At 56.1% G+C, this 114,920-nt stretch carries 110 protein-coding genes and 2 tRNA genes (2 of these 112 running past the window's edge); 52 read left to right on the plus strand and 60 right to left on the minus strand.

Features of this window, described 5'->3' with window-relative positions:
* The 4 genes from leuC to BFV97_RS00550 all read left to right on the plus strand — a co-directional run.
* On the plus strand, positions 1-682 hold the final stretch of the coding sequence (gene leuC / locus BFV97_RS00535; protein ID WP_069298371.1) for a 3-isopropylmalate dehydratase large subunit. 728 nt of this gene lie to the left of the window's left edge; only the last 682 of its 1,410 coding nucleotides appear in the window; its start codon lies off the left edge, out of view; it ends in the stop codon at positions 680-682.
* Between the two features lie 12 nt (positions 683-694).
* A complete protein-coding gene (gene leuD / locus BFV97_RS00540; protein WP_069298372.1) occupies positions 695-1,300 on the plus strand; it encodes a 3-isopropylmalate dehydratase small subunit in 606 nt (201 codons plus the stop codon).
* Between the two features lie 266 nt (positions 1,301-1,566).
* Positions 1,567-2,334, plus strand: coding sequence for a hypothetical protein (locus tag BFV97_RS00545; RefSeq protein ID WP_069298373.1), 768 nt, complete (start codon positions 1,567-1,569; stop codon positions 2,332-2,334).
* The gene (locus BFV97_RS00550; RefSeq protein WP_216635935.1) at positions 2,334-3,395 is read left to right on the plus strand and encodes an endonuclease/exonuclease/phosphatase family protein; all 1,062 of its coding nucleotides are present in this window, start codon (positions 2,334-2,336) and stop codon (positions 3,393-3,395) included. The genes BFV97_RS00545 and BFV97_RS00550 overlap by 1 nt, the downstream gene beginning before the upstream one ends.
* A gap of 10 nt (positions 3,396-3,405) precedes the next feature.
* On the opposite strand, the gene BFV97_RS00555 is transcribed toward BFV97_RS00550, so the two are convergent.
* A complete protein-coding gene (locus BFV97_RS00555) occupies positions 3,406-4,290 on the minus strand; it encodes an NAD-dependent epimerase/dehydratase family protein (protein WP_069298374.1) in 885 nt (294 codons plus the stop codon).
* A gap of 108 nt (positions 4,291-4,398) precedes the next feature.
* On the opposite strand from BFV97_RS00555, the gene BFV97_RS00560 reads away from it, so the two are divergent.
* The 3 genes from BFV97_RS00560 to BFV97_RS00570 all read left to right on the plus strand — a co-directional run bounded on the left by BFV97_RS00560 (position 4,399) and on the right by BFV97_RS00570 (position 7,576).
* The gene (locus tag BFV97_RS00560) at positions 4,399-5,277 is read left to right on the plus strand and encodes a LysR family transcriptional regulator (RefSeq protein ID WP_069298375.1); all 879 of its coding nucleotides are present in this window, start codon (positions 4,399-4,401) and stop codon (positions 5,275-5,277) included.
* A 114-nt stretch (positions 5,278-5,391) separates the two neighbouring features.
* A complete protein-coding gene (gene leuB, locus BFV97_RS00565) occupies positions 5,392-6,498 on the plus strand; it encodes a 3-isopropylmalate dehydrogenase (RefSeq protein WP_069298376.1) in 1,107 nt (368 codons plus the stop codon).
* A 142-nt stretch (positions 6,499-6,640) separates the two neighbouring features.
* Complete coding sequence (locus BFV97_RS00570) at positions 6,641-7,576, plus strand: DMT family transporter (RefSeq protein ID WP_069298377.1); 936 nt, start codon at positions 6,641-6,643, stop codon at positions 7,574-7,576.
* Between the two features lie 4 nt (positions 7,577-7,580).
* Here BFV97_RS00570 and BFV97_RS00575 read toward each other — a convergent pair whose 3' ends face one another.
* The 6 genes from BFV97_RS00575 to BFV97_RS18860 are packed head-to-tail and all read right to left on the minus strand — an operon-like array spanning position 7,581 to position 11,810.
* On the minus strand, positions 7,581-8,036 hold the full coding sequence (locus tag BFV97_RS00575) for an arsenate-mycothiol transferase ArsC (RefSeq protein WP_069298378.1): 456 nt from the start codon (positions 8,034-8,036) through the stop codon (positions 7,581-7,583).
* 6 nt (positions 8,037-8,042) lie between these two features.
* Complete coding sequence (locus tag BFV97_RS00580) at positions 8,043-8,531, minus strand: UPF0262 family protein (protein WP_069298379.1); 489 nt, start codon at positions 8,529-8,531, stop codon at positions 8,043-8,045.
* Positions 8,524-9,837, minus strand: a complete 1,314-nt coding sequence (gene hisD, locus BFV97_RS00585; RefSeq protein ID WP_069298380.1) for a histidinol dehydrogenase — start codon at positions 9,835-9,837, stop codon at positions 8,524-8,526. The genes BFV97_RS00580 and hisD overlap by 8 nt, the downstream gene beginning before the upstream one ends.
* A gap of 45 nt (positions 9,838-9,882) precedes the next feature.
* A complete protein-coding gene (locus BFV97_RS00590) occupies positions 9,883-10,362 on the minus strand; it encodes a DUF2948 family protein (RefSeq protein WP_069298381.1) in 480 nt (159 codons plus the stop codon).
* Positions 10,362-11,627, minus strand: coding sequence for a UDP-N-acetylglucosamine 1-carboxyvinyltransferase (murA, locus tag BFV97_RS00595; protein ID WP_069298382.1), 1,266 nt, complete (start codon positions 11,625-11,627; stop codon positions 10,362-10,364). Before murA ends, BFV97_RS00590 begins: the two co-directional genes overlap by 1 nt.
* Positions 11,628-11,645: 18 nt before the next feature.
* Complete coding sequence (locus BFV97_RS18860; RefSeq protein WP_172827890.1) at positions 11,646-11,810, minus strand: hypothetical protein; 165 nt, start codon at positions 11,808-11,810, stop codon at positions 11,646-11,648.
* An 88-nt stretch (positions 11,811-11,898) separates the two neighbouring features.
* Between BFV97_RS18860 and BFV97_RS00600 the strand changes: the two genes are divergently transcribed.
* The 3 genes from BFV97_RS00600 (at position 11,899) to BFV97_RS00610 (ending at position 13,703) form a co-directional block, all read left to right on the plus strand.
* Positions 11,899-11,973: transfer RNA gene (locus BFV97_RS00600), tRNA-Thr, on the plus strand.
* Positions 11,974-12,436: 463 nt separating this feature from the next.
* A complete protein-coding gene (locus BFV97_RS00605; RefSeq protein WP_069298383.1) occupies positions 12,437-12,946 on the plus strand; it encodes a hypothetical protein in 510 nt (169 codons plus the stop codon).
* Positions 12,947-12,956: 10 nt separating this feature from the next.
* On the plus strand, positions 12,957-13,703 hold the full coding sequence (locus BFV97_RS00610) for a hypothetical protein (RefSeq protein ID WP_069298384.1): 747 nt from the start codon (positions 12,957-12,959) through the stop codon (positions 13,701-13,703).
* Positions 13,704-13,986: 283 nt separating this feature from the next.
* Here the strand turns inward: BFV97_RS00610 and BFV97_RS00615 are convergent, their stop codons facing one another.
* The 8 genes from BFV97_RS00615 to BFV97_RS19125 form a co-directional block, all read right to left on the minus strand.
* A complete protein-coding gene (locus BFV97_RS00615) occupies positions 13,987-14,478 on the minus strand; it encodes a hypothetical protein (protein ID WP_069298385.1) in 492 nt (163 codons plus the stop codon).
* Between the two features lie 260 nt (positions 14,479-14,738).
* Positions 14,739-15,023, minus strand: coding sequence for a hypothetical protein (locus BFV97_RS00620; RefSeq protein WP_069298386.1), 285 nt, complete (start codon positions 15,021-15,023; stop codon positions 14,739-14,741).
* A gap of 111 nt (positions 15,024-15,134) precedes the next feature.
* Positions 15,135-15,305: a helix-turn-helix transcriptional regulator gene (locus tag BFV97_RS00625; RefSeq protein WP_069298387.1), complete on the minus strand. Its 171-nt coding sequence runs from the start codon at positions 15,303-15,305 to the stop codon at positions 15,135-15,137.
* Between the two features lie 57 nt (positions 15,306-15,362).
* Entirely contained in the window at positions 15,363-16,265 is a 903-nt protein-coding gene (locus BFV97_RS00630; RefSeq protein ID WP_157888245.1) for a hypothetical protein, read from the minus strand.
* 1 nt (position 16,266) lies between these two features.
* Positions 16,267-17,457, minus strand: a complete 1,191-nt coding sequence (locus tag BFV97_RS00635; RefSeq protein WP_083225435.1) for a tyrosine-type recombinase/integrase — start codon at positions 17,455-17,457, stop codon at positions 16,267-16,269.
* Positions 17,458-17,662: 205 nt separating this feature from the next.
* On the minus strand, positions 17,663-19,390 hold the full coding sequence (locus BFV97_RS00640) for a sensor histidine kinase (RefSeq protein WP_157888246.1): 1,728 nt from the start codon (positions 19,388-19,390) through the stop codon (positions 17,663-17,665).
* Entirely contained in the window at positions 19,387-19,941 is a 555-nt protein-coding gene (locus tag BFV97_RS00645; protein WP_425412249.1) for an RNA polymerase sigma factor, read from the minus strand. The genes BFV97_RS00640 and BFV97_RS00645 overlap by 4 nt, the downstream gene beginning before the upstream one ends.
* Positions 19,941-20,114 (minus strand): NepR family anti-sigma factor, encoded by a 174-nt coding sequence (locus BFV97_RS19125; protein WP_157888247.1) that lies wholly within the window; start codon positions 20,112-20,114, stop codon positions 19,941-19,943. Before BFV97_RS19125 ends, BFV97_RS00645 begins: the two co-directional genes overlap by 1 nt.
* 93 nt (positions 20,115-20,207) lie before the next feature.
* Here BFV97_RS19125 and BFV97_RS00650 point away from each other — a divergent pair, with 93 nt between their 5' ends.
* On the plus strand, positions 20,208-21,020 hold the full coding sequence (locus BFV97_RS00650; RefSeq protein ID WP_069298392.1) for a response regulator: 813 nt from the start codon (positions 20,208-20,210) through the stop codon (positions 21,018-21,020).
* 74 nt (positions 21,021-21,094) lie between these two features.
* Here the strand turns inward: BFV97_RS00650 and BFV97_RS00655 are convergent, their stop codons facing one another.
* Together BFV97_RS00655 and BFV97_RS18355 are read right to left on the minus strand one after the other, a co-directional pair.
* Complete coding sequence (locus BFV97_RS00655) at positions 21,095-21,592, minus strand: Dps family protein (RefSeq protein ID WP_069298393.1); 498 nt, start codon at positions 21,590-21,592, stop codon at positions 21,095-21,097.
* A gap of 77 nt (positions 21,593-21,669) precedes the next feature.
* Positions 21,670-21,840: a DUF1328 domain-containing protein gene (locus BFV97_RS18355; protein ID WP_083225436.1), complete on the minus strand. Its 171-nt coding sequence runs from the start codon at positions 21,838-21,840 to the stop codon at positions 21,670-21,672.
* A gap of 168 nt (positions 21,841-22,008) precedes the next feature.
* Between BFV97_RS18355 and BFV97_RS00660 the strand changes: the two genes are divergently transcribed.
* Together BFV97_RS00660 and BFV97_RS00665 are read left to right on the plus strand one after the other, a co-directional pair.
* Positions 22,009-22,341, plus strand: a complete 333-nt coding sequence (locus BFV97_RS00660; RefSeq protein WP_069298394.1) for an ElaB/YgaM/YqjD family protein — start codon at positions 22,009-22,011, stop codon at positions 22,339-22,341.
* Position 22,342: 1 nt separating this feature from the next.
* Complete coding sequence (locus tag BFV97_RS00665) at positions 22,343-22,690, plus strand: phage holin family protein (protein ID WP_069298395.1); 348 nt, start codon at positions 22,343-22,345, stop codon at positions 22,688-22,690.
* A 14-nt stretch (positions 22,691-22,704) separates the two neighbouring features.
* On the opposite strand, the gene BFV97_RS00670 is transcribed toward BFV97_RS00665, so the two are convergent.
* The 3 genes from BFV97_RS00670 to BFV97_RS00680 are packed head-to-tail and all read right to left on the minus strand — an operon-like array spanning position 22,705 to position 26,005.
* Complete coding sequence (locus BFV97_RS00670) at positions 22,705-23,310, minus strand: hypothetical protein (protein WP_069298396.1); 606 nt, start codon at positions 23,308-23,310, stop codon at positions 22,705-22,707.
* Positions 23,307-25,544: a xanthine dehydrogenase family protein molybdopterin-binding subunit gene (locus BFV97_RS00675; protein WP_069298397.1), complete on the minus strand. Its 2,238-nt coding sequence runs from the start codon at positions 25,542-25,544 to the stop codon at positions 23,307-23,309. Before BFV97_RS00675 ends, BFV97_RS00670 begins: the two co-directional genes overlap by 4 nt.
* A gap of 2 nt (positions 25,545-25,546) precedes the next feature.
* The gene (locus tag BFV97_RS00680) at positions 25,547-26,005 is read right to left on the minus strand and encodes a (2Fe-2S)-binding protein (RefSeq protein ID WP_069298398.1); all 459 of its coding nucleotides are present in this window, start codon (positions 26,003-26,005) and stop codon (positions 25,547-25,549) included.
* A 138-nt stretch (positions 26,006-26,143) separates the two neighbouring features.
* Here BFV97_RS00680 and BFV97_RS00685 point away from each other — a divergent pair, with 138 nt between their 5' ends.
* The gene (locus BFV97_RS00685) at positions 26,144-27,145 is read left to right on the plus strand and encodes an AraC family transcriptional regulator (RefSeq protein ID WP_069298399.1); all 1,002 of its coding nucleotides are present in this window, start codon (positions 26,144-26,146) and stop codon (positions 27,143-27,145) included.
* 6 nt (positions 27,146-27,151) lie between these two features.
* Here the strand turns inward: BFV97_RS00685 and BFV97_RS00690 are convergent, their stop codons facing one another.
* A complete protein-coding gene (locus BFV97_RS00690; protein ID WP_069298400.1) occupies positions 27,152-27,388 on the minus strand; it encodes an Lrp/AsnC ligand binding domain-containing protein in 237 nt (78 codons plus the stop codon).
* A 121-nt stretch (positions 27,389-27,509) separates the two neighbouring features.
* Between BFV97_RS00690 and BFV97_RS00695 the strand changes: the two genes are divergently transcribed.
* On the plus strand, positions 27,510-28,313 hold the full coding sequence (locus BFV97_RS00695) for an alpha/beta hydrolase (RefSeq protein ID WP_069298401.1): 804 nt from the start codon (positions 27,510-27,512) through the stop codon (positions 28,311-28,313).
* 198 nt (positions 28,314-28,511) lie between these two features.
* Complete coding sequence (locus BFV97_RS00700) at positions 28,512-28,913, plus strand: DUF2147 domain-containing protein (protein WP_245667510.1); 402 nt, start codon at positions 28,512-28,514, stop codon at positions 28,911-28,913.
* A gap of 149 nt (positions 28,914-29,062) precedes the next feature.
* Here the strand turns inward: BFV97_RS00700 and BFV97_RS00705 are convergent, their stop codons facing one another.
* On the minus strand, positions 29,063-30,088 hold the full coding sequence (locus BFV97_RS00705) for an alcohol dehydrogenase catalytic domain-containing protein (protein WP_069298402.1): 1,026 nt from the start codon (positions 30,086-30,088) through the stop codon (positions 29,063-29,065).
* A gap of 111 nt (positions 30,089-30,199) precedes the next feature.
* Here BFV97_RS00705 and BFV97_RS00710 point away from each other — a divergent pair, with 111 nt between their 5' ends.
* On the plus strand, positions 30,200-31,018 hold the full coding sequence (locus tag BFV97_RS00710; protein ID WP_069298403.1) for an SDR family NAD(P)-dependent oxidoreductase: 819 nt from the start codon (positions 30,200-30,202) through the stop codon (positions 31,016-31,018).
* A 491-nt stretch (positions 31,019-31,509) separates the two neighbouring features.
* Here the strand turns inward: BFV97_RS00710 and BFV97_RS00715 are convergent, their stop codons facing one another.
* Positions 31,510-33,804 carry a calcium-binding protein gene (locus BFV97_RS00715; RefSeq protein ID WP_172827892.1) on the minus strand — a complete coding sequence of 765 codons (2,295 nt, stop codon included), beginning with the start codon at positions 33,802-33,804 and terminating at the stop codon, positions 31,510-31,512.
* 434 nt (positions 33,805-34,238) lie between these two features.
* On the opposite strand from BFV97_RS00715, the gene BFV97_RS00720 reads away from it, so the two are divergent.
* From BFV97_RS00720 to BFV97_RS00730, 3 genes are all read left to right on the plus strand, one after another.
* Positions 34,239-35,261, plus strand: a complete 1,023-nt coding sequence (locus tag BFV97_RS00720; RefSeq protein ID WP_069298405.1) for an aspartate-semialdehyde dehydrogenase — start codon at positions 34,239-34,241, stop codon at positions 35,259-35,261.
* Between the two features lie 314 nt (positions 35,262-35,575).
* The gene (locus tag BFV97_RS00725) at positions 35,576-35,938 is read left to right on the plus strand and encodes a hypothetical protein (RefSeq protein ID WP_069298406.1); all 363 of its coding nucleotides are present in this window, start codon (positions 35,576-35,578) and stop codon (positions 35,936-35,938) included.
* A 158-nt stretch (positions 35,939-36,096) separates the two neighbouring features.
* Positions 36,097-37,779 carry a DUF4139 domain-containing protein gene (locus BFV97_RS00730; RefSeq protein WP_069298407.1) on the plus strand — a complete coding sequence of 561 codons (1,683 nt, stop codon included), beginning with the start codon at positions 36,097-36,099 and terminating at the stop codon, positions 37,777-37,779.
* Positions 37,780-37,877: 98 nt separating this feature from the next.
* Here the strand turns inward: BFV97_RS00730 and BFV97_RS00735 are convergent, their stop codons facing one another.
* Positions 37,878-38,531 carry a carbonic anhydrase gene (locus BFV97_RS00735; protein ID WP_069298408.1) on the minus strand — a complete coding sequence of 218 codons (654 nt, stop codon included), beginning with the start codon at positions 38,529-38,531 and terminating at the stop codon, positions 37,878-37,880.
* Positions 38,532-38,687: 156 nt separating this feature from the next.
* Here BFV97_RS00735 and BFV97_RS00740 point away from each other — a divergent pair, with 156 nt between their 5' ends.
* Complete coding sequence (locus BFV97_RS00740) at positions 38,688-39,083, plus strand: hypothetical protein (protein ID WP_083225437.1); 396 nt, start codon at positions 38,688-38,690, stop codon at positions 39,081-39,083.
* 219 nt (positions 39,084-39,302) lie between these two features.
* Here the strand turns inward: BFV97_RS00740 and BFV97_RS00745 are convergent, their stop codons facing one another.
* Positions 39,303-40,316 carry an asparaginase gene (locus tag BFV97_RS00745; protein ID WP_069298409.1) on the minus strand — a complete coding sequence of 338 codons (1,014 nt, stop codon included), beginning with the start codon at positions 40,314-40,316 and terminating at the stop codon, positions 39,303-39,305.
* 201 nt (positions 40,317-40,517) lie between these two features.
* Here BFV97_RS00745 and BFV97_RS00750 point away from each other — a divergent pair, with 201 nt between their 5' ends.
* From BFV97_RS00750 to BFV97_RS00760, 3 genes are all read left to right on the plus strand, one after another.
* On the plus strand, positions 40,518-41,036 hold the full coding sequence (locus BFV97_RS00750) for an invasion associated locus B family protein (RefSeq protein ID WP_069298410.1): 519 nt from the start codon (positions 40,518-40,520) through the stop codon (positions 41,034-41,036).
* Between the two features lie 124 nt (positions 41,037-41,160).
* Positions 41,161-42,357, plus strand: coding sequence for a dual-specificity RNA methyltransferase RlmN (gene rlmN / locus BFV97_RS00755; RefSeq protein WP_425412250.1), 1,197 nt, complete (start codon positions 41,161-41,163; stop codon positions 42,355-42,357).
* Between the two features lie 2 nt (positions 42,358-42,359).
* Entirely contained in the window at positions 42,360-42,854 is a 495-nt protein-coding gene (locus BFV97_RS00760; RefSeq protein ID WP_108721606.1) for a L,D-transpeptidase family protein, read from the plus strand.
* A gap of 75 nt (positions 42,855-42,929) precedes the next feature.
* Here BFV97_RS00760 and dalA read toward each other — a convergent pair whose 3' ends face one another.
* Positions 42,930-43,418, minus strand: coding sequence for a divisome-associated lipoprotein DalA (gene dalA / locus BFV97_RS00765; RefSeq protein WP_069298413.1), 489 nt, complete (start codon positions 43,416-43,418; stop codon positions 42,930-42,932).
* 177 nt (positions 43,419-43,595) lie between these two features.
* On the opposite strand from dalA, the gene BFV97_RS00770 reads away from it, so the two are divergent.
* Together BFV97_RS00770 and BFV97_RS00775 are read left to right on the plus strand one after the other, a co-directional pair.
* Positions 43,596-44,216, plus strand: a complete 621-nt coding sequence (locus tag BFV97_RS00770; protein ID WP_069298414.1) for a L,D-transpeptidase — start codon at positions 43,596-43,598, stop codon at positions 44,214-44,216.
* Between the two features lie 160 nt (positions 44,217-44,376).
* Positions 44,377-44,565, plus strand: coding sequence for a hypothetical protein (locus BFV97_RS00775; RefSeq protein ID WP_069298415.1), 189 nt, complete (start codon positions 44,377-44,379; stop codon positions 44,563-44,565).
* A 161-nt stretch (positions 44,566-44,726) separates the two neighbouring features.
* Here the strand turns inward: BFV97_RS00775 and BFV97_RS00780 are convergent, their stop codons facing one another.
* The 6 genes from BFV97_RS00780 to BFV97_RS00805 form a co-directional block, all read right to left on the minus strand.
* Positions 44,727-45,563 carry an SDR family oxidoreductase gene (locus BFV97_RS00780; protein ID WP_069298416.1) on the minus strand — a complete coding sequence of 279 codons (837 nt, stop codon included), beginning with the start codon at positions 45,561-45,563 and terminating at the stop codon, positions 44,727-44,729.
* A gap of 18 nt (positions 45,564-45,581) precedes the next feature.
* The gene (gene queG, locus BFV97_RS00785; protein WP_069298417.1) at positions 45,582-46,616 is read right to left on the minus strand and encodes a tRNA epoxyqueuosine(34) reductase QueG; all 1,035 of its coding nucleotides are present in this window, start codon (positions 46,614-46,616) and stop codon (positions 45,582-45,584) included.
* On the minus strand, positions 46,616-47,281 hold the full coding sequence (gene fzlA / locus BFV97_RS00790) for an FtsZ-binding protein FzlA (protein WP_069298418.1): 666 nt from the start codon (positions 47,279-47,281) through the stop codon (positions 46,616-46,618). The genes queG and fzlA overlap by 1 nt, the downstream gene beginning before the upstream one ends.
* Before the next feature lie 54 nt (positions 47,282-47,335).
* The gene (mtgA, locus tag BFV97_RS00795; protein ID WP_083225438.1) at positions 47,336-48,115 is read right to left on the minus strand and encodes a monofunctional biosynthetic peptidoglycan transglycosylase; all 780 of its coding nucleotides are present in this window, start codon (positions 48,113-48,115) and stop codon (positions 47,336-47,338) included.
* A 120-nt stretch (positions 48,116-48,235) separates the two neighbouring features.
* Positions 48,236-52,768: a glutamate synthase large subunit gene (gene gltB, locus BFV97_RS00800; protein ID WP_069299012.1), complete on the minus strand. Its 4,533-nt coding sequence runs from the start codon at positions 52,766-52,768 to the stop codon at positions 48,236-48,238.
* Positions 52,769-52,862: 94 nt separating this feature from the next.
* On the minus strand, positions 52,863-54,299 hold the full coding sequence (locus tag BFV97_RS00805) for an NAD(P)-dependent oxidoreductase (protein ID WP_069298419.1): 1,437 nt from the start codon (positions 54,297-54,299) through the stop codon (positions 52,863-52,865).
* Positions 54,300-54,542: 243 nt separating this feature from the next.
* On the opposite strand from BFV97_RS00805, the gene BFV97_RS00810 reads away from it, so the two are divergent.
* Complete coding sequence (locus BFV97_RS00810; protein WP_069298420.1) at positions 54,543-55,346, plus strand: undecaprenyl-diphosphate phosphatase; 804 nt, start codon at positions 54,543-54,545, stop codon at positions 55,344-55,346.
* A gap of 67 nt (positions 55,347-55,413) precedes the next feature.
* On the opposite strand, the gene BFV97_RS00815 is transcribed toward BFV97_RS00810, so the two are convergent.
* Entirely contained in the window at positions 55,414-56,427 is a 1,014-nt protein-coding gene (locus BFV97_RS00815) for a complex I NDUFA9 subunit family protein (RefSeq protein ID WP_069298421.1), read from the minus strand.
* Between the two features lie 140 nt (positions 56,428-56,567).
* On the opposite strand from BFV97_RS00815, the gene BFV97_RS00820 reads away from it, so the two are divergent.
* Positions 56,568-56,654 (plus strand) — tRNA-Leu (locus tag BFV97_RS00820).
* Between the two features lie 180 nt (positions 56,655-56,834).
* On the opposite strand, the gene BFV97_RS00825 is transcribed toward BFV97_RS00820, so the two are convergent.
* Complete coding sequence (locus tag BFV97_RS00825) at positions 56,835-58,676, minus strand: hybrid sensor histidine kinase/response regulator (protein WP_069298422.1); 1,842 nt, start codon at positions 58,674-58,676, stop codon at positions 56,835-56,837.
* Between the two features lie 463 nt (positions 58,677-59,139).
* Between BFV97_RS00825 and BFV97_RS00830 the strand changes: the two genes are divergently transcribed.
* From BFV97_RS00830 to BFV97_RS00840, 3 genes are all read left to right on the plus strand, one after another.
* The gene (locus BFV97_RS00830; RefSeq protein ID WP_069298423.1) at positions 59,140-59,652 is read left to right on the plus strand and encodes a DUF11 domain-containing protein; all 513 of its coding nucleotides are present in this window, start codon (positions 59,140-59,142) and stop codon (positions 59,650-59,652) included.
* 144 nt (positions 59,653-59,796) lie between these two features.
* Entirely contained in the window at positions 59,797-62,370 is a 2,574-nt protein-coding gene (locus BFV97_RS00835) for a hypothetical protein (RefSeq protein ID WP_245667511.1), read from the plus strand.
* 92 nt (positions 62,371-62,462) lie between these two features.
* Positions 62,463-68,204, plus strand: coding sequence for a DUF11 domain-containing protein (locus tag BFV97_RS00840; RefSeq protein WP_069298425.1), 5,742 nt, complete (start codon positions 62,463-62,465; stop codon positions 68,202-68,204).
* Positions 68,205-68,314: 110 nt separating this feature from the next.
* On the opposite strand, the gene BFV97_RS00845 is transcribed toward BFV97_RS00840, so the two are convergent.
* On the minus strand, positions 68,315-68,926 hold the full coding sequence (locus tag BFV97_RS00845) for a response regulator (protein ID WP_069299013.1): 612 nt from the start codon (positions 68,924-68,926) through the stop codon (positions 68,315-68,317).
* 415 nt (positions 68,927-69,341) lie between these two features.
* Between BFV97_RS00845 and BFV97_RS00850 the strand changes: the two genes are divergently transcribed.
* Complete coding sequence (locus BFV97_RS00850; RefSeq protein WP_083225440.1) at positions 69,342-69,959, plus strand: Hpt domain-containing protein; 618 nt, start codon at positions 69,342-69,344, stop codon at positions 69,957-69,959.
* 27 nt (positions 69,960-69,986) lie between these two features.
* Here the strand turns inward: BFV97_RS00850 and BFV97_RS00855 are convergent, their stop codons facing one another.
* From BFV97_RS00855 to BFV97_RS00865, 3 genes are all read right to left on the minus strand, one after another.
* Positions 69,987-70,571, minus strand: coding sequence for a lytic transglycosylase domain-containing protein (locus tag BFV97_RS00855; protein WP_245667513.1), 585 nt, complete (start codon positions 70,569-70,571; stop codon positions 69,987-69,989).
* A 196-nt stretch (positions 70,572-70,767) separates the two neighbouring features.
* On the minus strand, positions 70,768-73,284 hold the full coding sequence (locus BFV97_RS00860; protein ID WP_069298428.1) for an ABC transporter permease: 2,517 nt from the start codon (positions 73,282-73,284) through the stop codon (positions 70,768-70,770).
* Complete coding sequence (locus BFV97_RS00865; protein WP_069298429.1) at positions 73,281-73,979, minus strand: ABC transporter ATP-binding protein; 699 nt, start codon at positions 73,977-73,979, stop codon at positions 73,281-73,283. The genes BFV97_RS00860 and BFV97_RS00865 overlap by 4 nt, the downstream gene beginning before the upstream one ends.
* Between BFV97_RS00865 and BFV97_RS00870 the strand changes: the two genes are divergently transcribed.
* Together BFV97_RS00870 and BFV97_RS00875 are read left to right on the plus strand one after the other, a co-directional pair.
* The gene (locus tag BFV97_RS00870) at positions 73,978-74,661 is read left to right on the plus strand and encodes an arylesterase (protein ID WP_172827893.1); all 684 of its coding nucleotides are present in this window, start codon (positions 73,978-73,980) and stop codon (positions 74,659-74,661) included. The two genes, BFV97_RS00865 and BFV97_RS00870, sit on opposite strands and share 2 nt — an antisense overlap.
* Positions 74,662-74,766: 105 nt before the next feature.
* A complete protein-coding gene (locus BFV97_RS00875) occupies positions 74,767-75,201 on the plus strand; it encodes a phasin family protein (protein ID WP_069298430.1) in 435 nt (144 codons plus the stop codon).
* 22 nt (positions 75,202-75,223) lie between these two features.
* Here the strand turns inward: BFV97_RS00875 and BFV97_RS00880 are convergent, their stop codons facing one another.
* Complete coding sequence (locus BFV97_RS00880; RefSeq protein WP_069298431.1) at positions 75,224-75,724, minus strand: MarR family winged helix-turn-helix transcriptional regulator; 501 nt, start codon at positions 75,722-75,724, stop codon at positions 75,224-75,226.
* Between the two features lie 263 nt (positions 75,725-75,987).
* On the opposite strand from BFV97_RS00880, the gene ectA reads away from it, so the two are divergent.
* The 4 genes from ectA to BFV97_RS00900 all read left to right on the plus strand — a co-directional run bounded on the left by ectA (position 75,988) and on the right by BFV97_RS00900 (position 79,837).
* The gene (ectA, locus tag BFV97_RS00885) at positions 75,988-76,518 is read left to right on the plus strand and encodes a diaminobutyrate acetyltransferase (RefSeq protein ID WP_069299015.1); all 531 of its coding nucleotides are present in this window, start codon (positions 75,988-75,990) and stop codon (positions 76,516-76,518) included.
* Between the two features lie 47 nt (positions 76,519-76,565).
* Positions 76,566-77,864: a diaminobutyrate--2-oxoglutarate transaminase gene (gene ectB, locus BFV97_RS00890; RefSeq protein WP_069298432.1), complete on the plus strand. Its 1,299-nt coding sequence runs from the start codon at positions 76,566-76,568 to the stop codon at positions 77,862-77,864.
* Between the two features lie 5 nt (positions 77,865-77,869).
* Positions 77,870-78,253 carry an ectoine synthase gene (locus tag BFV97_RS00895; RefSeq protein WP_069298433.1) on the plus strand — a complete coding sequence of 128 codons (384 nt, stop codon included), beginning with the start codon at positions 77,870-77,872 and terminating at the stop codon, positions 78,251-78,253.
* 126 nt (positions 78,254-78,379) lie between these two features.
* Positions 78,380-79,837, plus strand: a complete 1,458-nt coding sequence (locus BFV97_RS00900) for an aspartate kinase (RefSeq protein ID WP_069298434.1) — start codon at positions 78,380-78,382, stop codon at positions 79,835-79,837.
* 62 nt (positions 79,838-79,899) lie between these two features.
* Here BFV97_RS00900 and modC read toward each other — a convergent pair whose 3' ends face one another.
* From modC to BFV97_RS00920, 4 genes are all read right to left on the minus strand, one after another.
* Positions 79,900-80,994: a molybdenum ABC transporter ATP-binding protein gene (gene modC, locus BFV97_RS00905; protein ID WP_069298435.1), complete on the minus strand. Its 1,095-nt coding sequence runs from the start codon at positions 80,992-80,994 to the stop codon at positions 79,900-79,902.
* The gene (gene modB, locus BFV97_RS00910; RefSeq protein ID WP_069298436.1) at positions 80,991-81,683 is read right to left on the minus strand and encodes a molybdate ABC transporter permease subunit; all 693 of its coding nucleotides are present in this window, start codon (positions 81,681-81,683) and stop codon (positions 80,991-80,993) included. Before modB ends, modC begins: the two co-directional genes overlap by 4 nt.
* A gap of 9 nt (positions 81,684-81,692) precedes the next feature.
* Positions 81,693-82,478, minus strand: a complete 786-nt coding sequence (gene modA / locus BFV97_RS00915; protein WP_069298437.1) for a molybdate ABC transporter substrate-binding protein — start codon at positions 82,476-82,478, stop codon at positions 81,693-81,695.
* 68 nt (positions 82,479-82,546) lie between these two features.
* Positions 82,547-83,017 carry a winged helix-turn-helix domain-containing protein gene (locus BFV97_RS00920; protein WP_342672131.1) on the minus strand — a complete coding sequence of 157 codons (471 nt, stop codon included), beginning with the start codon at positions 83,015-83,017 and terminating at the stop codon, positions 82,547-82,549.
* An 87-nt stretch (positions 83,018-83,104) separates the two neighbouring features.
* Between BFV97_RS00920 and BFV97_RS00925 the strand changes: the two genes are divergently transcribed.
* From BFV97_RS00925 to BFV97_RS00950, 6 genes are all read left to right on the plus strand, one after another.
* On the plus strand, positions 83,105-83,716 hold the full coding sequence (locus BFV97_RS00925; protein ID WP_069298438.1) for a ribonuclease D: 612 nt from the start codon (positions 83,105-83,107) through the stop codon (positions 83,714-83,716).
* Positions 83,717-83,718: 2 nt separating this feature from the next.
* Complete coding sequence (gene lptC, locus BFV97_RS00930) at positions 83,719-84,360, plus strand: LPS export ABC transporter periplasmic protein LptC (RefSeq protein WP_157888248.1); 642 nt, start codon at positions 83,719-83,721, stop codon at positions 84,358-84,360.
* 14 nt (positions 84,361-84,374) lie between these two features.
* The gene (locus BFV97_RS00935; protein WP_069298440.1) at positions 84,375-84,869 is read left to right on the plus strand and encodes an LptA/OstA family protein; all 495 of its coding nucleotides are present in this window, start codon (positions 84,375-84,377) and stop codon (positions 84,867-84,869) included.
* Positions 84,866-85,618, plus strand: coding sequence for an LPS export ABC transporter ATP-binding protein (gene lptB / locus BFV97_RS00940; protein WP_069298441.1), 753 nt, complete (start codon positions 84,866-84,868; stop codon positions 85,616-85,618). The genes BFV97_RS00935 and lptB overlap by 4 nt, the downstream gene beginning before the upstream one ends.
* Before the next feature lie 243 nt (positions 85,619-85,861).
* A complete protein-coding gene (gene hpf, locus BFV97_RS00945) occupies positions 85,862-86,431 on the plus strand; it encodes a ribosome hibernation-promoting factor, HPF/YfiA family (protein WP_069298442.1) in 570 nt (189 codons plus the stop codon).
* A gap of 27 nt (positions 86,432-86,458) precedes the next feature.
* Entirely contained in the window at positions 86,459-86,923 is a 465-nt protein-coding gene (locus BFV97_RS00950) for a PTS sugar transporter subunit IIA (RefSeq protein ID WP_069298443.1), read from the plus strand.
* A gap of 16 nt (positions 86,924-86,939) precedes the next feature.
* Here BFV97_RS00950 and BFV97_RS00955 read toward each other — a convergent pair whose 3' ends face one another.
* From BFV97_RS00955 to cysQ, 8 genes are all read right to left on the minus strand, one after another.
* On the minus strand, positions 86,940-88,394 hold the full coding sequence (locus BFV97_RS00955; protein ID WP_069298444.1) for a sulfotransferase family 2 domain-containing protein: 1,455 nt from the start codon (positions 88,392-88,394) through the stop codon (positions 86,940-86,942).
* Positions 88,395-90,089 (minus strand): DUF5927 domain-containing protein, encoded by a 1,695-nt coding sequence (locus tag BFV97_RS00960; RefSeq protein WP_069298445.1) that lies wholly within the window; start codon positions 90,087-90,089, stop codon positions 88,395-88,397.
* Positions 90,090-90,091: 2 nt separating this feature from the next.
* On the minus strand, positions 90,092-91,102 hold the full coding sequence (locus BFV97_RS00965) for a glycosyltransferase family 2 protein (RefSeq protein ID WP_069298446.1): 1,011 nt from the start codon (positions 91,100-91,102) through the stop codon (positions 90,092-90,094).
* Positions 91,103-91,124: 22 nt separating this feature from the next.
* The gene (locus BFV97_RS00970; protein WP_069298447.1) at positions 91,125-92,345 is read right to left on the minus strand and encodes a glycosyltransferase family 4 protein; all 1,221 of its coding nucleotides are present in this window, start codon (positions 92,343-92,345) and stop codon (positions 91,125-91,127) included.
* Between the two features lie 70 nt (positions 92,346-92,415).
* A complete protein-coding gene (gene galU / locus BFV97_RS00975) occupies positions 92,416-93,309 on the minus strand; it encodes a UTP--glucose-1-phosphate uridylyltransferase GalU (protein ID WP_069298448.1) in 894 nt (297 codons plus the stop codon).
* 116 nt (positions 93,310-93,425) lie between these two features.
* Positions 93,426-94,673 carry a glycosyltransferase family 2 protein gene (locus BFV97_RS00980; RefSeq protein ID WP_069298449.1) on the minus strand — a complete coding sequence of 416 codons (1,248 nt, stop codon included), beginning with the start codon at positions 94,671-94,673 and terminating at the stop codon, positions 93,426-93,428.
* Entirely contained in the window at positions 94,670-95,455 is a 786-nt protein-coding gene (gene kdsB / locus BFV97_RS00985; protein WP_069298450.1) for a 3-deoxy-manno-octulosonate cytidylyltransferase, read from the minus strand. Before kdsB ends, BFV97_RS00980 begins: the two co-directional genes overlap by 4 nt.
* A 3-nt stretch (positions 95,456-95,458) precedes the next feature.
* Positions 95,459-96,256 carry a 3'(2'),5'-bisphosphate nucleotidase CysQ gene (gene cysQ, locus BFV97_RS00990; protein WP_069298451.1) on the minus strand — a complete coding sequence of 266 codons (798 nt, stop codon included), beginning with the start codon at positions 96,254-96,256 and terminating at the stop codon, positions 95,459-95,461.
* Between the two features lie 124 nt (positions 96,257-96,380).
* Between cysQ and BFV97_RS00995 the strand changes: the two genes are divergently transcribed.
* On the plus strand, positions 96,381-97,205 hold the full coding sequence (locus BFV97_RS00995) for an ABC transporter permease (RefSeq protein ID WP_245667516.1): 825 nt from the start codon (positions 96,381-96,383) through the stop codon (positions 97,203-97,205).
* A gap of 1 nt (position 97,206) precedes the next feature.
* On the opposite strand, the gene BFV97_RS01000 is transcribed toward BFV97_RS00995, so the two are convergent.
* Positions 97,207-97,818: an alpha-ketoglutarate-dependent dioxygenase AlkB family protein gene (locus BFV97_RS01000; protein WP_069298453.1), complete on the minus strand. Its 612-nt coding sequence runs from the start codon at positions 97,816-97,818 to the stop codon at positions 97,207-97,209.
* Between the two features lie 210 nt (positions 97,819-98,028).
* Here BFV97_RS01000 and dnaK point away from each other — a divergent pair, with 210 nt between their 5' ends.
* A complete protein-coding gene (gene dnaK / locus BFV97_RS01005) occupies positions 98,029-99,960 on the plus strand; it encodes a molecular chaperone DnaK (protein WP_069298454.1) in 1,932 nt (643 codons plus the stop codon).
* Positions 99,961-100,028: 68 nt separating this feature from the next.
* Complete coding sequence (dnaJ, locus tag BFV97_RS01010) at positions 100,029-101,186, plus strand: molecular chaperone DnaJ (protein WP_069298455.1); 1,158 nt, start codon at positions 100,029-100,031, stop codon at positions 101,184-101,186.
* A gap of 109 nt (positions 101,187-101,295) precedes the next feature.
* Here dnaJ and BFV97_RS01015 read toward each other — a convergent pair whose 3' ends face one another.
* Positions 101,296-103,557 (minus strand): NADP-dependent malic enzyme, encoded by a 2,262-nt coding sequence (locus BFV97_RS01015; RefSeq protein WP_069298456.1) that lies wholly within the window; start codon positions 103,555-103,557, stop codon positions 101,296-101,298.
* A gap of 171 nt (positions 103,558-103,728) precedes the next feature.
* Here BFV97_RS01015 and mutS point away from each other — a divergent pair, with 171 nt between their 5' ends.
* The gene (mutS, locus tag BFV97_RS01020) at positions 103,729-106,350 is read left to right on the plus strand and encodes a DNA mismatch repair protein MutS (RefSeq protein ID WP_069298457.1); all 2,622 of its coding nucleotides are present in this window, start codon (positions 103,729-103,731) and stop codon (positions 106,348-106,350) included.
* Between the two features lie 7 nt (positions 106,351-106,357).
* Here mutS and BFV97_RS01025 read toward each other — a convergent pair whose 3' ends face one another.
* Genes BFV97_RS01025 through hrcA form a run of 3 tightly spaced genes read right to left on the minus strand, consistent with a single transcriptional unit; the run spans position 106,358 to position 108,463 of the window.
* Positions 106,358-106,750 carry a glyoxalase superfamily protein gene (locus tag BFV97_RS01025; RefSeq protein WP_069298458.1) on the minus strand — a complete coding sequence of 131 codons (393 nt, stop codon included), beginning with the start codon at positions 106,748-106,750 and terminating at the stop codon, positions 106,358-106,360.
* Positions 106,751-106,753: 3 nt separating this feature from the next.
* Positions 106,754-107,362 carry a nucleotide exchange factor GrpE gene (gene grpE, locus BFV97_RS01030; RefSeq protein WP_069299017.1) on the minus strand — a complete coding sequence of 203 codons (609 nt, stop codon included), beginning with the start codon at positions 107,360-107,362 and terminating at the stop codon, positions 106,754-106,756.
* Positions 107,363-107,374: 12 nt separating this feature from the next.
* Complete coding sequence (gene hrcA, locus BFV97_RS01035; RefSeq protein WP_069298459.1) at positions 107,375-108,463, minus strand: heat-inducible transcriptional repressor HrcA; 1,089 nt, start codon at positions 108,461-108,463, stop codon at positions 107,375-107,377.
* A 104-nt stretch (positions 108,464-108,567) separates the two neighbouring features.
* On the opposite strand from hrcA, the gene rph reads away from it, so the two are divergent.
* From rph to BFV97_RS01055, 4 genes are read left to right on the plus strand one after another with little or no spacing between them, the layout of a single operon-like run.
* Positions 108,568-109,281, plus strand: coding sequence for a ribonuclease PH (gene rph / locus BFV97_RS01040; RefSeq protein WP_069298460.1), 714 nt, complete (start codon positions 108,568-108,570; stop codon positions 109,279-109,281).
* 3 nt (positions 109,282-109,284) lie between these two features.
* Complete coding sequence (rdgB, locus tag BFV97_RS01045) at positions 109,285-109,896, plus strand: RdgB/HAM1 family non-canonical purine NTP pyrophosphatase (RefSeq protein WP_069298461.1); 612 nt, start codon at positions 109,285-109,287, stop codon at positions 109,894-109,896.
* The gene (hemW, locus tag BFV97_RS01050; RefSeq protein ID WP_069298462.1) at positions 109,886-111,058 is read left to right on the plus strand and encodes a radical SAM family heme chaperone HemW; all 1,173 of its coding nucleotides are present in this window, start codon (positions 109,886-109,888) and stop codon (positions 111,056-111,058) included. Before rdgB ends, hemW begins: the two co-directional genes overlap by 11 nt.
* Positions 111,058-111,411: a YbaN family protein gene (locus tag BFV97_RS01055; RefSeq protein ID WP_069298463.1), complete on the plus strand. Its 354-nt coding sequence runs from the start codon at positions 111,058-111,060 to the stop codon at positions 111,409-111,411. The genes hemW and BFV97_RS01055 overlap by 1 nt, the downstream gene beginning before the upstream one ends.
* Here the strand turns inward: BFV97_RS01055 and BFV97_RS01060 are convergent.
* The 4 genes in view from BFV97_RS01060 to mnmG are tightly spaced (at most 21 nt apart) and all read right to left on the minus strand, a layout consistent with a single transcriptional unit that may run on beyond the window.
* On the minus strand, positions 111,386-112,294 hold the full coding sequence (locus tag BFV97_RS01060; RefSeq protein WP_069298464.1) for a ParB/RepB/Spo0J family partition protein: 909 nt from the start codon (positions 112,292-112,294) through the stop codon (positions 111,386-111,388). The two genes, BFV97_RS01055 and BFV97_RS01060, sit on opposite strands and share 26 nt — an antisense overlap.
* 21 nt (positions 112,295-112,315) lie before the next feature.
* A complete protein-coding gene (locus BFV97_RS01065; RefSeq protein WP_069298465.1) occupies positions 112,316-113,134 on the minus strand; it encodes a ParA family protein in 819 nt (272 codons plus the stop codon).
* On the minus strand, positions 113,121-113,759 hold the full coding sequence (rsmG, locus tag BFV97_RS01070) for a 16S rRNA (guanine(527)-N(7))-methyltransferase RsmG (protein ID WP_069298466.1): 639 nt from the start codon (positions 113,757-113,759) through the stop codon (positions 113,121-113,123). Before rsmG ends, BFV97_RS01065 begins: the two co-directional genes overlap by 14 nt.
* A protein-coding gene (gene mnmG, locus BFV97_RS01075) for a tRNA uridine-5-carboxymethylaminomethyl(34) synthesis enzyme MnmG (RefSeq protein ID WP_069298467.1) crosses the window boundary here: on the minus strand, positions 113,756-114,920 show its 3' portion. Its footprint extends 713 nt past the window's final position; the window shows 1,165 of its 1,878 coding nt (coding positions 714-1,878); its start codon lies off the right edge, out of view; its stop codon occupies positions 113,756-113,758. Before mnmG ends, rsmG begins: the two co-directional genes overlap by 4 nt.

Here is a 114,920-nt window from a genome sequence, read left to right on the forward strand (position 1 = left end):
ATTCGAATACTGCAAAGGTCGCCCCCACGCCCCGAAAGGTGCCCAATGGGAAATGGCTGTAGAGGCTTGGAAAGAGCTTTACACCGACGAAGGCGCCCATTTTGACAAGATCATCACCATCAAAGGTGAAGACATCGCGCCTTCCGTCACTTGGGGCACCTCCCCCGAGGATGTGCTGCCGATCACAGCGACCGTCCCAAGCCCCGAAGACTTTCAGGGCGGCAAGGTAGACGCAGTGCGCCGCGCACTGGACTACATGGGGCTGGAACCCGGCATGAAACTGTCGGATGTCGAAATCGACACCGTATTTATCGGGTCTTGCACCAACGGGCGGATCGAAGACCTGCGCGCTGCAGCAGAGGTGCTGAAAGGCAAGAAGGTCAAGGACGGGATGCGGGCGATGGTTGTGCCGGGCTCCGGTCTGGTGCGCGCGCAAGCCGAAGAAGAAGGTCTGGCACAGATCTTCATCGACGCGGGCTTTGAATGGCGTATGGCCGGTTGTTCCATGTGTCTTGCGATGAACCCGGATCAACTGTCCGAAGGCGAACGCTGCGCGTCCACCTCCAACCGCAACTTTGAAGGCCGTCAGGGTTACAAAGGCCGCACCCACCTTCTGTCCCCTGCTATGGCTGCTGCGGCTGCTGTGACAGGCAAACTGACAGACATCCGCGATCTGGTGTAAGGAGAGACCATCATGGAAAAGTTCAAGACAGTATCGGGCGTCGCTGCCCCTATGCCACTGGTCAACATCGACACCGATATGATCATTCCGAAGCAGTTTCTCAAAACCATCAAGCGTACCGGCCTTGGCGCCAACCTGTTTGACGAGATGCGTTTTAACCGCGACGGCACCGAAGTAGAGGATTTTGTACTGAACAAACCCGCCTACCGCGACGCAGAGATTCTCGTGGCCGGAGACAACTTCGGCTGCGGATCTTCCCGTGAACACGCCCCTTGGGCGCTCGGGGATTTCGGAATCAAAGTGGTGATCTCCACCTCTTTTGCAGACATTTTTTATAATAACTGCTTCAAAAATGGCATCCTTCCTGTGGTTCTTCCCAAGGAAGCTGTGGATGTTTTGATGGAAGATGCGGAACGCGGCTCCAATGCACGGATCACGGTTGATCTGGAAAACCAGACGGTCTCTGCCACCGATGGAACAGAGTTCAAATTCGAAGTGGACGAGTTCAAAAAACACTGTCTTCTGAATGGTTTGGACGACATCGGCCTGACGCTGCAAAAAGCCGCTTCGATCGACAGTTTCGAAGCTGGTTATTCAGCACAGGCCCCTTGGGTCTAATCGGTCTTCCTACCAGATATTGATATGGCCACAGTAAAATGTGGCCATATTGTGGTGGTGCAATTCTACTACAGGTTCGCCCCAAAACCCACTGTTTCTCAACAATTTTATGCTCTGGCGCTTGATCACCTTTTTGATTTGGGCTTCATTAAGGCATAAATAAGGCTTCGGCCTATACAAAAGTCCGGCACGAACTGGACGAGAGGATGAGAGCAGTGTTGACGAGGCTTGCAGGCGCATCTGTGAGGGCCGCATTGGTTGCCGCAATGATTGTATTGCCGGTAATTGTGCTACCCGAACTGTCACCGAACTCCGCGGATCTGGCGATTCTGGCGGCGGCAATCGCCGCAGCTTTCGTGATCTTCGAGTACGGGTTCACCACCCCGAGTTTAATCGAATTCCGCTTCGCGGCACCTTATAACAGGTTCCGCTTTGCGATACTGGCGTTGCTGCTGACGGGCATCGCCTTTTCCTTCAGCGAGCCGGTCAGCTCTACCGGCACATCGCTGGCGGTTTCCGGATTTGCCACGAAAAGCGCGCAGCTCTGGAACTTTGCCGGCAGCCCGCTGACCTTTTTCGAAGCGCTGACAGCAAACATGGGCGCGACAAGCCAGCGGCTTGTGACCAATGCCGCCGCACTCGCGCTCAGCCTGACGGCGATTACGCTGCTGGTCTCCAGCGTTGTCATCTGGAACTTCTCATGGCCGCTTCACGCCGAGAATTTCAATCTTTGGATCAACATGCCGAATTTCGACGTGGCAATGGACGGCGAAACCCAAGGCACCCTGCGCCAGTCCGGTCTGGTTAGCCTGATTTTCGGTCTGACCCTGCCCTATCTGATCCCGCAGGCCGCCTTCGCCTTTGTCGGACCGCTGCAACCGATCAACAGCGGCAACAGCCTGCTGCTGCTCTGGATGATCGTGATCTGGTGCTTTGTGCCGGCTGTCTCTATCCTGCGGGCTGTGGCGCTTTATAAAGTTGCCAACCTGCTGGCCGCACAAAGTATCGACCTGTCCGAACCCGAAGACTCCTGATGCGGATGCTGCTGGTCGTCGCGCTCTGCCTGAGCGGACTTGCTGCCGCCGCCGACACGATCCGCATCGCAAGCTTCAACGCTGCCCTTAGCCGTAAGGGGCCGGGCTTGCTGCTGCGGGATATTGAACAGGGTAAGGATGCGCAGATTAATGCGGTGGTGGCCATACTGCAGACCGTGCGCCCTGACATCCTGCTGATAAACGAGCTGGATCACGACTATGAGAACCTCGCGCTAACGGCCTTTCTGCGCAGGCTGAACCAAGACACCGAAGGCCGAAGCGCGCTCGACTATCCCTATTTCTACGCCCCGCCGCAGAATACCGGCGTGCCAAGCGGTCGGAATCTGGATGGCGACGGGCGATTGGGCGGGCCGGCAGACAATTACGGCTTCGGCTATTTTCGTGGCCAATATGCAATGGCGCTGGTCTCCCGCTTTCCACTGGACACGGATGCAGCCCGCGATTTTTCCGACGTGCTGTGGAAACAGGTTCCGGATGCAAAAATGCCCAAGGCCGCAGATGGCACTACTTTCCCAAGCTATGAAGCGCTGCACGCGATGCGCCTGTCGTCCAAGTCCCATTGGGACGTTCCCGTGATGCTGCCCGATGGCCGGCGGTTACATCTTCTGGCGTCCCATCCGACACCCCCGGTTTTCGACGGGCCGGAAGACATGAACGGCAAACGCAACCGCGCTGAAATCTTGTTTTGGGACAGTTACATCCGCGAAGCCCTGCTGCCAGCCAATGCGGATTTCATCCTGCTGGGCGATCTTAACGCGGACCCTGCGGATGGGGAAGGCAGCCACGATGCGATCAACACGCTGCTGACTGCAAACTATCTCCAAGACCCTGAACCCCGATCAAACGGCGGTGCGCTGGCGGCGCGAACACAGGGGGGGGGCCAACGAGCGTCACCTGACAGACCCTGCCACAGACACCGCAGACTGGCGCGATGCACCGGGGCCGGGCAACCTGCGGGTGGATTACGTGCTACCCTCTGCCTCGCTAAAGGTTTTGGGCGCTGGCGTGTTCTGGCCAACGCCCAAGGAGGCCGGGTTTGAGTGGATCGGTTCAGACGGTCGCGTCAGCTCTGACCACCGGCTTGTCTGGGTCGATATTGACTGACGCTGCACGGTGCAGCGCCTCACCTGCGGGGGTCGACACGAAATCCGGCATTATCTTTTGGAAAGCCCCGCCATCGATTCTGTGCGGTTTATTCCAGATATAACGCATCTCCAGAATACGACGGGCAAGCGGCCAGAACGGTGCAAGCGCATAGATTTGCAGCCAGTTAAACCGGCCCGTCTTAACCCCGAGTATCTGTGCAATCTCCTGCCCGCTCAGCGTATAGCCTTCAAAATTGAGCGAGGTAAACTCCGGCAGCTCCTCACGTTTTTCGGCCAGATCTACAAACGCACGACAAAAGTCGGGCAGATAGGCCCAAGCGCGGGGAATCTCCAACGGCCCCGGATACGCAATGCGCCCTTTGGCAACGGGTTTGCTGATGATCATGTCGAACCAGTTGCCACTGGCCCGCGTGTCCAGAAAATCACCTGCCCGCAGGATAATCGTCGGAGCGCCACTTTCTTCAAACGCTTGCTCCATTTCGATCCGCAAGCGCCCCATTGGGTTCTTAGCCTGATGAGGGGTATCGCTGCTAAACACCTCCGGCGCATCCACACCGTAGACGTACACATTGCCAGCCAGAAGCACCGTCGCGCCGGAATTACGGGCAGCCGCGATCACCTTACGGGTTTGTTTCGGCATATCTTTTGCCCAACGGTGATAGGGCGGATTCCAGCCGTGAACGATGATATCAACGCCACTGGCGGCCTCTGCCAGATTGTCCCGTTTGCGATCAAAGCGGCGTATCCGCCAGCCTTTACGCTCAAATGCGACGGCCATGCCGCGACCAAACCGGCCCGAAGCGCCGAGGATTAATACAGTTTTAGACATTCCCAGTCCTCTCAAAATGATTGCCACTACCGGAAAGCTATCTATGATACTGGTGAATGATAATTCCCTGAAATAGCATAATGACTATTCAATAATGAATGGGAGAACATGCAGAGTTTTGACTGGACCTTGATTCAAAGTTTCCTCGCCGTGGCAGAACACGGCTCTTACTCTGCCGCGGCCAGAGAGAGCGGGCGCAGTCAGCCGACCATTGGCCGCCATATTGACCAGTTGCAGACCCAGTTGGGGGCGACCCTGTTCCAGCGGGCGGCGAAAGGCTTTGATCTGACCCCCACGGGCAGCGCGCTGCTGGACCACGCGCGAACCATGCAACAGGCGGCGGCGGAAATGTCGCTGATCACCGAAGGGCGCACGGCCGAGGTGCGGGGCACGGTGCGGATCACCGCCTCGGAGATTGTCGCCACCTATATCCTGCCGGAAATCCTTGCGGAACTTCTTGCGCAGGAACCGGAACTGCAAGTCGAACTGGTGGCCACCAACAGCACCGAAAACCTGCTGCTGCGCGAGGCCGACATCGCGCTGCGGATGGTGCAACCGGCGCAGCAGGATCTGATCGCGCGCAAGATCGGGGACATCCCCATCGGCCTTTACGCTGCCCCGTCCTATCTGGCCCGCAAAGGCACGCCGCAGCGGTTTGATGACATCGCGGGGCATATCCTGCTGGGCTATGACCGGTCCGACTTAATGATCCGCGGCATGGCTGCCCTTGGCATCCCGATGCAGCGCGAGGATTTTGCCTTTCGGGTGGATGATCAGGTCACATATATGGAGGCGCTGCGGGCTGGTGTCGGGCTGGGCGCCTGCCAGAAACGACAGGCGGCGCGGTATGGCCTTGTCCCGTTGCTGCCCAAACTGCACATTCCGCCGCTTCCTGTCTGGCTGACCGCCCATGCCGCCCTGCGCACATCCGCAAAGGTGCGGCGGGTGTTCGATTTTCTGGCAGCGCAGTTGCCCGACCGCCTCTGAGCGCTGCGGCACGGCTTATACACGCCCCGATCCGGCTTTCCCGAGCCGTCCGGCTTGACCCTACGCCCCCTGCGCCCTAGGAAAATGCAAGATTTACAAAAAGGACATGGGACCATGAACACTCCATCACTGTTGATCCTGCCGGGCGACGGCATCGGGCAGGAAGTTATGACCGAAGTACAGCGCATTATCGCGTGGTTCGGTGACAAGCGCGATGTGAAATTCGACGTGAGCGAGGATCTCGTGGGCGGGGCGGCCTATGATGCGCATGGCACCCCGCTGACCGATGCGACAATGGCCAAAGCACAGGAAGTGGACGCGGTTCTGCTGGGCGCTGTCGGTGGTCCGAAATATGACGATCTTGATTTCTCCGTCAAACCTGAGCGCGGCCTGCTGCGTCTGCGCAAGGAAATGGACCTGTTTGCCAACCTGCGTCCGGCACAGTGTTTTGACGCGCTGGCCGATTTTTCCTCACTCAAGCGGGACATCGTTTCCGGCCTCGACATTATGATCGTGCGCGAGCTGACCTCCGGTTCCTATTTTGGAGAGCCCCGTGGCATTTTTGAAGAAAACGGCCAGCGCGTCGGGATCAATACCCAGCGCTACACCGAGGCGGAAATTGACCGTGTGGCCCGCAGCGCATTTGAGCTGGCCCGCAAGCGGAACAACAAAGTCTGTTCCATGGAAAAAGCCAACGTTATGGAAAGCGGCATTCTGTGGCGCGAAGTCGTGACCGCCGTCCATCAAGCCGATTATGCCGATGTGGAACTGACCCATATGTACGCGGACAACGGCGCGATGCAACTGGTCCGCGCACCTAAGCAGTTCGATGTAATCGTCACCGACAACCTGTTCGGGGACATCCTGTCGGATTGTGCTGCGATGCTGACAGGCTCCCTTGGGATGCTGCCTTCTGCATCCCTTGGTGCACCAATGGAAAACGGTCGTCCCAAAGCCATGTACGAACCGGTCCACGGTTCCGCCCCTGACATCATGGGCCAGAGCAAGGCAAACCCTTGCGCCTGTATCCTGTCGCTGGCTATGGCGCTGCGCTATTCCTTTGATCTGGGCGAAGAAGCGACCCGTCTGGAAAAAGCCGTTGAAACCGTGCTCGCCAAAGGCATCCGCACCGGCGATCTGATGCAGGCAGACGGCGGCACGCCGGTTAGCACCTCGGAAATGACAGACGCCATCATCGCTGAGCTGCAAGCCAGCATCTGAGCGGCGCAAACCCAATAAATCCCGCAAGGCGGCGGTCATCTGCCGCCTTGTGCAAACTGCCGGCCCTGTTTCGATTTGCTAAAGCGGCGGGAATGGTCAAAGATGCCCGCAACATCAAGACCCTGACCAAAGCAGTCTATCAATGGCCCTGCGCAGTATCCTCTTTGCCCTTCTGGCATTTGCATTTTTTGCCACCCACGACCTGATCGTAAAGTTCCTTGGCGGCAGTTATTCCCCTGTGCAGCTGATCTTCTTCTCTTCGCTGATGTCCTTTCCGCTGGCCACGGCTATGCTGATGCGCGACCCGACCGAGGGCAACCTGCGTCCGGTTAATCCGTGGTGGGTGGCGGCGCGCACGCTGGCCTCTGTTTTTGCCGCGCTGTGCGTGTTCTACGCCTTTTCCAACCTCCCCCTGTCACAAGTCTATGCGCTGCTGTTCTCCATGCCTCTGCTGATCACGGTGTTGTCCGTACCGATCCTTGGCGAGAAGGTGGGTCTGCATCGCTGGGGCGCGGTCGTTTTCGGGCTTGCCGGGGTTCTGATCGTGCTGCGACCGGGGAGTGCGGAACTGGAACTCGGGCATCTGGCGGGTATTCTGGCTGCGGTGTTCTCGTCCTTTGCCTCGGTGGTTGTGCGCCGGATCGGGCGACAGGAACGCACCGTTGTTTTGATGCTCTATCCGCTGGCTACCAATTTTCTGGTGATGGGCGCGGCGCTCGGCTTTGTGTATAAACCGATGCCGATCCTTGATCTGGGACTGGTCGGGCTGATCGCGATCTGTGCGTTTGTGGCGGGGCTGTTCCTGATTGCCGCCTACCGCGCAGGAGAGGCCGCAGTGGTCGCGCCGATGCAATATTCCCAGATCATCTGGGCCACAATCTTCGGCTATACGCTGTTTAACGAAACGCTCGACACGCCGACCCTGATCGGCACCGCCCTGATTATCCTGAGCGGGATTTACATCGTCTGGCGGGAAAGCCGCGGGCGGTCCACCAACACTCCGGTACTGCGCACACGCCAGCGCAACCAGAGTCCGGGCGCCATGAATATCTCGCCGTTTTTGCGCAACAAACGCTAATTGCTTACGCGGTGTCTGTCGGGAATCTTTTGCGGATACGCTCCGCGAGCTGGTCCCGCACTGCGCGGTAGCGGTCCAGCTTTGCCTCGCGGCTGTCGCCAAAACCGCTCGGGTCCATTGTCTGCCAGTATTCTACCTCAAGCGCGTAATACCGCGTATATTCAAGCGCACGCCGCTGCGCCGCGGGGGAGAGCGCCACGATCAGATCATAACTGTCCAGATCGTCCCCCCATTCCATCAGATCATCAAAGGATCGGGTCCGGTGGCGGGACAGCTCTACCCCCAACTCGCGGCAAACCGTGATTGCAAACCCGTCGATTTCCATATCGCCCTTCACGCCTGCGGATTGTACAAAAATGGATGTCCCGACCGCCTGTTTCAGCAACCCTTCGGCCATCGGGGACCGGATAGAGTTGTGGTCACAGCAAAACAGCACAGAAGAGGGACGGGTCAGTTCCATTTCCGATTAGCCGCGCATATGCAGGACGCAGATCAGGGTAAACAACCGCCGTGCTGTTGGCATATCGGTGCGGATTTTACCCTCCAGCCGTTCCAGCAACTGGCGCGACCCTTCATCGTGAATACCCCGCCGCCCCATGTCGATGGCCTCTATCTGGGCAGGGGGCAGTTTCTTCACCGCATCAAAATAGCTCTCGCAAATCTGGAAGTAGTCCTTGATCACCTGCTTCAAGGGTGAAACCGACAGATGAAATTCCGAGGCAGGAGACCCGTCTTCGGTCCGCACATCGCACACAACGCGGCGGTCCTTGATCGACAGGAACAATTGGTACGGTCCCGCAGGAACCTCTTTGCCGTTGCGCGATACCAGACCAAAGACATTTTCTTCCATCAGATCGAACAGCGCGACCTTTCGTTCCCGTTCCACCTCGGGGGTGGGGGCTGGTAGGCCGCTGTCATCCAGTTCTATATGGATCAGCTTTGAGAGATCATCCATTGTCGTCCTCGTTCAATTGATCCAGCCGCGCCCGAACGGACAGACCGTGGGCTTGCAGGCTTTCCGATGTGGCCAGTGTCTCGGCCGCTGGTCCAATGGCCCGCAAAGCTGCCGGAGTCATCTGCGCCAATGTGGTCCGCTTCATGAAATCCAGAACGGACAACCCGCTGGAAAACCGTGCAGAGCGGGAAGTTGGCAACACATGGTTCGGCCCGCCCACGTAATCACCGATTGCTTCGGGCGTCCATGCCCCGATGAAAATCGCCCCTGCGTGGCGGATTTTGCGGCTGTAATTGGCGGCATCCACAACACAAAGTTCCAGATGCTCCGGTGCGATCCGGTCTGACAGTTTAGCCGCCTGATCCAGATCAGAAGTCACGATAACCGCGCCGTAGTCAGCCCAGCTCTTCGCGGCGATCTCGCGGCGTTCCAGCGTTTTGAGCGCCTTCTCCACCGAAGCTGTAACAGCCCGCGCGAAATCCGCATCGTCGGTGATCAGGATCGACTGGGCGCTTTCATCGTGTTCCGCCTGTGACAGCAGGTCCATCGCGATCCAGTCGGGGTTGTTGTCCTTATCGGCAATCACCAGAATCTCGGATGGGCCAGCGATCATGTCGATGCCCACCGCCCCGAACACCCGTCGCTTGGCCGCCGCGACAAAGGCATTTCCCGGTCCGGTGATCTTGTCCACCTTAGCAATCGTCTGCGTACCATAAGCCATCGCGCCAACGGCCTGTGCCCCGCCGATCCGGTAGACCGTTTCCACGCCAGCCAAACGCGCCGCCAGCAGCACCAGCGGATTGACCGCGCCTTTGGGGGTTGGCGCACAAATCACCAGATTTTCCACACCGGCCACAGAAGCCGGTATCGCATTCATCAGCACGCTGGACGGATAGGACGCCAGACCACCCGGCACATAAAGTCCCGCTGCCTCTACCGCGCTCCAGCGCCAGCCGAGCTGTGCACCGCTATCGTCCTGCCACCACGCGTCCTCGGGCAGTTGCTTTTCGTGATAGGCCCGTATCCGTTCTGCGGCCAGTTCCAGCGCCACGCGTTCTGCCGCGGGCACGGTTTCAATCGCCGCATCAATTTCCGCCTTGGAAAACGCCAGAGTTTCCGGCGTCAAATCCATCCCGTCGAATTTCGCCGTCAGTTCGATCACGGCCTCATCACCGCGGGCCTGAACATCTGCCAGAATATCGGCAACAACCGCATCCACCTGCACATCCGTGTCACGTTTCAGATGCAGCAGATTGTCAAAATCAGCGTCAAAATTCGGGGAGGTCGTGTCTAGAAACAAGGGCATTGGCAAATTCTCCTGCCGCGCTCTTACCCTTACGGGCGGTCAGGCTCAAGAAGGATGGGTCGGGGTTTTGCCAGAGGGCGCCACATAGGGACGCGTCACGTCCTTGAGGGTTACGTCGACGCATTCCACATCCAGCGCAATCGCACCGTCCCCCGCCAAGGTCAGCAGGATAGTGCCCGCGCCGTCATCGGCAGGTTCAAAGGTCACGGACAACAGGGAAATCACCTGATCCTTATCGGATATATCCAGTCCCGAACTGCGCACCTTTAGCACACTATCCACCACCAGAACCGCCTGCACCCGCTCTACGCTGCGGCGTGCAACCTGCGCGGCCTCGGCGTCTTCCCAGCGGAACCGGTTCGCCAAAAGCCCGAACCGCCGCTGGCCAGCCTGCCAGTCCATTTCGGATACCGGCAGCACGGCGTCCTGCAACATGGCCGACAGCGCCACCAGATCGTCAGCGTCTTCGGCCCGCAGGCGCAGCGGTTGCTCTGCACCGTCCTCAAATTTCGCATCCTGAACCATCAGGCTTTCACCCTTTCGATCTTGGCACCCACGGCGCTGAACTTGCGCACCACTTTTTCATATCCGCGATCCAGATGGTAGACCCGGCTGACAATGGTCTCCCCCTCCGCTGCCAGACCCGCAAGGATCATCGAAACAGACGCCCGCAAATCCGTGGCCATAACCGGCGCACCTTTCAGGCGGTCAACGCCTTTTACAGTTGCGATCCCGCCATGAACGTCAATATTCGCGCCCATCCGGACCAGTTCGGGGGCATGCATGAAGCGGTTTTCAAAAATGGTTTCTTCCAGAACCGAAGTGCCCTCTGCCGTGCACAGCAAGGCCATCATCTGCGCCTGCAAGTCAGTGGGGAAACCGGGGAAAATCTCGGTCTTTACATCGACCGACTTCACCCGCGCCCCTTTGTTCCTGACCTTCAGACCCTTTTCCGTTTCCTCGATCGAAATATCCGCTTCTTCCAGCTTGTCGCAGAAAGCGCCCAGCAGATCACGCCGCCCGCCCAGCAATTCCACCTCACCGCCGGCAATTGCAGGGGCAAGCATATAGGTCCCCAGTTCGATCCGGTCGGTCACAACCGGATGGGTGGCGCCGTGCAGACGGTCCACGCCCTGAATCTCGATCCGGCTGGTGCCTTCGCCTTCAATCTGTGCCCCCATCTTGCGCAGGCACTGGGCCAGATCCACGATCTCGGGCTCTTTCGCCGCGTTCTCGATCACAGTGGTGCCTTTGGCCAGTGTCGCCGCCATCAGGATATTTTCCGTCGCCCCGACCGAGGCAAAGCGCAAGGGAATCACCGCCCCTTTCAACCCGCCATTGGTCTTGGCGTGGAGATAGCCATCTTTCAGTTCGATCTGCGCGCCCATTTTCTCTAGCGCTTCGGTGTGAATATCCATTGGACGCGCGCCAATGGCACAGCCCCCCGGCAGGGACACCACCGCATGGCCCAGACGCGCCAGCATCGGGCCGAGCACCAGATTGGAGGCCCGCATCTTGCGCACAATATCGTAGTGGGCAACGTGGTTGCTGATTTCCTTGGTGCCAAGCGCCTGAACCGTCCCGTCCTGCAATCCGGCTACTTCGGTCCCCAAAGAGGCCAGAAGCTCCGCCATCGTCTTGATGTCCGACAGACGCGGCGCATTGGTCAGCGTCAGCGGCTCCTCGCTCAGCAAGGTCGCCGGCATCAGCGTCAGACAGGCATTTTTCGCGCCTGCAATGGGAATTTCTCCGTTCACAGGCCCGTTGCCCGTTACGATAATACTGTCCATGATACGCTGCCCTCTGCGCTATTCGTTGTTATCTGGTGCCGCGTCGGCCTTGCGCGCCCGGCTCTGCTGCTTACGCCTTTGCAGGTTGTCACGCAATTGCTTGCGCAACCGCTCTGCCCGCTCTGCGGCGGCGCGTTCCTTGGGGGAAAGCTGTTCCCGGTTCTCTGCATCTGTCTTGCCCATAGCCACTCTGTACATCAGACTGACAAACCCGTCCAGTTTGGCCTTGCGTTCCCGAAAATTTCGGCTAAAACCCCGCAAATCACAGCATGCTGCTGTAGCTCAGAGGTAGAGCACTCCCTTGGTAAGGGAGAGGTCGAGAGTTCAATTCTCTCCAGCAGCACCACTAAATCAACCTAAATTGTTGTTTTTGAATGGATTTCAGAGCTGTCTGGTTTCCGCATCCACCCTTTTATCCACCCTAAGCCTTTTGTATCTCGCCCAAAAAAACACTTTTGTGCGCAGTTGTAAAATTGCCGCGAACGGCCTGCCTTCAGCAACCGAGCTGGCTGTCAGACGTCACCACAATTGCTTAGAGGCCTGTTGACGAATGTTGAATTCGCACCGCTTAAATCGGCGCTCGAAATGTCAGGTTTTATAAGGTTTTTAAAGGTTGAATGTTTTTCAAGCCCGTTGAGCTATTGAGGGGAAGGAGAGGAATTCAAATGCTCAAACTAAACCCACGCCCGTCAGCGTCTGTTCTTAAATTTATTGATGTCAGAATTGAGAGGAAAACCAGTTCTTCTCTAATTATCATATCCGCTTATTAAATTGACTCTCGATATATTTGGGGGCTGTATGGGCTCATTATGGCGAACCCGACAATTGCAGACATCGAAAATTTTTTTAGTAGCGACAAGTTTCTAGATGGGCTTCATCCAGACTGGGGAGAGGGCTATCTTGGAACACAGCAGTTCAGATGGAATATAGTTGATACACTCGGTGTAAGCCTACAGTCCCACCTAGTCGTGAGCCTAAAACCCTCTTTGGATAGGCCGACGGTTGCCCTCATCGTCCGAGGCCATCCAGTCTATCGTTTCGATGTAGTTCCTGCTACCGAGGAAAAACTTAATCCGCCGTGGGCCGCCGCATTGAATTTACCAAACTACGTTAGAGGCACTCATTCCCACCCATGGTATGCCAACAAAGACCACATCGCACAAAAATGGGACAAGACCTTGCCATGTCGAGAACCCGTTGAACAAAAACTCACAGAATTAGAACATGTAATCGCGTATGTCGCACACGAGTTGAATATAACAATGAACAGCGAGCAAAGGGTTGTCTATCTACCCGAGCAGGGTAGGTTCTTCAACTAAGGAGGCGCAAATGGATTGCTTAATATTACGAAAATTGACCAGTCGTCTTGATAGCTGCACTGAAGGTCCGGAAGGAAATGTATTCAAAACACACTGTTTATACCCCTCATTTGCCCCTGTATTCGTGACTATCTCGGCTTGGGGGGACGGCTTTCGTGTTTCAGATAGCGGTGGCGCAACTGAAAGTGTTATTCGTCAAGGTCTTAGCCCCCAATCCCTGACCAGCGCCCTGAACACAGCCAAGAAAAAATATCATCTAACCGAAAAGAATGGCGTGCTATCACTAAAGGTAGATAGTGGGGACTGGTTAGAGAATGCTATTCTTGCTGTTTCTAATGCCTCCGCTATGGCAGCAAACTTAGCTTACGCTCATGCGGAGCAGAAAAATGCTAACGATTTAGTGCCGGAAATTGTCTTAGCATTATCTAAATTTGTAAAACCCAATAAGATCGCCACGGATTTTCTTGTGCGTGGTCATAGCGGAAAAAATCGAAAGTTTGACGTTGCAGTTATTGGGCCTCAAAACTTGTTATTCAAACCAATAAGCCCATATGCAGGCTCAGTAAATTCTGCTTATGTCGCATTTTCGGATGCTCTCCGTGAAGGAAGTCCAAACTTTTTCAACAGCACAGGCTACGGAGTTGTTCGCGAAAAGCTAAGCAGCGAGGATGCAACGCTCTTCAACGAAGTGGCAATTCTCACTCCGATTTCTGCTGTTGGCGATGTCGCGAAGCGAGAAATAAATCGCGGCGCGTGAACTTCTGGCAGGAAAGCCGTGGACCGCAATTGCTTAGAACCTTGTTAAGGTTTGTTAAGGTTTCAGAACACCCAAGAACCAAGGCGAACCTGATGGTATGTTTGCCGCAAATTCCCTGATTTGTGGGTGGGCGCATTTCGGTCTGAATGTCGGTCCCCAATCGAACCGCGCCAAGACTTTCTAAGCCCCCCACACGCGTGTATTGGTCTCGTTAACAATCCATTGCCTATGGCTAGATGTATATATGTCCTGTTTTTTGTGGCGCTTCACTCGGAAAAACCGTTCAAAGCGTCACAGATTTTGTGCCAGTACCCCGACTACTAGTTTCATCTAGCCCGCAACTGTCCTGTTTTTTGTGACACCTGTGCTGGCTTTTTGTGCGGGGCTTTTCCTTTGGCCTCCACCCCATGAACGCCTTAGGCGCTGGACGCCCGTTCGCGCTGGGCAATTCCTGCAATGACCACACCGCCGCCTTGCCATAGCCGGACGGTCCAAGGTGGGGCGCTTGTACCATTTCGATAAAGCCCCGTTCCTGCAATTCCTGAAACCACGGCCCGACAGTGTTGCGGTGGACGTTCAGCGCTAACGCCGCATCGCGGTGACTTAGGATTATCTGTCCGTTGTTCACCCCGTTAAATCGCCGTTTTAATTCGGTGTAGAGCGCCCTTGGCCCCGGCTTCAGCGTTGCCCATGCAGGGGAGGCTTGCAGCCACTCAGGAAGCTGGACGTGACGCCCAGCCCCCCTTTTGCCGCGATTGAATTGCTTGCGGCTCATCGGCGGTCCTTTCTTCTTTTCAACGCCAGATAGACGCGGGTTGCGGTGACGGGATCGGCACAGCCCCCCAGAGACAGCCAGCCCGTTTCTGGGGCGTCTGTAGCGGGTTTCATGGCCATGACATGCCAACGGCCCGCCATGCACTTCAGTCGGTATGTCCGGGGCATCCTAAACGCCTCCATAGGCCAAGCGGTCTATCAGACGGGCTTGTGTCGGGGTCAGACCATAACGGCGGCGTAGGCGGGCGATGCGATGGGCTTTCATTGCTGCACCTCCGATGCTGCCAGCGCCTTTGCAGACGGTGGCAAGCGCAGCTTGGATTTGTCTGTGTCCGCCGCCAGCGAGTAATAGGCAACACGCCCAGCGCCGCGCTCCATTTCGATAGGCCATCCGAACTCGGTTCGCAGCCGATGGACAATAGCGCCCAAGCGCCAGCCTTGGCTTTCCCGAATTTCAATTCCGGTTGAGATTTTCCGGCCTGCCAGCAGTGATTTGCAAGCCCAGAAAATTTTGGTGTGTTGAGAGTAAAAAGAAGGTTGAGCCATTATAGGCCTCCTTGTCTAAGGGGGCGCTGGGCGTGTAAGGTCATTGTATTCCGTCCTACAGGAATGGCCCCACTTGCCAGCGCGGTTATCCGCGTGAAGCGGTGGGGTTTTTTATTGGTTCTGGGATTCAATCGCCGTGTCGATGTCGGCTTCGTTCCAATACAGGCGTGAACCTATCTTGAACGGCTTGGGCAAACGGCCCGTTTCAACATCGCGGTAAATTGTGGTGCGACCACGGCCACCGAGTTTAGCTTGTAAGTCGCGGAAGGAAAGATAGCGCATTGGTGTTCCTTTGATTGCTGCTAAGCTCCAAAGTAACCAATCGTATCGTCACGCCAATTACATAATAACCGTCTTTTTTCTGCCATTCAGTGAACTGCTTGTGCATTCGCTACACTGCGTTACAGGCTTTTCCAATACGTACTTCTCGATTAGTCCGCCGCACTTTTCACAAGGTATAACTTCACAATCGCGCTTTGATGCCAGTAGGCCATCACGAAATTCAATCAATTCTTGCCCCGACATATAAGCGGACATTTCAAGCTCATCCAACTCGATCTGCAGTCCAAACGCCTCTAGTGTTTCTGGGTCAATCTCTGAAAATACATCAGCGGCCCAATGGATATTAGATTCCGGGGTCCGGAATTTTTTAATGAATGCCTTGTGAGAACTTCGAATGGTTCGCGCCTCCGCTTGGGCGAAAGTGCCTCTCAGCACTAGTGATGCAATTTCATACGCTGCGGATTTGGTAGGCTCGAGCCTCTTTAAGGGCGTACCGTCTCCCATCGAAACTAATTTCTCCCGAATACCCGATGGCAGCGATCCCATGTCACTTTGTACCTCTCTACCTACCAATTCGGAAATTTCCCGCGCCCAAGCAATTCCCTCCGCGACCTCCAAGACACGTTCCACCAATCTGAAGTGCAGTTCCTGCTTGAATGCTTTAGCGGAAAGCCCCAAGGGCGATTTGCTACGTCCCCTAGACCCTTTAAGTCCGCCAGTGAGGCCATCCACTATAAAATCTTTCAATGCAGTAGATAACCATAATGGTAGGGGTAAAGCCCCCCTTTCGCAATGCAATATCGCTTCGTGTAGGGCAAACATATCGCCATTCTGGAAACGAACTTCGCACCTTCCCAATAGCGATTTTTCATCTCTATAATTGGCTTGCCTCAGCACTTCGACGCGCTCCAATATTTGGGACAGGTTCTCTCTGTGGGTTGGTGTAAGTTTCTTTTTCAATTCACACGCTCAATTTGATAATTTGACAGTTTTTATTTGAAATTAGTGTTCCCCACCGCTCCATAAGCGCCCTCCTCTGCTCCAAAAAATCCGTCCGCTTATACGCCCTTTCCACAACGCCGCCCGACACATGCCCCAGACAGGTTTCTGCCACGTCACGGGGCGTATTTGTCGCTTCTGCGGTCCAATCCCTGAAACTGGACCGGAACCCGTGGGGGCGCTCCACCATGCCGCGCCGTTCCATGAAGCGGCTCATGGTTGCATCTGAAATGACGCCTTTGCGGATACTTGGGAAAAGGTAGCCGTCCCGCGCGAATGGTTTGGCTTGCTCGATCACGGCCAGCGCCTCTTGGGATAGCGGAACCCTGAACGCGCTTGTTGCGTCCTTGCGGCCCTTCACGGCTTCACTGGGGATAGTCCAAATATCGCCCTCAATTTCGTCCAAGCGGATAAAGCGCAATGGCTTGGACCGGACAGCCGTTAAAATCAAAAGGCGCATCGCCAGTTCCGTTATGCTGCCCCCGTTCAGGCTTTGATAGAAGTCAGGCATTTGCTGCCACGGGATTGCGGGAATGTGCTGCGTCTTGTGCCGTTGCTTGCCCAGCAGCGCCTTAGCCTTTTCAGTCGCTTGCAAATCAACTTCCAAGCCCAGCGCCGCCGCATGGCGCAGACAGATGTTCAGACGGTTAAGCGCCTTCTTTGCAGTATGTGCCTTGTCATGCCAGATCGGGGCCAGCGTGTCGCGAATATCCTTCTGGTCAATATCCGAGACCGGAACCGCGCCCAGCTTGGGCAGGACGTGAATTTCAAGAGGGGAGAACCAGCGCCCGTTCACGCCATCGCCCTTCAATTCGGCTTTGCGGCTTTCAAAGGCATCCAAGGCAATATCGCGCAGCAGATGAATGTTCCGCGCCGCATCCCGTTTCTGCTTTTCCCGTTCCTTGATCGGGTCCAAGCCCAGCGCTACCAATGCGCGTTTATCCCGCGCCATTTGCCGCGCATCCCTTAGGGTAATATTGGGGTAGCCACCAAGCCCCATTTCACGCCGCCGCCCGTGGACGTTTATGCGCAAGACCCACTGTGCCCCGCCATTGGGCCGCTTGTGAAACCAAAGCCCGTTCCCGTCCGCGTACTTCCCCGCAGAAATGGATTTCAAACTCTGTGCTGAAAGTCGGTCAATCTGACGTGCCAAAACGTATCCACCTTTTTATCCACCCTCAACATATAGTATGCCATGGGTTGCCATGGAATAGGGTGGAATGGTTTTAGCGTGTAAAATAGGGGTATTTAGACTTTTGGACTATACCACGGAACACCAAGATATAGTAATTCCTTTCTCTCCAGCAGCACCATCACCCCCCATCGCAATTCTCAACTGCGCAAGCAGTCAGCTATGTCTAGAAATCTGCGGATTCGGGTTCGAACATGGCGATGTCGAAGTTTACCAGCATGGCGTAGGTGTTTTCTTCTTCGGTAATGTCAATTTCCGCATCGAGCTGGATCGCGAAGGCGGAGATGAGTTTGGCTCCGAGTCCGGTGCTCTCCACATCTCTCTTCTCGCCGGTTGAGTTTTTCAACTCTAGGCAGCATCTTTTGCCGCCATCCAGCTTTTTGAACTCCACAGAGATCCAAGGCTTTTGGCCTTCGGGAGCGCCGACGTATTTCAGGGCGTTCGTTGCGGCTTCGGCCACCAGAAGGGACATTGGAACGGCTTGATCCGGAAACAGCATGACGTCTTCGACATCGAGCCTTACGTCAATATCTATGCTCTGTTCCGAGCCGATCTGGACGGTTTTCTCGATCACTTCGCGGACCAGCTCACCCACATTGACCTGCCCCCTCGTACCGCTTTGATACAGGTCGCGGTGGATGGTGGCGAGGCTGAGCACGCGGTCCTGAATGCGGCGTAGCATGAATTTTGTTTCGTCATGTCGTGCGGCGCGGATCTGCATGTTCAGGATTGAAGAGATCAATTGCAGGTTGTTTTTGACGCGGTGGTGCACCTCTTTGGTCAGCACCGACTGATGCCGCATCGCGTCTTCCATCTTGGCTTCTTCCCGCAGGATCGAATCGGCCATCGACAGGTAGGAATCCTGAATGGTTTGCAGCTCGTTCGGCATATCGGGCATGATGGTATCCGTCACCGATGTCCGGTCGCGTGCGAATTCCAGCATCTGCTGGCCGATAGAATTGATCTGACGCGTCAGCAGACGATGGATGGTCAGCAGTGCAACGGTCAGCGAAAAAATCCACATGAGGATCGGAAAGACAGAGGTGGACAGAATGCGCAGCAACCGTTCTGCATTTTCCCCTTCGGCGGACCAGATACCGACGACAAAAATCTGACCGTTCTCAACGGGTACCGAAGTATAGGTCCGCGGGACGCCGTCACTGCTGCGGGCCAGAAAAACCCGCGACCCGAAAGAGGACAGCCAATCCATGTTAAACCCTGTGGGCAGAGCCTTTTTCGCCACCTGCCAGTCATTCTGGGAAGACAGCAGCTCTCCCCTGTTATTAAGTGTGACAATATCGAAAAACTGGCCGCTGGCGATGGTTTCGGTTTCAATTTTCAGGGCTTTGTGGGGCACCGTGATGGAGATGAAACCCGAAAGCGTGTCGCGGCTGTAAAAGGGCTGCATGACAAAAACCGCAGAGGTGCCATCAGATTGCAGGCTGCGTTTTGTGACAACAGCCGGCTTGCCGGCCTCAGCGACTTTGGTAATATCGGGGAAGGGAAACTTGCGTTGGGCAGGATCGCCAGAGGCACAGACACTGTTGCCCGACAGGTCCACCACCTCGGCAAAGCTATAGCCTTTCACGCTGGCAACCAGTTTGGACAGGGCACGATTGCAGGCTTCGGTATTGTTAAAACTGTCCGATAACAACGCCCCCATACCTCGCGCAGCGCCAAACGCGCTCTGGATAACCAGACGCTCCTGCAATGCGGCTTGCTCTGTTAACGCCAAAAGCGCCAGTTCTTCATTCTGGCGCGCCTTGGTGGAAACGGAGTTTGTCTGGATCAGCGCAATCAACCCGATGGGCAAAAGAGCCAGCGACATCATCAGCACAAGGCGGATTCGCAGACTCTTATACCATTTAGGGTTTGATTCTATTGTCTCGCTCAACGCTTGACCGGCGCAGAACTGGTGATTACCGCCATTGTGGCAGAATCGGTGAGTTCCATTGGATCGCCCTCCGAAAGATTCAACAATTCGGTCAATTTCTCCCGACCCCGATTAACACGGCTTTTTACGGTTCCAACGGCCACACTCGTCATAGAGGCGGCTTCTTCATAGGTGAAACCGGAGGCCCCTACCAGAATCAGTGCCTCGCGTTGTTCGTCGGGAAGGGTTTCAAAGGCGGCCTTGAAATCGCTCATCTGCATCCGGCCGTCATGATCCGGCTTGACCGACAACCCTTCGGTGAATGCACCATCCACATCCGCCACTTCGCGGTTGGATTTACGCAGGCTGGAATAATACGTGTTGCGCAGGATCGTGAACAGCCAAGCCCGCATTTTTGAACCCGGTTCAAATTTATCTATATTTGTCCACGCCTTAACAACAGCGTCCTGAACCATATCGTCCGCAGTTGCCGAATTTCTGGTCAGACTCAGGGCGAACGCCCTTAGGGCCGGCAGATGCTCTACCAGCTCATTCCGCGGATCTGTGGACATCATTGGCTGTCCTTTTTTCCGGCGTCCTGTGCTTTTAACACCGCCAGAAGATCCTTAAATCTGTCGGGGAGTTCCTCTTGTACCAGATCAGAGTATATCGTTTTCAGATTCTGGTCTATCAAGGTTGCTACCCGTTCTTTTTCTTTGTCGTCGTTTCTACTCATCAGGCCCATAGCTTCATCTGCACAAAAATATTATCACACTAGGGAACCAAACGCGCAAGTGTGCGTTTGGTTCCAAGGAATACGAAAAAAAGGCTAAAAAAAATGTCGCAAACGCACTCCAATGAAGATTTCTCCGATCAGGTCGCCCGCGAGCTTCCGTTTTTGCGCCGCTATGCCCGTGCATTGACGGGTACGCAAAGCAGTGGCGACCAATATGCAGTTGCCACTCTGGAAGCGATTTTGCAGGATCGGTCGATCTTCGACAACAACCTGTCCGTCAAAGGGGGACTGTTTAAATGCTTTCACGCGATTTGGGCCAGCACCGGTGCGCCCGTCACGCGGGACGAAGCGGGCGAGCTTGGCGCAGCGTTCAAACATCTGGCCGCGCTCGGGGCGAATACCCGCGAAGCCCTGCTGCTGTCCACGGTTGAAGAATTCTCCATCCAGGAAATTGCCCTGATCATGGATACTTCCCGCGATGACGTGCGTCATCTGATCAACACGGCCCGCAAGGACATGGAGGACAGTATCTCCGGCAACATCATGATCATCGAAGACGAACCGATCATTGCCGCAGACATTAGCGCAATTGTCACTGATCTTGGCCATAAAGTTACCGGCATCGCCCGCACCCGCAGCGCGGCAGTGGAGCTTGGCAACAAGAAGAAACCCGACCTGATCCTTGCCGACATCCAGCTTGCGGATAATTCTTCCGGCATTGATGCAGTGAACGATCTGATGAAGGATCTTGGCGACACGCCGGTTATCTTCATCACAGCCTTCCCCGAGCGTCTGTTGACAGGCGACCGGCCGGAACCTGCCTTTTTGATCGCCAAGCCTTACAAGGAAGAACAGGTTCAATCCGCTGTAAGTCAGGCCATGTTCTTTGCCTCAACCGAGACTCTGAAAGTCTGAACACCCCCGATTTTTTTTGCAATTTGAACCGCCCGCTGTATGTCCAGCGGGCGGTTTTGCTTAACTGCCCTGAATTATTTGGACGTGACCGCCTTTAGCATCCAGACAGCCTGTTCGTGGAACGCAGCACGGGCTGTGGCGAGGTCTTCTGTTACCGGATCGTCATGTTCGCCCGCCAGTTTTGTCAGAGCGTGCAGCCGGTGTGCGACCGTTTCGTGGTCTTTCGCCAGATCCGCGATCATCTCGCCAGCAGAGGGCTGGCCTTCCAGATCTTTGATGCGGGAATGCTCCATCAGCGTAGACAGGTGCGACGGGGCAAGCTGGCCCAATGCGCGGATTCGCTCGGCTAGAACGTCGGCGGCTTCAAACAGATTCTGGTATTGCTCTTCGGTCAGCTTGTGCAAAGAGAAGAACAGCGGCCCTTCCACGTTCCAGTGGTAGGCGTGTGTCTTGAACATCAACCGATAAGTATCTGCCAGCACGTCACGCAATCCTTGCGCAATCGCATCCGCATTGCGCACACCGGATTTCACGTCATGTTCGGAGGGAACAACATTAAGAGGGGAAGTCATGATTTTGATCCTTTCGTCAGTAGAAACGGCCTCTGCCAATACAGAGGCCGCAGTTCAATTCGGGGCGGATCGCCGCGTTACTGTGATGCGCCGCGCATGAAGCGTATAACCAGCATCAGAACAAACAGCGCTACGAACACAAAGAACAGCAACTGCGCGATACCGGCCGATGCCGAAGCGATCCCGCCAAAGCCAAACAGCGCCGCAACGATCGCGACAACGAAGAAGATTACAGCCCAATACAACATAACTTAGTCCTTCCAGTTTTAATCACTGCGCCGTGGTTGGCGCTTCCATGCTGAGTCAACACGTCGCAGTCTGAGAAGTTCCCGAAAATTTATTTCCGGAACCGTGGAACCAAAACGGGGTGTTGCGCGTTAGGTGCGGAATGATGTTTAGATTGAAGGAGTTCAGACATGGCACGCACATCTGCAAACGGTTCAGGCAAAGACGCAACGGTTGCCGATCTGAGCGCCCAAATCGAAACGCTCCGCAAAGACCTGAGCGCCCTGACAGGCACAATAAACGATCTGGGCAAAGCTAAAAGCGCCGAGCTGACGGAGGCCGCCACAGACCGCGTTGAAGCCGCCGCCCGCGAGAAAGGGGCGCAAACCGCCCAAGCTGTCACCGACCGCGCGAAAGAAGTGCATGAGCAGGCCAATGATTTCGTGAAATCCCAGCCAGCCACCGCCCTTGGCATTGCCGCTGGCCTTGGTTTTCTGGTGGGTATGCTGAACGCACGCCGCTAATATGCTGACCCAATTCAAACACGCCGCCGCACGCGCCGCCCGACGGGCGGGATTGCTGTGCGGCGGTGCCGTTTTAATGATTGTCGGCCTGGCCTTCCTGACCTTCAGTTTATGGCTGCATCTATCGCTGGTTTACGGCGCAGTGTTTGCCGCCACCGTCCTTGGCTTCGCTTATTTCGGTATTGGACTCCTGATCGTTGGCATCGCCGCGGCGGGGGAACGGCGGATGCCGCCGGAAGACCATCCACCGGTTCCCGTAAGTAAGCGTCCGCCACCTGCGGATGGTCCGGCAATTGTCGAGGCATTCCTCTACGGGATGCAAGCCGGCACCAACGCCAAAAAGAGCTAGGAACTGTGCCTGCCCTATTGCGGGCACGGCATCCCGGCGGCCCCCCAGACAAGAATATCCTCCATATGGGAGTGCAGCGTGCCGGGTGCCGGTTCACGGGTGCCGCCCGGTTCCCACGCCCAGTGCAGGATCACATCATGGCCCAAATGCTCTGCAAGTTCGGCATAAGTGCGATCGCCATTAAGCGCAGGATCGCGCAATTGGTTGCAGATTGTCGGCGCAGATTGACCGAACCAATGGGCCTCCACCGGTGCGAGCCGCCAGTCGTCCGGCACCGCAGGCGGGCTGTGGGCCACGTCGGAATTTTTCCCCAGATGACACGTTGCACAGGGCAGGGTTTCCGCCCCGATCCGGCTTTCTCCGGCGCGGATGTTCATGCCATGGGGCCGTGTACGCCCGTAACTGTCACCTGACCACATAGGCCGATCGCTTGGCCCGACGTGACAATTGGCGCAGCGGGGATGGGAAACCACGGCGAAAATCCGGTCCCATGCCTCCAGCCCCTCCTGTTGCGAAACTATGCCGACCGCTGGTCCTGTCGGAACCTGAACTTCTGCACGGGCAGGCAGTGGTGAAATTAGGGCTGCTGCCAACAGCCCACGGGTCAGAGCCGCTCTCATACGAAATCCACGAACTTGTTGAAGGGCATTTCACGCAACCGCACCCCTGTCGCATCAAAGATCGCCGAGGCCAAAGCCGGCGCCGCCGGGGGCACCGGAGGCTCTCCAATACCGCGAATATGGCTGTTTTGCTCCAGCGCCTTAACGGTGATGCGCGGACACTGATACATACGCATCCCTTCGTATTCATGAAAGTTCGTCTGCTCGATCCCACCATCCGCAATGGTAATCTCGCAGTTCATCGCATGTCCCAACCCAAAGACAACGCCGCCCTGCACCAGATTTTCAAAGTTCACCGGATCAATCACACGCCCCACATCCGTGGCGACAAAAACATTGTCGATCCGGATGCCCTCCGGCGTGCTTGTGACCTCAACCACCTCGGCAACGGGCGTGCCAAAGGACATACAGAATGCCACACCGCGCCCGCGATTTGGCCCAAGATCACGTCCCCAATTCGACATATCACCCACTGTTTGCAGAACCCTGCGCGACACATCATCGGTGCACAGCGCAATTCGCTGGTCTAACTGGTCGCCGCCTGCTGCCGTGATCAACTCGCTCAGGAAACCCTCATGGAAGAAGGCATTTTGCGAAGCCCCGACAGAACGCCATGAGCTTACCGGCGCCATGTTTCGTGCGCGATGCGCCGTGACGCGGTAGTTCTCAATTCCGTAAGGCTGGTCCCACAACGCCTGAGAGATCGAACTGTCCGGACCGGGCATCGCCATCCCCTGACGCTCGCCCATTTGTGAAGCGAGTACGGAAGGAGCGCTCACCGCCAGATCGAGCGTCTTTACCGTTCCCTCCGCCACAGCGCCGCGCATCCGCGCAATGGCGGCGGGACGCAGGTAGTCATGGCCGAAATCCTGCTCGCGAGAGAACGTCAGCTTTACCGGAACGCCCTGCATCTCCATCGCCAGTTCGGTGCAACGCCGCGCCACTTCGTCTTCCAGACGGTGGCCGAAACTACCGCCCATCATCTGTGCATGAATATGCACCTGTTCCGGCTCTACCCCTGCGATGGCGGCGACGTTGTTCTGGGTGAAACGGGGGACCTGCGTGCCGGTCCAGACGTCAACCCGTCCGTCTTTAATCAAAACTACCGCGTTGATCGGTTCCAGCGGCGCATGGGCCAGATAGGGCGCTCGGTACTCTGCCGTCAGCGGCGTTTCGCCCAGCGCATTCTCCACATCCCCGTCATCGCGACCCTGACTGTCCGGATCGGTGTCAAAAGCCTGCTCCAGCTCTGCCCAATGATCCGCCATCTCGGGCGCAAAAACCGCCGGCCCCCAATCGCATTCCACCGCAGCGGCAGCCTGAAATGCACGCCATGTGTTGTCGGCAATCACGCCAACTCCACCCGTTACCGGCACGATCTTTTTCACACCGCGCATACCCTTGGCAGCACTGGCGTCAAAGCTGTTCAGCGCCCCACCCTGACGGGGGTTGAGAACCACAGCCGCATGAACCATGCCGTCCAGTCGCGCATCAATGCCATAGTCGAGCGTGCCGGTAGATTTCGCCACCATATCCACCCGCAACATCGGCTTTCCGATCAGCCGCCACTGCGCCGGCTGGCGCAGGGCAACCTCTGTCACAGGCGCGATCTGCGATGCTTCGCTTGCCAGTTCCTGATAGGGAATTTCTCTACCATCAGGCAGGATCACGGCCCCGCCCTGCGTGCGCAACCGCGCCACCGCAACGCCCGTTTTCTGCGCTGCCGCTGCCTTTAGCGTTTCCCGCGCCACCGCACCCGCGATCCGCAGTTTTTCAAACCCGTCAGCCACTGTGCTTGACCCGCCGGTGATCTGCATCCCCATGATCTTCATCACAGCACCGACAGTCCCGCGCGCCGCCGTGGCCATAGCGCCCTGATCGGTCGCCGCAAAAGGCACTGCCTCAGCTGCAAGGGCGGTGTTCCAATAGGCCGGACTCGGCACGCCCGGATCGACCCTGATCTGGTCAAGTTCAACATCCAGCTCTTCGGCAATCATCGCCGCCTGAACCGAATAGGCCCCCTGCCCTTTGTCCGCCCGCGGCGTGATCAGCGTCACACCGTCAGCGTCAACCCTGACATATGGGGTCAGCGCCGCCGCGCCTTCGGCCAGATCCTCCAGCAGCGGATTTTCAACCGGCTTTTTATAAAGGTAGAACCCGAACGCAACGCCCCCGACGACCGCGGCAGAGCCGACGAGAAACGCCCGCCGCCCGATGGTTTTCAATCGTCCCATGTTTAAGCTCCGTTCATTCTGGAAGCAGCGGTTTTCACCGCCGCACGGATGCGCGGATAGGTCCCGCAGCGGCACAGATTGGCGGACATGGCCGCGTCAATATCTTCGTCCGTAGGATCACTGTTCATCTCAAGTAAAGACGCCGCCGCCATGATTTGCCCTGATTGGCAATAGCCGCATTGGGCCACCTGATGTTCGACCCACGCCGCCTGCACCGCGTGCAGGCTATCGGGTGTGCCAAGCCCTTCGATAGTAGTCACCTCACCCTCAACCGCGCCCACTTCGACAGAACAGGAACGCACCGCCATCCCGTCGATGTGCACGGTACAGGCGCCGCACTGGGCGATTCCGCAACCGTATTTCGGGCCGGTAATGCCCAATTCGTCCCGCAAGACCCACAACAGTGGCATCTCCGGCTCCACATCGATAAAATGCTCGGCCCCGTTTACAGTTAACTTCACTGTGTATCCTTCCAGTCTGCGTTCCCAGAGATATAACGCCTGCGCGGGAAAAGTTACTTGCATATTGCGCCAGTTTACTAGCAAAGAGTGCCAAATTGTCGCGAAACCGTTTCACACCACGCCGGACGCTATACACTCATGTCTATGAACAAACGCACCCGATATCATGTTGCACAGGATATGCAGACCATGTGCGCCCTGCTCAAGATCGACCCCAAGTCGGTTTTGCGCCGCGCCGGACTGCCGCCGGATTATTTTGACCATGACGATCGCGGCTTGCTGCCCCACCAGATTTTCGCCCTCTGGGACGCCGCCGCAGAAGAATACCGCAAGCCCGATCTGTCGGTTTTCCTCGGCAAATCGCTGGCGCACGGAATTTTTGGATCCGTGGTGCTGGCCTTTACCTGCTCTCATACCGTACAGGCCGGATTGAACCGGATCGCGATTTTCAAACCGCTGATTGGGCCGATCCGTCTGGATATTCACACCGACGAAACCCGTCTGACACTGACCATCACTTCTACCGAACCGGAACTCGACCTGCCAGCAGTGCTTGGCGCGATGGATCTGGTGTTTTTCGTCGAACTGATCCGCACGACCACAGCGGAACATGTTGTGCCCCTAGCGGCGAGCCTGCCGGAACTGCCCGCCGAAACGAAAGACATTGAAAATCATCTTGGAATCCGGATCACGCGCGGGGAAAATGTTACGCTAACCATCGCAAGGGATGATGCGGAACGGCGGCTGGTGACGGAAAATCCGAACCTCTGGGCGGTATTTGAAACGGATCTGAAACGCAAACTTGAAGCACAGACCGGCAACACCCCCACGGCGGACCGGCTGCGTGATGCTCTCTATGAAATGCTGCCAAGCGGACAGTCTTCGGTCGAGGCCGCCTGTCAGAAACTCCATCTGTCCAAACGATCGCTTCAACGGCATCTGCAACGGGAGGGCAGCAGCTTTCAAAAGGTGCTGGACGCAACCCGCTCAGAGCTTTCGCTGCACTATCTGCGGATGGACAATATCAGTATCGAGGAAATTTCCTACCTGCTGGCCTTTCGCGATCCCAACAGCTTTTACCGCGCGTTTCACAACTGGACCGGAATGACTCCGGCACAGGCCCGCAACTTTGCAGAATAAAACGCCCTAAAACGCCTTGAAGGTCAGAATCGTATGGGTGCGCTCGATCCCTTCAATGTCCAGAATATAGTCATTGATAAAACGACCCGTATCTTCACCCTCGGGAATATAAAGTTTTAACAACAAATCCCAGTCGCCGCTGGTGGAATGCAGCTCTGCATAATTTTCCCGCAAGGCGATTTCATCTGCAACCTGATAGGTAGAGCCGGGTTTGCAACGGATCTGGATAAAAACAGTGTTCACGGCATAGCCCTTTTGCTGACTCGAACTTCACGGGAACCTCACCCGAAACGGGCGCGGCGTCAATGATACGGTTTCCATTTCGCGCAAACCATGCTCAAACTTGCCCAAGGGGAGACGACTGATGATTGACTGGAACGATGCCTTCGCCAATGGCGCCTATATCGATGATGCCGCACGCTATCTGGAGCAATGGCCCAAAAGCGCCGCTGCCTTTCGCGCGACCCGAAACGGGGCAACGCTGGATCGCGCCTACGGGCCGGAACCGCGCAACCTGTTCGATCTGTTTCACCCGGACGGCCCCTCCAAGGGCACGGTGATTTTCGTTCACGGCGGCTACTGGCACCAGCTTGACAAAAATTATTGGTCCCATCTGGCCGCCGGACCGCTGGCACAGGGCTGGTCCGTTGCCTTTCCGGGCTACACGCTGGCACCGCAGGCCCGCATCAGCAAGATCACACAGGAAATCGCCGCCGCCGTCACCGCCATCGCCGCTATCACCACCGGCCCGCTGCGCCTGACAGGACATTCCGCCGGAGGACATCTGGTATCCCGAATGAACTGCACCAACAGCGGCTTATCCCCTGCGGTACAAAGCCGAATCGCCCATACAATTTCGATTTCCGGCCTGCATGATTTACGGCCTCTGGTTGAAACAGATATGAACGACACACTTAAACTGGACAAATCAGAGGCCGAAAGCGAGAGCCCCGCCCTGCTCGACGCGCGGTCCGATTGCTCGATCACGTTCTGGGTCGGTGCAGCCGAACGACCGGAATTTCTGCGCCAGAACCGCCTGATTGCCGAGAAATGGTCCCGCGCCGGAATCAAGGCCACAGATGTTTACGCTCCGGACCAACACCACTTCTCCGTCATCGCTCCGCTATCGGAGCCGGACTCCCCCCTGACACGCGCACTGCTTGGGTAGTCCCATCCATTTTCATTAAATATCCGCGGGGGTACGGGGGCAGCAAGCCCCTGTTTCAAAACAGTAAATATTAACCTTTGTCAGAATTATGTAATATTTAGTGATTTGTATTGGGGTCGGGAATCGCATAAATATCTCTTTGCCCGCAGGTCAAACTCCTGACTATGCGCAAGCGATCTTTCTGCCTGAGAGTTTGCCATGAACCCACCCGTTCATACCCTGTTTGCGATCCTTTTTACTGTTCTGGTCACAACATCCCCTGCCGCGGCCAATGATCCGGCGCTGGGTCTGTGGCGCACGGAACCGGACCGCAAAAAACTGATTTCCCATATTAACATCCGCGAATGTGGCGATAAACTTTGCGGAAAAGTGATCCGGGCGTTTGATTCGAACGGAAAAGAAGTTAAGACGAAGCACGTAGGGAAAGAACTTTTCTGGGGAATAGAGCCTGTGGGCAATGGCGAATACAAGAACGGGACTGTTTATGTGCCGTTGCTGAACGTCAAAGCCAAGGCCTCCATGCAACTCAGAGGCAGCACACTTCACGTTACAGGCTGCAAAGGCGGCATCTGTGACGGACAGGTCTGGAGCCGGTTATAAAATTCAGTTTCGCCGCAGCGTTCCACCAACCGTTCTGGGAGGAAATGGTTTCGGGACGAGAACCTCGGCGGAAGGCCTGCAAGGCCACCCCTTTTGGGGTTTGGCGGGGCGATCCTGACATCGCCCCGCCAAAAATTTGCCCGACAGGATCAGGGCGTAATCATGATCTTACCGTCCTTGATCTGTGTCGCAGCCGCCAGTCCGGACACCACGTCGCGCAGCGGCAGATAGGTCGCCACATCGGTAGACCAGCGCCCGTCGGCAAAACGGGTCTGCACCTCTTTCGCCAGATCCGCCATCAGCGCGCCATTGTCTTGCATCCAGCGGGTCAGCCAGAAGCCTTCAATCACTTTGGACTGAAAGATCAACTGCCCCATCTGGGTCATCGGGAATAATTCGGGGTTCAACTTGCCATACGTCACCCAACGCGCGTTGTTCGGCATGGCGACAAAGACTTTTTCAGAAATTGCATCCGTCACCGCATCCAGAAAAACTCTCGGTTTTAACGCGCGGCTGGCGGCGGCGAATTTCGCCTCGAAATCATCGGCGGTAACATCCAGAACCTCGCTCGCCCCCAAATCCCGCAGGGCATCGGCGCTGTCCATACGGCGCACCAGACAGATCGTTTTCAACCCCTTGTCCCGTGCCAGTCCGATCATCAGCTTCCCAAGCTGGCTTGCCGCTGCCGAGATAACGAAACAGTCGCCGTGCTTTTCTGCAATATCAACCATCGCAATTGCAGTCAGCGGATTCACGATCTGCGCCGCGCCGTCTTCATCCTTTACCGCCGGATGCAGCGGGATGCACATGGCCGCCTGTGTCACGCAATATTCGGACCAAGCGCCGGAACCGGCAGCAACGAAAGCAACCCGCTTCCCCATCAGACCTTCGGCACCCGCGCCGGCCGCCACGACATCGCCACACCCTTCAAAGCCGGCGGGGGCGCCCTTCACACAGGGCTGGCCATATTCGCCTTTGATAAAATGCAAATCGGACGGATTGACCGAAGCCATCCGCAGTTTGATCAAAACCTGCCCCGCCGCCGGTTCGGGCATCGGCAGGGTTGCCTCCTCCAGATACACAGAGGCATCGGAAATAGCCGGGCCTTCGGACCTGCCGGAATAGCCGTCGAGTTTCTGAATGATCGCAAAAGTCTGTTCTGGCAAATCGCCCATGGCGTGCTCCTGAGTTTGACGCCGCGTCGAAGCGGCAATTAGCTTGGCATCACAATAGGCCAGGGCATAAGCTGTCAACATACACGCTACGGCAATCAGGGAAGAGACAATATGCTTAACGAACTTTTCGGCCTCTCGGGGAAAACCGCACTGATCACGGGGGGCGGCTCTGGCATCGGCGCAATGATGGCCGCGGGATTTGCGCAGGCCGGCGCAAGGGTGATCATCTGCTCGCGCAAATTGCACCAAGTGGAAGAAACCGCAGCCGCCATCAACGAAACAAACCCCGCGGGCAGCGTGGAGGCGTTTTCCGGTGATGTATCCAGCGAGGAAGGCATCGACGCTATCGTGGCCGAGGTCACATCCCGCACAGACACGCTGAACATTCTTGTCAATAACGCCGGTATCAGCTGGGGCGCACCTTTGGGGCAGTTCCCCCATTCCGCGTGGGAAAAGGTGATGAATGTGAATGTGGCCGGTCTGTTCCATCTGACACAGCAATTGCTGCCGCTTCTGATCAAGACTGCCAGCGATGAAGATCCGGCGCGGGTTTTGAACCTCGGGTCGGTTATGGGGAAACATCCGCTGGGCGATGGCGCCTACAGCTATTCCGCGTCGAAATCGGCCGTGCACCACATGACGGCAATTCTGGGCAAGGAACTGGCAGGGCAGCGGGTCACTGTGAATGCGCTGGCCCCCGGACCTTTCCAGTCTAAGATGACCGCCTTTGCCACCGCAAAGGAAGAGCAAGCCAAGGCCGTTGGCGGCGACGTTCCTCTTGGGCGGATCGGTGCCTCAACCGACGTGCAGGGCGCGTCTTTGTTCCTGTGCTCCAAGGCGGGTGCCTATGTGACAGGGGCGATCCTGCCGCTGGATGGCGGCATCCATCTGATTACCGGTCCGAACTTGTTCGGGTCTGCGATGAGCTGATAAAGATCAGGCCGTTGTGGAACCTCCTCAGCGGCCTGTGTATCCCGAAAATCTTAATAATTCTTTGAAGTTATCGTTTCACATGAAACAGAAACATTGCGCGGACTACGGTGAATTTAACCGTAAAACGCAAGCATCAAAGCCAGCAGCACGAAACCGGCGACCAGCCCTGTGACAAACGCCGCAGCGAATAGAAGTGTCATTCAATACCCCACCAAAAGATTGCAATCCCGCCGCCGGTTGTTCCAACTCTGTCTCGCGGTGATGCCCATTCTCTCCAGTATTTTGTGGAGTCGCTTGTCGGACTGCAAGATTTAATCCGCCGGTTCTGCCTTCAATCGCGCTTGCTGACACGCAAAGGCGCAGGCTCCACACCGAAGGGGTGTGCGCTGCTGAAACCTACTCCACCACGGATTGGGCGGGTGCTCTGAAACACCTGAACGATCATGCGAATCGCTGCGGTTAATGCAGGTCCATGCGCCCGATTTCCTCTACAGTATGAAGTTGTCTTTCCCCAGATCGGCCAGATCCACGTCCGGTAGAATGATCCTGTCGCCACTGCTGCCTCCGGGAAAAGCGTAAAGTTCAATCACGATTGCCCAGCTTTGGTCGAGCAGGTGTTCCCGCAGTTCGGACCAATCGATCCAGAAGGCCGAAAGGTCGATCCGGTCGCGCGCGACATCAAAATCGTGAATGTAATCCCGACCGGAGGCTGCAGGGAAAACGAACACATCCCTGTCGCTGTCGCCGGTATAGCCCCCGCCCCAGAGGTTGTCAGACCCTTGGCCGCCCTCAATCCGGTCAGCCCCCGCGCCGCCGAAAAGTTTATCCGCGCCAGCGCCGCCCTGTAATTCATCGTCGCCATCATCGCCGGTCAATTTATCTTTGCCAGCGCCGCCGAACAGGTGATCTTTGCCCGAGCCCCCCCTGATTTTATCTTCTCCGCCTTCCCCTGTGATCCGGTCGCGACCCGCACCGCCAAACAAACGGTCGGCGCCCTCTCCGCCGGACAGAGCGTCTTTACCGGTACCGCCCATAATCCTGTCGTCGCCAGGTCCACCGTAGAGTTCATCATCTCCGGCACCGCCCCGCAGAATGTCATCGCCGCCCCCTTGCATCTGTACCAACACGTTTTGCACGTAAACCGGCGCATACGCATCCCGCAGCGCGAACAAATCCGCAGACTGCGGGTCCGTTGCGCCATCGTCGTAATCGGCGGCATCGGTCGGGGCGTGACTGCGGATGAAGGCTGCTCCACCGTTCCAATCAGCGTGAACCTGATAGATCATCCCCTGATCCGGTGTCGTGCCGGCATGATCCGCGGGCCCCGTGCTGAAGTAAAGAGAGCCATCCCTGTCGAGAAACACCGCAGAGACAGCCCCGCGCGGCATTCCGTCTGCAAAACCTTTGGATGTCATGGTTCGATTGATCTCAAGGGACGTAATTTCCGGATACCCGCCTATTTCCAGATTTTTCAGATCGAGGCGGAGCAAAAGGCCGTTGGCTCCGGCTTCTGAAGGGGCGATGACACTATACCACAGGTCTTCAGCGGCATTGTAAGCCACATCCCCCAGTATCTTTGGAAACAGACCAGCTGGAAGATCAAAATGCTGCACCACCGGATCGCCAAAAGCGTTAAAATTATCCACATCCACTTTGGTGATCCTGTCCAAGCCTTTGTCAAATATCCACAGGTTGCCAGAGCTGTCGAAACCTCCTCCGCCCGCCAGGGCGCCAGTAGCCCCTGCGCGGTAGACCGCGCCAAGCGCGTCATAGAGCACAAGGTCGCCGGCGCTGACTGGTTTGCCGCGATCGTCCACGCCAACACCCGTCGCGATCCCGTAAAGCAGGTCGTTCTGGCGATTATACCCGAGTGCATCGACACCAAAACCTGCCCCGTCCCCCAGCTGTGTGATAGTACCATTGCTGCCGTCAAACCGGCTTAACTGGCCGTTATCCACCTGAAACACGCCTTGTTGTCCGGATGCAAAGGCAGAAACCTCTACCTTTCGCCCGTTAATTTCCACGACCGAGTCGTAAAGGAAAATCGGCCCGTCCGTCCGAACCTCGGGTCTGTCCCCTGTCGCAAAGCCGATCTCTTTGAACGAAAGTGTCCCCATCTTTCCGTCGCCGCGAACGTCAATGGAATAGGTGGTGTAAACGCCATCGCCAGCGTCAAACCGTCCGACCCGTTGTCCGTTCCAAAATACGGCAATGCCGCCCACCTCGGAGCTTGCGTTTAGATTTGCAGCGAGGTCGAAAGAGATTTGATAAGACGCCCCGTTCTCTGTCGCAAAGCTCTGGGACATGCGCGCGCCTTGGCTGTCGTGGGTCACATCCCAGTTTCCACCGCTTCCATATGCCGCCAAATCGCTTGCAAGCGTATCAGTCACAGAAGTTGCCAGCAGGTTTTGGCCAGACCCGTCCCCGTACACCAGATCATCACCCGCACCGGAATTGATCCGGTCGTTGCCGTTGCCACCCGCCGCGACATCAGCACCATCGCCCAAGAATAGCCGGTCACGCCCCATACCGCCAAAGACGATATCATCGCCAGTACCTGCATCGACGCTGTCCCGACCAGCGTTGCCGAACAAAAGATCGTCACCGCCCTTTCCTCGCACAACATCGCCGCCGCCGCCCGCGCCGATCACGTCATTCAAGACAGTAAATCCGGCCGTCGTCTGTTCGAACAGTCTTGGCGTGTAGGACCAAATCCGATCCGCGTAAGACCAGCCATCCGTGAACAGGTCGAAGGCCGCAGTGCCGACAGTCTTGTCCGTCATTACGACCGCGTTTTTCGGCCCGCCCGAACTTGTGTCCGCCGGTTCGGACCCCACTATCGTTTCACCTTTCCGAGTGCCCGTAATCAGGACCCCGTCACTTGGCCCCCATCCGCGGTCCAATTTTTTACCTGCCATATAAAATTCCCTCACCACTGGTTCGGGTTAGGGCTTAGGCATTAAATCTGAACGAAAAGAAAAGAGCCGGATGTGAAATGCGCAGGATTTATGCCGTATTTTACGGATTATTTGCCAGAAACTTCACGTTTTAGACAGAATCCGGTCGGTAAAGCGGGCAGATAGCCCCGCGCCCCTTTCCCTTAGGCTGTTTTCCAGTTATGAGGCCGCGTCCCTTTGGGGATTTGTCCAATCATGTACGATGTGCGCCAGCGGACAATGGTCTCGGGGCACAGCGTCAAAACCTAGGAGTTATACACATGGGCTACCGTGTTGTTGTCGTAGGCGCCACTGGCAATGTGGGCCGCGAAATGCTGAATATTCTGGCCGAGCGCCAGTTCCCCGTAGACGAACTTGCCGTTCTTGCATCGCGCAAGAGCAAGGGAACGGAGTGCAGCTTTGGCGACAAGACGGTTAAGACGGAAGACCTGGACACTTTCGACTTCACCGGCTGGGATATTGCCCTGTTTGCTGTAGGCTCTGAAGCGACACAAAAATACGCGCCCGTCGCTGCCAAAACCGGTTGTGTGGTAATCGACAACTCGTCGCTCTACCGCTACGATCCGGATGTGCCGCTAATTGTGCCGGAATGTAACCCCGACGCGATTGAGCAGTATTCCAAGAAGAACATCATCGCCAACCCGAACTGTTCGACAGCACAGATGGTTGTTGCGCTGAAACCCCTGCACGACCGCGCCAAAATCAAGCGGGTTGTTGTCTCTACCTATCAGTCCGTTTCCGGCTCCGGTAAGGGTGCGATGGACGAATTGTGGAACCAAACCAAGGGCATGTACGTCCCGGGTCAGGAAGTTGCGCCATCCGTCTACCCAAAGGAAATCGCCTTTAACGTAATCCCGCACATCGACGTGTTTCTGGACTCCGGCGATACCAAAGAAGAATGGAAGATGGTTGCCGAAACCAAAAAGATCCTCGATCAGTCGATCAAGGTAACAGCGACCTGTGTGCGTGTTCCGGTATTCGTCGGCCACTCTGAATCGATCAACATCGAGTTCGAGGATTATCTGGACGAAGACGAAGCCCGCGAAATCCTGCGCGAAGCACCGGGGATCATGGTCGTGGATAAACGCGAAGACGGCGGCTACATCACCCCCAAAGAATGTGTCGGAGAATTCGCCACCTATATCTCGCGCATCCGGCAGGACAGCACGATCGACAACGGTATCAACCTGTGGTGCGTCTCTGACAACCTGCGCAAAGGTGCAGCACTGAACGCGGTGCAAATTGCCGAACTGCTGGGCCGTCGGGTCCTGAAAAAAGGTTAACGCCCGTTCCGCAGAATACCGAATTTCTGCCCTCCGCATCACACTGGTGCGGGGGGCATTTTTTTGCGCATTCCGGTCCCCCGCGCGGTGTGTATTGTGACCAAAACACCACAGAAAATGGCCTGGAACGTGCGCAAAAACCCTTTATTTCAAAGCGATCACGACAATATTGCAACAAAAACATTGTCTTCGCGGTTCGCAAAGCACTCCTGAAAATTTTGTTGTCTGAATCGTAATTTGGCCCTAATTCAACGAAATCGGAAGCGACAAGAATTAACGGATTGCTCTCCGATTTATCTCAGGAAAAACCGACAATGAACGTTTACCGTTTCACAGCTTTCGCAGCCGTGGCTGCGTCCGTTCTCGCCATGCCAGTTTCTGGCGCTTTTGCCGCTTCGCGTGACAAAGTAACCCTTGCCGTACCCAAAGGGCTCTGCGCGAAAGAAATCACAGAACTGGCAACGCAATCTATCAACAAACCCGCTTTCACAGTCTACGCCGCACCGCGTGTGCGCAATGCCAAAAAGCTGAACTGCGACCAGCCCGGACCCGAAATCACCGTGGCCGCCTCCTCTTCCGCAGATCTGAAACTGGCTCGCAAAACCGCGCTCGCGACCTGTAATGCGACACGGGGCGTCCATGGCAGCTGCTTTATTATCGGCACACTGCGCAACTGATACCGCTCCCCCTTTGACAGTCTTGCCCCGTCTGCATCCGCAGGCGGGGCCTTTCATTTTCGGGTCGTCCAAGACGCGCCAATTCGGTGCCGCGGGTTGAGTTTCCATTGCACCGGCATAGATTGACAGGCAATCACCTCAACGGAACGGGATTAGAAATGAAACCAATTTTAGCCGCATTGTTCGCAACAACAGCTTTGCCTGTCTTCGCTGATACTATAATCCTCAAAACAGAGGTGACGGAGGCGCTGATTACCGGTCAGGGCGGTATCATCACCTATTCCGCGCCGGTGACTTTAGCCCCCGGCACCCATAGTCTGATCGCATATCTGCCTTTTGGCGGTTATGAAAGCTTCGTGCCAGAGGTACAGTTTCAAGGCGCGGATGGCATCCGCGTTATCTCTCAATCTGCCACAAACTTCCACGCGCCCCCAATCCGGCGCGCGCCATCCGCCGGTTTGAAAATCGCCATTGATGCGCGCGATAAGGCCCGCGCCGCGCTGCGCGCGTTTGAAGAAAGTTATGAGGAAAATCAGGCGTCTTTGCTGGCTGCTGAACTGAAACTGAAACTTGTGCGCAGCACCGCCGAAACCGGTTTGGCCGGACAACGGGACGCGATCCAGGCGGACCAGATTACCGCCGTTGCGGATGCGATTGGCGAAACTGCCCGCGCTGCGCAACAACGCATTGCTGCCATCAAGACCGAGCTGGACTCTATGGAGCCCCGCCGCCGCGAATTGCAGGATGATCTGACCCATGCCCAAGACATCGTAGAGCGATTGCAACCGCGCAGCCATGAGCAAATTCGCCAGATTACCACACGGATCGAAGTCACCGCGCCGCAAACGACGACCGTGGAATATGACAACCTGCAACCCGCTTATTGGCAGCCGACATACGCGGCCGATCTGACCCAGACCGGCGCCAAAGGCACGCTGGAGCTACACCGCTCGGCCAAGGTCTCCGTGTTCCGCGAGGGGGAAAAACCGCTGCACAGTTGGGACGACGTCAAGATCACCCTGTCCACTGCCAACCTGCGGGACAGTACCGGAACGGTTATTCCCTACCCCGACCTAAAGCGGCTGGTGGAAGAGTCGAAGGCCCGTAAATCTGCACCTGTCATCAGCGACTACAACAGCGGCGACATGCGGGTGGAGGCTCCGGCAGCGGCGACAGCGATGGTAGAGGTGAGCGACGCACCAACCGGCGCAAATTTTGCCGGCCAGACGCTTCTGTTTGATCTGGGCGGCGGGCACAGTCTGGACTGGAGCACGACAACCAGTACCTTCAACATCGACACACTTGTCTTCCCGGCCGATCTCTACGGGATGGCGAATGCGGCGCGGGACGAAAACGCGTTCCTCTATACCGATCTTGAAAATGACACAGGCGGTATTCTTCTGGCCGGGCAAGTGGACCTGTCCCGTGACGGTACACCGATCGGGACCAGCTATCTGCCCCGCCTGCGCCCGAACCAGACTGAACCGATCGGGTTGGGGCCGCTCTATGGCATTCGTCTGCAACGGGATATTCTTGGCGTTGCAGAAGGGGATAGCGGGTTTATTGCCTCTAAATCCGAAATTAACCAGTCCTACAGAACCACGCTCTATTCTGCGCTGGACTATAATTTGCCGGTCAAGCTGCTCGACGTTGTGCCCACTTCCGAGGATGAAGACCTGAAAATTCGACTGCAAGCCACGCCTGCACCGGACGAATTAAACCGCGACGGCAAACGTGGCGTACTGGTTTGGGATTTGGATCTGGAAGCCGGATCAACTCGGGAAGTCCTGTTTGAATACCAGATGAAATGGCCTGTCGGGAAAATGCCTGTTCCACGGTAACATGGTGTATTTCTAAGCAATTAAACTAAAAAGCGACCTTTCGGATGAAAGGTCGCTTTTTACATTTGGGGGTATTCGGGTTGAACCCGAAGCAAAGATCAAACCTCGGTAAACTGCCCTTGGGCTGCGTCGTAGTGGGTCATCTCTCCACTTTTGATGTTCACCGAAATACCGTGAAGCGTCAGGTCCTCTGCCTCAACACGCTCTCGCACGAACGGGAAGGTCATCAGGTTTTCCAGAGAGACAAGAACACTCTGGCGTTCCAGTTCCTTGATCTGCTCTTCCTCCTTTTCGGAAACCTTCACCGCCCGATCATATCCGGGGCGCAGAATGTCCATCCAGCGACCGACAAAGCTGGTGTCTTCGTCCATTTCAGGGGCCTGTCCGGAACACATTGCATGGCAGCCCGCAACACCACCGCATTGGGTGTGGCCCATGACAATTACATTCACCACCCGCAGGGAATTGACCGCATATTCAATCGCCGCAGAGGTGCCGTGGTAGTCGCGGTTGGGTTCATACGGGGGAACCAGATTCGCGATATTGCGATGGATGAAAAACTCACCCGTATCGGCGCCAAACAGGGAGGTTGCATTCACGCGACTGTCACAACAGGAAATTATCATGCCACGGGGATGCTGACCTTCATCGGCCAGTTTCATATACCATGATTTGTTTTCCGAATAGGTCGTTGCCCGCCAGCCATAGTACCGCTTGACGAGGGAAGTTGGTAACGGTTTGGCAAATTCCATTGCGCGTAACTCCTGTGGTTTTGCAGTCTTTTCCTAAACTTTAGGCAAAATTACAACCATTTCAATTTTAGCAGGTAAGATTTTGGAAACATCTCCACCCTAGTTTCCGGCTTGGGGACTAGAGAAGAAAGTGGGACCAAAATGATGCTAACATCAATGAAAAAAAACAAGGTTGAGCGCCTGATGCTGACAGAGCGGGCAGCGCTGGAAAAGACTGCACTTGATACATTGCAGACGAGTCTCGGGCAGGGGCAAAGCCGCGAGGTGGTAGAGCGTGCCGCCTGCGAAGTTTCCGACCGGCTCAACAGTCTGGAAGCCGCCCTGTCCAACGGGGATCTGGCAGCGGCGGGCCGACTCGCCAACAGTCTGATCGCGATCAGTCGGCAGATCGGCTTGATCAGTTTTGCACAGGTAGCCGGTGATCTTGCGGGCGCGATTGACAACAATGATTACGTCGCAATCGCATCCATCAGCCGAAGACTGATCCGGCAGGCAGATGCAACCCTGTTTCAAGCCCTCGACTATGTGACCGAACACTTGTCTGAGCCGTAAACCTTACCACGGGATTAACCCGGACTGTCACACAGCAAGGCACGGCTTCAGGCAAATGCGCCCCCATCCGGTGGGGGCAACCGGAAGAGGGCCGGAGACAGATGTATCCGCAGTACGATCCGGACAGGGGGGTGTAAACCGGAAGCGCGGGTTTGGACAACTGTCCCGTCAATCCTAGGATTAACCGCTATTCCTTAAGGAATGGTAAGCACGTTTCGATCAGATCGCCGCACCTTCCGCATAAAGCGCGGAAGCCGGTGCAATCCGGCCCGTTTCCAATCCGGCAAAATTATACTGTTTCGGGCAAAGCCGTTTGATAACAGCAGGATGGGCCGGATCAGCAACGCCCAAACGCACCAGAAGCGCGGCTATGGCGGTTTCGGCCGCCCGTGTCGCGCCGTCCTGAATTTTCAGCGCGACACCCAATCCCCGCTCGGGAAGAATCGCAATGAACACACCTTCCGCGCCGGTTTTCACGACTGTGCGCCCGTCCATTGCCTCCATCAACTCGGTACAGGCGCGACCCTGACCTGCCACCAGATCAGGATGCGCTTTCATCGCTGAGACCAGATCCTGCGCCGCTTGCCCGCGGATTTTTCCCAGCCCCGAAGGATCAGCCATCCGCGCCATCGCTGTCGCCAATCCGCGCAGCGTGCAGGCGTGGTTGGGCGCGGAACAGCCATCAATGCCATACCCCGGCGATGTCTCTCCGGTGATTTCCTCAAAGGCTGTCAGGATCGCCTTTTGCACCGGATGTTCCGGATCTACATATTCGGCATCCGCACCCAAGTGTTTGTTTAGAGTCAAAAAACCGCTGTGCTTACCGGAACAGTTGTTGTGGGTGCGGTCATGTTTGCGACCCGCACGGATCAGCTCTTCCTGTTCTTCTTTCGCGCGTGGGAACTGCGGACCACACCGCAGGTCCGGCTCTCCGAGATCCAGATCGCTAAGCCATTTCGACACACGGTCTGTGTGCACATGCGCACCTTCATGGGACGCGCAGGCAAGGGCGAACTGCTCTGGCGTTAATCCGAACCGCGCGGCGGCTCCGCTCTCGATCAGGGGCAATGCCTGCAGCATTTTGCACGAAGACCGCGGGTAGGTTACAGCGTCAATGTCCCCCCAGGCAGCGATCACCTCCCCGCGTGAGTCGCAGACAACGGCACGGCCCTGATGGACAGACTCCAGAATATCTCCGCGCCACACTTCCGCCACATTCACCCATTCGCCCATGTTTATGCTCCATTTTCCGCCGATTTCTGCGACTTTTTTGCCATGCTACTGGTCATTTACCTGACATTTGGATAGGAGAAAGGCCACAAGAAAACCACATTATTTTCGTAGAAAAGGGCCATCGCAATGATGAGACAACAGTCTGTACTTGTTTCAGCACACACTAAGGCGCGGAGGCTGAGGGAAATAATGTTCCGTTCAATGGCATATACATGTGGTTTTATGGCCGTCTGTCTGGCAGCAGCCAGCGTTGCCTATGCACAGGATTCCACCAACCGCGTGGACGCCAAAACCGACTGGTCGGTCTTTGTCGAAGACCAACCCACCAAAGAATGCTGGGTTGTCTCCAAACCGACCAAAGTGGTGAACACCCGTGGCGGTAAAGTGGTTTCCGCACGGCGCGGCGACATCCTGTTGTGGGTGACATACCGTCCGGCCAATGGCATCAACGGGCAGGTCTCCTTTTCCGGCGGCTATCCTTTCGATCCGGACGAGCCTGTGAATATGCTGGTAGGTGACGCCAGCTTTGACCTGTTCGTAGACGGGGAATACGCCTGGCCTGCCACGGCAAATGACGATCAGAAAATCCGCGAGGCGCTGAAACGTGGCGCATCCGCAATCATGACCGCGAAATCCAAGCGCGGTACACAAACCAAAGACACTTTCTCCCTGAGCGGCTTTACCGCTGCACTGGCAGAAGCCGAAAAACGCTGTAGCTGAGCCGCAGCAGCCGACAAAACACAGGCATTCCCCCGCGTTGACGGTTATTTGACTCCGGCGGGTCTACCAAATGTCTGAAACATGCTATACCAACCTCCAATCCCCGTGATTGGGGGTTTTTTCAATGAGAGTTTCCAATATGTCCGCATCCGAACCCGCTGCTCCGATTACCCAAGACGTACTGACCATCCCGCGCAAGCAGGACGGCAGCGCCTTGCCCAATCTTGTCGGCATGACCCGCGACCAACTGACAGAGGCGCTGGTCAATGTGGGCATCAAGGAAAAGCAGGTAAAGATGCGCCACGGCCAGATCTGGCAATGGCTCTACGTTAAAGGCGCGCGCAGTTTTGATGAAATGACCAACCTGTCCAAGGATATACGGGCAACCCTGGCTGAGAATTTCCAGATCGCACGACCCGAAATCGTGACCAAACAAGTGTCTACAGACGGCACCCGCAAATATCTGCTGCGCATTCAGGGCGGGCATGAGGTTGAGGCCGTCTACATCCCTGAAACCGATCGCGGCACGCTGTGCATTTCCTCGCAGGTGGGGTGTACGCTGACCTGTTCGTTCTGTCACACCGGCACGCAAAAACTGGTGCGGAATCTGACGGTTGCGGAAATCGTCGGGCAAATCCTTGTGGCGCGGGACGATCTGGAAGAATGGGACATCGCCCCCGGTGAAAAACGGCTGGTGTCCAACATCGTGCTGATGGGTATGGGCGAACCGCTCTACAACACTGACAATGTGCGCGATGCGATGAAGATCGCTATGGATGACAGCGGCATTGCCCTGTCCCGCCGGCGCATTACCCTGTCCACCTCGGGCATTGTCCCCGAGATCTACCGCGTCGGGGAAGAAATCGGCTGTATGCTCGCCATCTCTTTCCATGCCACCACGGATGACGTTCGGGACAAGCTGGTTCCCATCAACCGCAAGCACAAAATTGACGAACTGCTGCAAGCCTGCCGCGATTATCCGCGCCTGTCCAACGCAGAGCGGATTACCTTTGAATATGTCATGCTGAAAGACGTGAACGACAGCGACGAAGACGCCCGCCGTCTGGTGCAACTGATCGACGGTATCCCCGCTAAGATTAACCTGATTCCCTTCAATCCCTGGCCCGGCGCCCCTTATGAGCGGTCCTCGAACAACCGGATCCATAAATTTGCCGACATCGTCAATGCGGCCGGCTATTCCAGCCCCATCCGCAAACCGCGCGGCGAAGATATTATGGCCGCCTGTGGACAATTGAAGAGCGCAACGGAACGGGCTCGTAAATCACGGGCGCAGATGGAACGTGGAATAAAGGGTCTATAAGAATGCGTTTTGTAGCTTTGCTGATGGCAGCCGCCATTGCCCTGTCGGCGTGCTCTCCGTCCAAATTCAAACGGTATAACGGACCACAGGTGACGCAGGTTCTGGTGGATAAATCCGACCGGAAGATGTGGTTGCTGCACGGCACCAAAGCGCTGGCAGAATTTGATGTGGATCTGGGCTTCGCCCCCGTGGGTCACAAAGAGTTTGAAGGCGACGGGAAAACTCCGGAAGGGGTGTATTTCATCGACCGGCGCAATCCGAACAGCGCCTTTCACCTGTCGATCGGGATTTCTTACCCCAACGATCAGGACCGCGCCAAGGCAGCCGCTCTGGGCGAGTCACCGGGCGGAGATATTTTCATCCATGGCGGGCCGGTGCTGTTCAAGGATAAAAACAAGGCCGACTGGACCGCTGGCTGTATCTCTGTGACGAACAAAGAAATGGAACGCATTTACGCCATGGTGCAGGACGGGACCCCGATTTATATCCGGCAATAACGCGGCCTTTTGGTTCAAACGAAAAACGCGCCTCAAGGGCGCGTTTTTTTTTGCGGCAGTTTTTTGGGTCGGGGCTTACGACCCGAGGATTTGGACCCACCAGATTTTGCCGTTGCTGTCCTGATGCCAACTGAACCCGAGACCGCGCGCCTGCGGATGCAAAATGCCGGCCCGTGTTACAGGATCGCGCATCCAGGCGTCTAGCGTTTCAAGGTCGTTTTCAAACGTCTCCGAGATATTTTCAGACAACATCCGGCCCTGATAGCCAGCCCGCTCCACCCGCTGGATCGGGTTGGACCCGTCAGAACCAAAGTGCCAAGGACGGTTCTGTCTGGAAATATCCCGCGCATGGGTCTTGGCAGCCGCGTTCAACTGCGAGGACAGTTGTACCGCTTCCAACCCCTGCGCCTGACGCACAGCATTGACCGCATCCAGATGGCGGTACTGGATTTTAGAGACATCACCGGCAGAAATCCGGAACACCTGACGCTGATTCGGATCAACCTCGGTACAGGCTGACACCGCAAACAACAGCGACAGAATGGTAACAGCAACACGAAACATGGCAGTATTCCCCAAATGCAAGCTTCTCGAATAGAGATCTATTCTGCCTTAATGGTGTTTTAACGAATATTCAAATGGCCAATGGCCGCTAATCCCCGCATCGGCATTGTTTGAATTGAATCTGTGCCTTCAAAACACTAATTTGGTCCCGTAACCCATAAAGTACGGAATTTTCTTATGTCTGATCCATTCAAAATGACCCGCCGTGCATTTTCTGGCTCCCTGCTCGCCACCGCTGCCCTTGGGCGCTCTGCTTTCGCGCAACAGACCAATGATCCGGTCGTGTTCAACCAGTTAAAACAGGAAAACCTCTCCAATCCGGAAACCGGCGCGGTAAAACGTAATATTTCGGGTTTTACCAATAAAGATTGGCGCCCCTATTTCTCCAACACCAGAAACGGGGTCATTCTGGTGGATACCCTCAGCCGCGCGCTGCATTTCTGGTCCGAAGACCTGTCTGTTTACAAACTCTACCCCACATCCGTCCCCGAAACACCAGAGCTGACCCGCACGGGGCGGACCTCGATCACGCGCAAACGGGTCGGACCGGACTGGCGTCCCACCCCCAATATGCTGAAACGCAATCCGGACTGGCCGAAATACATCCCACCGGGCCCCGACAACCCGCTGGGCACCCATGCAATGTATCTCGGCTGGAAGTATTATCGCATCCACGGAACCCACGATACACGCAAAATCGGGCGTCGCTCTTCCAACGGATGCATCGGGCTTTTCAACGAGCACATAGAAGAATTATTCAACCTTTCAAGGGTCGGAACACAAGTGTTGCTTATTTGACGACATCCGGTGTAACACTGCTTTGAAACGTCCATGTTCCAGTTGCAAAGCACATTTTTTGCTGCTTAAAACGCGTCACGAGGTACAGTCTTGGGTGCGTGCCGTGGGGTCATACTACCTTGTCCCCGATAAGCGGTACGCAGAACTTTGGAGAAATATTATGAAAAAAATCGCACTGGCAGCAGCCATGTCCGTAGCCGCTTCCGCCGCTTTCGCTGGTAACGTTGAACCAGTAGTAGCACCTGTTGTTGAAGTTGTTGAAGAAACATCTTCTTCTTCTTCTTCCGGCGCTCTGCTGCCAATCCTGGCACTGCTGATCGTTGGCGCAGCTGTAGCAGCCGCTGACTAAGCAATTCAAATCTGGCAGCTATAAGCAGCCAGTGAGAATTCGAAAGGGATAGGCTCGCGCCTGTCCCTTTTTTTATCAACAAAACCTTTCCATTTTCTTAAAGTATCCTCGGGTGAATTGGCCCAAGGCCAAGAGGGGCAAAGCCCCTAATAAACCCGCCGTTACCCGTTCTCTGCCGCCAGCAGCGCCCGCAGGCCGGTCCGGTAGTCCGGATATTTCAGCGTCACCCCAAGCTCCGATTTAATCCGGTCGTTCCGCACCCGCTTGCTTTCCGCGTAGAAACTGCGGGCCATTGGCGTCATGTCCGCAGTGTCAAAATCGACAGCCTCCGGCACCGGCACGCCGAGCAATTCTGCCGCAAAGCCAATCACATCCTCGGGCGGGGCCGCTTCGTCGTCGCACAGATTATAGATCGCTCCGGGGTCAGGCTTCGCCATGCTTGCTGCCAAAACCTGCGCAATATCCTCCACATGGATCCGCGAAAACACCTGATTCTTTTTAATAACCCGCCGCGCCGTCCCAGCGCGCACTTTGGCAAAGGGACCACGTCCGGGGCCATAGATGCCCGCCAGCCGGAAAATGTGCAACGGCAGATCCATAGACTGCCACGCCGCCTCTGCTGCGACCCGTAATCGGCCGCGACGGGTGGACGGGGTCAGGGGTGTGTCCTCATCTACCCAGCCGCCTTGATGATCCCCATAAACGCCTGTGGTGGACAGATACCCGACCCAATCGAACGACCGGCTTGCAATCTCTGTGCGCAGCCCGTTTAACACCGGATCACCTGCCGCATCCGGTCCCGCCGAGATCAGCAGATGGGACGCGCGGTCAAGGTAGGGGATCATGTCGGTGCCGGGCCAGGCCACGGTTTCCACGCCCGCTTGCGGCACCTCACCGGAACGATTGGTGCCGATGACCTGCCAGCCGCGGGGCAGCAAATCGGCTGCCAGCGCCTGCGCGGAATAGCCGTGGCCAAAGCTCAACAATACACCTGTCATGTTGCAATCCCTTAAACTCTAAGCCAGTTCGCCGCAGGCCCATCGCGCTGCGTCTGCGACTGCCTGATCCTCATCCTCACACAGCGCCTGCGCTGTTGCCAGCAACCCCGCATCCTGAGAATTTCCTATCGCATACAGAACGTTCCGCACGAATCTGTTGCGCCCGATCCGCTTAACCGGAGAGCCGGAAAACAGCGCCCGAAACCCCGTATCATCCAACGCTGCCAGTTCTGCAAGGCGGGGCGCTTGCAGCTCTGTCCGCCCGTGATATTTGATCTCGGCCGCACGGCTGGCGAATTTGTTCCACGGGCAGACCGCTAGACAATCGTCGCAACCGTATATCCGGTTGCCAAGACTTTTGCGCAAGGAAACATCTACCGGACCATGATGCTCGATGGTCAGATAGGAAATACACCGCCGCGCATCCAATTGATAAGGTTCGGGAAACGCATTGGTCGGGCAAATATCAAGACACTTGCGACAGTTTCCGCAGTGGTCCACCTCCCCGCCTGTCTCTTCCAGAGACAGTGTGGTGAAGATCGCGCCAAGGAAGAACCAACTGCCGAGTTGCCGTGACACAACATTGGTGTGCTTTCCTTGCCACCCCAGCCCCGCCGCCTGTGCCAGCGGTTTCTCCATGACTGGCGCGGTATCTACGAAAACCTTGATTTCTGCGCCATCCACCTGTTCGATCAACCAGCGCCCCACCCGTTTCAACCGCTTTTTCAGCACGTCGTGGTAGTCTTTATTCTGCGCATAGACACTGATCGCGGCCCGATCCTTCTGCGCCAGAATTTCCAGAGGATCGTGATCCGGTCCGTAGTTTTCCGCGAGCATTACCACTGAACGTGCCTCTGGCCACAACGCCGCCGCCGAGCCGCGCCAGTGCATCCGCTCTGCCATCCAGCCCATTTGACCGTGACGGCCCTTGTCAACGAACTCTGCCAGTCGCCGGGCGGTCTGGGGGGCTGCATCGGGGCGGCACACGCCGAAATCGGAGAATCCTTCGGCCAGTGCCTTGTCACGCAGGGCGCGGGTCAGTTCTGCCGACACTAAAAATCCAGATCGGAATAATGGGGCGGTTGCGGAAAGCCCGGCAACTGGTCCGCCAGCAGGGACCGGAACGCAGGGCGGGATTTAATCTTGGCATACCACTCCTTCACCAGTTCATTCCGGTTCCAGTCCACATCAGAAATGTAGTCGAGGCAGGACAGTTGCGCCGCTGCCGAAAAATCCGCCAGTGACATGCGGTCCCCCGCCAGCCAGCGTCGTCGATCCAGCAACCACCCCATGTAATCAATGTGAAACTTGATCTTGGCAGAGCCGGTTTTCACGTTTTTACTGTCCGGATAACCACGGCCCATGATTTTCTTATTCACCCGCTCTCCCAGCAGGTTAAGCGTCACTTCACGGTAAAATTTGTCATCAAACCAAGCGTTTAGCCGGCGAACCTCGGCCCGTCTCTCTGCCCCTTGCGGCAGCAGCGGGGGTTCGGGGCGCTTCTCTTCGAGGTATTCACAAATAGAGGTGCTGTCAGACAGGGTAATCTTGTCACTGCGCAGCACCGGCACTTGACCGCCCGGATTGAGCCGCAGGAAATCCGCGCGTTCTTCCCAATAACGCTCTTCAACCAGTTCAACTTCGATCTTCTTTTCCGCCATGACCAGACGGACCTTGCGACAGAAGGGGGAGAGCGGGAAATGATAGAGCTTGTACATATCAGCCAGACGTTGATTGGGGGTGGTTCTATTTGCACTCATGCGTAACAATTTTCAACCGCTGTTGAAACAGTCAGCACGCCCGTCGGCCGCAATAGTTCGGGCACCGGCCATTATTTGCCGCGTCCGCTTTTTCACAAATGCGGTTGGCTGGCTGGCAGAGCGCTTTTTCGGAGAAGGCAGAATCGCTGCAATGCGGGACGCCTGTAACAGCGACAGGTTTTCCGGTTCCACCTTGAAATAGTGCCGCCCCGCCGCTGCAACGCCAAAAACACCTTCGTCCGTTTCCGCAATGTTCAGATAGACCTCAACGATCCGTTTTTTTGGCCAGACCAGCTCTATCAGCAGGGTAAACCAGGCCTCAAGCCCCTTGCGAACCCATGTCCGCCCCTGCCAGAGAAACACATTCTTGGCCACCTGTTGACTGATGGTGCTGCCACCGCGCAGACGCTCGTCATCTGCAAGGGCTGCTTTGATGCCTTCGATGTCAAACCCGAAATGGGTGCAGAAATTGGCATCTTCAGCAGCCACGAAAGCCTGCGCCACCTCTGCGGGGAACTGCTCGATCGGGGTCCAGTCCCGCGACACCTCTCCCAGTCGCATCCGTTCGGCCACGTAGTAATAGGTCAGATAGGGGTTTGCGAAGCGCAGCAGTACCACCATCAGCAGGCTTAACGCGACGGCCCCGAAGACGATCAGGAACAGCTTTTTCAACACCCATCGCATCCAGTAACGCCATGCGCCGCTGAAACTGTCCGCCGCCCGGCCGACCTTGCCCTTGCTCCGCGGGGCTTTCACCTTGTTGCGCACTCGGGTCGCGTCGTCATCGGCCATCTAAAATATTCCCTCTGGCGGCAGTCTCAGCCAAGGCGTCATTCAAATCAACAGCTACAAAAGCAAAGAAGGCCGAAAACTCCAGCCTTCCCGTCTGACTTAATACGGCACTGAAAAATGTCAGGCCGTCTTTTTGCCGGTTTCCATGCTCAGCGGGGCTGGCAGGCGACCCAACATCTCTTTCGGGCAAATCTGCACGAAATTGACGAGTTCATCATCCCAACGCCGCAGAATATCCGCAGCCTTGGCCGAGCGGGTTTCTGCAAGGTGATCTTCCAGCAGGGATTTCAGTTCTTCCTGCCAGTGATCCACTGTAACTGCGCTGGTCACAAGGGTCTCGCGGTTGATCATCTTGTCAAGCTGGGCGTCAGGATCGTAGACATAGGCCATACCACCGGTCATACCCGCGCCAAAGTTTGCGCCCACAGAGCCAAGGATCACAGCCACACCGCCGGTCATGTATTCACAACCGTTGGTGCCACAGCCCTCAATCACCACTTTCGCACCAGAGTTGCGCACAGCGAACCGCTCCCCCGCGCGCCCGTTGGCGAACAGCCGACCCGCAGTCGCACCATATAGCACTGTGTTGCCAATGATGGTGTTTTCACTGGCCGTAATTGGCGAACCCAGCGGCGGGCGCACGACGATTGTGCCGCCCGACAGACCCTTGCCCACATAATCGTTGGCATCGCCGGAGACTTCCAGCTTCAAGCCCGGCGCTGCGAATGCCCCGAGAGACTGCCCCGCGCTGCCGGTCAGTTTCACTGTCAGATGATTTGGTTGCAGGGTGTTGTTCATCCCGAACCGCTTTACGATATGAGAGGACACACGGGTGCCGATTGTGCGGTGCGTGTTCTGCACTGCATAAGACAGCTGCATTTTTTCACCATCCTTAAAGAACGGCTGCGCATCCTTCACAATCGACGCATCCAGCGTGTCGGGCACCGCCTGACGGGGTTTGTCGCGGTTGTACTCGATCGTGTTGGCGTTATCGATGCTGACCAGAAGCGGGTTAAGATCAAGATCGTCCAGATGGGCCGACCCGCGGGACACCTGTGCCAGCATATCTGCACGCCCGATAACCTCGTCCAGAGACCGCGCACCCAATGAGGCCAGAACCTCGCGCACTTCCTGCGCGTAAAAAGTGATCAGGTTTACCACCTTATCCGCCGTGCCGGTGAACTTCTTGCGCAGGTCTTCGTCTTGCACACAGACCCCGACAGGGCAGGTGTTGGACTGGCACTGGCGCACCATGATACACCCCATCGCGATCAGGGCGGCGGTGCCGATGCCGTATTCTTCGGCGCCGAGCATGGCCGCAATCACGATGTCGCGGCCGGTGCGCAGACCACCGTCGGTGCGCAGGGTCACACGGTCGCGCAGCTTGTTCATGGACAGAACCTGATGCGCCTCGCTCAGACCCATTTCCCACGGCAGACCGGCATATTTGATCGACGTCGCAGGGGATGCCCCTGTCCCGCCGTTGTGCCCCGAAATCAGGATCACATCCGCCTTGGCCTTGGCCACACCGGCAGCAATCGTGCCAACACCGCTGCTGGCCACCAGCTTCACGGTTACTTTGGCATTCGGGTTGATCTGCTTCAGGTCATAGATCAGCTGGGCCAGATCCTCGATCGAGTAAATATCGTGGTGGGGTGGCGGTGAAATCAGGGTCACGCCTTTGGTCGAATGACGCAGCCGTGCGATCAGGTCTGTGACCTTAATCCCCGGAAGCTGGCCGCCCTCGCCCGGTTTCGCGCCTTGCGCCACCTTGATTTCTAGCTCTTCACACTGGTTGAGGTACTCTGCAGTCACCCCGAACCGGCCCGAAGCCACCTGTTTGATCTTGGCAGACGGGTTGTCCCCATTGGGTTCCGGCACGAAATGCGCCGGATCTTCACCACCCTCCCCGCTATCGGATTTCGCGCCGATCCGGTTCATCGCGACATTCAGGGTCTTATGGGCCTCCGGCGACAGTGCCCCGAGCGACATGCCCGGTGTCACAAACCGTTTGCGGATAGAGGTGATGCTCTCGACCTCATCCACGGAAATCGGTTTCGCAGTCGAATTGAAATCCAACAAATCCCGCAGGTGAATCGGCGGATTGGATTGCATCTTGCGGGAATACTGCTTCCACAGATCAAAGCTGGCGCGGTCGCAGGCCGCTTGCAGCATGTGCATGGATTGCGCTTCCCAAGCGTGTTTCTCGCCGCTGCGACGCTCTTTGTAAAAGCCACCGATGGGCAGAACGTTGGTCTGACCAAGCCAGCCACGGGCGTGAACCTCACGGATTTTCTTCTGGATGCCGATCAGACCGATGCCGGAAATCCGGCTGTGCATTCCGGGGAAGAACTCTGCTACCATTGCGCGGGACAGGCCCACCGCCTCAAAGTTTAAACCGCCGCGATAGCTGGAGATCACCGAGATCCCCATCTTCGCCATGATCTTCAACAGACCCTGATTGATCGCCTCGCGGTAACGCTCCATCGCCACTTCAAGCGTGCAATCGAGCAGCCCCCGATCAATCCGGTCCGCCAGACTGTCCTGCGCCAGATATGCGTTCACAGTCGTCGCACCACAGCCGATCAACACAGCAAAATAATGCGGGTCCATACATTCGGCAGAACGCACATTGATCGAACAAAAGGTCCGCAATCCGGCCGCTGTCAGCCAAGAATGCACTGCAGATGTCGCAAGGATCATCGGAACAGGGATTTTATCCTCGTTCTGGTGACGGTCGGTCAGCACCAGATGCCCCGCACCCGAACGGACAGCTTCCTCCGCCTCAGAGCGGATCCGGTGCACCGCATCGCGCAGCCCGTTGGGATTTTCGCGGTCAAAAGAACAGTCAATCGCCGTAACTTTCGCGCCAAACGCTTCTACCATTGCCTCAAACTTGGCGTTGGCCATGAAAGGGCTTTCCACCACAAGGATTTCCGTCTGTGCGTTGCTTTCATCCAGAACGTTGCCCAGATTCCCGAACCGGGTTTTCAGGCTCATCACACGGAATTCACGCAAAGAGTCGATGGGCGGGTTTGTCACCTGACTAAAGTTCTGGCGGAAGAAATGGCTGAGCGGACGGTATTTGTCCGACAGCACGGCACTTGGCGTGTCATCCCCCATAGAGGCGATGGATTCTTTTGCATCCTCGGCCATCGGGTGCAGGATGACTTCCAGATCCTCGACACTGAAACCGGCGGCGATCTGGCGTTTGCGCAGTTCCGCGCCGCTGTAGATCGTCTTTTCCTTGATCGTCTTGGTGGTCTCTTCAAGGTTGGTGATCGAACCGACCCATTTGCTAAACGGCTGGGCCGCAGCCAGAGAGTCTTTCAGCTCTGCATCATGCCAGACCTTGTTCTCCAGCATATCGACGCCCAGCATCTGACCCGGCCCAAGCGCACCTTTGCGCAGGATGCTGGATTCATCTACGGGCACCATGCCTGTTTCGGACCCTGCAATAACCAGCCCGTCATTGGTGATGACATACCGCATCGGGCGCAGGCCATTGCGGTCCAGACCGGCCACAACCCAGCGACCGTCCGTCATAGCCAGCGCCGCCGGACCATCCCAAGGTTCCATCACAGAGTTGCAATAGGCGTACATATCCTTCCATGCATCCGGCATTTCGTGGGAAAGGTTAGACCAGCTTTCCGGCACCAGCATGGTTTTCGCCATCGGCGCGGAACGACCCGCACGGACCATCACCTCAAACACGGAATCAAGTGCGGCAGAGTCCGATGACCCGCCTGCGATAATCGGCTTGATGTCTTCGGCGTGTTCGCCAAAGTTTTTGGATGCCATCCGGATTTCGTGGGATTTCATCCAGTTGACGTTGCCTTTAAGCGTGTTGATCTCGCCGTTATGGGCCAACATCCGGAACGGCTGGGCCAGCCACCACTGTGGGAAAGTGTTAGTGGAATAACGCTGGTGATAGATTGCAAAGGCGCTTTCAAACCGCTCGTCCTTCAGGTCGGGGTAGAATACCGCCACCTGTTCAGCCAGCATCATGCCCTTGTAAATCACCGAACGGCAAGACAGGCTACAGATGTAAAAGTCACGAATTGCAGCCTTGGCCACGGCTTTTTCGATGCGGCGGCGGATTACATAAAGCTCGCGCTCGAACCGTTCTTCATCCACGCCCTTGCTGTTGGAAATCAGGATTTGCTCGATCTCGGGACGGGTCGCATTTGCCTTTTCTCCCAGACAGGACACATCCACCGGCACGTGACGCCAGCCGTAGATGTAATACCCCATCTTCAGCACTTCGCTTTCCACGATGGTCCGGCAGTTTTCCTGCGCCCCGAAATCGGTCCGTGGCAGGAAGACCTGACCGACAGCAATCATCTTATCGGTGTCCGGTTCATGGCCGGTGCGACGGATCTGGTCGTAGAAAAATTCTTTGGGGATTTGCAGATGGATGCCCGCACCATCCCCTGTCAGCCCGTCCGCATCCACCGCACCACGATGCCAGATCGCTTGTAGGGCGGTGATGCCGGCATCCACCACACGGCGGTTCGGCTTGCCATCGACGGACACCACAAGACCCACACCGCAGGACGAATGCTCGTCATCTTCGCGGTACAACCCCTGTTCGGCCAGCATGGCCCGTTTTGCTTCTTCTTCGGCTACCCATTTTGCATCATATTGTGTCATGGTGGCTTTCCCTTTCAAAACCCCGATCATTGTCAGGGCCGGATCTTGTCGAGTGTCGGGCGGCGCCAGTAATGTCCGGCGCGCTGCCCTGTCCTTATTCGGCTGCGATGGCGGATTTGGCATTCAGGTCTGCGAGGATCGAACCGGCAGCGTCGCGCCCGTCGGCGATGGCCCAGACAACCAGTGACGCGCCGCGCACGATGTCCCCTGCCGCGTAAACACCGTCTAGTGCGGTCCGCTTGCTGACGAAATCGGCCTTCACCGTGCCCCAACGGGTGACTTCCAGTTCCGGCGTATCCCAAAGAGTTGGCAGTTCCTCAGGCTCAAACCCCAGCGCCTTGATCACCAGATCAGCCTTCTCCAGATAATCCGCACCCGGAATTTCCTCTGGGGCCTGACGACCCGTGGCATCCGGCGCGCCCAGACGCATCTGCTGCACGTAAACACCTGTCACCTTATCGTCACCGGCAAAGCCTTTGGGCGCGGACAACCAAACAAATTCCACGCCTTCCTCTTCCGCATTTGCCGTTTCCCGCAAGGAACCCGGCATGTTCTGACGGTCGCGACGATAAAGACATTTCACCGAAGTCGCGCCCTGACGGATCGCCGTGCGCACACAGTCCATCGCGGTATCACCGCCGCCGATGACGACAACATTCTTACCTTCGGCCCAAAGCTCTCCGCTGTCGATTTCGGGAACTGTGTCACCGAAATTCTGACGGTTAGAGGCCGTAAGATAGTCTATAGCCTTAACAATTCCGCTCAGACCGGCACCCGGCCCGCCCAGATCGCGGGACTTGTAAACGCCCGTCCCGATTAAAACGGCGTCGTGGGAATTACGCAGCTCATCAAAGCTGATGTCCTCACCCACGTTGCAATCCAGCTTGAAGGTTACTCCCCCTTCGGCCAGTTGGTTGTTCCGGCGCCCCACCACTTCTTTTTCCAGCTTGAACCCCGGAATACCGTAGGTCAGCAGACCACCAGCGCGGTCGTAGCGGTCGTAGATCGTGACCTGAACACCGGCACGGCGCAGCACATCGGCCGCCGCGAGACCGGCCGGACCAGCCCCGATGATGCCAACGGATTCGCTACGCTCTGCATAGGGTGTGATCGGCTGGACCCAACCCTGCTCCCATGCGGTGTCAGTAATGTATTTCTCAACAGCGCCGATGGTCACTGTGCCATGGCCGGACTGTTCAATCACGCAATTGCCTTCACACAAGCGGTCCTGCGGGCAGATGCGACCACAAATTTCGGGAAACTGGTTGGTCGCCTGACTGATCTCATAGGCTTCCTGCAAACGGCCCTCGGCGGTCAGTTTCAACCAGTCGGGGATATTGTTGTGCAGCGGGCAGTGGTCCTGACAGAACGGCACGCCACATTGGGAACAGCGGCTGGACTGCTCTGCCGCTTTCTCTGCGGCGAATTGCTGGTAAATCTCGTCGAAGTCAGACGTACGCAGATTTGGCACACGCTTCTCCGGCATATCGCGGTCCACGTTTACAAATTTCAGCATTTTTTGTTCAGCCATGATCACATACCCGCAATTTCTAATTCCAGAGCCTGCGTTCTAACCAATGTTTCTCCACAGGCAAAGGGAAATCTGCAATATAGGTAACTCTTGTTGACCTTTATTTTCATAAATCTTGAAATTGTTCTATTTTTTAGGCTGGTCAAATATTAATAGGTCAGCACGGCTTACCTTAAGCAATATTTCCCTTCCCGCTCTACAGCGCATACTCTGCGGTTTAAACGAATCAAAAAGGCCCGCGCCATGCCCCTGCTCCACCTCCTGATACTCGCAATTGTGCAGGGCATTACCGAATTTCTGCCAGTTTCCAGTTCTGGCCACCTGATCCTGCTCCCCCATGTGATGGGGGTCGAAGATCAGGGACAATTGATTGATGTAGCCGTCCACATTGGCACGCTCGGCGCTGTAATCCTGTTCTTCTGGAAAGACTCCAAATCCGCCTTTACCGGCCTGTTTCACCTCGCCACGGGGAAAACCGGAACAGACTCCGCGAAACTGGCGGTGCTTTTGATCGTCGCGACCGTGCCAGCGGTCCTGTTCGGGCTTATACTGAAACTCACCGGATTGTCGGACGCCCTGCGCAATATCACCGTGATCGGCTGGACCATGCTGGCCTTTGGCATACTGCTTTACATTGCGGACCAACGCAGCAGCCAGACCAAGACGCAAAGCCGATGGGACATGCCTGATGCGATCAAGCTCGGCCTGTGGCAAGCGCTCGCCCTGATCCCCGGCACCTCCCGCTCCGGCATCGCTATCACGGGCGCCCGATTTCTTGGCTACAACAGAGAAGACGGCACCCGTATCGCTATGCTGATGTCGATCCCGGTGATCCTGTCCTCGGCGGTCTTGCTTGGGGTAGAGGCAGTTTCCGACGCGAATGCTGCTGGACTGCGCGACGGGGCAATCGCCGCTGTTTTCAGTTTCCTGACCGCGTTGCTGGCGTTATCGTTAATGATGCGACTGTTGCGCAGTGTCAGCTTCACGCCCTATGTGATTTACCGCGTGATCCTCGGCGTAATCCTTCTGGCCGTGGCTTACAGCTAATACCGGAAATGCAAAAAGCCCCGCAGTTGCGGGGCCTTTTTAATCAAATCGAACATCTGTCAGAGATTCAGAAATCGCTGGTGGTTGGCCTGCCACGCATGTGACGCGCACTTTCTGTCAGTTCCGAATACTGCCCGGACGGACGATAGCGGTACAGGTATTCCTCTGCGACTGACTCATAGGACGTTGGCGTGATCCCCAGGTCTTCGAGCGTTCTGGCACCGCCGGATACAACATTGTCGTTGCGAAGCTGCTTCACCTGATCCGCCGTCAGAATGGAATTGGTAAACAGACCAAGGGTCAACGTTTGCACCAGATCCAGCGTCCTGCCAAGGAGAGACCCCAGAAAGAAAGGCTGGTTTATCACAAGCCGGCGGCGGCGCGTAATGTGCAACATGCGCTTTACAATCTCCGTCAGGGTTTCCACCTCTGGACCGCCCAGTTCATAGATACCCGGCTCTGCCTCTCCCAGAACACCCTTGCAAGCAGCCTGCGCAACATCATCGACGTAGACAGGCTGAAATTTTGAATCGCCACCGAACAGAGGCAAGACAGGCGTAAAGGAAGACATCTGCGCGAAACGGTTGAGAAACTGGTCCTCGTCTCCGAAAATCACCGAAGGCCGCAAAATCACTGCTGTCGGGAACGCGCGCAGAACTTCCTGCTCCCCTTCGGCCTTGGACCGCGCCGAAGCGCTGTCGGATTCGGCATCCGCGCCCAGCGCAGAAATATGCACCAGCCGCGCGACACCCGCAGCGGCACAGGCACGCGCAATACGCGCCGCGCCCTCAACGTTCAGCGCATCGAAGGTTTGCTTGCCATGCTCCTGAAGAACAGAGACACAATTCACAACCGCATCTGAATTCGCAATCACATGCGCGACGGATTCATCGTTTCTGATATTCGCCAGAACTGGCTCCACTTGCCCGACCACACCATAGGGGCGAACGAACACAGCCTCATTCGGACGGCGCACAGCAACCTGTACGCGCCAGCCCTCTTTCGCCATACGCCGTGCGATGTAGCGACCGACAAAACCGGACCCACCGAAAATGGTAACAACTTTAGGCGATTGTAACATAATTGCGCTCCGACAACTGGGGTTTGCCCTGAAATAATGCGATGTGACCACACTCACAAGCACAATTGCTGAAATTAGATGTGAATCACCCGTTGACACCCCCCCCGACCATCTGTAAATCGCCCCCTACGTGATCTGTTGCCCAGATGGCGGAATTGGTAGACGCGCTAGCTTCAGGTGCTAGTGTCCGTATGGACGTGGAGGTTCGAGTCCTCTTCTGGGCACCAAAACCATCTCTTTGAGATCGTTTTATGTAATAAGATCAAGAGGATACTCCCCATCTTTGACCTTAGAGCATCTTATCCGGTGCGATGGGAAGCTGTGGCGAGTTATGTTCCAGAATCAGATCAATAGGGATTACCCGCCAGAGCAGCTGACAGGGATTTGGTACCGCTGTTTTTATTAGCTTAAAAGCCCCGCTGTTCGGGTTTAGTGTCAGCGCAGCCCTTCCGGTTGTTCGAATCTGCAACAATAAAATCCGACAGCAGATTTGCGATATGTGCTATGGAAACGGGTTTTTCGAGCACCGTATCAAAGCCGACAGATTGTAGGTTCATAGCTCCCTCCGTTTCCGTGGCTCCGCTACTCGCCACGAAATACGGTCGATTACACCCGTGCAGGCGGTTTTGGTCGTAAGCCTGTAACATCTCCACACCGCCCATCACCGGCATTCGGATGTCGGTGAAGACAACGTCAAATTGTTCTGACAGTATATGGTCCAGCCCCGCAGCGCCGTTTTCTGCGAGGGTTACGCGCGCCCCGGATTGGCCAAGGATTTGCTGCAGAAATGCGGCATTCAATTCATTATCCTCTACGATCAAGACATTCAGATCGAGGTTCATCTTCTGCAACTGCGCCAAGGGCGATGCGGGCGCTTCGACCTTGGCCTGCAGGGTGTTCACTCGAAAAACGGCCTCGAAACGCGCTCCGCCCCGGCTGGAATCCGTGACCGTTAATTCCCCACCATGTCTAATGCAAATCTCGCGGGAGATAGACAGGCCCAGACCGTGTCCCTCGGAGCGATCCGTTCCACCGTCGAGGCGGGTGAACCGGTGAAAAATCCGCGTCTTGTCCTCGTCCGCGATGCCCGGACCATTATCCTCCACGCAAAGAAACAGGCTCGGCTGGTCAGGCGGCCCAAATTCGACCGATGCTGAAATCCGTATTGCCCCGGCATCTGCATAGTTGATTGCATTGAGGACGAGGTTCGTAAGAACCTGTTTGATACGTCCCCGACACCCAACGAGCGGGTGTTCACACGTGGTATCGAGAGCAAATTCCAGAGGCTTCAGAACATCACTTGCACGCCCGCCATAAAGTGAACGGACCTCGTCAAGGATGTCTGGCAGGTGAAATGGTTCCTCCACCATCGTTATCGCCCCCGTATCAACCACCGCAAGATCTACAATATCCTTTAAAAGAGTCTGAAGCTCCGTGCCCCCGGCCAGGATGTTTTTTACATAGCCGGACTGTTGATCAGCCAGCGCGGAACAGGCAAGCAGTTCCGCCATTCCCATCATACCGTTCAGAGGGTTTTTCAGCTCATGCCCGAGATCCGCGACAAACAGAGACTTCTCATGGTTCCGCGCTTCGGATTTAATCGCTCTTTCTGTTAAGTGCTCTTTCTCACGCGCATGTGCGGAGACATTCCGACCCACACATAGCAATTCTTGGACTGTGGCGCCTACAAACCTCTTGGTAATTGACCATTCAAACACCCGTACATCTATGCCCGTGTCCGAAATTGTCTGCTGCAAAACTGTGTGCGGCTTTTCACGGGTCAGCCCCGCGACAACGGAGTCAAAAGCCTCCCGTGGCATGCCGGCCGAAAACCGCAGGCTCAAACCCGATGCGGGCCGCGACAGCAGCGCGGTTTTAAGGGACCGGAAACTCTTGTTCCCGTAGATAACCCGACCCTTAGGCGTGCAACGCAGGACAGGGTCTGGCAAGTCATTGAGGATATTGTCCGCGCTGTTGGCGCTGACCTCTAAACTGCGCTCACTTGCATCCGAAAACTGTCTAACAACAAGTGGGCTGCGCGGATGAATACCCGCCCCCCCCAATGGAAAGCTCGCCAGAATACGGCCGGTTACACGGGGTGCCGGAAGAGAGTCATCATACTGCTGAAGGCAGGTTGCTTGCCCCGCCTCCGCCTGATCAATTGAATAGCACGACATCGGGTTGATGGGGGCCAGACACGATCCCGGCTGTGCACCGCGCAGATGCGCGTAAAAGTCATTGGGATGCATTCTGATGGTCCTCATCAAACGGTCCTTCGGTAACGACGGGAGTGGGTTCGCGGGGGATTCTATATATTGAGAATGACAGGTTTGCCCTGCGCTTTCAACGAAACGGATCCGTTAACTAATTAATTTTTATGACGTTTTTTAACTAAATCGTTTTCATCACCCTGGCCGATTCTCTGCTCGAGGGTCGCTTAGCCGGTGCGATCCACCTCGGCGCCGCAGGAAAGTCTTTGCTCAAAAGGATAGGGGCATATTGCGATCGGATATTCGCACTACGCATCTGTCCAGTCGGTTACGACTTGTGCGCATTTTCCTAATCAAATGCGGCTCTCGGTATGCGTTCGGGGGGATAGCTCGGACGTCCCATTCAATGTGAAAGCTTTACCGTTCTCGGACGCCTCTCGGGTTTTCGAAAGCGTTTCAAACAAACGGGCCTCTTAGGGATGGGGCCAAAAGGAGCTATCACATGTTGTTTAAGAAAAATATCTTATCTGCTGCCGGCGTCGTTGTTGCCGCGGTGGTCTTTCAGGCGCCCCACGCCAGTGCCGATGCTTTGAAGTCGTCTTTTGACTTCCGCATTGTAGAGCAGGACGCGGACGGCAATGAAGTGCTGAGCGCGCGTGACAGCGTCGCCCCCGGCGAAACCATCCAGTACATTATCACCCACGAAAACACGACCGAAGACAATCTGTCCGGTCTGGTTGTTTCCGGCCCGATCCCCGAAGGCGTGACCTTCGTGATGGATCGGCATGAAAGCTCGTTGCCTGCCACTTTCGAGATTGAGGCCGAGCTGGATCAGGACAAACCCGGGCTTGAATGGTCCACCCTCCCAGCCATGCGCAAAGTTGTTGATGCAGACGGTTCCGAAAGACTCGAACCGGTCCCTGCCGAGGCAATCGAAGCCGTTCGCTGGGTGCTTGATTCTCCGCTGCCAGGTGGTGGCGCCTCTGAGAATTCGTACCGCGTGATCGTTAATTAAGCCCGAGCGGCTCTCCACTCGGACGAAATTACCCCCCCAACCCAAACCAATCCTTAACAAATGGTGAGTAAAGTGAATTCTAGTTCAATCTTCCTACGCGGGTGTTCTGCAGCCGCACTTCTGTCGGTCGTAGGGGCCGCAGCAATGGCGGCGCCGCCGGAAGCCGGATCCGTGATCGGCAACCAAGCGGTCGCAACCTATACCAACAGTTCCGGTGACTCCATCACCGTCACATCGAACAAAGTAGAAACAGTTGTTCAACAAGTGGCCGGTTTGACGATGATTTCGGACAACTCCGAAGCTATCGCACCCGGCGGTAAAGCATTCCTGCCACACGTCATTACCAATGACGGTAACGGCCCGGATTACTTCACGTTGACGGCAACGGAACAAAATACCGGCGCATTGGACACGACGCTGGTCTTCTATCCCGATGCGGATATGGACGGTGTCGCGGACAGCGCAACCCCGATCACAGAAACTCCGGTCCTTGCACCGGGTGAACAGTTCGGTTTCGTCATCGAAGCCACTGCTGACGCGGCCGAGACCGGCACAGATGACATCACGGTCGAGGCAACCTCTGCCTTGGATAACACGATTGCCGACACAAACACCGATACCCTGACCATCTCTACCGGCGCGATCGTCGAAGTGGTCAAATCGATGACTGTCGATCCGGCTTCCGGCACGGGCAATAATGCGATCGTCGACTCCGGCGATGAAGTTACCATCAAGCTGACATATTCCAGCACCGGTCTGACAGATGCCAGCAACTATATCGTGCAGGACATTCTGGACAATCGCCTGAACTATGTCGCAAACTCTGCAACCTGGTCCGATGCCACCGGCACTATGGATGAAAGCAACGGCGCAGCTGCAACTGACAAAACCAACGGCGGCGGACAAACTATCGCATGGTCTTATGACTCTGCACAAACACTCCAGTTCGTCCTGAGCAGCGTACCTTCCGGTCGATCCGGTACAGTTACCTTCAAAGCAACAGTGGCAGACGATGTGCCAGCCGGCATCATCCCCAACGCTGCGACACAAACGGTAGACGGCGTATCATTCCCGGACTCCAACACGGCGCAGATCACTGTGGATGAACAGTTCCGCCTTGAAATCGACGACACCAAGATCAACCTCGACGGGTCACGGGACGGTACAGTTGCGTCCGCCACAGACACAGACGGCTCTGCGAACGACATCGTTGAAGATAGTGCAGACGTCTCGCAGGGTGCAACGATCCCGTTTGAGTTTGTAATCTCTAACACGTCTAACGTCACCGACAGCTATACGCTGGACGTAACCAATGTCGACTTTCCGGCACGCACAACCTTCCGCATGGTTGCCGAAGATGGTGCAACACCGATCGTTGGCACTGTTGGTCCACTGGCCTCCGGTGAAACCCGCAAGGTCACATTGCTTGCGACGCTTCCAACCGATGTCTCACCGGTTCCAACATCAGAGTATACAGCAAATGTTGTCGCTACGTCTGAAAACAGCGGCAGCTTTGACAGCTCCACTGCGGAATTCACAGGTGCGGTTCTGGCAGCCACAATCGATCTAGAAAACGATGTAGTCGGTTCTGAAGGCGACGGCGCGTTCCCAACCAACGGCGGCAACCCTTGGGTGACGTCCACAACCGACCCCGGCGTACCAATTTCTTTCCCGATGAATGTTGAAAATGGCGGGCCGACCTCCGACAGCTTTAACATTACACTGGATCAGGCAATTCCGACCGGCTGGACCGTAGAATTCCAGCTGACGGACGGAACCGTAGTGTCGAACACAGGTACAATTCCTGCCGGTGGGAACAAAGACTTCATCGTCGTGATCACGCCGACAGAAGGATACCCGCCAAGCGATACACTGATTGATATTAAAGTTGCGTCTGCCGTCACAGGCCAGTCCGACCGGATCATCAACCAAGTAACCGTGAACAAGGTGATCGACGTACAGATCGAAGCGGATCAGGAAACACAGGCATCTCCGGGTGGCGTTGTAGACATGGTTCACAAGATCACCAACAACTCGAACATCGACATCACTGAAGGTGCGCTGACCCAAACCGGCCTGACAGACTTCTCTGGTGCGATTTTCTGGGATGCAAACGGCAACGGTGCACTGGATCCAACTGAAGTTGTGATCGACAACTTTGATGACCTGGTCGATAACCTCGGCGCTGGTTCCAACGGTATCGCCGCTGGTGAAACCATCTCGCTGATCTACCGTGTGCAAACGCCGTCTACTGCAACGCCGGGTCTGTCCGAAATCGGTACAGTCACTGTTGCAACAGCGCTGAACGCCGGTGTCGATACTGACAGCGAAACTGCAAACAACACCGTTGAAGACCGTGTGATCATCGTATCCGGTGACATCACACTGACCAAGAAGCAGTACATCGATCCAGACTGTCTCGGCGCAGTGGGAACCTTCACCACTGAACGTCAGGATGTCGAACCGGGTCAGTGCATCCGCTACCAAATCGAAGCGGAAAACACAGGCACCACGAATGCAGGCAACGTAAAAATTCAGGATGTAGCTCCAGCATACACATCCATCGAATCTTGCGGCGGCGCCTGTGCCTACAGTGTCTACCCTGCGGAACCTTCCAGCACTGTGACCATCACCGGCACAACCGCTGAGAGCTTCCACAACACTGTTCTCCCTGGCGACTATGCCCGACTGGAGTTCACAGTGAAGGTCGCTGAATAGGCAAAACCGCTCTCTCCGGGCCCCTAACCCGGGGGGAGCACCCCTGCCCCATTCTTCTCATCTATTCCCTCAAGTCAGAACTGGTTTATAAAATGCTCTGCTCGGCATTCAAAAAAATCACAAAATCCTGTCGCGCACTGATCCTGGGAACCGCCCTCGGTCTAAGCGTCTCCGGCCCCGCAGTCTCCGAGATTGCGCCTGGCGGAAGCATCATCAGGAACATCGCCTCAGCCACTTATTTTCACCGTGGTCTGGGTATCAGCGAAACCGTCCGATCCAACCCTGTAGAGGCTCTCGTCCGTGAGGTGCCTGCATTGGAAATCACCGGCCTGACCGATTTGCGGCTGTCGCGCGGTGCATTTGCAGAACACGCCTATGAAATTACCAACACCGGCAATGTCGATCTGGTCTACAGCGCCTGGATCAAGAACGCCGAAAAAACACTGATGCTGACAGACACAGGTCTGTTTATCGACGCAAATGGAAATGGCGTTATCGACGCCGGAGAGCGCGAGATCCTCAAAGGCGACACCCTGCCCATTGCGACATCGGAAACTGTTAAACTCATCTACCGCTTCCGGGTTTCGGCTACGGCCAGGCTCGATGACAGCGAAGTCTCCAGCCTCCGGATTAGCGCAGCTTCTGCCAGCTCGGGAGAATCCGTGAAGGCCGAGGGCGAAGCACTGGGTAAGGTGATCATTGTCGATCAGGCCCTGCAACTGCGCAAAAAGCTGGCGCGGCGTGATGCGCCCGAAGGCGAAATCGCCACCTTCACGCTGGCCTTACGCAACAACGCTGAATCTATCGTCACCGCCTATAGTGCGCTGGACGGGCAAAGCATCTTTCTGGACGGTGTTTCCTTTCGTGGCATCGTTCTGCGGGACGCCATCCCCCTGAACACGACCCTTCTCTCTGCAACGCCCGCAGGAAAAATGGTGGTCGGCTATCATCTGCGCGGTCAGGGCAAACACAGCTACCAGACCGGCATGCCGGAAGATCTCTCCACAGTTGACGCAGTCGCATTCCTCCATGACGGGGACTATGGCATCGGGCATTCGACAGACGTCAGTTTTGATGTACTGATCTCTGATCATCTGGGGCCTGTGTCAGTCGAAAACACCGCTTTAACCTATATGGTAGTCGATGGCGTACCGACCGAAATCCCGTCCAACACCGTTTCGTTCGACCGCGTGAGCGATGTCACCTCCACGCTGGAGTTCATCGACCCTGACACAGACACCCCTGCGAAAACGTCTGATCTGGATCGTGATACGCGTCTGATGCTGACATCCGGTGCCTGTAACACATCCGCGACAGTGGATGTTGTGACCATCGAAGTCACGAGCACCATCACCAACGATATGGAAACTGTAACCGCCACTGAAACGGGCGCCAACACCGGTATCTTCACAACCACTTTGCTGCCCATCGCACAGATGTCCTTTCCGAAGTCCGGCGATGGCGTGATCGCCTCTGCCCCCGGTGACAATCTGCAAGCCCGTGCCGAATGTCGTGAGCAGACTGTATTCGATACGCTGCTGGTGCGTCCGGGATCTTATGTCTTCAACAGCCTGACCAATGAAACTATTTCCAATGCCACCGTCCAGCTGCTGAACCGCGCTGGCAAAGTTGTGGCAGAGGCTATCAGCGACTCCAGCGGTTTCTTCGCGCTCGGAGATATTTCCAAAGGCCGCTACACGACCCGCGTTCTGCCGCCTGCGGATTTCGCATTCGCTTCAAAGCGCACCGATTTCCGCGGCTACGCGCGCAATGTGGATGCCAAAGCCTCTTACGGCACGCGGTTCAGACATGGTGGCGGGCCCGTCTTTCCAATGGACATTCCGCTCGACCCTTTCTATGGCGTTCCGCTTTCGATCGAAAAATCTGCAAATAAGAGACAGGCACAGACCGGCGATTTCGTGACCTATACGGTACGGGCGCAGAACGGGATGAACCAAGCGCTGACACAGGCTATTGTGGTTGACGCCCTGCCCCGTGGCGCAGTCTATGTGGAAGGCACAGCGCTGGTAGATGGGGTGGCCATTGACCAACCGACTGTTGAAGCCACCGGCGCGCATCGCTTTTCGCTGGGTACAATCCCACCGCTTGAGACTGTAGGACTGACATATGTGCTGCGGTTCACCCCCTCGGCCCGTTCTGGCGACCGTGTGAACAGCGCCTATCTCATCGGCCAGCAAGCCGGTTCCGGCGAACCCCGCCGGTCCAACACGGCACAGGCAACCGTGGCGCTTGATACCTCCAATGGGGTGTTCTCCCGTAAAGCTACGATCATCGGTTCGGTCTTCATGGATTGTAACGGCAACGGAGTGCGCGATTCCGCTGACGAACTTGGCGTCGCTGGCGTTCGGATCATCACACAGGAAGGGTTGATGGTTGTCACCGATGCGGACGGCAAATACAGCTTGTTTGGTCTGCGACCGGTATCCCATGTGCTCGCACTGCAAAACAGCACCTTGCCCGACAACAGCAAACCCGTTGTGTCCCGCGTGGCCGACATGGGGCAGGCTGGCTCGCGCCTCGTCGCCTTGAAACGGGGCGAGATCCGCTCCGAAGATTTCCCGCTGGAAGCCTGCACTGCTGACGTGATGGACGAAGTTTCGGCCCGCCGCGACACCCTGCGCAATACGGACTCCGAAGGGCTGCGCAGCTTTACCGAACTGCCGGTGGACATCAGCAGCAACACCCCGCAATCCGTTCGCAGTGAGGCCGGACTCGCCACATCTACGCAAATTGTCGGCGGCATAAGAATTGAAGATTCGGCCCTTGCCCCCGCCGGTGAGGACGAGGCTCTTAGTGAAACAAAAAAGACACTGGAAGACGTGATCAAATCCCTGTCTCCTGCAATTGGTTTCATGGGGCTATCGGATCAGGAGCGGCTGACCCGTCGCACCCTGTCCTTGCGTGTGAAAGGTCCGGCCGATCTTGGTCTCGACCTGATCGTAAACGGTCAGAAAATCGGCAGTAGCCGTATCGGAGAGCGCAGCACCTGGGCCGGTGGCAATGTGCAGGCCATCGAATATGTGGCTGTTAAACTGGTCTCCGGTGAAAACCTGCTGCAACTGATTGGTAAGGATCCCTTCGGCAATATCCGCAAGTCCGCAGAAATCCGCGTTTTCGCGCCGGGCAATGCCGAAAAAATCAAACTCCTTGGCCCTAAAGCGGCGTCAGCCTCCCCAACGGAGCGGGTAAAATTCACAGTCCAAATCCTCGACATGAAAGGCGAACCTGTGAAAGCAGCCACGGTGGTGACGCTGAACGCACGGCGCGGCATCTGGGACGTAAAAGACATTCGCGCCAATCAACCCGGTGTGCAAATCTATGTGGATAGCGGCATTGCGGAAATAAATCTGATCCCACCCCAATCGGCCGGACCGGATCTGCTGAGCGCGCAAAGCGGCACCCTTGGACGGGCCGAAGCCTCCATCCTGTTTTCCCCCAATCTGGATGAACGCATTTTGGTTGGTGTTCTGGAAGGAACAATTTCCGACCAGTCCGGTGCGCAGCTTCTTAACAAAGGAGAATTTAGCGCCTTTGAAGACACAAACACCGGATTGCGTGGAGAGATTTTCCTTAAAGGACGCGTTGGTCGGGAAACCCTGATGACCCTGCGCTACAGCAGCGACAGCGATGAAGACGACCGCCTGTTTCGCGACATCAACACTGACGAAAGCTATCCGGTTTACGGAGATGAATCCGAACGGGGCTATGACGGTCAGTCCTCCAGTGACCTCTATGTTAGCTTTGAGCGGGGCGCGTCCTCTGTGGTGTACGGTGACATCGCCATCGAGCCGGGCGCCTCTGCTTTTGAGCTGGGTGGTTTTCGCACCGTGACAACCGGCGTAAAGGCCAGTTGGCAGGGCGAACGCACACGGGTAACGGCCTTTGCCGCCCGGACATCGCAGGAAATTCGCACGCTCGAAATCGCAGGGCGCGGCGTTTCCGGCCCTTACGACGTCGATCTCACCGGTTATCAGGAAGGGTCCGATCAGGTCGATGTGATTGTGCGGGATCGTGACACAGGCGTAATCCTGTCAGAGACACGCCTGCGCCGCATGTCCGATTATCTGCTGGATTTCTTTCTTAATACCATCGTCTTTGACACCCCGCTGCGGCAGGCCGATGCGCTGGGCAATCCGGTATCCTTTCGGATCACCTACAATGTCGAAGGCAGCGGCGGCGAAAAATACTGGCTTTACGGTGTCGAAGCAATTTCCGAGCTGAACGACCGACTGGCCATCGGCGCTCGCGCAATCCATTCTGACGGTGCGGCTGGTACTGAGGAGCGGTATAAAATCTACTCCGCCTTCTTGCAGAACAAGATCAGCGACAAAGCCACATTTGAGGCAGAAGTGGCTCAGGCAGAAGACGGGTTTGGACGGCGGGGATATGCCGGGCGCATTGCCTATGACTATGTCTCCGATGACACACGATTCCGGTTTGAAGCGGCCCGCACCAGTTTGAAATTTGCGCCCCTCGGCTCAAACGTTCGCGCTGGCATGGCACAGATCTCTCTTGATTATGAAAAGCGCCTGAGCGACAGCAGAACTCTGGTTGCATCCGCAGACTACCAATCAGATTTTTCAACGAAACAGGAAACACTCGGCGCCGAAATTCTGGTGCGCGGTGTGGTTGATGAAACACTGACACGCGCCTCCGGCTTCCGCATGGTTGTGGAAAAGTCGCCGGCTGACAAAAGAAGCACCACCTACTTCAAGGATGAGGCAGTCTGGCGTCCGGTTTCTACACCCGGCATGGTGTTGAAATTTGTGAACGAAGTGCCTCTCACAGGCGAGGATCAGGGTAAATTTATCGTCGCGGCCGATTATCGTGTGCGTGACGATCTGCGGGTCTTTGGTGAATTCGAACTGTCTTACGGTGATCTGGGCGACAAGCTGACCCGCGCCCATATCGGTGTTGAATACCGTGTAAACCACTGGCTGGATGGGCGTACCGAAGTGACTGCAAATCCCGGCGATCTCGGGGACGACCTTCTGGTTCAAGGTTTCTCTACACGGCTTGAGCTGAATGAGCGTACGTCGGTCGATATGTCGCTTGAACACTCTTTGAACCTGTCAGATCCTGACTCCGGTTTGACAAGCATCGCCCTTGGCGGCTCTTGGGAATCCCGTGACGGCAACTGGGTCGCAGAGGCTAATCTGGATCAGACATTTGAGAAGACGGGCAACACATTTTATGCGGATGTCGGTCTGGCAGGCGAAATCAGCCCGGGCGTGACTCTTCTCGCACGGGGTCGTCATGCCCGCGACGGGCGGGCCGGCCAAAATGCAAGAATCCGCGAGCGTCTGCGCGTCGGTGCGGCTTACCGTCCGCTGGATGATGCGCGATTTAAAGCTCTCGGGTGGTACGAATACAAACGGGATCGCGACATCAACGAAGAAACGCAACATTTGTGGTCGCTTGCCGGCACTTGGGATATGCAACCTGATCTGCGCGTAAACGGCAAATATGCCGGTCAGTATTCCAACCTGAGCGCCCCTCTCGGCGGGATCGAAACAGCGAGCTTGACGCAACTTCTGCAAGCTGGCGTGACATGGGACGCTTTGCCCGAAAAGTTGGAGCTAACCGGAAACGTCTATCACATGTGGGATGATGACGGATTTGCGGCGCAGGCCTACGGGATCGAGGCGGGATATGTGTTTGCAAAAGGGGCGATGCTGTCGGTCGGGTACAACCATGCCACCGAACAACTTCCGTTCCAGAGCCGTCATTTTCAGAAAGGTTTATATTTGCGACTGCGTCTAAAACTGACGGAGAACCTGTGGGATCAGTTGGATAATTTCCTGTCCCAATGAACGAGCGCAGTCTGGAAAAGCGGGAGCATGACGCAATTTCTGGCCTGAACTCTAAAGGCGGCACCCATCGGTGCCGCCTTTTCTATTAATAAAACGTGACCTTCCGTCCTTTAAATAAATCCGGCATCTCGCGCAATCATGGCTGCATGAGTCCGGTTGCGGGCGTTCAGTTTTATGCTAAGCGTTTTCAGATGGAGCTTGACCGTAACCTCCTGAAGATCGAGTTCGCGGGCAATTTCTTTATTGGCCAGTCCCTTGGACAATCCGGTTAGAACTTCCTTCTCTCTTGTGGAAAGGAGCGTATCAAATTCGTGGTCATTTTCGGTACGGTTTGCCATAAAACTGACCGGCGCGAATGTCTCACCTTCAGCCATGAAGCGGACAGCGTTAAGGAGCGATCTCGCTGACATGGTTTTGGGTAAAAAACCGGCGGACCCCGCATCCAGAGCGGCCTCCGCGATAGACGCCGTGGCGGTGCCGGATATAATTCCGACCGGTTTCTGGCAATTCGCTTCCAGCGCCTTGGTCAGTCCGGACAGGCCGTTCATTCCCGGCATGTCGAAATCCAGAAGCACCAGATCGAAGGGGCCATCAGAGCTGATTAAGGTCAAAGCTTCATGAAGGTTGGCAGAGCGTGACACCTCAATATCAGCTTCAGACTGGATGTAGGATGCAATCGTATCACGAACCAGATCGTGGTCATCTGCTATCAGTATTTTCATCTGTCCCATCCCATTTTGCACGTGCTGTCTGCAACCTTGCCTTTTGCAGCGCACCGATTCTCCTACGATCTGCGCTTTGACAATTTGCCGGTTACAGCGGTGCGCGTTTCACCTTGTTCGACACGAACCGCGATGCGATTTCAGCGTCTTGCAAAGAGTGTTGTATCCACGAAAAGGTTAACAATTCTTTCAGATTTCCAGACCAATTTGATCTTTCTGAATTTTTCCAGAACGACGTGGACTGTCTTGAGATGTTTATTTAGCCCACCCGCGCGGTCGTTATGACTTTTTTAATTTTTCTGCGGAATAACACGTTGCGGGATGGAATCCCTGTAATGGCGTTAGGCGCCGGAAAATCGAGAACAGAAAATTGTGGCGGGTCGCTTTATTCATCTCGTGCACAACAAGTTTATCAATGCGAAACCGTGAAAAGGTGGTGCCAGCTCTGGAAAAACAACGACAGATTAAACAGATTTTGACTGAACGTTTTGAGCGGAAAACTGGCAGGCCACGACCGCTGGAGCCAACTTCGCGAGACTTACTTGCGCATCGCCATTTAGTAATTCGAAGCAAGGGTTTGCAATTTACGACGGCCCGGACAAGCAACCTGATGGATAATCACGATCCGGTCAGCGGGGTATTCCATTGTAAAATAAATGCAGCCCCCGCAGGTGAGAGTCAGCGAAGACCTCCCCTGCTGTGTCAAATTCAGCTGAGCGAACTCAAGCATGTTTTCGGGGCGGAAGGGTTGTCTGAACGGTTGGAGTCATTTCTGGCTGAGGGGGACAGGATAACGGAAACCATCGCTCATCTGACCGCAAGACGCCAGTTTTCGACACTTCAGGCGGCAGCGCATAAATTCGGCGGATCCTGCGCCTTATTTGGTGCAAAGGATTTGCTGGAGTCCCTGACCCAATTAGAATTGGCCTGCACGAGAAACGAAGGCGCAAAGGTTAACCGGCACGTAATTCACACGCAAAGCCGATGGTTACACACGAAAGACGCGATGCAGGCTTTACCTTACTTTCGATAATCCATGCATTTTTACCTGAAGCCCGGTCTAACCCCCAAGGATTTTTCGGACGTAATTCTGGGTCTCTTTATAAGGTGGAATACCGTTGTATTTCTTCACGGCACCCGGACCGGCGTTATAGGCCGCCAAAGCGAGTCGCCAGCTTCCAAAACGCTTGAACTGTTCGCTGAGATAGCGTGCACCGCCTTCAAGGTTTGCATGCGGGTCGTTCGGGTTCACGCCCAACTCTTTCGCGGTTCCCGGCATAAGTTGGGCCAGACCAATCGCACCTACCGGCGAGCGTGCGTTCTTGTTCCATGCGGATTCCTGCTGGATCAGACGCAAAAACAGGCTTTCGGGAACGTTATGCCGACGGGCCGCTGCCTTTGCCGAGGACAGATAGGTGGCCATATGACGCCCCCCGAGCCGACCTTTGGTTGACACAACAATGTCTTGCACAACAGGGGCCTTTTGAACCTCTGCATCCGGCTTGAGAATACCGCGCCGTTGCAGCACATCAATCTGGGATTGGTAGATCGCATATCGTGCCTTGCTTAGCCCGAAGGTATCTTGCGCAACAGCCGGTGCCGGTGCCATCAGGGCGAGGCAAATTCCAAAGTGTATCCGTTTCAAGGCAAATTCTCCAATTTCGTCTCTGAGGTATATTTACCAGAGACGGACTGAAAAAATTCTTTTGAAACGGATAGTTAACGTGGAAAAAGGGTAGGCATACTATCCAAACGTATTGCGGCCTTAGCCAAAGAAACAGGGGATTGCCGCCAAGGTCACAGCGAGCGCTGCCGTGTTTGCCGCGACAGGCCCGTGTTGCCTACTCCCGCGCACGCAGGATTCGCGAGGGCGAGGCGGTAAGCGGACGCAAGGCAAAGACCAGCCCCGCCAACAAAGAGGCAAGCACGCCCCCCGTAATGATCAATATGGCGTTGCCCCAGATCACTTTGAAATCGCTTTCCATGACGAAAGTCATCACAGCCCAGCCCCCCAGGAGTCCGGCGACCAGTGCTATCACCCCTGCCCCCAATCCCAGCAGCGCGGCTCGCAGGGCAAAACTGCCCAAGATCTGCGCCCGCGATGCGCCCAGCGTCTTAAGAACAGCCGCTTCATAGGCCCGCGCTTTTTCACCGGCGGCCGCCGCGCCGATCAGCACCAGAAAGCCCGTAACCAGCGTCATGACTGCGCCGTAACGGGTGGCCGCCGCAATGCCGCCCACCAGCTCCACAACCCGCGCCACTGCATCGCGGATTCGGATCGCGGTGATATTGGGGTAGGCCGTGGCGAGATCCCGCAGGATCGCGGCTTCGGCGTCTTCTTCGGCATAGACAGTGGAAATCCAGCTGTGAGGCGCACCGGCCAGCGTGTTTGCGTCCAGCGTCATCACAAAACCGATTCCGGCGTCATCCCAGCTTACATCGCGAAGGCTGGTGATCTCGGCTGTGATGTCACGCCCAAGGATGTTTACCGTAACCTCATCGCCCAGCCCCAGCCCGATCTCTGCCGCTTCCTCTGCCGCAAAGCTCATCTGTGGCGGTCCGGTGTAATCTTCGGGCCACCATGCGCCCTCGGTCAGGGTCGTGCCGTCGGGTTGCGCGCCTGCATAGGTCAGCCCGCGATCCCCGCGAATAACCCAGTGGCCACCGGCGACCTCTTCGGCCGGCTGCCCGTTAATAAGGGTAATTACACCGCGCATCATCGGGGCGCTTTCGACGTTATTCACCTTCGGGTCCTCTGCAAGACGCGCACGAAAACCGTCAATCTGGTCGGGCTGGATGTCCACGAAAAAATAGCTCGGTGCGATTTCGGGCAGCTCGCTGGCGAAAGCATTTCGCAGGTTGCCGTCGATCTCTCCGACAGCAGCCAGAACGCTTAGCCCGAGACCAAGCGAGAGAACCACCGAGGTGGATTCACCGCCCTTGGCACCAATCGCCCCAAGCGCAAGCCGCAGTCCGGTGCGCCCCCGTGCAGCGCGGCGCATCCGGCGCGCCAGTGTCCGAATACCCCAAGCCGCCAGCAGCAACAGGACCAAGGCCGCCGCAATGCCTCCGGCAGTCCAGAGTGTCAGGAAAACCGTGCCGGAGAACCAGACCGCAAGGGCCAGCAGCAGGCCAACCAGTGCCACCATCACCACCAGATATATGGGTGCCGGAAGGGTATTCGAGCCGGTAAATGCATCGCGAAACAGGGTCGCTGCGCGAATGTCACCGGATTTCGCCAGAGGCCAGAGCGTGAAGATCAGCGCAGTTAAAACCCCGTAAACCGCAGCTTCGATCAGGGGCTTCGGATAGATTGCAAATTCTGCAGGGATCGGCAGTTGCGCTTCGATCAAAGGGGCGAGCAAGACCGGAAGGCTGCCCCCGATCAAAAGGCCCAGCGCCACACCAAGTAGGGTCAGAACGCCAATTTGCAGAAAATACGTCAGAAAAATCGTGCGCCGTGTGGCGCCAAGGGTCTTGAGCGTGGCAATCACGCCGGTTTTTCCGGCAAGATAGGCCCGAACCGCCGAGGAAATCCCAACACCGCCAACGGCCAATCCCGACAGGCCAACCAGAACCAGAAACGCGCCGATCCGCTCTACAAAACGCTGTACGCCCCCGGCCCCCTGTCGGCTGTCCCGCCAGCGCAGACCCTTGTCGCGGAACAGGGTTTCAGCCTCTTCCTTCAGGGATTGCAGCGCGGCACCGTCTGGCAGGTCCAGACGGTATTCGGTAGAATAAAGCGATCCTTCGGCCAGCAAGCCAGAGCCTTCCAATGCAGCGGTCCGCACAATCGTACGCGGTCCGAGCCCGAACCCGCCCGAAGCATTATCCGGATAGCGCAGCAGCAGGGCGCTGAGGGTGAAATCCCGCTCCCCCAGCCGAAAACCATCCCCCACGGTCAGGCCCAACCTGTCCGCAAGCACCCGTTCCATCACCGCCCCTTGCCCCGCCAAAGCCTGCTCCAGCGGCATATCGGGTTCAAGTTGCACACCACCAATCAAGGGATATGCACCATCCACAGCGCGGATCTGGGTCAGCCCCCGTTCAGAACCGTTCGGGGTGTCCACCACCACCATTGAGCGGAAATCCACGGTTTCGGACATCCGTTCGGAAATTCGCGCCATCCAGTCCAATTCTTCCGCGCTGGCATAACGGTACGTGACCTGAACTTCGGCATCACCGCCCAGCAGGGCTGCGCCGTCCCGTTTCAAACCGGCCTCAATTCCCGAACGCACGGTGCCAACGGCAGCGATGGCTGCAACGCCCAGCGCAAGACAGGCCAGAAACACCCGAAAGCCGTGCAAACCGCCGCGCAACTCCCGCTGTGCGAAACGGGACGCAATCCGCAGGCTCATTGTGCGGCCCCGGCGCTTGGCTGTGCCGTGTCAATCCGGCCATCGCGCAGGCGTACCACCCGATCGCAACGTGTCACCAGTTCATTGGCATGTGTCACCATGATCAGGGTCGCGCCGTGACGGTCCCGCAGGCTGAACAGCAGGTCCATAATCGCCGCGCCGTTGGTTTCATCCAGATTTCCCGTCGGCTCGTCCGCCAGCAAAATGCGGGGGCGGGTTGCACTGGCACGGGCCAGCGCCACGCGCTGTTGTTCGCCGCCGGACATCTGGCTCGGATAATGGTCCACCCGCGCCGCCAGACCGACCGCCTGCAGTTCGGCCTCTGCACGCGCAAAAGCGTCCTTCACGCCGGACAGCTCCAGCGGGGTCGCGACATTTTCCAGCGCGGTCATTGTCGGTATCAGGTGGAAAGATTGAAAGACCACCCCCATATTATCCCTGCGAAAGCGCGCGAGCTGGTCCTCGTTCATCGCCGTCAGATCCTGCCCGAGCGCCGTGATCTTGCCGGAGGTGGCCTGTTCCAACCCGCCCATCAGCATAAGGAGCGATGATTTGCCTGACCCACTTGGCCCGACAAGGCCCAATGTTTCCCCGGCCGCCACATCAAGAGAGATGTCGTGCAGGATGTCCACCGGCCCTGCGTTGCCCTCCAGAGACAGATGGGCACGGCTGAGGGAGAGGACAGGATCGTTCATGGCGCGGGTCTTTCGTAAGAGGTCTCGCTATGGATATGGTGTTCCGCAGGTGCTGCGCAACACTGCATTGGTGCTGATCCTGTCTACAGGTGCGCTACACGCCCAACAAAAGACCATTCTCGCGCTGGGGGACAGCCTGACCGCAGGCTACGGTTTGCCACGGGAACAGGGATTTGTGCCACAACTGGCCAACTGGTTCGGGCAGCAGGGCGTTGACGTAAAATTGATCAACGCCGGCGTCTCCGGCAGTACCACAGCGGGGGGATTGTCCCGTGTGGGGTGGTCCTTATCGGGCGACGTGGACGGTATGATTGTGGCTCTTGGCGGAAATGACTATCTGCGCGGCATTGATCCGCAAACCAGTCGGGAAAATCTGGACCGTATTCTGTCAAAAGGACAGGAGGCCGGTATCCCGATGCTGCTGGTCGGGATCATCGCCGGAGGTAACTTTGGCGCAGACTACCAGCGACAGTTCAACCAGATGTATGTGGATCTCGCCGCGAAATACGACATTCCGCTGTTCACGGATTTTTACAAAGGACTGAAGGAAGCCGCCAAAACCCAAAGCGGCATGGCGCGCTACATGCAGGGCGATGGCATCCACCCCAATGAACGCGGTGTCGCGGCGATCGTCCCGTCTATCGGGCCGGTGGTTTTGCAACTGGTTCAGGCCAAAAACTGAGCAATTTAGCCGGGTTGCAAGAGACTCCTTGTCTAAATCAGCATCCCGCCGCTACAGTAGTAAAAGGGGGCTGGCACTCCGGCTCCTGACAAAAGGAGGTATATTATGCCAAAGAAAGAAGACAAAAACCCGTTCATTGATATGTTTCAGGATTTCGGGAAATCCATGCAGATCCCGGCGCCGGACGTCAGTTCCATGATGGACTACCACCGACGCAATTTTCAGGCCCTTCAATCGGCCGCGCAGACCAGCAACAGCAGTGCCCAGACAGTTGCCCAGAAACAGCGCGAAGCCCTTGAAAAGACTCTGGCCGACATTTCCGAGACCTTCAAGAAAACCTCCGGTGAGACCGACCCTTCGGCCGTGATGACCTCGCAGATGGAACTGGCCAAGCGGACTTTTGATGCGACTGTTACCACAACGACGGAAATGGCCGATATTGTCCGTCAGGGCAACGAAGAGGCGATGGAAGTGATCAAAAACCGCGTGATGCAAAGCGTGGATGAACTCTCGGGCAAGTCGGGAACGAAAAAGAAATAGACCCGATCACCGCAAAATAATGTCACTTGCCGCCGGGTTTCTCCGGCGGATGTGACCGCTGGATTTCACCGACATCCAGCACCGGCGCGGCATCCAGCGCAGAGGCGTTCAACATGGACGCGACCCGTTCCAGCGCCGCAACGATCATTGCCTGCTCCCAGTCTTCCAGCGCCTCAAACTCCGTCACGTATTTCTGCTGCAACGGGTCCGGTGCGCCTTCGACCGCCTCACGACCCTTGTCTGTCAGTACGATATTGGTCTGGCGCCGGTCCACATCGGAACGTTGCCGCTCTATCATGGATTTCGCCGCCAGTCGGTCCAGCAGTGTCGAAATCGTCGCCGGACTGACCCCCATCTGAACCGAAATCTGTTTCGGCGTCACGCTGCCCGCCCCGAGCACGATCTGCAACACCCGCACCTGCACCGGCGTCAGCCCCGCAGTCTGTGCCAGTGCCCGTCCGTAAAGTTCTGTTGCACGCAGAATACGACGCAGGGCGATCAGGGATGTATCGGTTCTGTCCACGAAGAGTCCTATCAGAGAAGTCACAAGAGATTATCGCGTTTGAGTCGCCTCTGCAAGCTGGCTAGGTAGTTAGCATAACAAAATATAATCTTCACAATCTGTGCAAATATTGGGCAAAATACCCTGTACTTCGGCATAACTTATTGAAACTACACCCTATAATCAGGGTCAGAATTAATTACCTTTCCTAATTGATTTTAAAAATAAGGTTCGTATAACTAACGATCAAAATGAAGTAGTTGCAGAGGTATACCGTGGTAGACATTCATCCGTTCAAATCGCGTCGTAATGACGTTAAGTTCCGCAAACCCGAGCCCGAAGACGGCGCGGCGATCTGGAACCTGATCGGGGCGTGCAAGCCGCTGGACGAGAATTCCATGTATTGCAACCTGATCCAGTGCGACCATTTCCGCGATACCTGTATTCTGGCTGAATTGGACGGCGTTCCGGTAGGCTGGATTTCCGGTTACGTGCTGCCCAAAGATCCCGAATCCTTTTTCGTCTGGCAGGTTGCCGTATCTGAAAAAGCCCGCGGTCTGGGCCTTGCCAAGCGCATGTTGAAACGCCTGCTCTCGCGCGAGGAATGCAAGGATGTCATCCGGATGCAGACCACGATTACCAAAGACAACGACGCAAGCTGGGCGCTGTTCCGCAGCTTTGCCGATGCACAAGATGCCGAACTGGACCACGAGGCCCATTTCGAAAAAGAGACCCATTTTCAGGGCGAACATGACACCGAGCATATGGTGACAATCAAACTGCCCGAATCCGGAGCGATGGGTGCTGCGGCGTAACGCGCCGCCCCTGATCCGGACTGACTCCAACACAAAAGGAAACTGCTATGACGACTGATACTTCAGCCGACACAACCATCTTTGAACGCCGCGAATCCCAGGTGCGCAGCTACTGCCGCGCCTTTGACACGGTGTTCACCACTGCCTCCGGTTCCACGCTGACCGATGCGAAGGGCAATAACTACACCGACTTCCTGTCCGGGTGTTCTTCCCTGAACTACGGTCACAATGATGCGGATATGAAAGCCGCACTGGTAGATCACATCACAAGCGATGGCATTGCCCATGCGCTGGATATGTATACTGCCCCGAAAGCTGCGTTTCTGGAGACATTTGAACGCCTGATCCTGACCCCTCGTGGCATGGACCACAAGGTGATGATGACAGGTCCAACCGGCGCCAACGCTGTTGAGGCCGCAATCAAACTGGCCCGTAAGGTGACAGGCCGCACCAACGTGATTTCTTTCACCAACGGTTTTCACGGCATGACCCTTGGCGCGTTGTCCCTGACGGGCAACTCCGGCAAACGGGGTGGTGCGGGCGTACCGCTGAACGGCGTGACCCACCTGCCGTTTGAAGGCTCCCTTGGTGATGACGTGGACACGCTGGCGATGATTGAAACCATGCTGACCAACGACAGCAGCGGTATTGATGCTCCGGCGGCGATCATCCTCGAACTGGTACAGGGCGAGGGCGGCTTGAACGCGGCCTCCCGCACTTGGGTCGAAGGCATCGCGCGTCTGGCAAAATCCGTTGGCGCAAAGCTGATCGTGGATGACATTCAGGCCGGTATTGGCCGCACAGGGGATTTCTTCAGCTTTGATGAAATGGACATTGAGCCGGATATGGTCACACTGGCCAAATCGCTTTCCGGTTTCGGGCTGCCTTTTGCCATGACGCTGATCAAGCCGGAACTGGATATCTGGAAGCCAGCCGAACATAACGGCACATTCCGGGGCAACACCCATGCCTTTGTCACCGCCAAGGTTGCGCTGGAAAAATTCTGGGCAGACGACACGTTCAAAAAGGATGTGGCGGCCAAAGCGGAAATTCTGGAAGGCCACCTGCAAATCATCGCGGATATGATTCCGGGTGCACGCCTGAAGGGTCGTGGCATGATGCAGGGTGTGGACGTCACCAATGGCGAACTGGCAGCGGCGATCTGCGCGCAAGCCTTCGCCCAAGGGCTGGTGATCGAAACCTCCGGCGCACAGGATGAGGTGGTCAAAGTGCTTGCGCCGCTGACAACGCCAGTAGATCAATTCACCCAAGGGCTCGAAACCCTCGTTGAAGCGGCACGCAGCTGTCTCAACGCGACCACACAAACAAAAATCGCTGCGGAGTAAATAGAATGATCGTACGTGACCTGAACGACCTGAAAAACACCGACAAAGAAGTCAAAGACGCACAGTGGACCTCAACCCGTCTGCTGCTGGCCGATGATGGAATGGGGTTTTCCTTCCACATCACCAATCTTGAGGCAGGTTCGGAACATACGTTCCACTACAAGAACCACTTTGAGAGCGTCTATTGCATGTCCGGCAAAGGCTCTATCACCGATCTGGCCACTGGCGAGACCCATGAAATCCGTCCCGGTGTGATGTATGCGCTGAACCTGCATGACAAACACACCCTGCGCGCGGAAGAAGAACTGGTGATGGCCTGCTGCTTTAACCCGCCGGTAACTGGCACCGAAGTCCACCGCGAGGATGGCTCTTACGCCCCTGCGGATTAAGACGCGGCCCCTAAAGGCCAGAAACGCCCCCAGTGACAGCCGCACAGCGGTACGGCTGTTACTGTCATTGCGGCGGTATTTCCACTCAGACTTGAAGGCGTTCCCGTCAAAACGGGGGCGAAAAATATGATTAAACACGCTCATACCGTAGAGAAAATCGGCGGCACTTCCATGTCCCGCTCTGCTGAACTGCTCGATACTTTATTCCTTAAAGGCGGTGAAAACCCCTACAACCGCATCTTTGTGGTTTCGGCCTATGGCGGGATTACCAATCTGCTGCTGGAACACAAAAAAACCGGCGAACCGGGGGTTTATGCACGTTTTGCCAATGACAGCAGCGATCTGGGCTGGTCTGATTCCCTGAACCGCGTGATGGACGCCATGAACGCCGCCCACCGCAAAGTGCTGGACGCCGCTGCCGATATACGTGAGGCGGATGATTTCGTGCGCGAACGGATTGAGGGCGCGCGTTCCTGTCTAATCGACCTGCAACGCCTGTCTTCTTACGGGCATTTCCGGCTTAGCCGTCACATGGGCATCACCCGCGAACTGCTCTCCGGTCTGGGTGAGAGCCACTCAGCCTTTGTCACCACCCTGCTGTTGCGCCGTGCCGGTGTAAACGCCCGTTTCGTGGATCTTGGCGGTTGGCGCGATGAACGGGAAGTCACGCTGGAGGAACGCATTGCCGAAGGGATGAAGGATGTGGATGTCAGCAGCGAACTGCCTATCGTCACAGGCTATGCACAATGTTCCGAAGGTTTGATGTCCCTGTATGACCGTGGCTATTCCGAAGTCACTTTCAGCCGTATCGCCGCCCAAACCGGCGCGGATGAGGCGATTATCCATAAGGAGTTCCACCTGTCCTCTGCCGATCCGAACCTTGTCGGTCTGGAAAATGTGCGCAAGCTTGGTCACACCAACTATGACGTGGCGGACCAGCTTTCGAATATGGGGATGGAAGCGATCCACCCTTCGGCGGCAAAAACACTGCGCCAGTCCTCTATCCCGCTGCGTGTGACCAATGCGTTTGATCCGGGCGATCCGGGTACGCTGATTGACGATTCAGACGCAGAGACGCCGCAGGTGGAAATCGTCACCGCGCTGGATGTTTTTGCGCTGGAAGTGTTCGAACAGGATATGGTCGGGGTCAAAGGCTATGACGCGACGATCCTTCAGGCGCTGACCCGTCACAAGGTCAGCATCGTGGCGAAATCCTCTAACGCCAATGCGATCACCCATTACGTGGACTCTTCGCTGAAGCATGTGAAGCGGGTCGAAAGCGATCTGGTGGCGGAATATCCGACCGCCTCTATAACCGCCCGCAGCCTGTCGGTTGTTGCCGCCATCGGCCGCGATCTTGGCGGGCTTGGCGCACTCTCCAAAGGACTCGCCGCGCTGGATGACGCCGGAATTATCCCGATTGCCGTGCAGCAAAGTCCGCGCAATGTGGATATCCAGATCGTCACCCTGCGCGAAGATGCCGACGCCGCCGTCAGTGTCTTGCACAAATGCCTGATCGAAGGTGAGGTGAAGGCCAAGCCCGAACAGACCAAGGCCAAAAGCGAACCGCGACTGGTAGCCTGATATAAGAAAGGCGCAGCATCACCCGCTGCGCCTTTTGCTTCTTTAAGGGTCTTTTATTGGCTCTAAACCCCGGAAATCCCGATGTCATCGCGCGCTATGGCGACGGATTTGGTGATGGCGTAACAGGTCATTTCCACGCGCAGGCCCAGCGCGTCACGGGACCGTCGGGTGATACGGGCCAGCACCGTCTGCCCGTCCACATCGACCGAGACCATAACCCCCGGTCCATCCCCTTCGCGCACCTCGGCAACCCTGCCTTTTAGAATATTAAGCGCAGAGATATGATCCGGCTTGCGGGTCGCCAGAACCACATCCTGCGCTGCAATCCTGACCCTGATCCGCGTGCCGGCAGCGGCATTGATCAGCGGCAGGTAGAGCCGCCCCGCCCCGATTGCCAGCTCGCTCAGCCCGTCATCGTGATGGGCCACCACCTGTGCCGTCAACAAGGCCCCCGCACGGCGCACGCCAAGGGGAAAAGGAATAGCCGGATCGCCCAGCACCTCTGACGCGGGGCCGCTGCGCAACAATTTACCGTCATTCAGAACCACGATCGTCGTCGCCAGCCGCGCAATTTCCGCGACTGTGTGACTGACATAGATCATCGGGATCGCAGTCTCGTCCCGCAGCCGTTCCAGATAGGGCAGGATTTCCAGCTTTCGCGCCTCGTCCAATGCGGCAAGAGGTTCGTCCATCAGCAACAGATCGGGCGCAGACAATAGCGCCCGTCCAATCGCCACACGCTGTTTTTCGCCCCCTGACAAGGCGGCGGGGCGGCGCTCCAGCAGGGGGGCAATCCCCAGCAGATCGACCACATGATTAAACGATGCAGCGCCCTGCCTGCGCTTGGCAAACCACGCCCCGTACCGCAGGTTCTGATGCACGCTCAGATGGGGAAACAGCCGCCCTTCCTGAAAAACATAGCCGATGCGCCGTTTGGCGGGCGGCACCCAGACACCTGTGGCGCTGTCAAACAGGGTCTTGCCGTTCACTGTGACCTGCCCTGCCGTGGGGCGCAGCAATCCGGCGATGGTCTGCACGACGGTGGTTTTTCCCGAACCGGAGCGCCCGAACAGTGCCGTAACACCTGCAGGCGCGTCAAAACCTACATCAAGATCAAAGCCGGAAAAGCGGTGTTTCACGGTGACAGAAAGCGTCATGTGCCCCGTACCTTTCTGGCGACCCGCGCCGCCAGTAGCTCTGACAGGATCAATGCAGACAGGGCCACGATCAGCGAGATAACCACCAGCCGCAAGGCAGAGCTTTCGCCCCCTGGCACCTGCAAGAACCCATAGATCGCAGTTGGCAGGGTCTGGGTTTGGCCGGGGATGTTAGAGACAAAGGTGATCGTCGCGCCAAATTCCCCCATCGCCTTGGCAAAGCCGAGAATCGTGCCGACAATCACACCGGGCAGGATCAGGGGCAGGGTCACAGTCACAAATATCCACAGCGGCGATGCTCCGAGTGTCGCCGCCGCCTGCTCCAGTTTCGGATCAACCGCATCCAGCGAGAGGCGGATCGCCCGCACCATCAGGGGAAATCCCATCACCGCCGCCGCCAGCGCCGCCCCCGTCCAGCGGAAGGCAAATACAATGCCAAAGTCTTGGAGAAACCCGCCAAGCGGTGCTTGTGTGCCAAAGCTTAGCAACAGCAGATAACCCGTCACCACGGGGGGCAGGATCAAGGGCAGATGCACCAGACCGTTCAGCGCCTGCTTGCCCCAGAACTGCCAGCGGGACAGGGCATAGGCGATAAAGATGCCAAAGGGCAGACTACACAGCGTCGCCCAGAGAGACACCCGCAGCGACAGGGCAACCGCGTCCCACTCCTGCGGGCTTAACCAGTCCATCGGGCGATCCTAGCGTCCAAGTGTCTCAAACCCCTGTTGTTCAAAAACCGCTTGCGCCGGGGGGCTTTGCAGATAGGTCAGGAATTCGGCGGCCAAATCCTCCTTGCCGCCCTTGATCGCCGCAGCGGGGTAGCGGATCGGCGCTTGGTTGTCGCGCGGGAAACGGGTCACGACAGAAACCCTGCTTTCCGCCACCGCATCAGAGGCATAGACGATCCCGAAAGGGGCCTCTCCGGTGGCAACAAAGGCCAGCGCGGCCCGCACGTTGTCCGCCTGCACCACCTGTTTTTCAACCTGCTGCCACAGGTTCAGATGCTCCAGCGCGGCCTTGCCGTAGATGCCCGCAGGCACAGCATCAACCAAGGCCATCGCCAGATGACCGGTGCCAAGCGTTTCCGCCAGCGTGTTAAGCGGAACCTCGGGCGCATGGTCCCCGTGTGCCACCAGAACCAGCGTGTTGCCCAGCAGATCAACCCGTGACCCTGTCGCCACCAGTGCGCGTGTTTCCAGCCGGTCCATCCAGTCTGTATTGGCCGAGATAAACACATCCGCAGGTGCGCCCTGTTCGATCTGTCGGGCCAGCGTAGAACTCCCCGCCAGAGCAACGCTTGCGGTGTGGCCAGTCTCTGCCCGCCAGTTCTGCGCCAGCACATCCATCGCATTTTTCAGACTGGCCGCGGCAAACACCGTCAACGTGTCCGCCGTGCTGCGCAGAGGTGCGAACACCACGGCGAGACCAAGGGCAACACAAGCCATCCGTCTGAAAAATCCGTGCAGGCTCCGGCTACGGGGCATTTGCTTATCCTTGCCTAGCGATAGGTACAGCGGGAAATATCGCACGGGGCTGGTGGCTTTGACAATCGTTACTTCCCACCGGACACATCGACACGCAACCCTGACAGAAACGCCAGTTCTTTTGCAGCCTCTGCACTCAGTCTTTGCTCCATACCACGATAGGCTGTCAGAACCTTCTGGCCTGTCGCAGTCAGATGCGCCCCGCCGCCCTGACTGCCGCCACGGGAACTCTCTACCAAAGGGTCTTGAAAAGCTGTGTTCATTTCCTCAACCAGCATCCACGCACGTTTATAGCTCATCTTCATGGCCCGCCCTGCCGCAGCAATAGAACCGTGCTCGGCAATCAGCCCCAGCAAATCCGCCTTGCCCGGGCCAAGTCGCACGCCATCATCAAACACCACCCGCAGCCGCAAATTGGCTTCGGATCTCGGGGCGTTCGCGGGCGGAGTCACAGGATCAGTCATAACCGGATCATCCCGCACCCTGTGCCCGGCGGCAAGGCCAATCACCGCTTGCCCCACTCTCAGGGCGATAAGCATCTTCCCGCCAACCGACTTTAACCTTTGTGGATTACCACTATTATCTGTATTGGGCGTCATGCTCTGCAAATCAGATAAGGGAAGCCTATGACAAACTACCTGCACCAAGGCGATTTGCCCGACGATCTGGATCTGGGTCCGATTGTGGCAATCGACAGCGAAACGATGGGGTTGATCCCCAACCGCGACCGGCTGTGTCTGGTGCAGCTTTCTTCGGGGGACGGCAACGCCCATCTGGTGCAGATTGCACAGGACCAGAGCGAAGCGCCCAATCTTTGCCGGATGCTGGCAAACCCCGAACAGTTGAAACTGTTCCACTTTGGCCGCTTTGACATTGCTGTAATGGAAAACCGTTTCGGCGTGCGGACCTCGCCTGTCTATTGCACCAAAATCGCATCAAAACTGGTACGCACCTATACAGACCGTCACGGGCTGAAAAACCTGACGCAGGAATTGCTGGGTGTGGATATTTCCAAACAGCAGCAAAGTTCCGACTGGGGCGCGGCGGATCTGACCAAGGCGCAACTGGATTATGCGGCGTCAGATGTGCTTTATCTGCACCGGCTGAAAGAGGAACTGGATAAACGTCTGGCCCGTGAAGGCCGTACCGAAATTGCGAAAGCCTGCTTCGACTTCCTCCCCCACCGCGGTGCGCTGGACCTGATGGGCTGGCCTGACACCGACATCTTCGCGCATTAACCTTGGACAGTCAGGAACCCATCGTCGGAGTAGCAGAGCGTGACGGATACTCGCGCCTTGTCAGAGTGCTGAAATGGGCCTTCCCCATTCTGGCGCTTCTGCTGATGGCGAGTATCTTTGTGCTCTCCAACACCAGCAAGCTGCGCGAAGGCCTGATTATCGCAGATGCCACGCTGGCGGAACTGGCGGTGGGGCAGAAGATCACCAATCCGCATTTTTCCGGCGTGACAAAATCCGGCGATGCGTTTTCCATTTCGGCGGAATGGGCCTTGCCTGACGGGGTAAAGCCGCAGCATGTGGAACTGAACCAGCCCCGCGCCACCATCAGCTTCAAGAACGGCAACACCATGCGCACCAACGCGGGCGCCGGTGCGCTGGACCTTGTGTCATCCACGGCGGCCCTGACGGAAAATGTCGATCTGCACACGACAAACGGTTACACGGCCACCAGCAGTAATCTGGAAGTCAACTTTGAGACAGGCAATATCACCAGCAACGGGCCTGTCCATGCTGAGGGGCCCATCGGCTCTATTGAGTCCGGTGCAATGGAACTGCGGCAGGATCTGGACGTTAATCCGGCCGGACAAGCGGTTCTTATGTTTAACAACGGCGTTAAGCTGATATACAAACCGAAGAAAAAATAGGATCGGGGGGAATTATGCGCCATATTACCAGATGTCTTTTGACAGTGATCCTGATTGCCTCTGCCAGCCTGACACAGGCCCAAGGCACCGGCATCGCGCTAAGCCCGATGGAAGTTGACGGTAATCAACCCGTCGAAGTCACCTCTGACAGCCTGACTGTAGAACAGGGATCCAACTCTGCCACGTTTGAAGGCAACGCCCGTGTGGTGCAGGGAAACCTGATCTTTTCCGCCAATCAGATACGCGTCTATTACAACGCCGCCCAAAGCGCGATAGACCGGATTGAGGCCACAACAAACGTCATGTTTACCAACGGATCTGAAATTGCCGAAGCCCAGAGCGGCACCTATGTCGTCGGCAGCGGAACCGTGAACCTTGCTGGTGATGTGGTACTGGTGCAGGGGGTTAATGCGATTTCGGGCGATGCGCTCTCGCTTGATCTGAACAGCAATCGGGGCACCATGAACGGCAATGTAAAAACAGTATTTGTCCCCAAGACCGATCAATGACCCAATCCAAACCTTCCGATCCCCAGTCCACCGGCCTATCGGTTGTCGGGCTGAGCAAAGCCTTCAAAAAGCGCAAGGTACTGACAGATGTCTCCATGCGCCTGAACCGCGGAGAAGTGGTGGCGCTGCTTGGTCCGAACGGGGCGGGCAAGACCACCAGCTTTTATTCCATCGCCGGTCTGATCGCAGCGGACACCGGCACTGTTACCATCGACGGGCGCGATGTGACCAACCTGCCAATGTATCGCCGCGCGCGGTTGGGTCTTGGCTATCTGCCACAGGAAGCCAGCATTTTTCGCGGCATGAATGTCGAACAGAACATCGGGTCCGTCGTAGAGTTGTGGGAACCGGAGAAATCCAAACGGCGCGCGCGCACCGAACAGTTGATGGAGGAGTTTTCCGTCACCCGCCTGCGGGACAGTCCGGCAGTGGCCCTTTCAGGGGGGGAGCGTCGCCGCGTTGAGATTGCCCGCTGTCTTGCAGGAAACCCGAACTATGTGCTGCTTGATGAGCCTTTCGCCGGTGTAGACCCGATAGCCGTGGGCGATATTCGCAGCCTTGTGGCGCAATTGAAGGACCGCGACATCGGGGTGTTAATCACCGACCACAACGTGCGCGAAACGCTCGAGATCATCGACCGTGCCTATATTCTTTATAATGGCACCGTCCTGATGTCCGGTACGCCGGAAGAAGTGGTGCGCAATGACGACGTGCGCCGCGTCTATCTTGGCGAAGAGTTCCGCATCTGACGGGCTGCAAACTGCCGGTCATTCCGGCTATCGCAAATTTGTGACGTATAAAAGTTGCCAGATGAAGAAGTTGGCACTAACATTATTACTATGATCGTCCCTTTAATTCTGGCGCATATTCCTCAGTACCGCAGCTTTGCCGCAGTCTGACCCGTTTGTGCTGTGCGCATTGCACAGGGCGATCAAACGGGTGACCGTCACCCGGCCAGAGCTTTGCTCTGTAATCTCTTGAAAGGAGCTTTCATGCGGTATCAAATCAGCGGAAAACAGATCGACATCGGTGATTCACTGCAGGTCCACGTCAAACAAGAGCTTGGTGCTATTGTTGAGAAATACGCGGAGCGACCTACCGAGGCCAGTATTACGTTTTCCAAAGACAGACATGAATTCGTCTGCGAATCATCTGTGCATCTGTCAACCGGCCTTACGGTGAATGCCAAGGCGCATGCCAATGAAATCTATGATTCCTTCGATGCCTGTGGCGAAAAAATGGAGAAACAGCTGCGCCGGTACAAGCGCCGGTTGAAAGATCACCATTCCCACCGTTCGACACCAGTTGAAACATTCGGCGCTCCATCGTATATCCTCGCTCAAGAAGACGTTGGGGATGATGCTGCTGAGCCTGATACGCTTCAGCCTATTATTGTTGCCGAAACACAGACCAAGATTAAATCCCTGTCCGTTGGAGAGGCCGTCATGCAGATGGAACTGGCCGGAGAGAACGTTCTGGTCTTTCAGAACGAAGGACGCAAGAGGGTAAACGTGGTCTACAAGCGTTCCGACGGGAACATCGGGTGGATTGATCCGGAATAAAGCCGGATCGCAGAGCAGAGGCATGTTATGAAAATGGCCGAAATATTGGATGCGAAAGCTGTGCGTTACGCAGCAGGTGCCTCCAGCAAGAAACGACTTCTTCAAAACCTCTCGGAACAGGCTGAAACTGTTTACGACATGAAAGCCGACGAGGTGTTTTCTGCTCTGCAAGCCCGCGAAAATCTGGGCACGACAGGCGTGGGGCGTGGCGTTGCCATTCCGCACGCCCGTTTTGAAACGCTGGACCGGATTGTCGGCCTGTTCTACCGGCTGGAAAAGCCTGTGAATTACGACAGTCTGGACCGCCAGCCAGTAGACCTGATCTTCACGCTGCTGGCCCCTGTCAATGACAGCCCCGAACATCTCAAGGCGCTGGCGATGGTGTCCCGCACCCTGCGCAGTGAAGACAATTGCAGCAAATTGCGGGCTAACAGCGATCCGCAAACGCTCTATTCGATCCTGACAGAGCTGACGACCTCCAAAGCGGCCTGAGCCTGAACCGACTGCCTTAACCCCAATCGGAAAAACCGAACATCTGGTAATCGCGCGCATAGACATCTCTGGCGCGCTTTTCCATATCTTCTGTGTAGATTTCCGCCAGTTCATAGCAATAAGCGGAGGTCGCCTTTCGCAGAGGTTTCGGCTCCAGCCCCATATCCGCCTCAATACGCTGTAGTTCTTCGGACAGGTTCTCGTGGCGGATCAGACTATCGGGGAACGTCAGCCGGCCATACCCTTGCAGAATAGAGTTCTGCGATGCCCAGGACTGGTCCACCCGCGCCCGAGTTTGCCCCTGAAGATTGCCTTTGAGAAAATCCAGAAACCCGAGAAACGCGCGCCCGTGGGCCTGCGCGGTATAACCGGAGTTTTCCAGAACCGTGCGGTTCGGTTCAACTGTGGAACGTTTGTCCGGCAGGTTCACACCGTAATGATTCTCAAGGGCCGTGCGGATCCACGGAAACCCCCTGTCGCCGGTGCAAAAGATGTGTTTGTAAAACGCATCATAGGCCCGTTCCAGCGGATGACGGATCACCGTAAAAGACCGCCGGACAGGTGTATCGGACAGCCACTGGTTCAACTGTTTCTGGTTCATTTCCTGCGACACAGCCGATGCACTGCCCTGATGGGAGGCCAGCCATGCAGTCACTTCGGGCAGTTCATCCCGCGCCATCGGCATGAACAACAGCGGCACATCGTTGCCCGCGACAAAATTCTTTGAGCCGGGATTGCGCACAGGTTCCAGCACCGGAACCGCATCCGTGTTCAGCAGATCAAGCTGGCGCAACTGGTCCAGCATCTCTGTGTAATTCTCTACCTTTTCCTCAAGTCCCTCGGGGTTCTGGCGCACGATCTTGTCGCCAAGCTGTTTCAACTGCGCCTCTTCCCCCAGAAACCGTGCCAGACCGTTAAAAATCTCGACATCGTTCAAATCGTCAAAGCCCAGATAGAACGCCGTCTGGCCGGTTTTCTGAAGGCTGTGTTTGATCTGGGTCAGATAGCCCTGCAACCGTGTCAGATAGGATTTGAACTCCAGAAAATCGAACCGCACTTTCGCCAGCTTGCGTTTGCTGACATCGGTCAGTTTCCACTGGTCGGTGGCTTTGGCGATGGCATGGGACACAAAACTGTCGAGCGGATTGCGCGTCAGAACAATCTTGGCGCATTGCGGATCGTTCAGACAATGCTCAAGCACGCGGGGGTCATGATCCGAAAACAGACGAAACCCCGGCAAAGTGCCGGTCTCTTTTGCGATCATCCGGTTGATCAGCTTCTGGGGTTTGACCTCCCGTTCGGTCATCGTCACGCCAAAAGCAGTCGTGGTGTTCGGAAAGCCGATGAAATGCGGGTTGAACAGTTCGCCGTGGCAGGAAAAACCGTCGAACAACTGGATGTTCTGCTCAAACAGATTGGACCCTGTCCGCATGTTTGCCAGCAATACGAAATACTTGAATGGGCCTGCCATTTACTTCACCACATACGGCCTTTCAAAAGCCGCGTCCTGTTTCTTGGTCTTGGACCGCGTCGGAAATTCATACTCGATCATCAGACCACGGTCACGCAGCTTGCGGGTCAGGTTCTCCAGTCCCTCTACATTTTCGCGCTTGGGCATAAGTTTCAACGGGTGTTTTGCATTTCGCGGAATATGGGCGATTGCCTGCTCTAATGTTTCGGACGGTTCATGCACCGCACGCTCCAGCGCGATGGTATGCAGACGGGCGACGGCCTTGGGTTTGGCGAACTCCCGCAGGAAGCGCTGCTCGATCCGGTGGAACCGCCGCGCGTTAGACACCTGATTTTCAAAACTGGCCGGACGGTTCAGCAGGCTGAGCAACCACGCATGGCGGATCATCACAATATGGGCCATCGGATCATGGGCCAGTGTTTGCAGGATGTGCGGGGTATCACGGAAATCATATAGCAGACACTGATGCCGGTCCCGCGCCGGCCAGAGAAGATTGGCAAGGTATCCCTTTGGATTGCGGTTGCGAATGGCGGGCACTGCCGGAAGATTGCCCGCGAAATTCTCATCCGGTGCTTGTTCCCCGACATGGCTGCGGGCAAAAACACTGCCGTGGGACAGGGCGTCAGTGGCGCTCTCGATCCATTCGGGGAACGCCTGATACAGCCCCTTAAATCCGACAAAAACGGTGTAGGGCGTCGCAGAAACGCCGGTACGTTCGGCGCGGTCATAGGGAAAACGGCCCTGATGGAACCGCCCGGTGCCACCTTCACACCGACGCTGGTCGGCTGCCTCGAATTTAGCGTCAAAGGCTTTGGGATCAGCCTGAGACATAGACTGGTTTGCCCGTTTCGGATCAAGCAGATGGTCATAAAGCCGGTCCGCCCCGACCCACATTTTCCGCGCCCAGAAACAGTCGGATTGGGTCAGTTCTTTGAGATGGTCATCGTAAAATACAAAGGGTTTGCCGAGATAGTCAAACTTGGAAAACGTCAGAGAGCGGGACGCGATCTTTTCAGAGTGAAGCCGCGCAAGCGTCTGGAAATAGCTTTCATCCGGTATCCACGACCAGTTGAAATAAGCATCGTAATAGGGACGTTTGGGATCGTCGATAATCGCGCGCAGGGTCTTGGCCGTCAGACACCACCACTGCGATCCGATGTGGGGAACCAGCGGTTCGGGTATCTTTCGCTTCACCCCGAGCCGCCGTTGCAGCGCAACCAGCCGGTCGAACCGCCGCCGTTGCGTGCGCCATGAGAACGGAAAATACATGGTAAACCGCTCTTCGTTCAGCCCGTCCTTGACCCAGATATTGTTCTTCACAGAAACGGATTCGATAAAATCCGTCTTTATATTGCGGGACAAAAACCGCTTGAGCTGCTTTACGGGCCGGATCGGTAGACAGGAACCGCTGATCAACAAAACGTTGGTGACATCCTCAAACCGTTTCAGCAAAGCCTCGGCACTGTCGAGCGTGGCTTGCACAAGAGAAAACGCCCCCCATTCGCAGGCGGTGCGTTTGGGAAAGACGATATTCTCCAACCCCTCCAGATCGTTTCGGAAGGCGTCAAATTCAGCCGCCTCCACCTTCTTGTCGATATGAACCGCCACAGCGCAATCCTGTTCGGACAGGTGTCGCACCATCTGGGCGGTGCGGTATAAATCCGTATGGGCGAGAACGACAAAACCGATGCGCATGATCAGATCCAGTTTCCGCGCGACATCAGGCCTAGCGCTTCGAGCTGCTGCCAGTTTTCATAGGTGCTGGACTGCTCTGTCCACAATTTCAGGTCGCTGTCCATCCGGTTCACATAGGTGCGATATTCACGGCTGGAGGCGTAATGTTGTTTCCGCTTCATTTCCTCCTCGGCTTTTTCCGAAAATGTGTTCATGAATTTCGTGTGCAGCAAAACCCCGCAGGGTTTCTGACCGCCCCATTCGTCGTAAACCAGATTCAACCCCCGTGGCAGCAATGTATGGGTAGAACTGACATAGACATAGCCCCGCGCCCATTTCACCAGCGGCGTCTTGTTAAGGGCAGGGGAATAGGCCGGTCTGTCCCTGAAAAAACTGCGCATGCGCGGGCCGCCCTGTATCCACAGGTTGCCGTATTTGCTGTTCCGTTCGATAAAATAATTGGAAGCATCAAAATAGGGAGCCGTTTTCACCGGATTGCGCCCTTCGCGGATGCGGGCGTGCTGGATTTTCCCCTTGGGGTACATATCCAGCAACATGGTGCCAAAAGACTTTATCGAACTGGCATCAAGCCAATCCGTCAGCGCCCGCAAAGAGCGTGTGTCGCAAAACGGATAGACCAGCAGTTCGTCTACATCGACCACCAGAACCCAATGACCGTGGGCATATTTGTTCTTCAGACCGTTCAGCCAGTCCACCCCGAATTTGGAGCGTTTGTAAGAGGCTGTCGTCGTCCAAAGCGACACATCCGGCTGATCGGCAAGATATTCCCGCCCGCCGTCAGTGCTGTCATTATCCACGAAGAAAAAATGGTTCACGCCAAGGTCACGGTAGTATTTCAGGAAATAAGCAAGCCGCGGTTTTTCATTGCGCAGGGTTGAAAACACCAGGATGTCACGGGGGTTTATCTGGCCGGTTCGGTCAAAGACACAGGTCAGCTCACGACGCTTTCGCATCGCGCGAATGCGTCTGCGACGACGCTCCACCCGTAATCTGTACCGGCCCAACAAGCCCATGACTGCACTACTCGTTCCTAAATCAGCCTTGAAGAGTATCCCCGAAAACGTGGCGAAAGTGTGAACGCCAAGTGGGGATTCCCTGAGGCAAATCAGTGATTTCGCCTCTAATGGGTAAATCGGTGGTCCTATTTGCAACACTCCGCAGGGTTTCCGCCCAGCGCGTCGCATCGCCTGCGGGCAGATAGGTTGCAGCCCCTCCAAGGATTTCGCGAAAGACCGGAATATCCGAACAGATCACCGGAACACCCAGTTGGGCGGCTTCAAGGGCGGGCAGGCCATAGCCCTCGGCATGACTTGGGAACAACAGCGCGGCACTATTTGCGATCAACTGTGCGAGCTGTTTATCAGACATATTGTCGTGCTCGATGATTGGCCCGTTGCCCGTTGCTGCCTTGTCCAGATACGCAAAAACCGGCGCATTATCCCACCCCCGCTTACCGACCACATGAAGGCGGGGCATCCGCTCTGCCGGAAGGCTCTGCGCCAGTTGCTCCCAGGCTTGGAACAGGATCTGATGGTTCTTGCGCGGCTCAATCGTGCCAATCACCACAAAGGACAACGGGTCCACCGCCCCCCTATCCTGCGGGAACAAAGGCGCAACGCCAAGATGCGCCACAAGCGTCTCTGCGGTCGCCCCCCAACCGTTAAAATAGTGTTTCACGCGGGCTTCGGTGTGGGCAGAGTTACAGATAATCCGGTCCGCAAACTGCGCCACTGCCTGCATCCGGCGGGCAAACTGCTCCGGTATACCTGCGCGGGTGAATTGGGGAAAATCAAGCGGGATCATATCGTGGACCATCACAGTGATCCGCGCCACGCCGCTGGCACGCAAGGCAGTAAATACCTGCGGTGAAAGATTGCTGTGCCCGACATTCACATATTCCATCGACCGAAGATCCAGCCCCTGCAGTACCTTCGTCAGATCGCGCCCTGCATGTATTGCCGAGGCTCGAAAAAACTGGCGGGCTTTCCGCTCTGCCTGTGGCAGCTTCAGGCGAAACCCATCCTGAGCGCCCCAGCGTCCGACAGGTTCGCCCCGTTCTAGCCGGTCGAGTGCCGAGATCACCGCTGTGATGGGTACCACCACAAAGCCCTGACCCAAACGTGCCAGCGCAAAGCTGTTCCCGTCGCGATGTGCAATCTCGCGGATGTACTCGATTTCCACCCGATCTATGCCAGTCGGATGTCCCCGCCCGAAGCGAGAGATAAATCGTGTAATATCAAGGAGAAACCGCGCCATAATCACCCGCCGGACACAACAAAGCCGGAGCGGTTTACGCCCCGGCTTTGAAATCTATCCGTCACGGCGCTTATTGCGCGGCGCGGCGGCATTCAACAGTTTCGATCAGATAATCGAGGAATTCCTGACTGAGATCCCCGCGGGCCAGACCAAAGGCAACCGTTGCCTGCAGGAAGCCTGCTTTGGAGCCACAATCATAGCGGGTGCCTTCAAAGCGATAGCCGAAGACATTGTCAGAATTGGCAATCTCTTTCGCAATTGCATCGGTCAGCTGGATTTCACCACCGGCACCCCGTTCCTGCGTGTCCAGATTACGCATGATTTCGGGTGTCAGAATGTAGCGACCGATCACCGCCAGATTGGACGGTGCATCTTCCGGCTCCGGCTTTTCAACCATGCCCTTAACAGAAACCAGCGATCCCATGTCTTCTTTGATGTCGAGCAAACCATAGGCCGAAGCCTTGCTTGGCGCGACTTCCATTGCAGCAACAATATTGCCGCCGGTCTGTTCGTGCGCTTCTACCATTTGCTGCAAAACCGGACGTTCGGAAGAGATGACATCGTCTGTCAGGATTACGGCGAAAGGCTCGTCCCCGATTAAACGGCGCGCGCACCAGACCGCATGCCCGAGACCAAGCGCTTCGCGCTGGCGCACATAGGCGATCTCGCCGCTGTCCATTGTGGATTTCATCAAAGTGTCGAGCAATTTGACCTTGTTCTTGGCCCGCAGCGCCTGTTCCAGTTGCGGTGCCCCGTCGAAGTAATCCTCCAACGCCCCCTTGCCCCGCGAGGTTACAAAGATGAATTCCTCGATGCCAGCATCCCGCGCCTCGTCGATGGCGTATTGGATCAGCGGTTTATCAACCAGACATAGAATTTCTTTTGGAATACTTTTTGTGGCAGGCAAGAAACGTGTGCCGAGTCCGGCGACCGGAAAAATGGCCTTGGTTACAGTTTTCTTCACATTAAGCCCCTTTTGATTTTACCCCCACTTAACGCGCAGCGGCTGTTAATCGTTCATTATTACTTGTAAGCTAGTATGGCCACTACGTCACCAGTATGGCCAAAATAGGAAATTTACTAAAATATCTGTGTCTCGGTCACTCCGAATTCGGCATAAAACTTTTTTAGCTCTCTACGTGTCCGTTGCCCCAGTGTCCACCATCGGAACAGCGAATCTGTCCGCGACGACCTACCAAAAACGCCGCCGGTTTGCATCCAAAAACCCCGCTGGTCGAAATAGCGTTTGTGAAACAGGCTGTTACGCCCGAGACGGAACACAACCACAGGGATGTTGCGTGACGCAAGTTTTTGCGCCGCTTCGGTCAGCGTCCGGGATGCGAGCAAACCACCCGCAAGGGCGATGCCCTCAGCTTTCCCATGTGTCTTTACGGGATTGAAAGCTCTGTCAATCTGCGGTGGCTGAATAGGAACCGTCGACTTTGGGGGTGTATTAAACCCGTCCCGCAGGGTGTCCATTAAGGCAGGCACATCCCGTGGCTCCAACCGGCCCTCTACCATCAGACGGAGAAGCCTGTGCTTTTGCTCGGTGAAAAAACGCTCTTTGACCTTGGAAAAATCTTCACCCGCAGCGTGTTTTTCCAAGTATCCGCGCTTGCTTGCGCCGATTTCCCCAAGGGACAGTGGCACCCGCGCGGCAGAGCGCAGGGCGCTTCGTTCAAATCCGTGGTGAACTTCGGCACGGTTCACAAAGGCGGCGCTGTGGCTCGCCTGTGCCAGACGCAGGCAGACATCGGTTTCATCCAAGTAGAACCGAAACCCTTCGTCAAATCCGCCAATTGCCCGCAGCGCATCCGCTCTGAACGCGCAGTTCGTGCCTTGCAGTTTGGCAAATCGTTTGCCGTCAAAAGGGATTTCAACAAAGGGCACGGTCGGATCAATATCCAACGACATATCTTCGCCAAAACGGTCGCTGGTTAAGGCTTTCCACTGATAGGAAAATCCGTTGCGCCCCCGCACAAAACCGCCTGCACTTGCGATATTCCGGCTTTCAAAAGGTTGTACAAGGGCGGTCAGCCAGTTTGGATCTGGCACCGCGTCATCATCACAAAAGGCGACGATTTCGCCCTGCGCATGGGCCAGCCCCAAATTGCGCGCGGCAGATATATTTGCCTGATTAAACGACAGGTGAAGCATGTTTTCAGATGCTGGAATCTCCGCAAGGAAATTGCGATCCGGCGCATCGGAAACCAGAATGACTTCAAAATTTGTATAGCTTTGGAACCGCAGAGAGGCCGCGACCCGTTTCAGTGCTTCCGGTCTGTGCCGGCTGACAATAATCAGGCTGACACGGGGGGCGAAGCTCATTCCAGCCCCAGTTGCACCAGAAACTTTTCAACGCGGGGGACGTCTTCGGGGTTGTTCAGCTCCCAGAACTCCTGTCCGGGGTTTTCCACTTCGACGCATTGCACATGCAACCCGTTTTCCATGAAACGCAACTGCTCCAGCCCTTCCAGCTTTTCAAGCGGGCCTTCGGGCAAGGCCGCATAATCCCGCAACGACGCCGGACGATAGGCGTACACACCAACATGATGGTACACCGGCACATCCAGCGTGGGTGCAAAGGGAATGACCTCCTTGGAAAAATACAGCGCCCGTTTGTCCTTATCAAAAACGACTGTCGTACCGCCGACACGATCATTCCGACGGTCCTCCTTGAAAGAGGCCAGCGCCTCTTTCGAGCAGAGCAGGATCGGTGTTGCGACATGGGCTTCGGGTGCATTTTGCAAACCCTCAACCAGCTTTTCCACGAACCATGGCGGCGTCAGGGGCGCATCACCTTGCAGGTTCGCGACGATATCATAACTGTCACCAAGCTGTTCGACCACTTCGGCGCAGCGCTCGGTGCCGTTACGCGCGGCAGAGGAGGTCATGACCACCTCTGCGCCGAAAGCCTCGGCCGCGTCTTTGATCCGGTCGTCATCCGTGGCCACAACGACGCGGTCAACGCCCTGCACCTTCATCGCCGCATCCCAGCTGCGCCGGATCAGGCTTTTGGCCACGCCGGTTGCCCCGCGCAATTCCACAAGCGGCTTTCCCGGATAACGGGTAGAGGCGTAGCGGGCGGGGATAACAACCAGTGTGGACATGGATCAGGCCTTTTGCAGCGTTATTCCGGGAGCATAGGCGATGAAATAAGGGTTTTCAAAGATCGGCTTGCCGTAGGTCAGCGGTTCATGGTTGTCAAAACGGACAACTTTGCCGCCTGCGCCCAGCAATACCGCCTGCCCTGCGGCGGTGTCCCATTCCATTGTGCGGCCAACGCGGGGATAGAGATCCGCCTCGCCTGTCGCCACAAGACAGAACTTCAGCGAAGAACCGGCGCTGCGGCTGTCGGCAACATTGTATTTGCCGATGTAGTCTTTGGTTTCATCGGTGAGGTGGGATTTGGAGGCAACGACGATCAGCGCAGATTCATCAGGGGTCGAGACCGAAATCGGTTTCATGTCACCGGCAACGTCTGCCTTGTGATCACCTTGTTCCTCAAAGGACTTGCCATTGGCATCTGTCAGGAAAAGGCGTTTCTTGGCGGGGGCGTAGACCACACCCATCGTTGGAACACCGTCTTCGACATAGGCGATATTCACCGTGAAATCGCCGCGGCGTTTAATGAATTCCTTGGTGCCGTCCAGCGGATCGACAATAAAGAATGTGTTGGAGGCTTCGGAGTGTGTGTCCGATTGTTCCTCGGTCACGATCGCTGCATCAGGGAAAGCTGCGCGCAGGCCGGCAAAGATATGGGCATCTGCGGTTTCATCCGCCAGCGTTACAGGGCTTTCGTCCGACTTCGATTTGACCTCAAAATCGTCCTTACCATAGATTTCCATGATCTTTTCGCCGGCTTCGATGGCCAGCTTGCGGATGACTGAAGAAATTTCCGTTTTATTCATTTTCTTGCCCTTATGATGCCGCCAATACAGCGATTTCTTGCGAATTAAATTCCGAAGCCTTATGGTCCTTAGAACGAAAAACAGCAAGCAGTGATTAAAACTCGCTACCTTTTGGGCAGATTAGATGAGCGCCGTTCCTAATTCCTCTTTTACCCGGATCGCTATGGGCGGTTTCGAGTTTCTGACTTTGGTGTATCACACCACTGTGCGCGAGGTGCGTAAATCCAAAGGTAATGCGATTCAGGCGCTGTTGATGGAGATCCTGCAATCCGCAATGATCGTGATCTTCTTTTATGTGATGATCACATTCCTTGGTCTGCGTGGTGTCGCGGTTCGCGGCAGCTTTATCCTTTATGTGCTGACAGGGGTTTTCCTTTACCTGACCCACAACAAGGCGATCAGCGCGGTCAGCGGCGGCGGTCCGGTCAATCCGATGCTGCAACACGCGCCTGTGACGACCTTTATGATGATCGTATCGGGTGCCCTGTCATCGCTATATGTGCAGATACTGGCCGTGCTGGTCATCACCTTTGTCGCCAATGTTCTGGTAGAACCCTTCACTGTTTATAATCTGAAACGGGTCGCGCTGTGCTTTTTCATCGCATGGTTTTCCGGCGTTGCGATAGGGATTATCTTTCTGTCGCTGCGCCCCTTTGCGCCCTCAACGATTAAAATTGTCGAACAGATTTACAAACGGGCCAATATGATTTTCAGCGGCAAGATGTTTCTGGCCAACGCTCTGCCTGCCAGCACGCTTGCTTTCTTTACGTGGAACCCGTTGTTTCACACCATTGATCAGGCCCGCGCCGCGGCGTTTGTGAATTATACGCCCCATAAAACCACGCTCGACTATGCGGTTTACCTGTCACTGGTTCTGATCTGTATCGGCATGATGCTGGAACATTTCAGCCGCAAAACCGTGTCCGAAAGCTGGGGAAAGCGGCAATAGGTTAGTCCACCACCCGCAGGGTCAGATTGATGCGCCCGTTGTTTTTCAACAAGCCGGAGCTGCCAAAGCGGATACGGTCTATACCGTGATAGGCCAGACGCGCCGCGCCGCCCATGACGCATACATCCCCCGAAGCCAGCCAGATGCTTTCGGTCTTGTCCTTGCGCTCTGTGCCGCCGATGCGAAACAAGCCTTCATCACCAAGTGAAATGGACACCACCGGATAGTCGAAATCCTGTTCGTCCTTATCCTGATGCAACCCCATCCGTGCCTTTTCGGTGTAGTGATTGATCAGGCAACAGTCCGGCTGGCGCGCAGTGCCAGACACCGCGTTCCAGACATCAAGCACGGATTGGGGGATAGCAGGCCAGGGCGTGCCATTAGGATGCGCCGGTTCATAGCGATAGCCCTTACGGTCCGAATACCAGCCATATTTCCCCGCAGAGGACATGCGCACAGACATTGGTTTCCCCCAAGCCGTGAGGGGCGAAAACATCGGCGCCTGCGCAATGACAGCGCGGATGTCGTCCAGAATGGCCTGTTGATCGGGCGGCGACAGCAGGGATTTGTAAATCTCAAATCCCCGCAGATGGAGCGGTTTCACGAGTTTCATGCCCGTTTTCTATAATGCAGCCCCGCAACAGCCAAGAAAACAAAAGAAACAGAGACATTTTTCCGCGCCGACATGCTTGCAGACCGACAATCACCCTCCTATATACCGTCAATGCTAAGCCGCCCCTGATGGGAGGGGCTGACACATGGGATGGAGCGACGGCGCCGAATGCGGGCCATGTTCCATAATCGCCGCAAGAAAGGAAGTCTGATGGCTAAAGTAATTGGTATTGATCTGGGGACCACGAACTCCTGCGTTGCAATCATGGACGGTTCGCAACCGAAAGTCGTGGAAAACGCCGAGGGCGCACGCACAACACCCTCTATTGTTGGTTTCACCGACGACGAACGTCTTGTCGGCCAGTCCGCCAAACGGCAGGCCGTAACCAACCCTGAAAACACACTCTTTGCGATCAAACGTCTGATCGGCCGGAGCGTGAACGATCCTGCAATCAAAAAAGACGCCAAGCACCTGCCCTACGCAATCGTAGATGGCGGAAACGGTGACGCATGGGTTGAAGTCAAAGGTGAGAAATACTCCCCTTCCCAAGTGTCTGCCTTTATCCTTGGCAAGATGAAAGAAACCGCCGAGAGCTATCTGGGCGAAACAGTGTCCGAAGCGGTTATCACCGTTCCGGCCTACTTTAACGATGCACAACGTCAGGCAACAAAAGATGCCGGTAAGATTGCCGGTCTGAACGTCCTGCGTATCATCAACGAACCAACCGCTGCGGCTCTTGCCTATGGTCTGGACAAAGAAGGTGGCAAGACCATCGCTGTTTATGACCTTGGTGGTGGTACATTTGACGTTTCCGTTCTGGAAATCGACGAAGGTCTGTTTGAAGTGAAATCCACCAACGGCGACACTGCGCTGGGTGGGGAAGACTTTGACATGCGCATCGTTGAATACCTTGCTGACGAGTTCAAGAAAGAGAACGGCGTTGATCTGTCCAAGGACAAGATGGCTCTGCAACGGTTGAAAGAAGCCGCCGAGAAAGCTAAGATCGAACTGTCGTCTTCTTCGCAAACAGAGATCAACCAACCGTTCATCTCTATGGACAGTAAAACCGGCCAGCCGCTGCACATGGTTATGAAACTGACCCGTGCCAAGCTGGAATCGCTGGTGGCTGATCTGATCAAACGTACCATGAAACCCTGTCAGGACGCGCTGAAAGATGCCGGCCTGTCCAAAGGTGACGTGGACGAGATCGTTCTGGTTGGCGGTATGACCCGTATGCCAAAAGTGATCGAGGAAGTGACAAAATTCTTCGGGAAAGAGCCCCATAAAGGCGTGAACCCCGACGAAGTTGTTGCACTTGGCGCGGCTATTCAGGCCGGTGTTCTACAAGGCGACGTGAAAGACGTTGTTCTGCTGGACGTGACACCTCTGTCCCTTGGGATCGAAACCCTTGGCGGTGTGTTCACACGCCTGATCGACCGCAACACCACGATCCCGACGAAGAAGTCTCAGGTCTTCTCGACAGCCGAGGATAACCAGAACGCTGTAACCATCCGCGTGTTCCAAGGGGAACGCGAAATGGCCGCAGACAACAAAATTCTGGGCCAGTTCAATCTGGAAGACATCCCGCCTGCACCCCGTGGCCTGCCACAGATCGAAGTGACCTTTGATATTGATGCCAACGGTATCGTGTCCGTGTCCGCCAAGGACAAAGGCACCAACAAAGAGCACAAGATCACCATTCAGGCGTCCGGCGGTCTGTCCGACGAAGACATCGAGAAAATGGTTCGCGACGCGGAAGAGAACGCCGAAGCGGATAAGGAGCGTAAAGAGCTTGTCGAAGCCAAGAACCAGGCTGAAAGCCTGATCCACGGCACCGAGAAGTCTCTGGAAGAGCACTCTGACAAGGTGGATCCATCCACTGTTGAAGTGATCGAACTGTCGATCAAGGCGCTGAAAGAAACGCTGGAAACCGACAATGCTTCTTCCATTCAGGCCCGCTCGCAGGATCTGACCGAAGCAGCTATGAAGCTGGGTGAAGCCATCTACAAGGCGCAAGCCGAGGAAGCTGGAAACTCCGGTGAAGCTGCTGAAGGCGGTTTCGGTGGTGAAGACGAACCAAAGCCGGTTGATGATGACATCGTGGACGCAGATTTTGAAGATCTGGGTAAAAACGACCGTTAATCGTGAACCGACAGCCAAACGTGCGGCAAGGGGTTTGCGCCCCCTGCCTGCGTTAACGCGGAGGCGACATGGCAAAGCGTGATTACTACGACCTGCTGGGTGTTTCCAAAGGCGCGTCTGAACAGGAACTGAAAAAGGCCTATCGCAAGAAAGCGATGGAGCTGCATCCGGACCGCAACAAAGACAACCCCGACGCAGAAGCACAATTCAAAGAAGTTAACGAAGCCTACGACGTTCTGAAGGACGGCGACAAAAAGGCTGCTTACGACCGTTATGGCCACGCTGCATTTGAAGGCGGCATGGGCGGCGGCGGCGGACGCGGTGGCGGTTTCCATCCGGGTGGCGGCGCTGACTTCGGCTCGGCGTTTTCCGATGTTTTCGACGATCTGTTCGGAGATTTCATGGGCGGCGGCGGTCGACGCGGCGGGGGCCAACGGGCAACCCGCGGGTCCGATCTGCGGTACAACCTGTCCATCACACTGGAAGAAGCCTTCACCGGCAAGCAGCAGAATGTTTCAGTGACCACATCTGTGGCCTGTGAAACCTGTGACGGCTCCGGTGCCGAAGGAGGCGCGGAACCTGCAACCTGTCCGACATGTTCGGGCATGGGCAAGGTACGTGCGCAGCAAGGGTTCTTTACGGTCGAACGCTCTTGTCCGACATGTTCGGGCCGTGGCCAGATCATTACCAACCCCTGTAACACCTGTTCCGGCTCCGGCCTGCAGCAGCGCGAACGCTCTTTGGGTGTGAACATTCCGGCTGGTGTCGAAACCGGCACCCGTATCCGGCTTGCCGGTGAGGGCGAAGCAGGGATGCGCGGCGGACCGACCGGCGATCTGTACATCTTTATCGAAGTGCAGGATCATCCGATCTTTGAACGGGACGGATCGAACCTCTTTTGCCGCGTGCCCGTCAGCATGACTACAGCGGCTTTGGGCGGAGAGATCGAAGTCCCGACCATCGACGGCGGCAAGTCCCGCGTGAAGGTTCCTGCGGGCAGCCAGTCCGGTAAACAGATGCGTCTGCGCGGCAAAGGTATGCCGGCACTGCGGTCGAACCAGTCCGGAGACCTGTTTCTGGAACTCGCCGTAGAGACGCCGGTGAATCTGACCTCCAAGCAAAAGGAATTGCTGCGGGAGTTTGAAGATTTGTCCGAAGACAACAGCCCGGAGAGCACTAATTTCTTCGGCAAGGTCAAGACATTCTGGGAAGGGATGAAGGGCTAACCCCCTGTTTCTAAACAGTAAATGCTAAATAAAAGCGGCCCTGAACCAAATTCAGGGCCGCTTTTTTGTGTTCTCTCGTCGTTCTCAGCAGGAAAAGCCGTGCTATTCCCTAGCCACCGACACGACAGGCAGCCATGACAGCCATGTTCAGGATGTCATTTACCGTAGAAGTGACCGAGCAGATTTTCACAGGCTGGTCGATCCCGGCAAGGATCGGTCCGATCACTGTCGCGCCGCCCATCTGTTGCAGCATCTTCACCGAGATAGATGCCGAGTGCCGGGCAGGAACCACCAACACGTTGGCCGGACCGGACAGGCGGCAGAACGGGTATTGTTGCATCAGTTCCGCATTCAGCGCCACATCTGCCGTCATCTCTCCGTCGTATTCGAAATCAACGCCGCGCTGGTCCAGAACCGCAACGGCATCTTCCATCTTCGTAGCCCGCTCCGATACCGGATAGCCGAAGTTGGAGAAACTGGCAAAGGCGACACGGGGTTCTACCCCCATGTTCCGCGCCACCATCGCAGAGCGTTCAGCAATGTCTGCAAGGTCCGTTGCCTCGGGCCATTCATGGGACAGCGTGTCAGACACAAATACCATCTGCCCGCGCAGCAGAACCGCAGTCACACCAACCGCCCCGTCAGAGGGTTTCGCGTCAATCACATGGTTCAGCAATTCCATCACCTGCGCCGACTTGCGGGTCGCACCTGTAATCATAGCATCGCCGTGCCCGTGGGCCAGCATCAGCGCCGAGAACACGTGACGGTCACGGGAGGCGAGCCGATGCACGTCTTTCTCGGTATAGCCCTTACGCTGCAACCTCTTGTAAAGAAACGCTTTGTAGGTTTCCAGTTCATCCGTTAGGGCAGCGTTCATCACCTCGATTTCGTCAAAGGCATCGGGCATACCAGCCGCTGCCAGCTTCTCGCGGACCTCATCCACACGTCCGACAACAACCGCTTTCCCCAGACCGTTACGGGTATAGGCCACCGCCGCACGCAACACCCTTTCGTCGTCGCCTTCGGCAAAGATCATCGTCGCCTGTGCGTTCTTGGCGCGGACATAAAGCGATTGCAGGATAGAAGCCGCAGGGTCCAGACGGGATTTCAGCGCCAGTTCATAGGCTTCGATGTCCACAATCGGCCGCCGCGCAGCCCCCGTATCCATCCCTGCCTTGGCCACCGCTGGCGGGATCACGTGGATCAGGCGCGGATCGAAAGGTGTCGGGATAATGTAATCCGGCCCGAACACCAGCTTCTTGCCATAGGCCATTGCCACTTCGTCCGGAACCTCTTGGCGGGCGAGATCGGACAGCGCCTGCGCACAGGCAATCTTCATTTCATCGTTGATTGCGCGCGCGTTAATGTCCAGCGCCCCGCGAAACAGATAAGGAAAACACAGCACGTTGTTGATCTGATTGGGATAATCCGAACGCCCTGTCGCCACAATCGCATCAGGCCGCACGGCGCGGGCCTCTTCCGGCGTAATTTCGGGGTCGGGGTTAGCCATCGCAAAAATCACCGGATTGGGGGCCATGCTGGCCACCATTTCTTCAGTCACGGCGCCTTTGGCCGACACGCCAAGGAACACATCCGCATCCACCATCGCCTCTTCCAGCGTGCGCAATTCGGTCTTTATCGCATGGGCCGATTTCCACTGGTTCATGCCTTCGGTGCGGCCCTGATAGATCACGCCTTTGGTGTCACAGGTGATGCAGTTTTCGGACCGCGCGCCCATCGCCTTGATCAGTTCCACACAGGCAATCCCCGCTGCACCTGCACCGTTCAGGACAATCTTCACGTCCTCGATCTTTTTCTTGCTGATATGCAGCGCGTTCAACAGACCCGCTGCACAGATGACCGCGGTTCCGTGCTGGTCATCGTGAAACACGGGAATGTCCATCAGCTCTTTCAGCTGTTGTTCGATAATGAAACATTCCGGCGCTTTGATGTCTTCAAGGTTGATGCCGCCAAAGGAAGGCCCCATTAGTTTCACAGCGTTGATAAAGGCGTCAGGGTCTTCGGTGTCCAGTTCCAGATCAATGGAGTTCACATCGGCAAAGCGTTTGAACAGGACGGATTTACCCTCCATCACCGGCTTGGAGGCCAGCGCCCCGAGGTTCCCCATCCCCAGAATTGCGGTGCCGTTGGTGATCACCGCCACCATGTTACCCTTGCTGGTATAGTCATAGGCCACTTCGGGATTATCCGCGATGGCCTGCACAGGCACCGCAACGCCCGGCGAATAGGCCAGCGACAGATCGCGCTGTGTGGTCATGGCGGTGGTCGGCACCACCTCCAGCTTGCCGGGCATTGGTTCAAGGTGGTAGGCCAGCGCCTCTGCGTCGGTAATTCTGTTGTTTTTCGTCATAGTCTCGGGTTGGTCTCTGTGCTGTGAGGGGCCAGTGTTACAGGCATCTCCTTTTGCGCACAACACTCCTGCGCGTTTGGCCTTTTCACCACTCGCCCCCTTCGGTATCTTCCCCCAGATTTCAACGGGGAGTATCGAGCCGTGGCAGCAGAGACAGGCGCAGTGACGCCAATGATGGCGCAATTTCTGGAGATAAAAGCCGAATACCCTAACGCCCTGCTGTTCTATCGCATGGGCGATTTTTACGAGATGTTCTTTGACGATGCAGTCATGGCGGCAGGGGCGCTGGATATAGCCCTGACCAAACGGGGCAAGCATCAGGGGCAGGATATTCCCATGTGCGGCGTTCCGGTGCATGCGGCTGAGAATTATCTGCTGACACTGATCCGCAAAGGATTTCGCGTAGGGGTATGCGAGCAGCTGGAAGACCCGTCCGAGGCCAAGAAACGCGGTTCCAAATCGGTTGTGAAGCGGGGTGTGGTGCGGTTGGTGACACCGGGTACATTGACCGAAGACAGCCTGCTGGATGCCCGCCAGCATAACTTTCTCTGCGCTTTTGCCAGCATCCGTGACGGATCGGCGCTGGCCTGGGTTGATGTGTCTACCGGTGATTTCCATGTGCAAAGCTGCCCGACCGTTGGGCTCTCTCCGCTGCTGGCGCGTCTGGCCCCGCGCGAGGTACTGGTGGCCGATAGCCCTGAAAACTGGTTGCGTGAAACTGTTGAAGAAACCGGCGCCGCTGTGACCGAACTGGCCCGCGCCAGTTTTGACAGCACTGCGGCGGGGGAGCGGCTGACCGGATTGTTCGGCGTGAAATCGCTGGACGCATTTGGCAGCTTTTCACGCGTGGAACTGGCCGCGATGGGGGCGATTGTGGATTATCTGCATATCACCCAAAAGGGCAAACTGCCCCTGTTGAAACCGCCCGTGGCCGAGGCGACAGACACTTCGATGCGGATTGATGCGGCGACACGGCGCAATCTGGAACTGACCCGCACCATCAGCGGGGATCGTGCAGGCGCTTTGCTGTCGGTGATCGACAAAACCATCACCGGATCGGGCGCTAGGCTGTTGGAAACGCGGCTGAACAATCCGTCACGGCATCTGGGAACCGTGCGCGCACGATTGGATGCCGTCGGTTTCTTTGTAGATAACCAGCAGGTTAAGAATGATTTGCGTGAAACATTGCGCAAGACGCCGGATATGGACCGCGCCCTGACTCGCCTGTCGCTGGAACGGGCCGGACCACGGGACATTGCTGCTATTCGGGACGGTCTGACCTCGGCACAGGCTATTTTCGGTCTGATCGGAGAAACCGATCTGCCCAAGCTGGTGGCCGATGCGCGTCAGGCGCTGGACGGTCACAGCGATATGATCACCTTCCTGAACGAACGTCTGGTGGAGGAACCGCCCCTTCTAGCGCGGGACGGTGGTTTCACGGCGAGCGGCTATCGCGCCGATCTGGACGAGGCCCGCACCCTGCGGGACGAGGGGCGCAAGGTGATCCTCGGGCTGCAAAAGGACTATGCTGAACTGGCAGGTGTTACCGCCCTGAAGATTAAACATAACAATGTGTTGGGGTATTTCATTGAAACCCCCGCGACCCATGCTGCCAAGATGCTGGCGGCCCCCCTGTCCGACACATTCATCCATCGCCAGACCACCGCAAACGCGGTGCGGTTTACCACGCTGGAATTGTCCGAACTGGAAACCAAGATCCTGAACGCCGGAGGGCGGGCGCTGGAGATCGAGCAGGAAGTTTACAAGGAGCTTTCAGCACAGATTGTTTCACGGGGTGCTGAGATCGGGCAAGCTGCGAAATCCATCGCGGAACTGGATTTGCAGGCGGCACTGGCCGAACTGGCGCTGAGCGAGGATTGGACCCGCCCTGCGGTTTCCGATGACCGCCGCTTCAAAATCACCGCCGGACGCCATCCGGTTGTGGATGCAGCCCTGCGCAAACAGGCCAGCGGCAGTTTTGTGGCCAATGATTGTGATCTGTCGGACGCCGAAGACAGCAAGCGTCTGTGGTTGCTGACAGGTCCGAACATGGCCGGTAAATCCACCTTCCTGCGGCAGAACGCGCTGATCGCGGTGCTGGCGCAGATGGGATCTTATGTACCGGCGGAACAGGCGGAAATCGGGCTTGTTTCACAGTTGTTTTCCCGCGTCGGCGCATCGGATGATCTGGCACGGGGGCGGTCCACCTTTATGGTGGAAATGGTGGAAACCGCTGCGATTCTCAATCAGGCGGATCAGAACGCGCTGGTTATTCTGGATGAAATCGGACGCGGAACGGCCACCTATGACGGCCTGTCGATCGCTTGGGCCACGCTGGAACATCTGCATGAGGGCAACAAATGCCGCGCACTGTTCGCCACCCATTATCACGAACTGACACAGCTTTCTTCCAAGCTGGACCATCTGATGAACGCAACAATTGCGGTGCGGGAATGGGAGGGAGACATTATCTTTCTCCACGAAGTCCGTCAGGGCGCCGCAGACCGCAGCTACGGCGTGCAGGTGGCGCAACTGGCAGGTCTGCCAGCCAGCGTTGTGGAACGGGCCCGTGTGGTGCTGGAGGCGCTTGAGAAGGGCGACAGAGAAGACGGGAACAAGGCCAAGACCCTGTTTGAAGACCTGCCGTTGTTTGCCGTGCAACCACAAGCACCGCCGCAACCTGTGAAACAGTCCAAAGTGGAAGAAGTGCTTCAGGACATCTTGCCGGACGAGCTGTCACCCAAAGAGGCTCTGGCGCTGGTGTATCAGTTGAAGGAAACGCTTGGCCGATAGGCGCAGGTCAAAGACCCGGACCATCCGCGCCGGGTTTCAGATCCTGCGCAAAACACAGGCGGTTGCCGTGGGGGTCTGACAGATCCACCTCTTTGCAGTGGTAGAAGCTCTCTTCCGGCCCGCGCGACAATTTCACACCGCGCCCGAGAACCTGATCCGTAAAGGCATCAATGTCTTCGAGATAAAAATAGGCCGCCCAATCCTGTTCTGAGGCAGGGCGGTCCGATTGTGCCAGCCCGAGTGTAATCCCCCCGAGCTGGACAATAGCGAAATTCGGTGTGCCATCGTCGTTCTTCCACTGACCTGCGAGATCAAATCCCAGCTTGCCGGTGTAAAACGCTACACCTGCGGCGAGATCACCGGCAGGCAGAACGGGCATGGATCGCACACCTTGTTTCATGGTTTAACTCCCGTCGCCGGAAGACACGCCCACCTGTGCAGGGCGCAGCAAGCGATCACCGATCATGAAGCCTTCGCTCATGACCTGCAGGATATGACCCGCCTTCACATCGGGGAAAGGTGCCTCGAACATGGCCTGATGGATGTTCGGGTCGAACTTGTCACCAACAGCAGGCGAAACAGGTACAATTTTATGGTTTGCAAAGGCCGAGAGCAGCTCTCTCTGGGTCAGTTCGATGCCTTCGATCAGCCCTTTGTTCGCTTCGCGCTGTTCTTCTGTCACCGTTTCCAGCGCCCGTTTCATGTTGTCATTCACAGACAACAGATCCCGCGCCAGTTTCTGACCGCCGTATTGTTCGGCGTCGCGGCGGTCCCGTTCTGCACGTTTGCGCAGGTTCTCTGTATCTGCAAGCGTGCGGATCAGACGATCCTTCAACTGGGCCACTTCTGCCTGAAGCTGCTCTACAGGATCAACCTCTTCCGGCTCTGCGGTCAGGTCAACTTCCTCATACTCATCTTCGGAGACTTCTTCGTCGATCTTATCCAGCGGAAACTCGTCCTCATCCAGGAAGCGATCCAACGATACATCCAAATCTTCGTGTTTTTTACCCATGTTCTTCGCCATTCAGTTTCTGTTCGACATCATGCGACTTACCAGTTGCGCCGTATAGTCAACGATAGGGACAATTCTGCCATAATTCAGCCGGGTTGGTCCGATCACCCCGACAGCACCTATGACCTTTCGATCAGCGTTCATATAGGGTGAGACAACAAGACTCGACCCCGAAAGTGAAAAAAGTTTGTTCTCTGAACCGATAAAAATCCGCACACCGTCGCCCTGCTCTGTCAGGTCCAGAAATTGGGCGATATCCTGCTTACGTTCCAGATCATCAAACAGGGATTTTATCCGGTCGAGATCCGCCTCGGTCGCCGTATCTTCCAGCAGATTCGACCTTCCGCGTACAATCAACCTGTCCGGTGTTCCGCTTTTTTCCTCCGCCCAAACCGCAACGCCAGCTTCGATCAGTTTCTGGGCCAGCGTGTCCAGTTCCTGACGGCGACGGGTGATTTCGGTTTCGACCACGGATTTCAAATCACTCACAGTGTGCCCTGCCAGTACCGCATTCAGAAAATTGGCCGCCTCGCGCATGGCCGAAGGGGTCTGGCCGATGGGCGGTGTGAAGATACGGTTTTCCACCTGACCGTCGGCCATGACCAGCACGACCAGAGCCTTATCAGGGGAAAGAGACACAAATTCGATGTGTTTGATTGGCGCTTCGGTCTTGGGCGCCAGCACCACAGAGGCACTATGGGTCAAACCGGACAACAGCGATCCTGCCCGATCCAGTGCTCCGGTCAGGTCTTCGGAGTTGCTGTGCATGGACGCATCAATCGACCGCCGCTCATCGGTGGAAAGGTTGCCCACCTCAAGCAATCCGTCCACAAACAGGCGCAGACCCATATGGGTCGGGATACGCCCTGCGGACACATGGGGGCTGTCGAGCAGACCCAAATGTTCAAGATCCTGCATCACATTGCGGATGGTCGCCGCAGATACTTTCTCTGACAGGCTGCGGGTCAGGGTGCGCGAGCCGACAGGCTCGCCGCTCTCAAGATAGGACTCCACAAGCAGACGAAACACCTCGCGGCTGCGGGCGTTCAAATTATCCAGTGGGTGTGATACTTGGTCTGACACGCGTGTTATCCATTTCATCGGAACGGACTATAGGTAGGAACTCTGCCCCGCTTGGTCAATCGGGGTTTGCGCCCTATCTTTAAAACAGATATTACCGCGCCAATTACAAAAGGAATATACCCATGCGCCCTTCCGGCAGAACCACAGACACACTGCGCGAAATCTCTATCGAAACCAATGTCACAAAGCACGCCGAAGGCTCCTGCCTGATCAAATGCGGCGATACCCATGTATTGTGCACGGCCTCCCTTGAAGGCCGCGTGCCACCTTGGATCAAAGGCTCCGGTCTTGGCTGGGTGACAGCGGAATACGGCATGCTGCCCCGCGCCACAACGACCCGCAACCGCCGTGAAGCTGCGGCCGGCAAACAGTCCGGCCGCACACAGGAAATCCAGCGTCTGATCGGTCGCTCCCTGCGCGCCGGTGTGGACCGTGTTGCCTTAGGGGAACGTCAGATCACCATCGACTGTGATGTTATCCAAGCGGACGGCGGCACCCGCTGTGCGTCCATCACTGGTGGTTGGGTTGCGCTGCGTCTGGCTGTGAACAAACTGCTGAAAGCTGGTGAAATCAAAGAAGATCCGCTGACAGATCACGTCGCGGCAGTGTCTTGTGGCATCTATGCGGGTCAACCTGTTCTTGATCTCGACTATGCCGAGGACAGCGAAGCCGGAACCGATGCAAATTTCGTGATGACAGGGTCCCGCGGACTGATCGAAATTCAAAGCTCTGCCGAAGGCGCAACCTTCAGCCGCGATGAATTCAACGCGCTTCTGGATCTGGCTGAAAAAGGCGTCGACGATCTGGTCGCCGCACAAAAAGCGGCTGTGGCCTGATCCATGCGCAAGCTGACCGAAAAAAAAATTGTCCTCGCGTCTCATAACGCGGGGAAACTGCGCGAGATTGCCGAACTGGTCAAACCCTATGGCATCGAAGTGATCTCTGCCGGTGAACTGGGACTGGAAGAACCGGAAGAAACAGAAAGCACCTTTGCCGGAAACGCGCGGATCAAAGCACATTTCGCTTCCAAAGCCGCCAATCTGCCTGCGCTGTCAGACGACAGCGGCATAGAGGTAGACGCGCTGGACAAACAGCCCGGCGTCTATACCGCAGATTGGGCAGAGACACCCAAGGGCCGTGACTTCCCGACGGCGATGGAAAAGGTCTGGTCCCTGTTGGAAGAAAAGCAGGCCCCCGAACCCCGCACCGCCCGCTTTTGCGCAACACTTTGCGTAGCTTGGCCTGATGGTCATGACGAAGTGTTTGAGGGCGCAGTAGAGGGTCGCGTTACATGGCCCATGCGCGGCGATCAGGGCTTTGGCTTTGACCCGATCTTTGTTCCGGATGGATATAAAGAAACTTTCGGGGAAATGGACCCCGCAGAGAAAGCTGCGATGAGCCACCGCACCGTTGCTTTTGCAAAATTGAAAGCGGGATGTCTTGACGGCTGAGGACTGGCAAAATGCCGGTTTCGGCGTCTATGTGCACTGGCCGTTTTGCGCTGCCAAATGCCCCTATTGTGATTTTAATTCACATGTTCGCCAATCCGTAGATCAAACCGCATGGGTCAGGGCCTTCGTTGCAGAAATCAAAGCAACGGCGGCCCTGACCCCAAACCGCACTGTAGACACTATTTTCTTTGGCGGCGGGACGCCAAGTCTCATGCTTCCCGAAACTGTAGACACTATTATTCAGGCGATTGGTGAAAATTGGACTCTTTCGCCTGACGCAGAAATCACCCTTGAAGCCAACCCGACATCGGTCGAAGCAGACCGCTTTCAAGGGTTTTCAGATGCAGGCGTCAACCGTATTTCGATGGGAATTCAGGCGCTGAATGATAGAGACCTAAAGGCACTCGGTCGTATGCACAGCGTTGCAGAAGCGCAGCAAGCCTTTGACGTTGCGAAGAAATACTTCAATAACGTCAGCTTCGATCTGATCTATGCGCGGCAAAACCAAACCTTGGAAGACTGGCGCCTTGAATTAACGCAAGCCATTGATATGGCTGTAGATCATCTGTCTTTGTACCAATTGACGATTGAACAAGGCACGCGTTTTGGCGATCTATTCGCCCGCAACCGTCTGCGCGGTTTGCCAACCGACGAATTGTCGGCTGACCTTTACGATCTAACGCAGGATATATGCGGTGAGAGAGGGCTCATCGCTTACGAAGTTTCCAATCACGCGCGATACGGCGCTGCCTGCAAACACAACCTGATATATTGGCGCTATGGCGATTACGCCGGAATTGGGCCGGGCGCGCATGGACGGTTGTCTCTGAATGGGGGTCGCGTTGCAACGGACTCGCCTCTCCTTCCGGAAGACTGGCTTCAAATTGTGGACAAGAACGGGACCGCCAACCGCATTGCCGAAGAGATTTCAAACGCAGATCAAGCCGCCGAATACGCCATGATGTCCCTGCGACTTTCCGAAGGTTGTGATCTGGAACGGGTCCATGCGCTATCGCCCAACCGAATAGATATGGACGCTGCGCGGGTACTGGTGCAGGACGGCTTTTTGTTACAGAGCAATTTGCATCTTAAGACAACAGCCTGCGGAAAAATGGTTTTGAACGCTATCCTTGGAAAACTACTCGCAGGTGGAGAAGACTGATGCGCGGCCTATGGTTCATTTTCGGCGTTCTCAGCGTGCTCGCCGCACTCATCGGTGCGGTTCTGCCCTTGCTGCCAACAGTTCCGTTTCTGCTTTTGGCGGCGTTCTGCTTTGCAAGATCATCGCAACGGGCCCATGACTGGTTAACGCACCACCCGCGCTTTGGTCCGCCAATCCGCGATTGGAATGAAAAAGGGGCGATCCGGAAAACGGCAAAGATTGCAGCTACTCTGTGCATTGCCGCCAGTCCGGTCGCCACCTATTTTTTGAATGTGCCGCCTTGGGCATATATCACGCAACTTGTCGTGCTTTGCTGCGTGTTGCTATTTATATGGACCCGGCCGAACGGGTAGCCGACAACAGCTGACACAAAGCGTCAAGATCATCGAAAGACGCGTATTTAATCGTAAGAGAGCCGCCCTCTGTTCCCGCTTTATGGTCAATACTGACTTTCATTCCTAAATTCGCTGCAAGATCGGTCTCCAACGATATGGTATCACTGTCTTTTGCAAGCTTTGGAGCCTTTGGCTTGGACGGCGTCTGTCCTTTCTTGAGCAGAGCTTCCGTCTGGCGCACCGACAATCCCTTATCAACAACTTGTCGTGCCAACTCCAAGGCGTTCTCAGCCGGCACCAACGCCCGCGCATGTCCCGCGGTAAGCCGCCCATCCACCAGCATATCTTGCACGCCCGTTGGAAGGTTGAGCAACCGCATGGAGTTTGCCAAATAGCTCCGGCTCTTACCAAGCGCTTCGGACAATTTCTCCTGTGTGTGACCGAATTTTTCCATCAATTGATGATAACCGTATGCTTCATCCACCGGGTTCAAATCCGCCCTTTGAATGTTCTCAATGATCGCAATTTCAAGAACTTCGAGATCATCCATCTCGCGCACGACGACCGGAACTTCATCAATTTTTGCGGTCTGCGACGCACGCCAGCGACGCTCCCCCGCAACGATCTGGTATTCGCCCTCGTTGTTCGGGTCAGGACGCACGATCAGGGGCTGGATGATGCCCTTGGCCAGAATGGATTTCGCGAGATCACGAAGCTCTGTGTGATCAAACGTTCGCCGCGGCTGGTCCGGATTTGCGTGTACTTTCGTAATCGGAACCATTTTTTCGCTGCTGCGTGGTCCTTCGCCTGCTACTTCTTGCGTCGCAGTCGGTTCATTAATATCTGCCATTAGCGCGGACAATCCACGGCCGAGACCTCTTTTTTCATTCTTCTTGCTCATTTTTTTTTCTTTCCTCACCCGTTAGGTCGGTTCTTGCACACGCCGGTTTTCCCGCCGTAGAAACTCCGCTGCCAATTTCTGATAGGCCACGCTGCCACGGCTTCGGTGGTCATACAGTATAGCCGGCATCCCGAAAGACGGCGCTTCTGACAGCCGCACATTTCGCGGGATAATCGTCGAATACACCAAATCACCGAGATTTTCCCTCACGTCCTGCTCCACCTGTTGCGAGAGGTTATTCCGACCATCAAACATCGTCAGAACGATACCTTCGATTTTAAGAATGGGGTTCAAGCTCTGACGGACCTCGCGAATGGTCAGCATCAGTTGCGACAACCCTTCCAAGGCGAAGAATTCTGCCTGAAGCGGAACGATTACGGACTGGCTGGCGGCGAGGGCATTCAATGTCAAAAGGTTCAAGGACGGCGGACAATCCACGAGAACATAATCAAATTCGTCATCGTAGCTGTTCAGTTCCTCTAGTGCTTTACGCAACCGAAGTACCCGCCGTTGATCGTCAACCAGTTCGACATCAGCTGAGCTAAGGTCCACTGAAGACGGCATCAAAAACAGGTTCGGCACCTGTGTCCGCATGATCGCTTCCTTGATTGGCGTCTGTTCAACCAGCACATCATACATGGTGACGTTACGTTTGGTTGGATCAATACCCAGCCCCGTAGATGCATTTCCTTGCGGATCCAGATCCAGCAACAACACCCGTTTCCCCACAGCGGCTAGCGCTGTTCCGAGATTAATGGCCGTTGTCGTCTTCCCTACCCCGCCTTTTTGGTTGGCGATTGAAAGTATTTTAACCGGCTTCAAGCCGCTATGTTCTGACACGCTCGATTTCCTTGACCCGCAAAACCGTTCCATTGACGTCGGTTTCGCTGGCGAATTGCTCCGCTTCGAATGTCCAAAACCGACTCGCCCCACCTATCTCAGTTTGGCAATTTTGGCCCTTTAGATAAAGGCATATCCCGTCTTTTTTGAGAAAAGATTTTGAAAGCGCCAACAGATCACTGAGTGGTGCAAGTGCACGGGCCGACACGATGTCGGCTTGGATCGCGTCAAATTCTTCAATGCGCTGTGTGTGAACGTGCACCGTTACGCCTGTTTCACGTGAAACATTTCTCAGGAAGGCAGACTTTCTTGCATCGCTTTCCACGAAATGAAACTGGCCAGACGGCGCTGCTTCAGAGGCGATTATGGCAAGCACCATACCGGGAAATCCTGCCCCGGAACCGATATCTACCCAGGTTTTAAAATCCTTTCGGTATTGCCATAATTGCATGCTATCCGCGAAATGGCGTACAGCAGCAGTTGCCAGAGTTGACTTACTTACCAGGTTGATCGTTGGATTCCACTTTAGGAGTGCGGTCTGGTAAAGCTCCAGCTTCTCCTTTGTTTCACGTGAAACATTGAAATAGCCGCATACGGCACCCAAGTCAGCGTTTTGATCTATCATGCTGATTTTACTGACTTAAACTGCTTTACGCGACCAAGTAACAACGTCAAAGCTGCAGGTGTCATACCATCAATACGCGCCGCCTGACCCAGCGTTTCGGGCCGGGTCAGTTCAAGTTTTGACTGAAGCTCCTTTGAGAGACCAGAGATACCCGAAAAAGAAAATCCGGCAGGAATCTGCAGCTTTTCATCTTTCCGCACAGCAGAAACATCAGAAGCCTGGCGCTGGATGTAATTTGCGTACATTGCATCATTCTGAACCTGCTGAGCGATGGCGGGATCGAAATTGGACAGGTCCGGCCAGAGGCGGCTGAGCGTTTTCAATGACACGTCCTTATAGGACAAGAGCTCCAACCCGTTTCGCCGGACGCCGTCCTGATTGATCTTTACCCCCGACTTCGCCACTTCGTTCGGCGTCGCTGTACGCGCGGTAAGCTCGTCCCGCGCTGCGCCCAGTTTTTCCATCTTCTGTTCAAAAATCTCGGCACGACGGGAGCCAACGCACCCAAAATCGACCCCTTTCGGAGTGAGTCGCTGGTCGGCATTATCCGCCCGCAAGGACAGACGGTATTCTGCCCGGGATGTGAACATCCGGTAAGGTTCCGTCACACCCCGCGTGGTCAGATCGTCGATCATCACACCAATGTAACTTTCGGCACGGCTGAAATGAACCGGCTCTGCATCCTGTGCCGAGCGCGCTGCATTTACGCCCGCGACCAGTCCCTGCGCCGCCGCTTCCTCGTAACCGGTCGTGCCGTTGATTTGTCCTGCCAAATACAGGCCCGGCACGGTGCGCACTTGCAGCGTTGAATCCAGCGCACGCGGATCAACGTAGTCATACTCAATCGCATACCCCGGTTGTAAGATATTTACCGTCTCCAGACCTGCGATGGATTTGACATAAGCTTCCTGAACGTCCACGGGCAGTGAAGTCGAAATGCCGTTTGGATAGATCGTTGGATCATTCAGACCTTCTGGTTCGAGGAATATCTGATGGCTTTCTTTTTCGCCAAAACGTACGATCTTGTCTTCGATAGACGGGCAGTACCGCGGCCCCACTCCGTCAATGTGTCCGCCGTACATGGCTGATTTTTCGAGATTTTTCTCGATGATCTCATGCGTGCGGCTGTTGGTATGAGTGATACCACAGGAAATCTGTTGC

Source organism: Neptunicoccus sediminis (assembly GCF_001719615.1).
Taxonomy (GTDB): Bacteria; Pseudomonadota; Alphaproteobacteria; order Rhodobacterales; family Rhodobacteraceae; genus Amylibacter; species Amylibacter sediminis.

Coding starts and splice junctions, on each gene's coding strand:
- leuD (WP_069298372.1), top strand. CDS start 695: ATGGAAAAGTTCAAGACAGTATCGGGCGTCGCTGCCCCTATGCCACTG.
- BFV97_RS00545 (WP_069298373.1), top strand. CDS start 1,567: ATGATTGTATTGCCGGTAATTGTGCTACCCGAACTGTCACCGAACTCC.
- BFV97_RS00550 (WP_216635935.1), top strand. CDS start 2,334: ATGCGGATGCTGCTGGTCGTCGCGCTCTGCCTGAGCGGACTTGCTGCC.
- BFV97_RS00555 (WP_069298374.1), bottom strand. CDS start 4,290: ATGTCTAAAACTGTATTAATCCTCGGCGCTTCGGGCCGGTTTGGTCGC.
- BFV97_RS00560 (WP_069298375.1), top strand. CDS start 4,399: ATGCAGAGTTTTGACTGGACCTTGATTCAAAGTTTCCTCGCCGTGGCA.
- leuB (WP_069298376.1), top strand. CDS start 5,392: ATGAACACTCCATCACTGTTGATCCTGCCGGGCGACGGCATCGGGCAG.
- BFV97_RS00570 (WP_069298377.1), top strand. CDS start 6,641: ATGGCCCTGCGCAGTATCCTCTTTGCCCTTCTGGCATTTGCATTTTTT.
- BFV97_RS00575 (WP_069298378.1), bottom strand. CDS start 8,036: ATGGAACTGACCCGTCCCTCTTCTGTGCTGTTTTGCTGTGACCACAAC.
- BFV97_RS00580 (WP_069298379.1), bottom strand. CDS start 8,531: ATGGATGATCTCTCAAAGCTGATCCATATAGAACTGGATGACAGCGGC.
- hisD (WP_069298380.1), bottom strand. CDS start 9,837: ATGCCCTTGTTTCTAGACACGACCTCCCCGAATTTTGACGCTGATTTT.
- BFV97_RS00590 (WP_069298381.1), bottom strand. CDS start 10,362: ATGGTTCAGGATGCGAAATTTGAGGACGGTGCAGAGCAACCGCTGCGC.
- murA (WP_069298382.1), bottom strand. CDS start 11,627: ATGGACAGTATTATCGTAACGGGCAACGGGCCTGTGAACGGAGAAATT.
- BFV97_RS18860 (WP_172827890.1), bottom strand. CDS start 11,810: ATGGGCAAGACAGATGCAGAGAACCGGGAACAGCTTTCCCCCAAGGAA.
- BFV97_RS00605 (WP_069298383.1), top strand. CDS start 12,437: ATGGCGAACCCGACAATTGCAGACATCGAAAATTTTTTTAGTAGCGAC.
- BFV97_RS00610 (WP_069298384.1), top strand. CDS start 12,957: ATGGATTGCTTAATATTACGAAAATTGACCAGTCGTCTTGATAGCTGC.
- BFV97_RS00615 (WP_069298385.1), bottom strand. CDS start 14,478: ATGAGCCGCAAGCAATTCAATCGCGGCAAAAGGGGGGCTGGGCGTCAC.
- BFV97_RS00620 (WP_069298386.1), bottom strand. CDS start 15,023: ATGGCTCAACCTTCTTTTTACTCTCAACACACCAAAATTTTCTGGGCT.
- BFV97_RS00625 (WP_069298387.1), bottom strand. CDS start 15,305: ATGCGCTATCTTTCCTTCCGCGACTTACAAGCTAAACTCGGTGGCCGT.
- BFV97_RS00645 (WP_425412249.1), bottom strand. CDS start 19,941: ATGTCCACAGATCCGCGGAATGAGCTGGTAGAGCATCTGCCGGCCCTA.
- BFV97_RS19125 (WP_157888247.1), bottom strand. CDS start 20,114: ATGGGCCTGATGAGTAGAAACGACGACAAAGAAAAAGAACGGGTAGCA.
- BFV97_RS00650 (WP_069298392.1), top strand. CDS start 20,208: ATGTCGCAAACGCACTCCAATGAAGATTTCTCCGATCAGGTCGCCCGC.
- BFV97_RS00655 (WP_069298393.1), bottom strand. CDS start 21,592: ATGACTTCCCCTCTTAATGTTGTTCCCTCCGAACATGACGTGAAATCC.
- BFV97_RS18355 (WP_083225436.1), bottom strand. CDS start 21,840: ATGTTGTATTGGGCTGTAATCTTCTTCGTTGTCGCGATCGTTGCGGCG.
- BFV97_RS00660 (WP_069298394.1), top strand. CDS start 22,009: ATGGCACGCACATCTGCAAACGGTTCAGGCAAAGACGCAACGGTTGCC.
- BFV97_RS00665 (WP_069298395.1), top strand. CDS start 22,343: ATGCTGACCCAATTCAAACACGCCGCCGCACGCGCCGCCCGACGGGCG.
- BFV97_RS00670 (WP_069298396.1), bottom strand. CDS start 23,310: ATGAGAGCGGCTCTGACCCGTGGGCTGTTGGCAGCAGCCCTAATTTCA.
- BFV97_RS00675 (WP_069298397.1), bottom strand. CDS start 25,544: ATGGGACGATTGAAAACCATCGGGCGGCGGGCGTTTCTCGTCGGCTCT.
- BFV97_RS00685 (WP_069298399.1), top strand. CDS start 26,144: ATGTCTATGAACAAACGCACCCGATATCATGTTGCACAGGATATGCAG.
- BFV97_RS00695 (WP_069298401.1), top strand. CDS start 27,510: ATGATTGACTGGAACGATGCCTTCGCCAATGGCGCCTATATCGATGAT.
- BFV97_RS00700 (WP_245667510.1), top strand. CDS start 28,512: ATGAACCCACCCGTTCATACCCTGTTTGCGATCCTTTTTACTGTTCTG.
- BFV97_RS00705 (WP_069298402.1), bottom strand. CDS start 30,088: ATGGGCGATTTGCCAGAACAGACTTTTGCGATCATTCAGAAACTCGAC.
- BFV97_RS00710 (WP_069298403.1), top strand. CDS start 30,200: ATGCTTAACGAACTTTTCGGCCTCTCGGGGAAAACCGCACTGATCACG.
- BFV97_RS00715 (WP_172827892.1), bottom strand. CDS start 33,804: ATGACGGACAAGACTGTCGGCACTGCGGCCTTCGACCTGTTCACGGAT.
- BFV97_RS00720 (WP_069298405.1), top strand. CDS start 34,239: ATGGGCTACCGTGTTGTTGTCGTAGGCGCCACTGGCAATGTGGGCCGC.
- BFV97_RS00725 (WP_069298406.1), top strand. CDS start 35,576: ATGAACGTTTACCGTTTCACAGCTTTCGCAGCCGTGGCTGCGTCCGTT.
- BFV97_RS00730 (WP_069298407.1), top strand. CDS start 36,097: ATGAAACCAATTTTAGCCGCATTGTTCGCAACAACAGCTTTGCCTGTC.
- BFV97_RS00735 (WP_069298408.1), bottom strand. CDS start 38,531: ATGGAATTTGCCAAACCGTTACCAACTTCCCTCGTCAAGCGGTACTAT.
- BFV97_RS00740 (WP_083225437.1), top strand. CDS start 38,688: ATGAAAAAAAACAAGGTTGAGCGCCTGATGCTGACAGAGCGGGCAGCG.
- BFV97_RS00745 (WP_069298409.1), bottom strand. CDS start 40,316: ATGGGCGAATGGGTGAATGTGGCGGAAGTGTGGCGCGGAGATATTCTG.
- BFV97_RS00750 (WP_069298410.1), top strand. CDS start 40,518: ATGGCATATACATGTGGTTTTATGGCCGTCTGTCTGGCAGCAGCCAGC.
- rlmN (WP_425412250.1), top strand. CDS start 41,161: ATGAGAGTTTCCAATATGTCCGCATCCGAACCCGCTGCTCCGATTACC.
- BFV97_RS00760 (WP_108721606.1), top strand. CDS start 42,360: ATGCGTTTTGTAGCTTTGCTGATGGCAGCCGCCATTGCCCTGTCGGCG.
- dalA (WP_069298413.1), bottom strand. CDS start 43,418: ATGTTTCGTGTTGCTGTTACCATTCTGTCGCTGTTGTTTGCGGTGTCA.
- BFV97_RS00770 (WP_069298414.1), top strand. CDS start 43,596: ATGTCTGATCCATTCAAAATGACCCGCCGTGCATTTTCTGGCTCCCTG.
- BFV97_RS00775 (WP_069298415.1), top strand. CDS start 44,377: ATGAAAAAAATCGCACTGGCAGCAGCCATGTCCGTAGCCGCTTCCGCC.
- BFV97_RS00780 (WP_069298416.1), bottom strand. CDS start 45,563: ATGACAGGTGTATTGTTGAGCTTTGGCCACGGCTATTCCGCGCAGGCG.
- fzlA (WP_069298418.1), bottom strand. CDS start 47,281: ATGTACAAGCTCTATCATTTCCCGCTCTCCCCCTTCTGTCGCAAGGTC.
- mtgA (WP_083225438.1), bottom strand. CDS start 48,115: ATGGCCGATGACGACGCGACCCGAGTGCGCAACAAGGTGAAAGCCCCG.
- gltB (WP_069299012.1), bottom strand. CDS start 52,768: ATGACACAATATGATGCAAAATGGGTAGCCGAAGAAGAAGCAAAACGG.
- BFV97_RS00805 (WP_069298419.1), bottom strand. CDS start 54,299: ATGGCTGAACAAAAAATGCTGAAATTTGTAAACGTGGACCGCGATATG.
- BFV97_RS00810 (WP_069298420.1), top strand. CDS start 54,543: ATGCCCCTGCTCCACCTCCTGATACTCGCAATTGTGCAGGGCATTACC.
- BFV97_RS00815 (WP_069298421.1), bottom strand. CDS start 56,427: ATGTTACAATCGCCTAAAGTTGTTACCATTTTCGGTGGGTCCGGTTTT.
- BFV97_RS00825 (WP_069298422.1), bottom strand. CDS start 58,676: ATGCATCCCAATGACTTTTACGCGCATCTGCGCGGTGCACAGCCGGGA.
- BFV97_RS00830 (WP_069298423.1), top strand. CDS start 59,140: ATGTTGTTTAAGAAAAATATCTTATCTGCTGCCGGCGTCGTTGTTGCC.
- BFV97_RS00835 (WP_245667511.1), top strand. CDS start 59,797: ATGGCGGCGCCGCCGGAAGCCGGATCCGTGATCGGCAACCAAGCGGTC.
- BFV97_RS00840 (WP_069298425.1), top strand. CDS start 62,463: ATGCTCTGCTCGGCATTCAAAAAAATCACAAAATCCTGTCGCGCACTG.
- BFV97_RS00845 (WP_069299013.1), bottom strand. CDS start 68,926: ATGAAAATACTGATAGCAGATGACCACGATCTGGTTCGTGATACGATT.
- BFV97_RS00850 (WP_083225440.1), top strand. CDS start 69,342: ATGCGAAACCGTGAAAAGGTGGTGCCAGCTCTGGAAAAACAACGACAG.
- BFV97_RS00860 (WP_069298428.1), bottom strand. CDS start 73,284: ATGAGCCTGCGGATTGCGTCCCGTTTCGCACAGCGGGAGTTGCGCGGC.
- BFV97_RS00870 (WP_172827893.1), top strand. CDS start 73,978: ATGGCGCGGGTCTTTCGTAAGAGGTCTCGCTATGGATATGGTGTTCCG.
- BFV97_RS00865 (WP_069298429.1), bottom strand. CDS start 73,979: ATGAACGATCCTGTCCTCTCCCTCAGCCGTGCCCATCTGTCTCTGGAG.
- BFV97_RS00875 (WP_069298430.1), top strand. CDS start 74,767: ATGCCAAAGAAAGAAGACAAAAACCCGTTCATTGATATGTTTCAGGAT.
- ectB (WP_069298432.1), top strand. CDS start 76,566: ATGACGACTGATACTTCAGCCGACACAACCATCTTTGAACGCCGCGAA.
- BFV97_RS00895 (WP_069298433.1), top strand. CDS start 77,870: ATGATCGTACGTGACCTGAACGACCTGAAAAACACCGACAAAGAAGTC.
- BFV97_RS00900 (WP_069298434.1), top strand. CDS start 78,380: ATGATTAAACACGCTCATACCGTAGAGAAAATCGGCGGCACTTCCATG.
- modC (WP_069298435.1), bottom strand. CDS start 80,994: ATGACGCTTTCTGTCACCGTGAAACACCGCTTTTCCGGCTTTGATCTT.
- modB (WP_069298436.1), bottom strand. CDS start 81,683: ATGGACTGGTTAAGCCCGCAGGAGTGGGACGCGGTTGCCCTGTCGCTG.
- modA (WP_069298437.1), bottom strand. CDS start 82,478: ATGCCCCGTAGCCGGAGCCTGCACGGATTTTTCAGACGGATGGCTTGT.
- BFV97_RS00920 (WP_342672131.1), bottom strand. CDS start 83,017: ATGCTTATCGCCCTGAGAGTGGGGCAAGCGGTGATTGGCCTTGCCGCC.
- BFV97_RS00925 (WP_069298438.1), top strand. CDS start 83,105: ATGACAAACTACCTGCACCAAGGCGATTTGCCCGACGATCTGGATCTG.
- BFV97_RS00935 (WP_069298440.1), top strand. CDS start 84,375: ATGCGCCATATTACCAGATGTCTTTTGACAGTGATCCTGATTGCCTCT.
- lptB (WP_069298441.1), top strand. CDS start 84,866: ATGACCCAATCCAAACCTTCCGATCCCCAGTCCACCGGCCTATCGGTT.
- hpf (WP_069298442.1), top strand. CDS start 85,862: ATGCGGTATCAAATCAGCGGAAAACAGATCGACATCGGTGATTCACTG.
- BFV97_RS00950 (WP_069298443.1), top strand. CDS start 86,459: ATGAAAATGGCCGAAATATTGGATGCGAAAGCTGTGCGTTACGCAGCA.
- BFV97_RS00955 (WP_069298444.1), bottom strand. CDS start 88,394: ATGGCAGGCCCATTCAAGTATTTCGTATTGCTGGCAAACATGCGGACA.
- BFV97_RS00960 (WP_069298445.1), bottom strand. CDS start 90,089: ATGCGCATCGGTTTTGTCGTTCTCGCCCATACGGATTTATACCGCACC.
- BFV97_RS00965 (WP_069298446.1), bottom strand. CDS start 91,102: ATGGGCTTGTTGGGCCGGTACAGATTACGGGTGGAGCGTCGTCGCAGA.
- BFV97_RS00970 (WP_069298447.1), bottom strand. CDS start 92,345: ATGGCGCGGTTTCTCCTTGATATTACACGATTTATCTCTCGCTTCGGG.
- BFV97_RS00980 (WP_069298449.1), bottom strand. CDS start 94,673: ATGAGCTTCGCCCCCCGTGTCAGCCTGATTATTGTCAGCCGGCACAGA.
- kdsB (WP_069298450.1), bottom strand. CDS start 95,455: ATGTCCACACTGGTTGTTATCCCCGCCCGCTACGCCTCTACCCGTTAT.
- cysQ (WP_069298451.1), bottom strand. CDS start 96,256: ATGAATAAAACGGAAATTTCTTCAGTCATCCGCAAGCTGGCCATCGAA.
- BFV97_RS00995 (WP_245667516.1), top strand. CDS start 96,381: ATGAGCGCCGTTCCTAATTCCTCTTTTACCCGGATCGCTATGGGCGGT.
- BFV97_RS01000 (WP_069298453.1), bottom strand. CDS start 97,818: ATGAAACTCGTGAAACCGCTCCATCTGCGGGGATTTGAGATTTACAAA.
- dnaK (WP_069298454.1), top strand. CDS start 98,029: ATGGCTAAAGTAATTGGTATTGATCTGGGGACCACGAACTCCTGCGTT.
- dnaJ (WP_069298455.1), top strand. CDS start 100,029: ATGGCAAAGCGTGATTACTACGACCTGCTGGGTGTTTCCAAAGGCGCG.
- BFV97_RS01015 (WP_069298456.1), bottom strand. CDS start 103,557: ATGACGAAAAACAACAGAATTACCGACGCAGAGGCGCTGGCCTACCAC.
- mutS (WP_069298457.1), top strand. CDS start 103,729: ATGATGGCGCAATTTCTGGAGATAAAAGCCGAATACCCTAACGCCCTG.
- BFV97_RS01025 (WP_069298458.1), bottom strand. CDS start 106,750: ATGAAACAAGGTGTGCGATCCATGCCCGTTCTGCCTGCCGGTGATCTC.
- grpE (WP_069299017.1), bottom strand. CDS start 107,362: ATGGGTAAAAAACACGAAGATTTGGATGTATCGTTGGATCGCTTCCTG.
- hrcA (WP_069298459.1), bottom strand. CDS start 108,463: ATGAAATGGATAACACGCGTGTCAGACCAAGTATCACACCCACTGGAT.
- rph (WP_069298460.1), top strand. CDS start 108,568: ATGCGCCCTTCCGGCAGAACCACAGACACACTGCGCGAAATCTCTATC.
- rdgB (WP_069298461.1), top strand. CDS start 109,285: ATGCGCAAGCTGACCGAAAAAAAAATTGTCCTCGCGTCTCATAACGCG.
- BFV97_RS01055 (WP_069298463.1), top strand. CDS start 111,058: ATGCGCGGCCTATGGTTCATTTTCGGCGTTCTCAGCGTGCTCGCCGCA.
- BFV97_RS01060 (WP_069298464.1), bottom strand. CDS start 112,294: ATGAGCAAGAAGAATGAAAAAAGAGGTCTCGGCCGTGGATTGTCCGCG.
- rsmG (WP_069298466.1), bottom strand. CDS start 113,759: ATGATAGATCAAAACGCTGACTTGGGTGCCGTATGCGGCTATTTCAAT.